Origin of the sequence: Pseudomonas mercuritolerans (assembly GCF_025706525.1) — a bacterium.
GTDB lineage: Bacteria > Pseudomonadota > Gammaproteobacteria > Pseudomonadales > Pseudomonadaceae > Aquipseudomonas > Aquipseudomonas mercuritolerans.
Window position 1 is genome coordinate 1 of sequence record NZ_JAMSHA010000004.1, and the last position, 115,343, is coordinate 115,343.

At 60.1% G+C, this 115,343-nt stretch carries 89 protein-coding genes, 1 tRNA gene and 2 pseudogenes (1 of these 92 running past the window's edge); 48 read left to right on the forward strand and 44 right to left on the reverse strand.

Annotated elements, in window-relative coordinates:
- From ND528_RS12150 to ND528_RS12165, 4 genes are all read right to left on the reverse strand, one after another.
- A partial coding sequence (locus ND528_RS12150) for an RHS repeat domain-containing protein (protein WP_408005035.1) occupies positions 1-1,220 on the reverse strand: 1,220 nt, incomplete at its 3' end.
- Positions 1,217-3,958 carry an RHS repeat domain-containing protein gene (locus ND528_RS12155; RefSeq protein WP_263470414.1) on the reverse strand — a complete coding sequence of 914 codons (2,742 nt, stop codon included), beginning with the start codon at positions 3,956-3,958 and terminating at the stop codon, positions 1,217-1,219. The genes ND528_RS12155 and ND528_RS12150, both read right to left, overlap by 4 nt.
- Positions 3,955-8,439, reverse strand: a complete 4,485-nt coding sequence (locus tag ND528_RS12160; protein WP_263470415.1) for a SpvB/TcaC N-terminal domain-containing protein — start codon at positions 8,437-8,439, stop codon at positions 3,955-3,957. Before ND528_RS12160 ends, ND528_RS12155 begins: the two co-directional genes overlap by 4 nt.
- Before the next feature lie 199 nt (positions 8,440-8,638).
- Positions 8,639-10,162, reverse strand: a complete 1,524-nt coding sequence (locus ND528_RS12165) for a fumarate hydratase (protein WP_007916251.1) — start codon at positions 10,160-10,162, stop codon at positions 8,639-8,641.
- Positions 10,163-10,640: 478 nt separating this feature from the next.
- Here ND528_RS12165 and ND528_RS12170 point away from each other — a divergent pair, with 478 nt between their 5' ends.
- From ND528_RS12170 to ND528_RS12180, 3 genes are read left to right on the forward strand one after another with little or no spacing between them, the layout of a single operon-like run.
- A complete protein-coding gene (locus tag ND528_RS12170; RefSeq protein WP_263470416.1) occupies positions 10,641-11,747 on the forward strand; it encodes a GGDEF domain-containing protein in 1,107 nt (368 codons plus the stop codon).
- Positions 11,740-12,675, forward strand: coding sequence for an iron-sulfur-binding ferredoxin reductase (locus tag ND528_RS12175; protein ID WP_263470417.1), 936 nt, complete (start codon positions 11,740-11,742; stop codon positions 12,673-12,675). The genes ND528_RS12170 and ND528_RS12175 overlap by 8 nt, the downstream gene beginning before the upstream one ends.
- Positions 12,676-12,703: 28 nt before the next feature.
- On the forward strand, positions 12,704-13,447 hold the full coding sequence (locus tag ND528_RS12180) for an enoyl-CoA hydratase-related protein (protein ID WP_263470418.1): 744 nt from the start codon (positions 12,704-12,706) through the stop codon (positions 13,445-13,447).
- Between the two features lie 170 nt (positions 13,448-13,617).
- Here ND528_RS12180 and pyk read toward each other — a convergent pair whose 3' ends face one another.
- Positions 13,618-15,069, reverse strand: a complete 1,452-nt coding sequence (gene pyk, locus ND528_RS12185; RefSeq protein ID WP_024014116.1) for a pyruvate kinase — start codon at positions 15,067-15,069, stop codon at positions 13,618-13,620.
- A 172-nt stretch (positions 15,070-15,241) separates the two neighbouring features.
- On the opposite strand from pyk, the gene ND528_RS12190 reads away from it, so the two are divergent.
- The 7 genes from ND528_RS12190 (at position 15,242) to ND528_RS12220 (ending at position 31,861) form a co-directional block, all read left to right on the forward strand.
- On the forward strand, positions 15,242-15,628 hold the full coding sequence (locus ND528_RS12190; protein ID WP_016773461.1) for a tetratricopeptide repeat protein: 387 nt from the start codon (positions 15,242-15,244) through the stop codon (positions 15,626-15,628).
- A 231-nt stretch (positions 15,629-15,859) separates the two neighbouring features.
- Positions 15,860-16,219 (forward strand): PilZ domain-containing protein, encoded by a 360-nt coding sequence (locus ND528_RS12195; protein WP_125917092.1) that lies wholly within the window; start codon positions 15,860-15,862, stop codon positions 16,217-16,219.
- 335 nt (positions 16,220-16,554) lie between these two features.
- On the forward strand, positions 16,555-19,638 hold the full coding sequence (locus tag ND528_RS12200) for a hypothetical protein (protein WP_263470419.1): 3,084 nt from the start codon (positions 16,555-16,557) through the stop codon (positions 19,636-19,638).
- 140 nt (positions 19,639-19,778) lie between these two features.
- Positions 19,779-23,435 carry a Tc toxin subunit A gene (locus ND528_RS12205; RefSeq protein ID WP_263470420.1) on the forward strand — a complete coding sequence of 1,219 codons (3,657 nt, stop codon included), beginning with the start codon at positions 19,779-19,781 and terminating at the stop codon, positions 23,433-23,435.
- A 32-nt stretch (positions 23,436-23,467) separates the two neighbouring features.
- Positions 23,468-26,155 (forward strand): neuraminidase-like domain-containing protein, encoded by a 2,688-nt coding sequence (locus tag ND528_RS12210; RefSeq protein WP_263470421.1) that lies wholly within the window; start codon positions 23,468-23,470, stop codon positions 26,153-26,155.
- Complete coding sequence (locus tag ND528_RS12215; protein ID WP_263470422.1) at positions 26,152-27,564, forward strand: Tc toxin subunit A-related protein; 1,413 nt, start codon at positions 26,152-26,154, stop codon at positions 27,562-27,564. Before ND528_RS12210 ends, ND528_RS12215 begins: the two co-directional genes overlap by 4 nt.
- The gene (locus ND528_RS12220; RefSeq protein ID WP_263470423.1) at positions 27,557-31,861 is read left to right on the forward strand and encodes an Ig-like domain-containing protein; all 4,305 of its coding nucleotides are present in this window, start codon (positions 27,557-27,559) and stop codon (positions 31,859-31,861) included. Before ND528_RS12215 ends, ND528_RS12220 begins: the two co-directional genes overlap by 8 nt.
- 13 nt (positions 31,862-31,874) lie before the next feature.
- Here ND528_RS12220 and ND528_RS12225 read toward each other — a convergent pair whose 3' ends face one another.
- The 6 genes from ND528_RS12225 to ND528_RS12250 are packed head-to-tail and all read right to left on the reverse strand — an operon-like array spanning position 31,875 to position 38,573.
- A complete protein-coding gene (locus ND528_RS12225; RefSeq protein WP_263470424.1) occupies positions 31,875-33,203 on the reverse strand; it encodes a DUF58 domain-containing protein in 1,329 nt (442 codons plus the stop codon).
- Positions 33,200-34,201 carry an AAA family ATPase gene (locus ND528_RS12230; RefSeq protein WP_263470425.1) on the reverse strand — a complete coding sequence of 334 codons (1,002 nt, stop codon included), beginning with the start codon at positions 34,199-34,201 and terminating at the stop codon, positions 33,200-33,202. Before ND528_RS12230 ends, ND528_RS12225 begins: the two co-directional genes overlap by 4 nt.
- Positions 34,198-35,361 (reverse strand): DUF4350 domain-containing protein, encoded by a 1,164-nt coding sequence (locus ND528_RS12235; protein WP_263470426.1) that lies wholly within the window; start codon positions 35,359-35,361, stop codon positions 34,198-34,200. Before ND528_RS12235 ends, ND528_RS12230 begins: the two co-directional genes overlap by 4 nt.
- On the reverse strand, positions 35,358-36,896 hold the full coding sequence (locus ND528_RS12240; RefSeq protein ID WP_137214018.1) for a DUF4129 domain-containing protein: 1,539 nt from the start codon (positions 36,894-36,896) through the stop codon (positions 35,358-35,360). The genes ND528_RS12235 and ND528_RS12240 overlap by 4 nt, the downstream gene beginning before the upstream one ends.
- Positions 36,883-37,860, reverse strand: coding sequence for a stage II sporulation protein M (locus ND528_RS12245; protein ID WP_263470427.1), 978 nt, complete (start codon positions 37,858-37,860; stop codon positions 36,883-36,885). The genes ND528_RS12240 and ND528_RS12245 overlap by 14 nt, the downstream gene beginning before the upstream one ends.
- Positions 37,857-38,573 (reverse strand): RDD family protein, encoded by a 717-nt coding sequence (locus ND528_RS12250; protein ID WP_263470428.1) that lies wholly within the window; start codon positions 38,571-38,573, stop codon positions 37,857-37,859. The genes ND528_RS12245 and ND528_RS12250 overlap by 4 nt, the downstream gene beginning before the upstream one ends.
- Before the next feature lie 267 nt (positions 38,574-38,840).
- Here ND528_RS12250 and sbcB point away from each other — a divergent pair, with 267 nt between their 5' ends.
- A complete protein-coding gene (sbcB, locus tag ND528_RS12255; RefSeq protein ID WP_263470429.1) occupies positions 38,841-40,271 on the forward strand; it encodes an exodeoxyribonuclease I in 1,431 nt (476 codons plus the stop codon).
- A 96-nt stretch (positions 40,272-40,367) separates the two neighbouring features.
- Here the strand turns inward: sbcB and mvaT are convergent, their stop codons facing one another.
- Positions 40,368-40,745: a histone-like nucleoid-structuring protein MvaT gene (mvaT, locus tag ND528_RS12260; protein ID WP_016773476.1), complete on the reverse strand. Its 378-nt coding sequence runs from the start codon at positions 40,743-40,745 to the stop codon at positions 40,368-40,370.
- A 336-nt stretch (positions 40,746-41,081) separates the two neighbouring features.
- Between mvaT and purU the strand changes: the two genes are divergently transcribed.
- Both purU and ND528_RS12270 read left to right on the forward strand, forming a co-directional pair.
- On the forward strand, positions 41,082-41,930 hold the full coding sequence (gene purU, locus ND528_RS12265) for a formyltetrahydrofolate deformylase (protein WP_016773477.1): 849 nt from the start codon (positions 41,082-41,084) through the stop codon (positions 41,928-41,930).
- Between the two features lie 81 nt (positions 41,931-42,011).
- On the forward strand, positions 42,012-42,188 hold the full coding sequence (locus tag ND528_RS12270; protein WP_263470430.1) for a hypothetical protein: 177 nt from the start codon (positions 42,012-42,014) through the stop codon (positions 42,186-42,188).
- Here the strand turns inward: ND528_RS12270 and ND528_RS12275 are convergent.
- The 5 genes and pseudogenes from ND528_RS12275 to ND528_RS28390 form a co-directional block, all read right to left on the reverse strand.
- Positions 42,172-43,170 (reverse strand): lysylphosphatidylglycerol synthase transmembrane domain-containing protein, encoded by a 999-nt coding sequence (locus ND528_RS12275; RefSeq protein WP_263470431.1) that lies wholly within the window; start codon positions 43,168-43,170, stop codon positions 42,172-42,174. The genes ND528_RS12270 and ND528_RS12275 overlap by 17 nt on opposite strands.
- Positions 43,167-43,937, reverse strand: coding sequence for a polysaccharide deacetylase family protein (locus ND528_RS12280; RefSeq protein WP_263470432.1), 771 nt, complete (start codon positions 43,935-43,937; stop codon positions 43,167-43,169). The genes ND528_RS12275 and ND528_RS12280 overlap by 4 nt, the downstream gene beginning before the upstream one ends.
- Entirely contained in the window at positions 43,930-45,021 is a 1,092-nt protein-coding gene (locus ND528_RS12285; RefSeq protein ID WP_263470601.1) for a glycosyltransferase family 4 protein, read from the reverse strand. Before ND528_RS12285 ends, ND528_RS12280 begins: the two co-directional genes overlap by 8 nt.
- Positions 45,022-45,237: 216 nt before the next feature.
- Positions 45,238-46,002, reverse strand: coding sequence for a methyl-accepting chemotaxis protein (locus tag ND528_RS28385; protein ID WP_400555795.1), 765 nt, complete (start codon positions 46,000-46,002; stop codon positions 45,238-45,240).
- Positions 46,003-46,095: 93 nt separating this feature from the next.
- Positions 46,096-47,127 (reverse strand): annotated as a pseudogene (locus tag ND528_RS28390) (HAMP domain-containing protein); the annotation flags it as partial.
- Between the two features lie 186 nt (positions 47,128-47,313).
- Here ND528_RS28390 and ND528_RS12295 point away from each other — a divergent pair.
- The gene (locus ND528_RS12295) at positions 47,314-48,801 is read left to right on the forward strand and encodes a DUF853 domain-containing protein (RefSeq protein ID WP_263470434.1); all 1,488 of its coding nucleotides are present in this window, start codon (positions 47,314-47,316) and stop codon (positions 48,799-48,801) included.
- Positions 48,802-48,891: 90 nt separating this feature from the next.
- Here the strand turns inward: ND528_RS12295 and ND528_RS12300 are convergent, their stop codons facing one another.
- Positions 48,892-49,347 carry a DUF721 domain-containing protein gene (locus ND528_RS12300; RefSeq protein WP_263470435.1) on the reverse strand — a complete coding sequence of 152 codons (456 nt, stop codon included), beginning with the start codon at positions 49,345-49,347 and terminating at the stop codon, positions 48,892-48,894.
- 308 nt (positions 49,348-49,655) lie between these two features.
- Here ND528_RS12300 and secA point away from each other — a divergent pair, with 308 nt between their 5' ends.
- The 4 genes from secA to ND528_RS12320 all read left to right on the forward strand — a co-directional run bounded on the left by secA (position 49,656) and on the right by ND528_RS12320 (position 55,470).
- Positions 49,656-52,397, forward strand: coding sequence for a preprotein translocase subunit SecA (secA, locus tag ND528_RS12305; protein ID WP_130910013.1), 2,742 nt, complete (start codon positions 49,656-49,658; stop codon positions 52,395-52,397).
- A gap of 122 nt (positions 52,398-52,519) precedes the next feature.
- Entirely contained in the window at positions 52,520-53,737 is a 1,218-nt protein-coding gene (gene argJ / locus ND528_RS12310) for a bifunctional glutamate N-acetyltransferase/amino-acid acetyltransferase ArgJ (protein WP_038366685.1), read from the forward strand.
- A 159-nt stretch (positions 53,738-53,896) separates the two neighbouring features.
- Positions 53,897-54,529, forward strand: a complete 633-nt coding sequence (locus ND528_RS12315) for a glutathione S-transferase family protein (RefSeq protein WP_130888828.1) — start codon at positions 53,897-53,899, stop codon at positions 54,527-54,529.
- Positions 54,526-55,470: a Nudix family hydrolase gene (locus ND528_RS12320; protein WP_212616985.1), complete on the forward strand. Its 945-nt coding sequence runs from the start codon at positions 54,526-54,528 to the stop codon at positions 55,468-55,470. Before ND528_RS12315 ends, ND528_RS12320 begins: the two co-directional genes overlap by 4 nt.
- Before the next feature lie 122 nt (positions 55,471-55,592).
- Here ND528_RS12320 and ND528_RS12325 read toward each other — a convergent pair whose 3' ends face one another.
- From ND528_RS12325 to ND528_RS12335, 3 genes are read right to left on the reverse strand one after another with little or no spacing between them, the layout of a single operon-like run.
- Positions 55,593-56,177, reverse strand: a complete 585-nt coding sequence (locus ND528_RS12325) for a cob(I)yrinic acid a,c-diamide adenosyltransferase (protein ID WP_137214007.1) — start codon at positions 56,175-56,177, stop codon at positions 55,593-55,595.
- A gap of 3 nt (positions 56,178-56,180) precedes the next feature.
- Positions 56,181-58,217: a sensor histidine kinase gene (locus ND528_RS12330; protein WP_130910016.1), complete on the reverse strand. Its 2,037-nt coding sequence runs from the start codon at positions 58,215-58,217 to the stop codon at positions 56,181-56,183.
- Between the two features lie 45 nt (positions 58,218-58,262).
- Positions 58,263-59,180 carry a putative 2-dehydropantoate 2-reductase gene (locus tag ND528_RS12335; protein ID WP_263470436.1) on the reverse strand — a complete coding sequence of 306 codons (918 nt, stop codon included), beginning with the start codon at positions 59,178-59,180 and terminating at the stop codon, positions 58,263-58,265.
- Positions 59,181-59,319: 139 nt separating this feature from the next.
- Between ND528_RS12335 and ND528_RS12340 the strand changes: the two genes are divergently transcribed.
- Complete coding sequence (locus ND528_RS12340; RefSeq protein WP_016773491.1) at positions 59,320-59,805, forward strand: YajQ family cyclic di-GMP-binding protein; 486 nt, start codon at positions 59,320-59,322, stop codon at positions 59,803-59,805.
- 150 nt (positions 59,806-59,955) lie between these two features.
- Entirely contained in the window at positions 59,956-60,798 is an 843-nt protein-coding gene (locus ND528_RS12345; RefSeq protein WP_137214005.1) for a mechanosensitive ion channel family protein, read from the forward strand.
- Positions 60,799-60,915: 117 nt separating this feature from the next.
- On the opposite strand, the gene ND528_RS12350 is transcribed toward ND528_RS12345, so the two are convergent.
- Positions 60,916-62,265, reverse strand: a complete 1,350-nt coding sequence (locus ND528_RS12350) for an OprD family porin (RefSeq protein WP_122602087.1) — start codon at positions 62,263-62,265, stop codon at positions 60,916-60,918.
- A gap of 888 nt (positions 62,266-63,153) precedes the next feature.
- On the opposite strand from ND528_RS12350, the gene ND528_RS12355 reads away from it, so the two are divergent.
- Both ND528_RS12355 and ND528_RS12360 read left to right on the forward strand, forming a co-directional pair.
- Positions 63,154-63,579 (forward strand): HIT family protein, encoded by a 426-nt coding sequence (locus ND528_RS12355; RefSeq protein ID WP_130912238.1) that lies wholly within the window; start codon positions 63,154-63,156, stop codon positions 63,577-63,579.
- A 3-nt stretch (positions 63,580-63,582) separates the two neighbouring features.
- Positions 63,583-63,789 carry a SlyX family protein gene (locus ND528_RS12360; RefSeq protein ID WP_016773495.1) on the forward strand — a complete coding sequence of 69 codons (207 nt, stop codon included), beginning with the start codon at positions 63,583-63,585 and terminating at the stop codon, positions 63,787-63,789.
- Positions 63,790-63,852: 63 nt separating this feature from the next.
- Here ND528_RS12360 and ND528_RS28235 read toward each other — a convergent pair whose 3' ends face one another.
- Complete coding sequence (locus ND528_RS28235) at positions 63,853-64,455, reverse strand: cold-shock protein (protein WP_137214003.1); 603 nt, start codon at positions 64,453-64,455, stop codon at positions 63,853-63,855.
- A 311-nt stretch (positions 64,456-64,766) separates the two neighbouring features.
- Here ND528_RS28235 and ND528_RS12370 point away from each other — a divergent pair, with 311 nt between their 5' ends.
- The 19 genes from ND528_RS12370 (at position 64,767) to nadA (ending at position 79,823) form a co-directional block, all read left to right on the forward strand.
- Complete coding sequence (locus tag ND528_RS12370; protein WP_263470437.1) at positions 64,767-65,237, forward strand: Dps family protein; 471 nt, start codon at positions 64,767-64,769, stop codon at positions 65,235-65,237.
- Positions 65,238-65,419: 182 nt separating this feature from the next.
- Entirely contained in the window at positions 65,420-65,758 is a 339-nt protein-coding gene (locus tag ND528_RS12375) for a ribbon-helix-helix domain-containing protein (RefSeq protein ID WP_130912236.1), read from the forward strand.
- A 130-nt stretch (positions 65,759-65,888) separates the two neighbouring features.
- Positions 65,889-66,110, forward strand: coding sequence for an FmdB family zinc ribbon protein (locus ND528_RS12380; protein ID WP_016773499.1), 222 nt, complete (start codon positions 65,889-65,891; stop codon positions 66,108-66,110).
- A gap of 98 nt (positions 66,111-66,208) precedes the next feature.
- The gene (aspS, locus tag ND528_RS12385) at positions 66,209-67,984 is read left to right on the forward strand and encodes an aspartate--tRNA ligase (protein WP_041479793.1); all 1,776 of its coding nucleotides are present in this window, start codon (positions 66,209-66,211) and stop codon (positions 67,982-67,984) included.
- 119 nt (positions 67,985-68,103) lie between these two features.
- Positions 68,104-68,850: a YebC/PmpR family DNA-binding transcriptional regulator gene (locus tag ND528_RS12390; RefSeq protein WP_034153419.1), complete on the forward strand. Its 747-nt coding sequence runs from the start codon at positions 68,104-68,106 to the stop codon at positions 68,848-68,850.
- Between the two features lie 156 nt (positions 68,851-69,006).
- Positions 69,007-69,534, forward strand: coding sequence for a crossover junction endodeoxyribonuclease RuvC (gene ruvC, locus ND528_RS12395; protein WP_016773501.1), 528 nt, complete (start codon positions 69,007-69,009; stop codon positions 69,532-69,534).
- 114 nt (positions 69,535-69,648) lie between these two features.
- Positions 69,649-70,257, forward strand: a complete 609-nt coding sequence (ruvA, locus tag ND528_RS12400; protein WP_024014088.1) for a Holliday junction branch migration protein RuvA — start codon at positions 69,649-69,651, stop codon at positions 70,255-70,257.
- Positions 70,258-71,319: a Holliday junction branch migration DNA helicase RuvB gene (ruvB, locus tag ND528_RS12405; RefSeq protein ID WP_024014087.1), complete on the forward strand. Its 1,062-nt coding sequence runs from the start codon at positions 70,258-70,260 to the stop codon at positions 71,317-71,319. It abuts the gene before it with no gap.
- A 127-nt stretch (positions 71,320-71,446) separates the two neighbouring features.
- Positions 71,447-71,914 (forward strand): tol-pal system-associated acyl-CoA thioesterase, encoded by a 468-nt coding sequence (ybgC, locus tag ND528_RS12410; RefSeq protein WP_137214002.1) that lies wholly within the window; start codon positions 71,447-71,449, stop codon positions 71,912-71,914.
- Positions 71,904-72,599: a protein TolQ gene (gene tolQ, locus ND528_RS12415; RefSeq protein WP_008080223.1), complete on the forward strand. Its 696-nt coding sequence runs from the start codon at positions 71,904-71,906 to the stop codon at positions 72,597-72,599. The genes ybgC and tolQ overlap by 11 nt, the downstream gene beginning before the upstream one ends.
- Before the next feature lie 23 nt (positions 72,600-72,622).
- On the forward strand, positions 72,623-73,075 hold the full coding sequence (gene tolR, locus ND528_RS12420) for a protein TolR (protein WP_160767866.1): 453 nt from the start codon (positions 72,623-72,625) through the stop codon (positions 73,073-73,075).
- Positions 73,075-74,151 (forward strand): cell envelope integrity protein TolA, encoded by a 1,077-nt coding sequence (gene tolA, locus ND528_RS12425; RefSeq protein WP_263470438.1) that lies wholly within the window; start codon positions 73,075-73,077, stop codon positions 74,149-74,151. The genes tolR and tolA overlap by 1 nt, the downstream gene beginning before the upstream one ends.
- A 17-nt stretch (positions 74,152-74,168) precedes the next feature.
- Complete coding sequence (tolB, locus tag ND528_RS12430) at positions 74,169-75,449, forward strand: Tol-Pal system beta propeller repeat protein TolB (RefSeq protein ID WP_263470602.1); 1,281 nt, start codon at positions 74,169-74,171, stop codon at positions 75,447-75,449.
- A gap of 52 nt (positions 75,450-75,501) precedes the next feature.
- On the forward strand, positions 75,502-75,999 hold the full coding sequence (gene pal / locus ND528_RS12435; protein ID WP_003178634.1) for a peptidoglycan-associated lipoprotein Pal: 498 nt from the start codon (positions 75,502-75,504) through the stop codon (positions 75,997-75,999).
- A 6-nt stretch (positions 76,000-76,005) separates the two neighbouring features.
- Complete coding sequence (ybgF, locus tag ND528_RS12440; protein ID WP_041479790.1) at positions 76,006-76,845, forward strand: tol-pal system protein YbgF; 840 nt, start codon at positions 76,006-76,008, stop codon at positions 76,843-76,845.
- A gap of 167 nt (positions 76,846-77,012) precedes the next feature.
- Positions 77,013-77,660 (forward strand): 7-carboxy-7-deazaguanine synthase QueE, encoded by a 648-nt coding sequence (gene queE, locus ND528_RS12445; RefSeq protein WP_263470439.1) that lies wholly within the window; start codon positions 77,013-77,015, stop codon positions 77,658-77,660.
- A gap of 1 nt (position 77,661) precedes the next feature.
- A complete protein-coding gene (gene queC / locus ND528_RS12450; RefSeq protein WP_071173362.1) occupies positions 77,662-78,354 on the forward strand; it encodes a 7-cyano-7-deazaguanine synthase QueC in 693 nt (230 codons plus the stop codon).
- A gap of 62 nt (positions 78,355-78,416) precedes the next feature.
- A tRNA-Lys gene (locus tag ND528_RS12455) sits at positions 78,417-78,492 on the forward strand.
- Positions 78,493-78,764: 272 nt separating this feature from the next.
- Positions 78,765-79,823 carry a quinolinate synthase NadA gene (gene nadA, locus ND528_RS12460; protein WP_016773509.1) on the forward strand — a complete coding sequence of 353 codons (1,059 nt, stop codon included), beginning with the start codon at positions 78,765-78,767 and terminating at the stop codon, positions 79,821-79,823.
- Between the two features lie 177 nt (positions 79,824-80,000).
- Here nadA and ND528_RS12465 read toward each other — a convergent pair whose 3' ends face one another.
- The 12 genes from ND528_RS12465 to arcD (ND528_RS12520) all read right to left on the reverse strand — a co-directional run bounded on the left by ND528_RS12465 (position 80,001) and on the right by arcD (ND528_RS12520) (position 94,782).
- Entirely contained in the window at positions 80,001-80,489 is a 489-nt protein-coding gene (locus ND528_RS12465) for an RDD family protein (protein ID WP_263470440.1), read from the reverse strand.
- 97 nt (positions 80,490-80,586) lie between these two features.
- Positions 80,587-80,799: a cold-shock protein gene (locus ND528_RS12470; RefSeq protein WP_003227496.1), complete on the reverse strand. Its 213-nt coding sequence runs from the start codon at positions 80,797-80,799 to the stop codon at positions 80,587-80,589.
- A 403-nt stretch (positions 80,800-81,202) separates the two neighbouring features.
- On the reverse strand, positions 81,203-82,327 hold the full coding sequence (gcvT, locus tag ND528_RS12475) for a glycine cleavage system aminomethyltransferase GcvT (RefSeq protein ID WP_263470441.1): 1,125 nt from the start codon (positions 82,325-82,327) through the stop codon (positions 81,203-81,205).
- Between the two features lie 110 nt (positions 82,328-82,437).
- Positions 82,438-83,814, reverse strand: a complete 1,377-nt coding sequence (locus ND528_RS12480) for an L-serine ammonia-lyase (protein WP_016773512.1) — start codon at positions 83,812-83,814, stop codon at positions 82,438-82,440.
- Positions 83,815-84,021: 207 nt separating this feature from the next.
- Complete coding sequence (gcvP, locus tag ND528_RS12485) at positions 84,022-86,874, reverse strand: aminomethyl-transferring glycine dehydrogenase (RefSeq protein WP_263470442.1); 2,853 nt, start codon at positions 86,872-86,874, stop codon at positions 84,022-84,024.
- Between the two features lie 11 nt (positions 86,875-86,885).
- Positions 86,886-87,269 (reverse strand): glycine cleavage system protein GcvH, encoded by a 384-nt coding sequence (gcvH, locus tag ND528_RS12490; protein WP_039758162.1) that lies wholly within the window; start codon positions 87,267-87,269, stop codon positions 86,886-86,888.
- A gap of 451 nt (positions 87,270-87,720) precedes the next feature.
- Positions 87,721-89,229 carry a sigma-54-dependent transcriptional regulator gene (locus ND528_RS12495; protein WP_110646607.1) on the reverse strand — a complete coding sequence of 503 codons (1,509 nt, stop codon included), beginning with the start codon at positions 89,227-89,229 and terminating at the stop codon, positions 87,721-87,723.
- Positions 89,230-89,437: 208 nt separating this feature from the next.
- The gene (locus ND528_RS12500; protein WP_042607276.1) at positions 89,438-89,800 is read right to left on the reverse strand and encodes a DUF5064 family protein; all 363 of its coding nucleotides are present in this window, start codon (positions 89,798-89,800) and stop codon (positions 89,438-89,440) included.
- Between the two features lie 62 nt (positions 89,801-89,862).
- Positions 89,863-90,792 carry a carbamate kinase gene (gene arcC / locus ND528_RS12505; RefSeq protein ID WP_024014075.1) on the reverse strand — a complete coding sequence of 310 codons (930 nt, stop codon included), beginning with the start codon at positions 90,790-90,792 and terminating at the stop codon, positions 89,863-89,865.
- Between the two features lie 191 nt (positions 90,793-90,983).
- Positions 90,984-91,994, reverse strand: coding sequence for an ornithine carbamoyltransferase (locus ND528_RS12510; protein ID WP_024014074.1), 1,011 nt, complete (start codon positions 91,992-91,994; stop codon positions 90,984-90,986).
- Between the two features lie 68 nt (positions 91,995-92,062).
- The gene (gene arcA, locus ND528_RS12515; RefSeq protein WP_016773516.1) at positions 92,063-93,319 is read right to left on the reverse strand and encodes an arginine deiminase; all 1,257 of its coding nucleotides are present in this window, start codon (positions 93,317-93,319) and stop codon (positions 92,063-92,065) included.
- A 35-nt stretch (positions 93,320-93,354) separates the two neighbouring features.
- Entirely contained in the window at positions 93,355-94,782 is a 1,428-nt protein-coding gene (gene arcD, locus ND528_RS12520; RefSeq protein WP_263470443.1) for an arginine-ornithine antiporter, read from the reverse strand.
- A gap of 438 nt (positions 94,783-95,220) precedes the next feature.
- Between arcD (ND528_RS12520) and arcD (ND528_RS12525) the strand changes: the two genes are divergently transcribed.
- Positions 95,221-96,648, forward strand: a complete 1,428-nt coding sequence (arcD, locus tag ND528_RS12525; RefSeq protein WP_024014072.1) for an arginine-ornithine antiporter — start codon at positions 95,221-95,223, stop codon at positions 96,646-96,648.
- Between the two features lie 105 nt (positions 96,649-96,753).
- Here arcD (ND528_RS12525) and ND528_RS12530 read toward each other — a convergent pair whose 3' ends face one another.
- From ND528_RS12530 to gap, 9 genes and pseudogenes are all read right to left on the reverse strand, one after another.
- Positions 96,754-98,100: a CoA transferase gene (locus ND528_RS12530; protein ID WP_263470444.1), complete on the reverse strand. Its 1,347-nt coding sequence runs from the start codon at positions 98,098-98,100 to the stop codon at positions 96,754-96,756.
- 190 nt (positions 98,101-98,290) lie between these two features.
- Positions 98,291-99,046 (reverse strand): methyl-accepting chemotaxis protein, encoded by a 756-nt coding sequence (locus tag ND528_RS28395; protein WP_371699605.1) that lies wholly within the window; start codon positions 99,044-99,046, stop codon positions 98,291-98,293.
- Between the two features lie 102 nt (positions 99,047-99,148).
- Positions 99,149-100,492, reverse strand: a pseudogene (locus ND528_RS28400) (PDC sensor domain-containing protein); the annotation flags it as partial.
- A gap of 105 nt (positions 100,493-100,597) precedes the next feature.
- On the reverse strand, positions 100,598-101,008 hold the full coding sequence (locus ND528_RS12540) for a YbaN family protein (protein ID WP_263470446.1): 411 nt from the start codon (positions 101,006-101,008) through the stop codon (positions 100,598-100,600).
- 162 nt (positions 101,009-101,170) lie between these two features.
- A complete protein-coding gene (locus ND528_RS12545; protein WP_263470447.1) occupies positions 101,171-101,767 on the reverse strand; it encodes a biliverdin-producing heme oxygenase in 597 nt (198 codons plus the stop codon).
- Between the two features lie 109 nt (positions 101,768-101,876).
- Positions 101,877-104,462 carry a TonB-dependent receptor gene (locus tag ND528_RS12550; RefSeq protein ID WP_263470448.1) on the reverse strand — a complete coding sequence of 862 codons (2,586 nt, stop codon included), beginning with the start codon at positions 104,460-104,462 and terminating at the stop codon, positions 101,877-101,879.
- Positions 104,463-104,584: 122 nt separating this feature from the next.
- Positions 104,585-105,550: a FecR family protein gene (locus ND528_RS12555; protein WP_263470449.1), complete on the reverse strand. Its 966-nt coding sequence runs from the start codon at positions 105,548-105,550 to the stop codon at positions 104,585-104,587.
- 101 nt (positions 105,551-105,651) lie between these two features.
- Positions 105,652-106,179, reverse strand: a complete 528-nt coding sequence (locus ND528_RS12560) for an RNA polymerase sigma factor (RefSeq protein WP_016773525.1) — start codon at positions 106,177-106,179, stop codon at positions 105,652-105,654.
- 201 nt (positions 106,180-106,380) lie between these two features.
- Positions 106,381-107,382: a type I glyceraldehyde-3-phosphate dehydrogenase gene (gene gap / locus ND528_RS12565; RefSeq protein WP_016773526.1), complete on the reverse strand. Its 1,002-nt coding sequence runs from the start codon at positions 107,380-107,382 to the stop codon at positions 106,381-106,383.
- A 220-nt stretch (positions 107,383-107,602) separates the two neighbouring features.
- Here gap and edd point away from each other — a divergent pair, with 220 nt between their 5' ends.
- From edd to ND528_RS12595, 6 genes are all read left to right on the forward strand, one after another.
- Positions 107,603-109,429, forward strand: a complete 1,827-nt coding sequence (edd, locus tag ND528_RS12570; RefSeq protein ID WP_186634711.1) for a phosphogluconate dehydratase — start codon at positions 107,603-107,605, stop codon at positions 109,427-109,429.
- Positions 109,426-110,385 carry a glucokinase gene (locus tag ND528_RS12575; protein ID WP_137213991.1) on the forward strand — a complete coding sequence of 320 codons (960 nt, stop codon included), beginning with the start codon at positions 109,426-109,428 and terminating at the stop codon, positions 110,383-110,385. Before edd ends, ND528_RS12575 begins: the two co-directional genes overlap by 4 nt.
- Positions 110,386-110,640: 255 nt before the next feature.
- Positions 110,641-111,372 carry a response regulator gene (locus ND528_RS12580; RefSeq protein ID WP_016773529.1) on the forward strand — a complete coding sequence of 244 codons (732 nt, stop codon included), beginning with the start codon at positions 110,641-110,643 and terminating at the stop codon, positions 111,370-111,372.
- Positions 111,362-112,831: an ATP-binding protein gene (locus ND528_RS12585; RefSeq protein ID WP_016773530.1), complete on the forward strand. Its 1,470-nt coding sequence runs from the start codon at positions 111,362-111,364 to the stop codon at positions 112,829-112,831. The genes ND528_RS12580 and ND528_RS12585 overlap by 11 nt, the downstream gene beginning before the upstream one ends.
- A 321-nt stretch (positions 112,832-113,152) precedes the next feature.
- A complete protein-coding gene (locus ND528_RS12590; RefSeq protein ID WP_263470450.1) occupies positions 113,153-114,412 on the forward strand; it encodes a D-mannose isomerase in 1,260 nt (419 codons plus the stop codon).
- 118 nt (positions 114,413-114,530) lie between these two features.
- Positions 114,531-115,343: the 5' portion of an ABC transporter substrate-binding protein gene (locus tag ND528_RS12595; RefSeq protein WP_024014061.1), read on the forward strand. It continues 489 nt past the right edge of the window; the window shows 813 of its 1,302 coding nt (coding positions 1-813); its start codon is at positions 114,531-114,533; its stop codon lies beyond the right edge, outside the window.

The following is a 115,343-nucleotide window of genomic DNA, read 5'->3' on the forward strand; positions in this document are numbered from 1 at the left end:
TGCAGGTCGAACCAGTTGCCAAAGTCCGGTTCGTCATCGCCGGTTTCCCGGCGTACTGCGCGATTGCTTTCACTGTCGATGTGCATACGCCTGGTGCGACAACCCTCGTCGCGCTGATGGCACAACTTGATCAGGTTTCCTCCCTTGTCGTAAGTGTAAGTCTGGGTGTAGTTGCGGCGGTTTTTCGGATCGGTCGGTTGCGGCAGGCCGGGGATGTCCGGGGGTAGGGCGTCGTCGTAACCGGTTGCGCGAATCAACCGGTACAAGGAGTCGTAGATGAATTCGCGATGGCCATCGACCCGCTGGTTGGCAAACCAGGTGGGTTCGAAGGCGTGGTCTTCAATGCGAATGATGTTGCCGACGCGGTCGTAGAAATATTCGAGATCCTGCAGCCTGTCTTCACCGGGTTTGTGACTTGTTTGCGTGTGCAAACGCCCGTCGGCCGGGTCGTATGTCCATTGGCTGAGCACGCCGTTGCCGGCCAGTTGCGCGATGATCTGATTGTTGGCGTTGTACTGTGCATCGAGCATCACTCGCTTGACGGAGTGCCCCTTGATCTCAAGATCCACTTGCCTGAGCTGCCCGGCAAGACCATGGCGTGATGCTCGGCGATGACCGCCGGCGTCGGTTTGCTCCAGGACAGCACCGACGGGGCTGATCATCTGGCGCGTGGTGAACGGCTCGCCATCGCGAAAGGTGCGGGTTTCTGCAATCGCCTGGCCGGTGAGGGCATAACCGGTGATTTTCAGCGATCCTGAAAAATCCGTCTGTTCGATCAACTGGCCGCGCAGGTTGCAGTCTCCATCGGCGGAACTTTCACCATAGCTGAAACTGTCGATCTGATCCCCGCTGGCTTCCTTTAGCGTTTTTACGCGTAGCAGCATGTCAAAGGTCGATTGCCAATGATGATCACGTTTGTCCCAGCGATGCAGTGGTTCGCCGGCCAGTCCCGGCAGCACCAGGCGCAAGCCCGAATCGGCGCTATCGGTGTACAGCACAGTGCCGTCGAGCGCATAGACGTTGGTGGCGTTCGCCACCGGCAGGCGCGGGTCGTACTGTGCCGCCAGGCGCCCGGCTACATCGTGGTGCTGGCAAGATACCAGAGCGCTTGGCGGATCAGCGGCTACCGAGTGCAGGTAAGCGATCTGTCGGATTGGCAGACCACGTGCGTCGATGACCGTCAACGCAGGAGTGCGCGAATGGACGGTATCGTACTTCATTGGGGTGGGTAGACATGTCTGGTGAAACGCTCGACAAAAGCCTGAAATTTCGCCCTGAACCCGGTCCTCGGTTTCGCTTCTTTGCGCAGGAAAACATTGTCTGTAAGTAAATCTTCCTTGTACCACTTCATCATGGTCTGGGTGGTTTCGATAAATCCAAGGATCTCAGTGGTCTGCTCTCGCAAGGTATCTAGCCGAATGATTTTGGCATCCTTCAAGCGGCTCTTGTCAGATAGCACGTCAGCCGAATTGATCGTGTTTTGTCCTGTTCGTCTGAAGGCCTTCTCAATATGGGTCATTCGCGAAGTAAGGGCTTGATGCCAGTCGGCGAGCATTGTTTCGATTTTTCCAATCTTGACCGGATCCAGACCATTTTGTATGTCCACCACTTCCTGCACTCGCGAACCCAGGTTAAGTGCCGCACCCGTGCCTGGAACATATGATCCGACGCCACGGCTCATCAGGATGGTGGACGCATCAGCTGGCGTAAAACTCGATGAACTCGCCGTGCCAGCGATCTTTTGATCAATGGCTTCGACGCTCATGACCGAAGTTTGTGGAATCAATGGGCTTGTCATATTTGCAAAGGACGTGAATTGAGCGACGATCGACTCGGCAATGTCGCCGTTGATGTGCGTGGCAACCATATCGACCAGGTATTTGACGGCCTCTGGCATACCGGCGGTAAGTTCTGAACCAACGAATGTGCCGCCGAAGTAACCTGCAAAGAAGCCGGCAGTGCCTATAAGTGCTTCTGCAAATCCGCTCTTGAGCAGATCCCCCCCGTATTTTCTTTGTGAAATTTTCAGCATCTTGTCCTGCGTCATAGCAGCGTGGTTGCCGAGTACCGTTGCAAACCTTGAGAAATTGACGATATCGAATCTGTCTTGGCTGTTGCCATGCACATCCACAAAAGTCAGCGGGTTGTTCCCGACGAACCCATACAGGTTCAACCCATCCACATCCCCCGCCGGATCGGCACTGATCCAGCGCTGCAACAACGGCGCGTAATAACGGGCGCCGTAGTAATACAACCCGCTGACGTCCATTTCCTTGCCGGAATACCGGATGAAGCGGTATTCGATTTCCGATTCCGGCGCCATCCACGCGGTTTCGCCGAAGGGGTAGTAGCCTTCTTCGCTGGTAACTGTCGCCTCTTCGTTCAGTTCCATCACGCAAGAGCCGAGATGGTCGTCGAGGGTGTAACGCACCTGGTTGTTTTCGGCAGGTGGATTGGTCACCCAGTGCAGGCAGCGTGCATTGCCGAGGCTGATGACGTGCAGTTCTTCGCCGTTGTCCTTGCTGCGGATTTCCAGACCGGGCAGGTAGCGGACCTGATGAAAATGGTTGGCACCCGGAGCAAAGGTTTCGTGGCGCTTGAACACTCGCACGCCCTGGCTGTAGCGGTAGTATTCGGCGTCGTTGGCGCTGTCCGGCCGCATCACCAGATCGATGTGCTCCAGCTCGTCACGCTTGTTCCAGTGCAAGGTCGGGCCGTGCCGCAGCCTGCGCTGATTGCCGTGCAGGTCGAACCAGTTGCTGAAGTCCGGTTCATCATCGCCCGTTTCCCGGCGCACACCGCGATTGCTTTGATCGTCGATGTACATGCGCCGGGTGCGACTGGCGCCGTCGCGCTGATGACGCAGTTCGATCAGGTTGCCGCCATCGTCGTAGCTGTACGTCTGGGTATAGTTGAGGCGGTTTTTTTCGGTGGGCGGTTGCGGCAGACCGGGGATGTCCGGGGGCAGGGCGTCGTCGTGACCCGTGGCGTGGATCAACCGGTACAGCGAGTCGTAGCTGAATTCGCGATGGCCATCGACCCGCTGGTTGGCGGACCAGGTCGGCTCGAAAGCGTGATCTTCGATACGAATGACGTTGCCGACGCGGTCGTAGAAATATTCGAGATCCTGCAGCCTGTCTTCACCGGGTTTGTGACTTGTTTGCGTGTGCAAACGCCCGTCGGCCGGGTCGTATGTCCATTGGCTGAGCACGCCGTTGCCGGCCAGTTGCGCGATGGTCTGATTGTTGGCGTTGTACTGTGCATCGAGCATCACTCGCTTGACGGAGTGCCCCTTGATCTCAAGATCCACTTGCCTGAGCTGCCCGGCAAGACCATGGCGTGATGCTCGGCGATGACCGCCGGCGTCGGTTTGCTCCAGGACAGCACCGACGGGGCTGATCATCTGGCGCGTGGTGAATGGCTCGTCATCATGGAAGGTTCGGGTTTCCACGAGCGTCTGGCCGGAGAGGGAGTAGCCGGTGATCTCCAGTAAACCTGAAGCATCTGTCTGCTTGTTCAACTGCCCCCGCAGGTTATGGCTTGCATCGGCATCACTCTTGCCATAGGTGAAACTCTCGCCCAGGTCCTCGCCGTGTTCCCTGAGAGTTTTCACGCGAAGCAGCGGGTCAAATGTCGATTCCCAGTGATGGCCAAGCTCATCCCAGCGCTGTAAAGGCTCGCCGGCCATGCCTGGCAGGACCAGGCGCCAGCCCGAATCGACACTATCGGTGAACAGCGTTGTGCCATTGAGCATGTAAGTGGTGGTGGCGTTCGCCATTGGCAAGCGCGGATCCTGCTGCGCCACGTGGCGCGCTGCCAGATCGTGTTGCCGGGTCGTCACCAGAGCGCTGGGTGTGGCACCGACTGCTGAGCGCAAGTAAGCGACCTGTCGGATCGGCAGGCCGCGGCCGTCGATGACCGCCAGTGACGGCGTGCGCCAATGCAGGGAGGAGGTCATGAGCCTGACTCACGAGCGGACTCTTGCTCTTCGGCGGTGTCGTTGAAATCTTCGCTGGTGTGATACCAGGGATGGTAAGTCTGGCGGGAAAAGTCGCCTTTGGCGTTGACCAGCTTGATCGGACGCCCCTGCGCGTCATAGAACAATTGGTCGAACAGCCCGAGTCTGTGCAGCGATTGATCATTGACGTAGCAGTGCCTGTTGGCAAAGAACGGCCGGTACTGGCGTATGGGCAAACCCTTGTTGTTGTATTCGACCCGTTCGCTGACGCGCCAGCGTGGATCGGCAGGCAACTCAGCGTTTTCGGCAAGCAACTCGCCAGTGTTCGGGTCCACGTCATGCGCCGGCCCCGGGTCGACCAATTGCAGGGTTTGCAATGCACGACCAAAACCGTCGACACAGGCTTTGACGATCTGGATCTGCGCATCGATCGCATCGTCGGGATAGCGGTCGGCGCTGAGTATCACGGTGTGTACAGGTTCTCGACACGCTGAGCTGATGGCCTCGAGCATCCGCTGATCATCGAGCGTCAATGTCCGGGCAAGGGTCAGCCGGCGACGTGTGCTGGCGCGAATGTGTCCGCCGGGCAGCAGGTCGCCTTGTTTGATCCCTTGGCGCCCAAGCGCCGAAGCAGGAATGGCTGCCATCCAGCTGAACAGGTTTTTGTGCAGGGTACTCGCTGCGCCCTGGACGGCCTGCGCCGGATTGGCGATGGCCCATTCCGGATGAGTGTCGGGCAACGGCCGATAGTCGCTCAGGGCATGGAAGCCGGCGGGTTTGCCATTTTCCGTACCCTGGAAACTTGTGACCAATGGCTGACCGGAAGGCTCGTAGATAACTTCTTCGAGATTGTCGTTGGCGTCGATGACTCGCAGGGGTTTCAGCGCGTGGTAATCGAATTCCGCGACGCGCACGGCACAACCGTCCGGCAACTCCATCCGCTTGATCGTCAGGTAATGACTGTCGTAAACCGCCGTGGTTATGCCATGGCTTGGCGTTTCGTTGAATGCGAGCACGTTGTAGAACGCTGGCAGGTTGCCGTAGCGAGAAAAATTGAAGCGCGACGACCAGAGATTCTGTTCGTCACTCGGCGCCGCTTCGAACAACGGCGGCATGGGCGCATAGCCAATATCCAGCAGGGCTTCACGGATGACCAGGCCTGGCACAACGCTGTAAGCGTCCAGCGCGGTCTTGTCCAGTAGCGCCAGCTCCAGAGAATGCGCCAGGGCTTCGAACCCGGCGACACCGTCATCCAGTTCGATACCGTCCACGCTCACATAGCGCTGGATCGATTGGGAAGTCAGCACCCGTTCGCTATGCCATTGCGTGGAATCCTGGTGCTCTCGCAGAAACTCGAACGATACCTGTCCCGGGTTGAGCCCGACCGGCAGATCGCCCTTGGCCAACTTCAAGGCATTGCCCTGATCCTGATAGGGCAGGCCCAATCGCCACTGTTGCGAGTCGACCAGATTGATCCGGCGTGCACGGGTTTCACTGATGTAAAAGTATTGCTGCGCTTCGTCGTGAGCGTCGGACCACCATTGATTCAGATGGTCTTCGGTGAAGGGGGGCGGGCTCTGGGCGGTCAACCTGCGCGCATAGCTCACCGTAAGTGCGTGGGTCGCGGCGCCGTAAGCGTCCCAGCGCAGGATGACATCGTGGCGGCACAGCGGGTCATTGATAAAGCCGTCGTACTGATAACTGATTGCTTCGGCCTGAAGGGGTAGCAGCACGGCTGCGGCATATTGCCCCTGCGGTCGTACCTCGCGAACCAGATAGCGCTTCTCTTCTACCGAGTACAGCGCGGCTGCACCGGGCGCCTGCGCATCGGCGCGGTAGGGGAAAATTTCTGTTCGAGCGACCGAGCCAACCAGTGCCTGCGCAATCCGATAGCGACTGTCGGACCCCTCCGGAGTGACGGGCTCATCGATTTCACCTTTGGGGTGGTAACGACTGAACAGGGTTTCGCCCAACGGGCAGGCGTCCGCGTCCGCGCTGAAATAATCGTCGCGGGAGCGATTGATTTCCTGACCGTTGTGAAACCAGGTGCATGTTTGCACTGGCTCGCTGAAGCCGGGCTCTGAAGGATCGGCTCCAACCTCGCAGTCAAGTTGCTGCAAGTAGCCGAACCCACGAAATTCCCTATCCTTGCCGTCGTAGAACCCTTCGCGCCAAGTGAACGACTGGGTCAACCGGTTGCCGGTGATCTCGTCGTGTTGCTCCTGCTTCTTCACCACGGCCAGCGGAAATGGCAGATGACATACCGGTGCACGCTCAAGTGCCAGCAGCCGCTCCTTTTCATCCAGCCATTCCTGAGCCGAGCTGCGATAAGTCACGCTGCTGGAACAGCCCATGTTGTTGTTACTGTTGACCAGCAGGTAGGGCTTGGCTGCAACAAAATCGTAGCGCCAATGCCGCGGCTGGATATGCGGCACCGTCAGAATCAGGCTGGCGCAACCGAGGCCTTGCAGGTCGGCGAAACTGACCTGGCACAAACGGTCATAGCGCACGTCTTCAGGCCACGGCACGCTGACGGGAATCTGCTCCAGGCCATTGCCGCCCCGGTTCAGGTAGATGTCGAACCCATCGGATTTGAGATAGATCAGCGCGGGCGCGCCGGAGCCATCGAGATCGGCCAGACGTACTCGCGAGGCGTCGAATTCTTCATGGGTGAAGGGCAGGGCGCTGATCTTGCGACCTTGACCGAATTTGCCATGACCAAGATTCGGCCAGCAGCGGACCTCGTCATGGCGGATGCGGCACAGCTCGGGCATGTCGCTGCCAAGCAGATTGCCCAGAAGCACCAGTTCGCTTCGCGAGTTGCTGAACACCGGCAGACGATCGTCTGCGTATTCATGGGGGATTTCCTGTGCGGCGGCGAAGCCTTTTTCGCGCAGGCTGGCATAAAGACGTACGCGGTCGGGGCTGATGCTGGCCGCTGACATCAGCCCGTCCCCGCTGAAATCCCCCATGGTCAAAGTCAGATCCTGGTGTTCCCGGGGAAACGTGTCGAACGCGCTGAACAGTTCGAATTGCCGCTGCGCATTCAACGCATGAAAACCGCAGTAACCCAACCGGGCAATGATCAGATCCAGGCGGCCGTCACCGGTCAGGTCAAGCAGTTGCGCCACGGCGCGGTTGCGATCTGCCACCGGGATCCTGTCCAGCAAAACCCATGGGTCGTAACCGATCAGTTCGGTACCAGGTGCCGCGCGTCGCGGTTCTCGGTAATACCAGGCGTTGTCGTAGCGGCAGAGAAAGCCCGGCACGCCCTCGCCATACAGATCGACGCATTGATAGAACCCGCCGTCTTCGATGCCCGGTTGAGTCTCGTTTTCCAACAGCCGGGCAGGGGTTTTATTGATCTCGAAAGGCGAGTAGTCGAATTCCACCGGTGGAGTGTGTTCGACATTGCCTTGGCCATCGAACGCCTGATAGTGCGCTGCAGTGATCTGGCTGTAAGCCCACTGCGCAATGTTCTGGAACGGTCGATATTCCAGCAGCAGGCGACGTGCAAGTTTTACCTCTGTCGCCAGGCCCCCGGGGAAGTGATGAAACATCAACACTTGCTGGCAGAGCCTGCGGGTGCTCAGCTCAAAACCCTGCCCATAGCTGGAAAACGGATCCGGTCGCAGCCGCCAGCGGTTCACTTCCTCGTAGCTCGGAATCTCCGTCAGCGAATTGCTGCGTTCGCCGTAATCGAACACCAGTTGAAAATGCCATGGCAGATCCGTCGGTCGGTCAGTGTCCCAGCTGTAAAGGTGATCGCTCGCCGTGGCATTGCCGTAACACACCCGTCGCAGATAACGCTGGGCGCGATAGTCGTGAATCGGGTCTTGTTCGTCAGGCTGATCGTCGGGTTTGTATTCGTAGCAGATGTGTTCGCCATGGGCGTTCATGCTTTCACACAGCAGCCAATTGCTGATGCGCGATTCGTCGTCGGGGTCGGCACGGCGTGAGGCGGTGGTTTTGCCGTAGACGTGCAATGTGCCGTCGGCGCCGTGTACCAGCCAGAAGGGCGCTCCACCGTCAGCCGGTTGCCAGCGTTCGCGTAGCGAGAAATCACCCTCGATACGCGCCCGGTAAGACACGACATCATGGGCAGCAATGACGACATCCCGGTAGGTTTGCTCCCTGCGCGATTTCAGCTTCCCGTCATCATCCAGCTCGGGCATCCACACTTCACCGTCGTGACCGATGATTTCGTCGTGCTCGCTGTAGCGCGGTACGCCCTTGTTGGTGCGTCTGCTGATTTGACTCAGACCGAGATTCCAGCCCAGGCCAAACGCGCTGTTACCGCTCTGGCTGCTGCACGAAAGCGTCATTTGCGGATCAAAACCGCGCCCAACGCTCGCAGGGATCGGCAGTTCGAACCCCGCTGTGCCCGTGGGCCCTACAGCGCTCCAGCTCTTGCCGATCGTGGCTATCGATGAACTCTTGGCGATGGCCGGTGCGGTGATGCTCAAATCTTGGTCGGGCATGGTCGAATCCATAGCGCGCAGCGTGGGCGTGTTGGATCGACGCTAACAAGAAAAGGCCAAAGATGAACCTGTCAGATCTGACAGGTGCACAAGATCATTTTGTATGCACCGGCAGCTTTTTTATCGCGATCGGTTTGCACATGTGAAAACGGCCGGTCCATCGCTGCGGATGGCCGGCCGTTTCATGCAAGCGAAGGGCTTACTGCACTTCCACCGCCAGGCTTTCGCTGATCTTCTGCTGCCAGATCGCCGGGCCAGTGATGTGTACCGACTCACCTTTGCTGTCCACCGCAACGGTGACCGGCATGTCCTTGACCTCGAACTCGTAGATCGCTTCCATGCCCAGCTCGGCAAATGCCAGCACCTTGGACTTCTTGATCGCTTGCGCCACCAGGTAAGCAGCGCCGCCGACGGCCATCAGGTACACGGCTTTGTTGTCCTTGATCGCTTCGATCGCGGTAGGGCCGCGCTCGGACTTGCCGATCATGCCCAGCAGGCCTGTCTGCTCGAGGATCTGGCGGGTGAACTTGTCCATCCGCGTTGCGGTGGTCGGGCCGGCCGGGCCAACCACTTCGTCACCGACCGGATCAACCGGGCCGACGTAGTAGATGAAGCGACCCTTGAGGTCGACCGGCAGGGTTTCACCCTTGTTGAGCATCTCGACCATGCGCTTGTGCGCGGCGTCGCGACCGGTGAGCATCTTGCCGTTGAGCAGCACGGTTTCGCCCGGTTTCCAGCTCTGCACGTCTTCCGGGGTCAGGGTGTCGAGGTTGACGCGACGCGCCGACGGGCCGGCTTCCCAGACGATTTCCGGATAGGCGTCCAGCGGTGGCGCTTCCAGCGAGGCCGGGCCGGAACCGTCGAGCACGAAGTGTGCGTGACGGGTGGCAGCGCAGTTGGGGATCATGCACACCGGCAGGGAAGCGGCGTGAGTCGGATAATCCATGATCTTCACGTCGAGCACGGTGGTCAGGCCACCAAGGCCCTGGGCACCGATGCCCAACTGGTTGACCTTCTCGAACAGCTCCAGACGCATTTCTTCGATGCGGTTCTGCGGGCCACGGGCCTTGAGCTCGTGAATGTCGATGGATTCCATCAACACTTCCTTGGCCATCACCGCGGCTTTCTCGGCGGTGCCGCCGATGCCGATACCCAGCATGCCCGGTGGGCACCAGCCGGCGCCCATGGTCGGCACGGTCTTCAATACCCAGTCGACGATCGAGTCGGACGGGTTGAGCATGGCCATTTTCGACTTGTTCTCGGAACCGCCGCCCTTGGCCGCCACGTCCACTTCCACGGTGTTGCCCGGGACGATGGAGTAGTGGATAACGGCCGGGGTGTTGTCCTTGGTGTTCTTGCGAGCACCCGCCGGGTCGGCGAGGATCGAGGCACGCAGGACGTTTTCCGGCAGGTTGTAGGCGCGACGCACGCCTTCGTTGATCATGTCGTCCAGGCCCATGGTGGCGCCGTCCCAACGCACGTCCATGCCGACACGGACAAACACGGTGACGATACCGGTGTCCTGGCAGATCGGGCGGTGGCCGGTGGCGCACATGCGCGAGTTGATCAGGATCTGCGCCATCGAATCACGGGCCGCTGGCGATTCTTCGCGCAGGTAGGCTTCGTGCATCGCCTGGATGAAATCCACGGGGTGGTAATAGGAAATGAACTGCAGGGCGTCGGCAACGCTCTGAATCAGGTCATCTTGCTTGATCACGGTCATGAGTCGCGCTCCTCTAAAACACGATGGGGCAGCTACAAGCTTCTAGCTTCGAGCGGCAAGTTAAGCATTACGCGGACAGCTTGAGCTTGCCGCTTGAGGCTTGCGGCTGTCCCTTTGTGGCGCGACGCTAAAAAGGCGCGGCAGTATACCGCGGCTCGGTGGTGGGCACACATTGGCTTTTGGTCGGATGCCCCGTGGCGAGGGGATTTATCCCCGCTCGGCTGCGCAGCAGCCGTAAAACCTCTGCGCTTGGCGTGAATGAAAGATTGCAAGGGGCCACTTCGCAGCCCATCGAAGATAAATCCACTCACCACAGGGACCTGGTGCGGGCATCAATGCAGCTCAATCAGGTCATGCATTTGACGTCAATTTTCGAGCCCGAAAATCGGTGGTCATTTAGCGACCGGCCCTCTAAAGTGGCATCCGGTCTGTAGAGTAGGACACTCGGTCAGCCTCCTATCGCACGGTGAGTCAACGATTGACCCATAACGCCATTCAACGCCTTCTGCTCAAACGCTTCGCCCTCGCTGCGGCCACCTACGGATTGGCTTTGCTGCTGCTGTGGCTGGCGTTTTTCACCGGGCATTATCAGCAATCGCTCAGTGGAGTGGCCGTCGGCAGCGCGCTGGTGGTCATCAGTCAGGCGAGCCTTTTCGCCATGTTCTGGAGCGGGCGCAACCAGCGCTTCGCCGACCCCAGCCTGACCGAAGCGCAAGTGCTGATGGGCCTCGGCTGGCAGACTTGGCTGATCGCCCATGTCGACGAGGCACGCGGTGCGTTTCTGGTGTTCTATGTGCTGATCCTGCTGTTCGGCCTGTTCCATCTCACCCGACGGGTGTTCATCCGCTGCGCGCTGCTGGTGTTCTTCAGTTTCTCCGCGATTACCCTGTGGGACGCTTACCACTTCCGCTTGGCCGAGCCTGCGCTCGCGGCGTTGCAAGTGTGCATTCTGGCAATGGTTTTGGCGTGGCTGGTGCTTTACGCACGTTTTGTCCAGGTCTCGCGGCAACGTCAGCGTCAGCGCCGGTTCGCCTTGCAGGCGCATCAGGACACCCTGCGCGGGATGATGCGCCAGCTTGAAGACCTGGTTGCCACCGACGAACTGACCGGGCTGTTCAATCGCCGGCATTTCCTGCGCATCGCCTCCCGCGAGCTCAACGCGTTGGACGGCGACGTAATGCACGGGCTGGCGCTGATCGATCTGGACCACTTCAAACGCATCAACGACCTGCACGGCCACGCCGCCGGCGATCAGGTATTGCAGGCGTTTGCCGGTGTGGCGCAAGCCTGCCTGCGCGACGGCGATGTGCTGGCGCGCTATGGTGGCGAGGAATTCGTGGTGCTGGTGCCCGACTGTGATGCCGAACGCCTGACCGCGTGTTGCGAGCGTTTGCGCATCGCCTTCAGCGAGGTGGAGTTGATGGGCCTGCAAGTGCGCAACCTGAGCCTGTCGGCGGGCATGACCCTGCTGGCCGTAGGCGATGATCTGGACGAAGCGTTGCAGCGCGCCGATCAGGCGCTGTATCGGGCCAAGCGCGACGGGCGCAATCGTTGTGCCGCCGCGTGGGAGAACATCGATGCCTGAATTGCGTGTCGGTGAGCGGCAGTGGACGGTTGAGCCGGGCAGCAATCTGCTTGATGCCCTCAATCAGAACGGCGTTGCCGTGCCCTACAGCTGTCGCGCCGGCAGTTGCCACGCCTGTCTGGTGCAATGCGTGCAAGGCCTGCCCACTGACAATCGTCCGGACGCCTTGAGTGCCGAACAGCGCCAGCAGGGTTGGCGGCTGGCCTGCCAATGCCAGGTGAGCGAAGACTTGCAAGTGCACACCTTCGACCCGATTACTGACGGCCTCCCGGCCGTGGTCGAGGCGCTGGACTGGCTCAGCGACAGCGTTCTGCGCCTGCGCCTGACCCCGCAGCGGCCACTGCGCTACAGCGCCGGCCAGCATCTGGTGCTGTGGATCGGCCACATTGCTCGTCCGTATTCACTGGCGAGCCTGCCGCAAGAAGACCGCTTCCTCGAGTTTCACCTCGATTGCCGTCAGCCCGGCGAATTCATCGATGCCGCACGCCGGCTGCAGATCGGCGACGCGATCCGCCTTGGCGAACTGCGCGGCGGCGCCTTGCATTACGATGCGGACTGGCACGCCCGGCCACTGTGGCTGCTGGCCGCCGGTACCGGTTTAGGCCCGTTGTTCGGTGTGCTGCGCGAAGCCTTGCGGCAGGATCACCAAGGCGCCATCCGTGTCATTCACCTGGCCCATGACGAGCGCGAGCACTATCTGGCCAAACCCCTTGCCGCGCTGGCCGCGCAGCGTGAAAACCTCAGCGTCGAGCTGTGGACAGCGACCGACTCAGCCGCCGCTTTGGCGCAACTGCGCCTTGTTTCTCGGCAAACCCTGGCCTTAGTCTGCGGCTCGACAGCCAGTGTCGACGCGTTCGCCAAGCGTCTGTATCTGGCCGGATTGCCGCGCAATCAACTGCTGGCCGACGTGTTTGTCAGCCGTAGTTGAGCGCTGATTTTCAGACGCGAGACACGCCATGACCGAAGCCATCCTGCTGGAACGCGAACGCGGTTTGCTGACCCTGCGCCTCAACCGCCCGGACAAGAAAAACGCCCTGACCCGCGCCATGTACGGCCGCCTCGCCGAAGCATTGAAACAGGCTGACAGCGACCCGGAAATCAATGCCGTGCTGATCACTGGCAGTGCCGAGTGTTTCACCGCTGGGAATGACATCGCCGACTTCATCGAACAACCGCCGAGCGACCTCGACAGCCCGGTGTTCCACTTCATGCTCAACCTGCTCGAATGCCGCAAACCAGTGATCGCCGCCGTCGCCGGTGCAGCGGTGGGCATCGGAACGACAATGCTGCTGCATTGCGATCTGGTCTATGCAAGCCGCGACGCCTGGCTGCGCATGCCGTTCGTCAACCTCGGCTTGTGCCCCGAGTTCGGTTCCAGCCTGATCCTGCCGCGCTTGCTGGGGCAGGCGAAAGCGGCTGAGTTACTGTTGCTGGGTGAAGGCTTCAGTGGTGAGCAGGCAGCGCAGTGGGGGATTGCCACCCAAGCGCTGGACAGCGGTGAAGCGGCCTTGAGCAAGGCTCGGGAAGTGGCCCTGCGTTTCGATGAACTGCCGGCCGAGGCGGTGCGCATCAGCAAGCAATTGATGCGAGCGCCGGATCGGGAGTTGCTGCGAAAAGTGATCGAGGAGGAGGGCGCGTTGTTCACCCAGCGCTTGCGTTCGCCGGAGGCGGTGGCGGCGTTGAGCGGTTTTTTTCGCTGAATCTTGAGACGCTTTCGCGAGCAGGCTCGCTCCCACATTTGAAATGCAATCTCCTGTGGGAGCGAGCCTGCTCGCGAAAGGGCCTTACCAGACAAAGTATCTGTTGAATCTCAAGCAAAAAAGCCCCGCCATTCACATGGCGGGGCTTTTGCGTTTCAGCTGCCGGTCACTCAGACCTGCGGATCACCGACATGCAGGATCTTCATGCCGTTGGTACCGCCGGTGGTGTGGTAGCTGTCGCCCTTGGTCAGGATGACCCAGTCGCCTTTTTCCACGACGCCGCGCTTGGTCAGCTCGTCGATGGCTTTCTGGCTGACTTCGTGCGGTTCCAGCGAGGCCGGGTCGAACGGGATGGTGTAGACGCCACGGAACATCGCGGCGCGGGCCTGGGCTTCGCGGTGCGGGGTGAACGCGTAGATCGGCACCGAGGAGCGGATACGCGACATGATCAGCGGGGTGAAGCCGCTTTCAGTCAAGGCGATGATCGCTTTGACGCCCGGGAAGTGGTTGGCGGTGTACATGGTCGCCAGCGCGATGCTTTCGTCGCAACGGCTGAATTCTTTGCCGATGCGGTGGCTGGACGTCTTGCCGGTCGGGTGTTTCTCGGCGCCGACGCAGATGCGCGCCATCGCCTGCACGGCTTCCAGCGGGTAGAGACCAGCGGCGGATTCTGCCGAGAGCATCACGGCGTCGGTGTAGTCGAGCACGGCGTTGGCCACGTCGGACACTTCGGCGCGGGTTGGCATCGGGTTCTGGATCATCGACTCCATCATCTGCGTCGCCACGATCACAGCCTTGTTGTGGCGACGTGCGTGCAGAATGATTTTCTTCTGAATGCCTACCAGCTCGGCATCGCCGATTTCCACACCGAGGTCGCCACGGGCAACCATCACTGCGTCGGAAGCCTTGATCAGGCCATCGAGGGTTTCGTCGTCGGCCACGGCTTCGGCGCGTTCGATCTTCGCCACCAGCCAGGCAGTGCCGCCGGCTTCGTCACGCAGTTGACGGGCGTATTCCATGTCGGCGGCGTCACGCGGGAAGGACACCGCGAGGTAGTCGACTTCCATTTCGGCGGCGAGCTTGATGTCGGCCTTGTCTTTTTCAGTCAGCGCCGGGGCAGTCAGACCACCACCGCGACGGTTGATGCCTTTGTGGTCGGACAGCGGGCCGCCGATGGTCACCACGCAATGCAGCTCGGTGGCAGTGGCGGTTTCAACACGCATCACCACGCGGCCGTCGTCGAGCAGCAGCTCGTCGCCCACGCCGCAGTCCTTGACCAGATCCGGGTAGTCGATGCCGACCACTTGCTGGTTGCCTTCGGTCAACGGATGGCTGGTGGAGAAGGTGAACTTGTCACCGATCTTCAGCTCGATCTTCTTGTTGGCGAATTTGGCGATACGAATTTTCGGGCCTTGCAGGTCGCCGAGCAGGGCGACGAAGCGGCCGTGCTTGGCAGCGAGGTCACGCACCAGTTTCGCGCGAGCCTTGTGCTCGTCGGGGGTGCCGTGGGAGAAGTTCAGACGGGCAACGTCCAGACCAGCCAGAATCAGCTGTTCGAGAACTTCCGGCGAGTTACTGGCCGGGCCAAGGGTAGCGACGATTTTGGTACGACGGACGGACATGCAAAGACTCCTGAGTTCAAGCGCAGGCAGAGGCTACTATGCTCGAAGGGTGTAGTCATTGTTCGAATGCACTACTTATCGTTTTCTTTATTGAACGTGGCAACTTCGGGACAAACGCGCCTGAAGATTTTCGACCAGGGGTCGATACAGAGCACAAGACAGGAGAACCCCCATGCGATTGTTGCCCATTGCCGCCCTTGCCCTCAGCGTCCTCGCCGCGACGGGCTGCACCCGTTGGTCGATGAACCATCATTTGAACAACGCCTACAGCGCCTATGAACGTGGCAATTGCGAGCAGGTCATGCTCGAACTGTCCAAGGTCGAACGCGCCAGCCGCGCCCGCCCGTACGTATGGCCGGAAGTGTCGATGATGCGCGGCCAGTGCCTGGAACGGCAGAAGCTCTACATCGACGCGGTGCAGACCTACCAGTTCATCATCGCTTCGTACCCCAACAGCGAATACGCCTACCGCGCCCGCGCCCGTCTGGAAACCCTGCAGAGCCTGGGCCATTACCCGACACGCAGTGCCGCTGCGGTGGTGCGGCCGACACGCTTCTGACGGTACTGTCGTACAAAATCTGGCTGTCTGTACAAGCTCCGCTATAGTCAAGGAAACCGCTTGCGAGGCTTGTCTCGATGGCGGCGCAACACCTGCGACTGGCAGTGGTAAAAGTGACGGCGATTGTCGCGACCGTCACACCGGAAGCGGGGAGAGCGGGCCTGCCTACAGGCTCGTTCCGAAGCACAGGTGCGGCTCCCTGGCGGAGCCCTGCATGGCGTACAGCACATCATGTTTACCGACCGCCGGATCGAACGGCACCAGTTGCCGTATTACCTCAGAGTGTTCAATAGCATCACCGACAAACCCGTCGGCTTTCTCGGCAACGTGTCTGCGGACGGGCTGATGCTGATCAGCCAGTTGCCGATGATGATCGGGGCAGATTTTCAGTTACGCCTCAAAGTCCCCGCCCGCGATGGCAGCCAGCAAGTCATCGATTTCAGCGCCTGCTGCGTGTGGTGCCATGAAGACGCCACGCCGTTGCACTACGACGCTGGTTTCATCCTGCGGCGTGCGCCGGCGGAGTTCGGCGAGCTGGTGCTGGCGTTAAAGCAATACTTCAGTTTTCAGCCATTGCCGGCTTCTGCCTGAACAGCAAAAGATCGCAGCCTTCGGCAGCTCCTACATTTGGAATGCGTTCCCCCTGTAGGAGCTGCCGAAGGCTGCGATCTTTTGATCTTGACGTCATGCCACCGCGATTGCCCGCTCCTGATCCAGCGCCTTCTCCGCCAGCAATAACCCCATCTCGCAGGTAACGGCGCAGTCCGCTGTAGCGGTGCATCTTCGGCTGAAGGGCGTCAGCAGGTTGCAGTGCGGAAAAAGTTACCGTTAGTCGGGACTGTCAGAGTTGACAGGTGTGCCTTTCCATAAGGATCGATTCAACTAAGTGAGGAATAACACAATCCACTTCCCCGAGGTTGACGATGATGGATGACCATTCGAATGATGAACATAACCTGCCGGGTGAAGAATCGATCAAAGCTCAGGGGCAATCCGATAGAGCTGATAAAGAAGAAAACCCTGGCGCCCTGCTAACGCTCCGAGAGTTCAGCTACCCCCGAAGTGGAGCGGTCGGGGATTTGAAGAAACGTTTCATCACCACACTGTCTGGTCCTGCAGAAAAGCTCAAAGTTCATTATAAGGATGGCAGCAGTAACAATTATATAGAAGAGGAATGGGCGGTTGGCTCGGGTGTTATAACTCTTCCTCCTGATGTACGCCGCAGAGCTGGCAGCACCGCTATTCATTACGCTATATACAGGAATGGGGGTTGGAGTGACTGGTACGACTCCGGCTGGTTTTATATGTTCGATGCACCATTTATCGCCTTTCCTGTTAATAACAGTGTAATCAAGGCAGGCGATGTGACCGTCAGCGGTACCATCAGTGCAGGGGCATCAACTCTCCGGGTTTTTGATGCACCGGAAACGCCACTGAGTTCACCCGTCCAGAACGTACAAGGCGGTCGGTTCAACATACCCTTGGGTCAACTTTCACAAGGCAACTACCGGATTTTTGTCAGAGAGCGGGTAGTTCCCTGTCTACCTGGGGATCTTGACTCGGATATTGTTGCTTTCTCCGTGATTGATCGCGTCCAGATAACTTCAATACGCGAGGGCTCGACAAGCGTCGAAGGTGCAACCATTCACGGTAGTGGAGCACTGCCGGACGCTACAGTCGAAGTCTACGGATTGGACTTGGGCGACGTGGTGCTTCATGCCACGGTTAACCCCGATGGTACCTGGAGTACAAGCGCACATCGCTTTGAACCCAAAAAGACCATGTTTATTGCTATTCAGGTTTTACGCGGTGTCAGCTCAAAAGTAAGTTTCATCTACGAGTTTACATTTTCGGGTCCCCCGATCATTACCGGACCTGCGCCATTGCAAGAGCAAGCTTTTTCACTGGACGGCGAAAGAGGTCGGGCTGGTGCCGTGTTGAAGGTATATGAGGATTTGGCAGCGGGCCCCGTCTACGGAACCGCGACTGTGCCGCCAGGTCACCAGCCGTGGACGGTGGCGGTCAAGGACATTCGCCCAGGCCCCATCAGCCTGGTTGTCGAAGACTCTATTCTCGGTCGCGGTGCATGGCGAGCCTTCAGGATTCGCCCTCCCAAACCTGAGTTACCAGTGATCGGTTTTCCAGACAATTCAACGGTGACGTTCTCAGGCAAGGGCCACTACGATCCCGACTTCCCTACGCGAATCCAGTTCACAGTGAAAACAGGCGAGGGGAATGCGCCAGCTGTTGCCGTGGTGCAAAACGACGGTACGTGGGCTACCACCGCAACGGGCTGGGAATTGGGCCGCCGTACACTCGTGGCGATTCAACAGATTGCCGACAATACCGGAGGCTGGATCGACTCGTTGCCTTTTGAATTCGACGTCGAAAAGAAGCTGTCCCCCGTCAGCAATGTAACTCACACCGACGACTACCAACCTACCTTCAGCGGTGCAGGCATCACCGACGCTACCGTCAAAATATGGCTGACTCAAAGTGAGCTCGCTGCGCCTGATGCACCGGTCAGTAATCGGCGATGGTCGACGCAAGCATCGACCCTTTGGGGTCCGACGAACAATCAGAAAGTATTCATCCAGCAAATACTCAACGGCTTTGAAAGCTGGCTGGATTATCACGTCAGCATTGCGCCTCGCGAACCCGGTCTCGATGCCCCTCCCGAGGACGGACTAACGCCGATCTTCAGCGGCACGTGCTGGCCAGACGCACTGGTGAATATTACGTTCAGCGATAGCGGTTGCTCATTTGCAGCGCAGGTGATCGGGGATAAATGGACCTTTCAGCGCCCGACTCCGTTTACGGATGGAGTGCTCTACACCATCGAAGCGACGCAGACCGTCGTCGGACTTGCATCGAAGCCTGGCTCCCTGGAATTCAAGGTTTACCTGGAGCGGCTCCAGCCCGCGATCAGAACGCCGCTGCCCAAACAGGAAACCGACAGCGATCTGACGGTGACCGGTGACTTCGGCATGGCAGGCGCTTCGATGCAGCTGTGGGATCTACAGGAAGGAAAGCGCTTGGGCGATCCAGTGGTTCTCGGGCAGGACGGTCCCTGGTCGGTACCTCTCACCGGACTCGCCATCAAGACGTGGTTCATCACCGCGCAGCAGACCCTCAACGGTCGGGCGTCGAAGGACAGTGAGGTGCGCGAGTTCGACGTCGTGGTGATGCCACCCGAGTTTATGCACCCGCAACCTGGAGGCGATCTGGCGCGCAGGGCAACTCTCTCGGGTACGGGGCGGCGAGAGGGGTTGGTTACGGTTTGGCGCCGCGGGCTCGATGAGCCATTGTTGCGCGATGTCCAGATCGGTGTGGACGGTGTGTGGGATGCCGGCGTTTCGTTGGAGGTCGGAGACGAAATCCTTTGGGCAACTCAGACGTTCGAGAGCAGAACCTCAAAACCAAGCCTCGATCTGCCGTGTCGGGTCGTACCCGTCGCGGTGACCCCTGAATCGCCCACTCCCGAAGAATTCCTTGGCGCTACGGTGACGGTGTCCGGGTTCGGCGTTTCTGGCGACCGGATCACGCTCAAGCGCGGGGAATCCGTATTGGGCACGGCCTCGGTGCTAGACGACGCAAGCTGGTCAATCCCCGCAACGCTGGAGCCACCCGATGGGGCTGTCACATTGAGCGTTGTGGCCTCCAACGGTGGATACCACTCGGCCCCCAGCGAGTGGGAATGTCAGCTAAGGCTCTTTCTTCCGCAATTCATATATCCAGGGCCAGGCCATTGGGTTTCTCCCGTGGCGGCCTTCACAGGTTCGGGCATACCGGGCATCGGCACGCTCATGAGCTGGTACAGCCCGGATGTCGTACTTGCCGGCCCCATTACCGTCACTGACGCAGGCTGGACGGCCACTCCGACGATGCCGTTGCACAGTGGCGCCCAGTGGTGCCGTTTCCGGCAAATATCCAGCACAGGGACGCCAATATCAGACGATGCAGAAAGTGGACGTTTTGATGTGCGTGTCGAGTCGCCAGACAACTCTTGAACGCAGTTCCGATGAACGGTCGTAAAAACTGTCATTTATGACAGTGGACTCTATCTGTTTCGAAGCGCTGAATGGTCTGTATCAACCGATGCCGGCAAGGTTCCCCGCCAGCGCACATCAACTGTTCAGGGACTGACAGCATGGCCAGTAAGAGTACGGCAAAAAAACCCAGCCTGGAGTTGTTCGAGCAGGTCTTTGGCGAGCAGCAGAGCCTGGAAAAATTTGCCGGTCTGAGATCCTGGCTGGAGCGTGGCGAGTCGATTTTTCCCTTGGTGGAGAAGGGCGCCGAGGGCCTGGCGAAAGACTTCGACATCAATGTCGAGGAGGCCAGGAGGTTTCAGCGTCGGTTGAATGGGCTGGCGGTTTACCTGCGACGGCAGTTCATCGAGCAGTCATTGACCGGCGAGCCGAAACCGCCACCGTACGCGGCGGGTGGGTTCAACACCGGGCCCAGTTACGAACTCCTGTTCCGCCCGGCATTTGACCAGTTCGCACCGGTTGGCGCGCTTGAAGATGCCACGGGAGTTGTCGCTTATCTGGTACAGATGTGGAAGTGGGCCGGGGACAATATCGAAAAACACGGTGATGCCGATGAGGTAACCGGGAAGATTCCTATCCGCAGGCGTCGGGCCGATATCAGGGAACTGTTCATCGACCACAACGCGATGCACCAGACCGTTTCTGCAGTAAATATCACTCTCAAGGTATTGGAAAGGTTTAGCGGCAGAACCGAGCCGGAGCTGGAAGATGCCATGATCCTGCGGCGTTATCCGAATGGTTTGCCCTACTACAAGCATTGGGCAACCATCAATGCGGTGGTTGCTCATCACAGTCTGTCAGTGGGGCATTTTGCCCGCTGGACAGATATCGAATACCCCAACTTTCTGCTTCCCGAGGCTTGGGATGACGATGCCGGTCGTGCGCTGGCCCATGCCTCGCGGCTGGGACCGTTCCAGCGAGAGTTGTTGACCGAGCAGCTCATTCCCGACGACGCCGACACGGACACCAAAGAGGCATTCTACTTAAAGAATTACGGTACAACCGGGGTGGACTGGCAGAACCTCAATCAAGTGGAGTTTTTCGCTCAGCGCACCAAGCTGGATGCCGAAGGCCTGGAAGCTTTTCTGTCAATTCGCCGTTACGCACCAACACGGTCGGCCAACGTGCTTGTTTATGCGCCTTTCGCTGCGCAGGAAAGCGAGCGTTGCGGTTCAGTCTTTATCAATGGCGGCGAATCACCCGCCGTCAGTGTCAATTACGAGAATCTGCTGCACCGATTGAGCCAATCCCCCATGAACCCGGGACGATACGATCGGATGAACCGCAAGCGGCGCCTGGATCTATGGCTGAAGCTGCCTCCCGAGGAGGTCGATTCGCTGCTGGTTGCTGCGGTCAACGCCGAGTGGGCTGGCATCCCCGATGGCTCTGAAAAACCTGTGAAACCGGCCATCGGGGTTACCGACCATACCGTGCATGCGTTGGGGTTGTTCCAGACCTTGCGTGAAGGCTTCAGCTGCAAGGCTGCGGATTTCGTGGTGTTTATCGACGCGTTCTCAATCTATGGCCGCGGGCAGGTAGCGTCACAATTTGATCAGATCTTCAATAATGTCCAGGGAGACTACCGCGATCCATTGCTCCTTGATAACGCTGTGTTTCCTTTGCTACCGGCGCAGGGTGTGCCCGAATTCACCGTCAGCCGAATCTGCAGCGCACTGGAAATCGACCTGCAGACCTACCAGTATCTGGCGCTGGCGATCGCCCGTGCCCATGGCCGAACCGACACGCTCGAGCGCAGCCCGCAGGTTCTGTCGGCGTTTTACCGCCTGGTGAAATTGCCCCGCTTGTTGGGCATGACACCTGTAGAGGGGCTGTTGATGCTCATGGTGCTTGGCGGGGAGGCGTGGGCTGACGGTCTGGCGGGCGTTCCGGTGATCAAGGGAAAACCCACGGCCGGCGACACTGTCCCCGACGTGTTGAACCTCATTTCGGCACTGGCTGCATGCCGCTACTGGTGTCGTACGCGCAATTTGCCCGTGCTGTGGATGCTGCAACAGGTGGCCGATCTTCAGGTATCCAATGTTGCGACCGAGCCAGAACTGCGCTTGTTCGAGCAGGTCCGCAATTTGTTGGGCGAGGCATTATTGACTCATATCGGATTCGTGACCGCCGGTGTGCCGCCGCTGGTGGGCCGTGACTGGAAAGATCTGCTGTCTTCGCTGACTGACCCGCTGGGTCTGGTGAAATCTCGCGAGGGCACAGAAGACCAATACGTAGTCTTCGCCAGAGAGGAACTCGACAAGGCGGTCAGGGAGGGGCTGGATGAAGATGACAGCAGTGTGCGTGCTCCCATTGTCGAAATCATGCTCACGGTTCTGCTGCAGGCGCGTGCCGCTCAGCTTTCAGTCGCTCGGGAATGTCTGGCTGTTTATACCGGGATGGATGCAGAACGGGCGCTGAAGACTTTGAACTGGGCGAATTCGAGCGTCTACGAGCTGTTGGTCAGAATCGTCGAGCAGATGGGTGAAGACTGGGCGCTGTCACGCACCCTGCGCGAGGAACCTCTTGATCCCCTGTTCGTTCTGCTGGCTGACATACGTCGGCTCAGTGCCGTCGTGGCCGAACTGGACATCAGCCTCGAAACCCTTGATGCGCTGCTCGATCACGGGCTCAACGATTGGTGGGAGCAGGACGGCTCTCAAGACTTCACCGTCGCTACCCTGTACTACCTGACGGTTCTGACTCATGCCTTCGAGATCAGCAAGCAGCCTCATACCGAGTTGCTTGAGTACTTGAGGCAGATCCACGAATTGGGAGATCCAGAGAAGTTGTCCGCCGACGCGCTGCGCCTCGCACAGCAGGCGTCGGAGGTCTGGCTGGCCCGGTTTTTCGACTGGAGCGAGCAGGACGTGCACGAATGCATCGGGCGAATCGACCCGCAATACAGGCTCTTGAAAAATCTCAGGCAACTGGATCTGTTGGTCCGGATACGCGAACTGGCCACCCACACCAACATGGATGCGCTGACCATTTTTCTGCTGGGAACGCTGCCTGAAACCGTCGACAAGCCGGTTTACAAAGACGCTGCCGAGCATGCCTCGTTGAGTCTTGGGGAAACGGCGCCAGCGGTTCGCCCATCCGCCGAGCTGCGGGCGCCACTCATTAACATGAAGATCGTGCCGAACAGCTCTGAGGTGATTGCCGGAAGTCCGGAAAAAATCATCTTCACCATCACGCTGACGGACCAGGACGGCCACGCGCTCAGCGGTGTGTCCATTCGCGGACAGGCCAGTCTTGGCACGCTGATCATCGGCCAAACCCAGCCAGGAACGGGTGTCGCCACGGCAACCTACACGCCAGGAAAGGTCATGGGGGCTGAGCGTCCGCTGTTCTGGGTGCCCTTGATCGCGCCGCAGGAGGGGCCGCTCATCCAGTTGACCGACGACGGCAGGAACCTGGATTTCCCCGCGCCTTTCATGTCCAGAGTGCCTACCAGCGTCGTGCCAGTGGGAAAAGCGGTCGAGTTATCGGCCGTTCTCATGGATCGCTTCGGCAATCTGGGCAAAAACCGCTGGGTGCGTTGGTCCGCCACCGCTATTGGTGACGAGCCTTTACTGGCGGTTGAGGCGGTGATTCGGCCCCAGCAGGGCCAGACCACTCAGCAAGGCGTTGCCCGAGCGGTTATCTCAAGTCCGACGGGAGGCACATTCATTTGCACCGTGCTCTCGGAAACCAGCGAGAAGGCTGTGGATTTTGCATTGATTGAGTTCGCGCCTCTCCCCCTTCCAGATGAAGCATGACGTTTGCGCCGCCCCGCCAGAAGGTGAAGATCATGAGCCAAAGCATCATCAACGATTTGCTGGAACAACGTCGCACTGCACTGACGGAGTATTGCCTGGGCCACTTTGGCGAGAGCGGTGGCCGGTTCAGCATCATGAAGAACGCAGACCATCTGAATGAATTGCTGCGTCTGGACTCGCTCGACACGCAAAAAGTGCCCAGTGCACTGGGTGCCGAGGCGATCAGCTGCGCGCAGAAGTTCATCAATGCTGCCTACCGCAAGCTTGAGCCGGGGTATTCGAAGACAGAGTTCCCTGAAGAGGATCTGAAACGCTGGGAGCTGTACAGAAACTATTCGGACTGGTCGGCGTTGATGTCGCTCCTCGTTTACCCGGAAAACTACATGACGCCGTTCGCGCGGCCGCGCACGACTCGTTTGTTCCAGGCGCTGATGACCGATCTGAACCAGACGCGGTTAAGCACCGATTCGGTATTGATCGCTTTGCGCAACTATCTGAAGTCCTTTGAAGAAACCTGCAACCTGGAAGTCGTCAGTGCTTTTATGCATGGCACCTCGGCCGTGGATGGGCGCTATTTCATTGTCGGCCGCGAGCGCGTGGCGCCTTACCGATACTTTTGGCGCGAAGCGCAGATTGAACTGACGCCGACCTGTACCTGCGTCAATCCGGCAGCGTGGAACGAGTGGGAATTGATCGATGTCGGGGCGACCGGAACCGTGCTGGATGTGCGCCCGGTATTCTGGAACGGCAGGCCGTGTCTGGTCTGGGCCGAGCTTGCAGACAAACTCGGCGAGAAAGGCAAGGACGGCTATGTTCCCTACAAGGTGAGCATCAACATAGCGTTCAGATCGCAGAACGGTGACTGGTCGCCGGCAACAAATCTGCAAAGCATTCCGGATCTCGCGGCCCATCCTGCAGTCGGTAGCCGCTTGATTGCCACTGTCCGTGTTAGCGAAAGTCATCCCAATGGCGTTCTTGGCATCCTGTTTTTCAATGGTGAAGTAGCGCATACGCCTGTGGTGCGCGATGCACTGTTTCGCTCTCGGCCGGAATATGAAGGCAGTTGGCTGGAAATGCTGGCGCAACGTTTCGACAGTTTTCTCACTGTCCAGCATTCGCTGACCGAGCAGATGCGGCCAAAAATAGTTACGACGATCGCGACGCCCGGGACACTGACTGCCTTCTACGAACTGGATGCTTTTCTGCTTGCTCACTCCACGGGAGACATCCTGGTTGTCAGGGGGATTTGCAGGTCAAATGCCCCAGAGGTGGTGGCAAGCACGAGTGTTTGCGCTGGTTTCGATTTGATGCTGACCAGCGAACCCTCGGACGGGGATCCGAAGCAAACCAGTGGGGAGCGTTCAATAGCTGGCGGATGGGCCACCGACTGGCTTGCCTACAAGCGTGGTTCAGGCGGCTTCACCAGTCCCCTCACCTTCACTTTCGGCGCTACTGATGCCTCTGCACCCTATGGCCGTAAAGAATTCGTGCTGACAATGACCGGCATCGCGGGTTTCGACCCCGCAGTACTGGAAAAGAATCAGCATGACGCGGCGCAGTTTCTGGCCTTCAACAATCCGCAAACATTGGCACGGGTACGCCTCAATTCGCTGTTCGGTCCGCAGTTGGTCGGGCTCGCCAATATTTCCATTGATGCGGTGCTCGCCTGGCCGACGCAGTTTCTGGTTGAACCGCCCTCGGAAGCCGGGCCGGTCGATGAGCCCAACGGAGCCTTCAATGGTGCCAATGGCCTTTATTTCTGGGAGTTGTTCTTCCATCTGATTCATCTGGTGGCTATCCGCTTTCGCGACGAAAATCGTTATCGCGAGGCTGAAGCCTGGTGGCGCAGGGTGTTCGATCCGCAAGCGACCGCGCAGGTTTCAGATCCCCCGCAGCCAGGCGACAAGCCGGATTACTGGCGCTGCCGGCCGTTGGTGAGTCCCGGCAATGCCGGCCCCGAGTGTCTGGTAGAGGATGATCCGTACGCCATCAGTTACGCGGCGCCGCAGCACTTTCAGATCCTCACCTTCATGGAGTTCGTCAAGAATCTGGTCGAGGAGGGGGACTGGTATTACCGTCAGCAGACGCGGGACAGTCTGGTGCTGGCCAAGGAGTGTTATCAGCAGGCGCAGGACCTGATGGGCGACCCGCCTTCGGCGCGCTCGGTGACCGATTGGCAGACACAGACTCTCGGAGCGCTGATTGACCAGAGCGAGCGCCCGACGCTGGAAGCGTTCGAGAGAACGCATGTGTATTCCCTTGCCGACGTACCGCCCTCGGCTGATTTCGCACCCGCGATGGGGCTGCTGGCGACACCACCCTTCAAATTGCCGACCAATGATCGTTTGCTGGCGCTGATCCAATTGCCTCGGCAGCGCCTTCACAACTTGCGTCACTGGTTGACCATTGATGGCAAACCGCTCGAATTGCCGCTGTATGAACCACCGGGTGATCCTGCGCAACTGTTACGTGACCTGGCAGCAGGAAACAACGCCGGGCCACGGCGAATGGGCGGGCGCCCAGTCATAAACGGTTATGGCTGGCGAGTGACCAGCGAATTTGCCCTGCGGTCTGCACAGGAGCTGCAAAACCTCGGCAGTGAACTGCTGCGCTTCATGGAACAGCGCGACACAGCGCAACAGGTGAGTTGCAACAAAGGCATCTGCTGGAACAAGCCGAATGGACGAAAGCCATTCAGGAAAAATCCCTCGCTCAGATGAACGTGACGCTGACGGCTTTGCGCCAAAGTCACGCCGCCGTCAAGCAACGCGCCGATGAGTACGCCGCGTGGTTTGACGAAAACGTCACGGCAGAGGAATACAAGGTCATGGATGACCTGCACGCTGCCAAGGAACTGAATCAGGGCTCGGTGGCTGTTCAGGCTGCAGCGGGAGCGATTTCGGTCATTCCCAAAGTCTTTGGCATGGCCAACGGCAATGCCTTTCCTGAAGGTGTTCTACATGCCATCGCCCATGGCTTGCAGATTGCTTCCATGGGCAAACAGGCCGACGCGGAAAAAAGAGCGGTGACCGAGGGCTATCGTCTGCGACGCCGCGAATGGGGTTTGCAACGTAACCTGGCGCTCGCCGAACTGCTGGCGCTGGACGAGCAGATCAATGCGCAGGTAATTGCCGTAGAGGCTGCCCAGGCCAGTTTGCAATTGGTCTTGCAAACCAATCGTCAGTCTTTGGCGGTGTACGACTTTCTGCACAAACGCACTGCCCACAGCCAGCTTTATGATTGGTTGCTGGGACAACTCAAGGCGTTGTACTACCAGGCTTATGATGCAACTTACAGTCTGTGCATCAGTGCCCAGGCATCGCGCATTGCACAAACCGGTGATTACGACTCACAGACGGTTTTGCCCCAGGCATGGTCCGAGAAGCATCACGGTTTGTTGGCTGGTCAGCAGTTGGTTGGCTTTGTGATGCGTGAGCAGCGCGATCACTTGCAAAGCTTCGAGCGACGTATCGAGCGGGTCAAGACCGTTTCCTTGCGTCAGCTCTTCGCTGATACCGTCGAGCCTCAGCCTGATGCCCCCGACTGGGCGACGGCGCTTGAAAACCTGCAGGCTGACGGACGGCTCGCCTTTTGCGTGAGTGAGCTGAACTTCAATCGCGACCATCCCGGTGAATACTGCCGGTTGATCCGCTCGGTTGAATTTGACTGCCCAGCGTTGCTCGGACCCTACGAAAACATCAGGGCAACATTGACCCAGACTGGCAGTCGTACCGTCGTCCGGCCAGTGCCACAGGCGGTGGAATATCTGCATGACCCCGACAGCAAGCCAGCGCCTGCCGATGTGGTGTTCAACACCCGCTCGGGCCAGCAAATCGGCATTTCCCAAGGCGTTGCTGATGATGGGCGCGTCATGGAGGATGAGGATCCGGGGTTGCTTCGCGCTTTTGAATGTTCGGGGGCGGTTTCCTGTTGGGAAATCCATTTTCCGTGGTGGGGCGAGCCGGCTCAGTCTGCCGTGCTTGCATCCATTACCGACCTCATCATCACTATCCGCTATACGGCCAAGGCCGGTGAGCCGACCTTCATACTGGCAGTGGAAAACCTGGTGACAGAAGCCGCAGCGAAGGCTTTGAAACGCAACGCCGAACGGAGCCGCCATCATGCTTGATCCCGATATTCAGGCCGAGCGCAATCTGATCCTCAATGGCGACTTCTCCCAGAGCCTCGCGCAGTGGAAAAGGGGGCCGGTCAACCCGGCTTATGTCGTGACCAGGTCCGATCAATTGGAAAGTGGCGAGCGCATGAATATCCTCTCTGCCATGGACGGTTCTTCGGCTTATCAGGAGATCAGCCTATTCAAAAGTTCCAGTAACGACGTCAGGTATGTCATCAGCTTTCTTTGTGAAATGAACCACGATGAGGAGGGCCTGCTGGAGCTCAGTGTGGCCGGGCTGCCTGATACGCAGAAAATTCCCTTGCTCGTGGGCGCTCGCCGCGATCGAACGGTCGATCTTCTGCGCCAGCGCGATGGCCTGCCTCGAATGTTCCGACCGCGCTCGTACATAGTGGATGTGACATTGCCGCTTGTGGATACCGACATTCTCAAAGTCCACGCCATCAGTCCGGTCAACAAGGAGGGCGACTACTTCTCTTCGTTGCGGATCACCCGGATCAATCTTCAGTTGCACTTGCCGGCGGCGCGGGTGTTGACGCTGCAACTGGACGGGCAGCAATTGCCAGTGGGCCTTGCCGTGCCTCTTTGTCTGGGCGCGCTTGGTTCGGCAGCGCACCGCTTCAAATGCATCCATGCGCAGGATGATACCTGGCAGGGTACACGGGCGTCGTTGAACATCAAAAGCAACCCACAGGGCGCAATTGTCGCCGATCCGGATTGGGGCAGGGATAAACCGCTGGATGATTCCTGGAGTCTGGTTTGCCCGGAACTTGACGGCGAACCTCCCTATCTTTTCAACCTGCAGTTATTGAACGAGTTCAACGCCCCGGAACTGGATATCCCGGTATCACTCGGCGACCACCGCCTGAAGTTCATTCAACTGAAAGAGGCAGCGCATTACGTGGTGATGGAGCACGGCCAATCCATCAGGGTTGGCGTCTGCGTCGGTTCGTATTACACCGACAAGGTGCTGGAGGGAATAACAGTCACCTGGACGGTAGACGGCACTGACGCAGGAACCACGACGCCGACCGATCGTGAGGGCTGGGCCTGGTTTGAACAACAACCGAGCGCGGCCGGCGATGTGCAGATTCAAGCTTCGGTCGAAAGCCTTTACTACGCCAGCGGCGTGGTGAGTCAGGCCTTTGAAGTCAAGGTGCTGGCGACCGACCCTTTGCAAGAGGTCCGCACGATCATGGCCGCTGGAGACGAGCGGCCGTGGGAGCAGAAAGACTATCCCAATCGCGGAACGACCTATCGTTTGCAAGTCCGGTTTCCCCAGGTGCTGTGGGACACAGACGTGACATTGCACTGGAGTGGTGACTCTGCCGAGAAGCTGGGAGTCACTGTCACGCCGCCGCTTGAAACAGCCGCGCGTATAGGTCCGGATGGACTGCTTGAGTATCGATTTGCTAACGAGGACAGGCAGGATGGCCAGTTTTCTCTGCGGTTGACCTCTGCGCATCTGTTGGAAAGTTCGCCGGCCAAACCCATGTCGCTGGCGCGCAATGTGGTCATGCCCGGTGAGGTGCGAGGGCCGGACAGGATTTGCGTGGTGGATGAAAACCACAGCGCACGAATGTGGGTGCAGGTGCTGCACAAGACAGCATCAGGAACCGGTGGCCCGGTAGAGGGAGCGCTGGTTTTCTGGAACGAGCCGGACGGGAGCGTGACCAGGACCCTGACAGGCGCGGGAGGCTGGTCCAGTCATGGGCATCAACCCGCAGCTGCGGGGGACCATCGCGTGACTGCCACCATCAAGGCTCACGAAGAAGCCGAGCCGAGCGAGATGGAGTTCGTCGTCAAGGCGATTGCGACCAGTGTCTGGAATGAGCATGTGACGATCACTCTGGATGGTCAGGCAATCGATCATCAGACCATCGGATTGGTTTGCCGGCATGGCCAGACACACGTGCTGAAGGTCAGCCCTGCTGCCGACAGCCCGTGGATCGGCAGCAAACGCATCAGTCTGGATTGGCGAGAGGGCGATCCACTGATCGGTCTGAACCCGGCTGATCTCGGCGTTTCTTTCCCGCTGGGGGCTGATGGATTGACATGGAACCTGTCTTCCAACGCCGACGAAAGTCTGAGCAGACCCTTCGAGTTGCGTTTGCGGGCTGATGCTGTTGCAGATGATCGCGAGTTGTGCGGGCGATTCGTCAATCCGGACCTGGCTCGGGAAGTTGGCGTCAGGCTGGATCGAGTAACGGCAGCACTCGATGGGCAGAAGCTATATCCCTGCCTCGGTGCGGATCATCAGTTTACCGTCTGCCTCAATGAGCTAAGCCCGCTGGTGGGCCTGTCAGCAGCGCTGGAGTGGTCGGGAACGCCTGCCGACGAACTGAATGCGATCGTGAGTCCGCCCTTGAAGCAATCGCAACCGCTGGGTGCAGAGGGCGCTTTCTGGCAACTCGGTTTCGGCAGCAGCACAAGGGCGGGCAACTTTGCGCTCGCTGTAAACCTGCCTCAATTGGTATTCGTCGCACCCGTCACACCAATGGAATTGGGACATAACGCCTTGAGTTTCAATTTCATACTCGAGTCACCGGTGGATCCGGTAGTCGATCTCGATCAGGCCTGGACATGGGCTAATGTGGTGTCGCGTTTTACCGCATCGGCAGTTGCCGATGTGCCGGTCACCTGGCGTTCCGGCGGCGACCCTGTAGCGGTCAATACTGACAGCGATGGTAACTCCGGCTTCGCCGTGCTTCCCGTGAGCACCGACATGCAGACAGTGCAGGCGACATTGTTCAGTCTCTACGACAATACCTCAGAGCACAGAAGCGCTACCTTCAAACCGTTGGCAGAAGATCTCTGGCCGCGAGTCAAGGTCAGTTTCGATGGTCAGACCAGTCAGGACTGGGGCGGGACCACCGGTTTCCCGCGTCGCAAAGGCAGGCACAGTATCGTGGCGTTTTTCCCGGAAGAATTTAACGGGCAGACCGTACGTATGGGGCATACCGGCACTGCGCCCACGGTATTGGGCAATCACTATGAGCCAGAGTTGGGCATGGCGCAGGTTGTCACGAATGGAATGGCAAGGTTCGCGTTGCGCGCGGGAGATTTCACGGACGGCAGTTTTGCGTTGCGGCTCTGCGCCGAACGGCTGGCCCGGCTGTCGCCGGCCAACGCGATGTCGCAGGGTTCAGGCTCGCAGGTGATGAGGATCAGCTCGGCGGCCAGCCATGCCGGTTCGCAGCTTCTTTGGGGAGATGTCTTTGAAGAGGCGATCCAGGTCGTTTCGTCCATCAGTGCAAAACCGATGGCAGGAGTGCTGGTGACATTTACGCACCCTGACCTTGGCGTTCTGAACGCCGAGACCGACTTTTACGGGAGGGCGAAAGTATGCTTTGTTCCCACAACGCCAGGTTCCAGTCAGGTCATCGCAACCGTTGGCGATGCGGACAATTGGGCTTCGATAGCGATGGATCTGGTTCTCGCCCAACCGAGACAGATCGCAGAGCTTTATGAGCCGTCCGACGCCCGGCAGCCTCCCGACGAAGCCGCAGTGCATGCGAAAGCCAGAGTGACTTCTGCATTGACCGGACAGCCCTTGGCCGGCGTGCCTGTGACCTGGGAGTTCAACGGGCAGATAGAGCGCTCTGTGACCGATGACGAGGGTATCGCTGACTGGACGTTCATGGGTTTGGGTGATGGCGTTCTGTCAGCGACCGTTGAAGGAGGGCTGGCCGGTTGGGATATGGCTGTATTGACCTATACCGGGCAAGCGCCGGTGATTGAATCGCTCAGTTGCGACAGGACAATTGTTTATCGTGCAGATGAGGTGAACGCCTGGGCCGTAGTGAAAGCCAACCCGCAAGGCACACCCGTAACAAACCTGCCAGTCGATTGGCAATTCGCTGGCAAATCGCTGCCGTCGTCGGTTTCCGACGAGCTAGGAATTGCGCCGGTAAAATTCCAGCCTACTGAGGTCGGCCAGTTTGATCTGGTGGCTTCGCTGAATTCGGGCGCGGTTGCGCTGGCAAGGATCAACGTGGTTGCCCGACCCAGCGTCATCTTGCGTTCCATTTATGCAGTGCCCCTCATCGGCCAAATGGGCAAGCCTGTGACGATCGCGGTGCAAGTGGTAAAAAATCTGGCTGAGCCAGTGGTCGATATGAGCGTGCTCTGGACCGTTGATGATGTTCCGTTGAGAGGGACTGTCAGCGATGACAAGGGATGGTCGAAGGTGGTTTTTGCACCGGTTGAAACTGGCTCGGTCATTGTCAGGGCAAGCGTGAATAACCCTGTAGGTACAGCCGAAAGTTCATTGACTCTGGTCGTAGTCTGAGCCAGCGGTCGCGCTAGAGCGTGGCGGATTTTTTCCAGTCAAGGTAGCGGGTCACCAGCGCGGCCCCGAATTGCGCGGACCGAACATCCATCACTGCTACTCCATGAGCATTCAACCGCTCATGGAGTTCGGCCCGTTCATTCAAATAATCTACCGTGCCGCAGTAGGCCAATGCTTCGGGCAGCGTTTGCACCGCGGTCTGGCGCAGTGTATCCAGCGCTTCTTCCCGCAGGCTCGCCACCAATACCCGATGGTGCACGCTCAGGCGCTTGACCGCGCCCAGCAGTTGATCATCTTCATCGCGCAAATTGGTCACCAGCACCACCAGCGCCCGGCGCTGTTGGCGAGCCAATAACTGGCTGGCGGCAGCTTGATAATCGGCAGGACGTTGCGTGCTCTCCAGGTCATGAACAGCGTTGAGCAAGACGTTCAGTTGGCCGCCTCCTTTGACCGGCTCCACGTGTCGCGGCTGATCACCGGCAAAGGTATTCAGCCCCACCGCATCGCCCTGACGCAGCGCTATATAACCGAGCAGCAGACAAGCATTGAGCGCATGGTCGAAGTGCGATAGCTCACCGTCCCGACTGCGCATCTGCCGGCCGCAATCAAGCAGGAAGATGATCCGTTGATCGCGCTCGTCTTCGTACTCGCGGGCAATCGGCGTGCGCTGGCGGGCGGTGGCTTTCCAGTCGATCTGGCGCAGGCTGTCGCCCTCGCGAAATTCGCGCAGCTGATGAAATTCCTGACCCTGACCGCGACGTTGGCGCTGGCGTATGCCGAGCTGACTGAGCCAGTTGTCGACGGCGCGCAGCTCACCGCCGTAGAGTCGGGCGAAGTCGGGGTAGACGCGGGTCTGATCGACGACTCCGAGCAGGCGTTTGCCTGACCAGAAACCTAGAGGACTCGGCAGGTTGACTTCGCACTGATCGAAGCTGAAATGCCCGCGTCTGGTGGGGCGCAGGCGGTAGCTGATGTGGCTGACATGCCCAGGTTGAAGCTCAACGGTCAGCGGCAGATGTTCAAACGCGAGGCCGTCGGGGACGTGGTCGAAGAGATTGACCTTCAGTGGCTCGGCAAACTCATGGGCAACTTGCAGATTTATCTCTCCCCAGCGCCCGAGTGCCAGGCTGCCAGGCATCTGCCGCTTGATGCGTGGCGAGGGCAGGCGTCTGAGGCGCACAGCGTCGATAACCGCCAAGGCCAACAGCGCCAGCAGCAACCCCCGGTTGACCGAAATCAGGCTGGACGGGATGTCGGTCTGCAACGCCTGCAGGGCGCCGAGCACGATGCTGATGACCACCAGCAGGGCCAGCCAGATCAGCAGCAGACGCGAAGGTTTCACAGGCGCGGCGCCGGCACTTTATCGAGCAACTGCGCAAGCACGTGATCGACTTGCAGGCCTTCGATATCCAGTTCCGGCGCGATGCGCACGCGATGGCGCAGCACCGCCAGCGCGCAGCCCTTGATGTCATCCGGAATCACGAACTCACCGCCGCGCAACAAGGCGCGGGCACGGGCGCAACGCACCAGCGCGATCGAGGCGCGCGGCCCGGCGCCTAGGGTCAGCCCCGGCCAGGTGCGCGTGCTGCGCGCCAGGCGCACGGCGTAATCGAGCACCTGATCGTCCAGCGGCAAGTCACTGGCGATACGTTGCAACGCTTGCACATCCTTGGCCTGCAACACCGTGCGCAGCGGTTGCACGTCGAGCATGTCGGCGCGGGTCGAACGACAGACCTGGCGGACCATGTTCAACTCCTGATCGGCGTCGGGATAATCCATGCGCACCTTGAGCATGAAGCGGTCGAGCTCGGCTTCCGGCAGCGGATAGGTGCCTTCCTGTTCGATCGGATTCTGCGTCGCCAGCACCATGAACGGTTGCGCGATCGGCAGCGCGCGCCCTTCGAGCGTCACCTGGCGCTCCTGCATGGCTTCGAGCAACGCCGCCTGGGTTTTTGCCGGCGCGCGGTTGATCTCGTCGGCCAGCAGCAGGTTGGTGAACAGCGGGCCTTTGCGCAGCTTGAACTGCTCGGTCTGCAGGTCATACACGGCGTGACCGGTGACGTCGCTGGGCATCAGGTCCGGGGTGAACTGGATGCGCGCAAACTCGCCGCCGAAACAACGCGCCAAAGCGCGCACCAGCAAGGTCTTGCCCAGCCCGGGCACACCTTCGAGCAGCACGTGGCCGCCGGCGATCAGCGCGGTCAGGACATCGTCGACCACCGCTTCCTGGCCGATCAGCGCCTTGTTCAGTTCATTGCGCACTGCCTGCGCCAACTGGCTGGCGCGCTGGCGTTGCTGGGCAGCGTGAGTCACGCTGCCGGGCTCGATCTGTTCAGTCATAACGCGTTCCTCAAGGTTTGCAGATGAGCGACCTGACGGCTGAATTCGGCGCTGGACAAACGCTGGTTCGGACGTGGGCTCAGGGCCTGGCTGATGGCGCGGGTGGGTTGCCGGGTCAGGCGCGATAACGCCAGCCATCGCTCGGCCACATTCAATTGATCGAAACCGGGATGGCGGCGGCGGGCGCGGCGAAGGATGTCTTGTTGCAAGGCTTGCAGCAGCGCCTGCTGGCCGTTGTGACGCAGGAGGAAATCGGCGCTGGCACGCAGATGCTCAAGCAGTTGGCGGCGACCTGCTGTTGCCGGCATTTGCACCGGACCGTGGCGCACGCCGGCCTGCCACAGCCACAGGCCGATCAAGGCGAGCAGGGCGACTATGGCCTGCGCAAAATAGCGCCAGAGCAAGGTCCACAAGCCATCGTGCGCGGTGTTGTAAATCAGCGTGACGTCGGTGTCGGCGCTCAGGTACCACAGTAGCCAGGCGTTGTCGTATTTGCCGATGGCCGGGGTTTTCCACAGCTCCGCATCAGTGACTACGGTGACCGTGCCGAGGCCGTACACCCGTTGCATCATGTGCGTGGCTTTGGCGCTGTTGGCCCAGGCTTGCGCGACATTGTTCGGGTCGTCGAGGTGGAAGTCGGTGTCGAAACCGGCGTAGGCCGGCGCCTCTTCGTCCTCCAGATACAGCTTGGTCAGTTTCGGGAAGCGGTCCTTTTCCACGTCCACTGATGGATCTTTCAAGTCTTTGCTCAGCGATTGATGCAGTTGCACCTTATCGAGAAGCAGATCATTACTTCGCCCGGTTTGCGCATCCCACAGCGACTCGGCGACAAACACCAGGCGTCCGCCGGCGCGAGTCCAGTTCAACACCTGATCGACTTCACGCGGCGTCATCCGCGCGCGCTCGCCGAACAACAGCAGCGTATGACCGTGCGGCTCGGTGTGTGGCAGCACCGCCAGCGTCTCGGCGTGGTTGACCACAAGACCGCGTTCGCGCAGGAACATCTCTGCCGCCAGATAAGGATTGGCTTGCGCGGCAGGCGAGGGGCCGTGATCGACGGTTTCCTGATAGGGCCGGGCCTTGAGGTAGAGGAACAGGCTCAAGCCGCCCAGCAGCAGAAGCGCCAGCGTAGCCAACGACCAGCCGATGCGCCGGTTCAATGCGCGGATCCTTTGCCGAACAATTCACGCCAGCCGTTGCACAACTGCGCTTGCAAATGAGCCGGTGGAATCCGGTGTCCGTAGGCCATGTTCTGCCAGTGAACCGTAAGGGTGCGGCTGTAGACGAGCAGGTCCGGGCGTTGCAATTGCTCGATGCGTTCGAGGATCTGGTTTTCGGTGTCGGCGGTTTTCAGCGTCAGGTCGAAATCGTGCAGCAAATGGCTGAGCAGGCCTCGATAGAGCAGGCCCAGCGCGGCGCGAGGTTCGTTCAGCCACAAGCGTTCGGCGCTGCTGGCAATGTCATCCGGCAGGGTTTCACGGTTGAGATCCAGGCCGAAGACTTGCGGCGACGCCGGCGGTTTGCTGCGCGCTGGCAGGCTCGGTCGGCGGCTGACGAAGGCCCGGAGAAACTCGCGATATCGCCAGACCAGCCAGCCCAGCGCCGCGATCAACGCGCCCCACAACAGCACCTCAATCACGTTCGCCAAGGCATCAAGGTGTCGACCATCGAGCCAACCGAGAAGGGTTTTCAGCCACTGCGGTGCCTCACCCGCTTGCGCGTCTTTGGCCGGACTTGCCGGGTCGTCGCCAAAGCGATAGCGGGTGACGCTTTCCTTGTTCTTGAACGGCGGTTGTTCGAGCAGCGACTGGATGCTGTCGCGCGACGCCTGACTGGTCAGCGGCTGATTCAACAACCGAGGAGCATCCGGCGCATCGCTGGCCCACACCGGTTGCAGATTCGGCAGCAGCAGACACGCCGCCAGCAACATGCCGAGCACGCCTTTGTTCAAGCGCTGGCGCAAACGGCGAAAGACCAACTCGATGTCCCAGGCTTCCAGTTGTGTGCGGCGGTTCAGGTAGAGGCTGAAGCCGCAGGCAACATAAACCGGCTCCCAGACCACCAGGATCAGCGCATAAAAAGCGTTGGTCAGGTGCTCCAGCCAACGCCAGTCCTGATCGGCGGCGAGCAGCAGCGATTGCCAGTCCCAGTCGGTTTCGATCTGCTGCGGCAAGAGCATGTAGAACAGCAGCATCAAGCCGATCCACAGTGCGGTCTCCAGATGCACGCCGATAATTGTCAGCCATTGCGCGGCGCCGCCGTTGCGTTGCAGCAGCACCTGCAGACGTTGTTGTCGGGCCTCGCCGTCGAGGCCTTCGAGTTGCGTCACCGGCAGTACAAAGCTGCGACTCAGACTCAGTCGCCGCCAGGTCAGACTGGCCAACAGTTGCGGCCTGAGCAGGCGCGGCCATTCACGCAGGGCTTGTTTGAGCGTCGGGGTTTCGCCGAACAGCGCTTTGGAGAGAATGTACAACGGCAGGCGTTCGAAGGCCGGTTTCAGCCACCAGAAAATGAACACCGCCAGCGATGGCGAATCCCACAGCAACAGGCTGAGCAGGGAGAACAGCGGCAGGGTGACGATCGCCCAACTGCTCATCAACAATCGCCGATGCTGCTGGCTCATCAATACGCCCAGGTCCATGGCTTCCCAGGTCGTGCGCGGGCGGATCACTACGCTGGCGTCACTCAGGCGCATGGCGGGTCCTTCCGGCAAACAGCAGATACACCGCGACGGCCAGCCACAGCGCGGTGCCGACGGCGTATTTGGTCAGCGGCGTGACACTGGTTTTCGACGACCAGTAAGCCTCGATAAAAGCAGCGATCAGCAGGAACAGCATGACCCCGCACACCAGCAACACGCTCTTGCGCGCAGCCAGCCGGAGTGCCTCGCCGCGTGTCAGGCAGCCCGGTGCGATCAGCGCCCAGCCCAATTTGAGGCCCGCCGCTCCGGCGAGGGCAATCGCCGTTAGTTCGAATGCGCCGTGACCGATGACGAACGACCAGAAGGTCTGGCCAAAACCGATTTCGCTGAGATGCCCCGCCACCGCGCCGATGATCATGCCGTTGTAAAGCAGGAAAAATGCACTGCCCACACCCATCAGCAAACCGCTGGCGAACGTCTGGAAGGCGATGCCTGTGTTGTGCATCACGTAATAGCCGAACATCACCCAGTCTTCGCTCGCCGCCCGCTCGGCCGAGCGTCCGAGGTGGCCGGCAACGGGGTCGTACATCCCTTGCATTTCGCGCACCTGTTCGGCAGGGATCAGGTTGTAGATCAGTTCCGGGAACAGATAAACCACAACGGCGAAACCGATCAGGCTGGCGAAGAACAGAAGGCTGGCGACAGCTACGAAGCGCCACTCTTCACGCACCAGACGCGGGAAGTCGGCGAGGATGAACGCAAGGATTTGCGCGCCGAGGCGGCTGCGATGCCGGTACAGCTGTTGGTGGCCGCGCAGCACTTGCTGCTGCAGTGAATCAATCAGAAAACTGCTGTAGCCGCGCTCCTGGGCCAGGGCCAGATGTTGGCAGAGGCGACGATAAGCCTTGGGGAAAGCCGCCACTTGCGCGGTGTCCTTGCCCTGTTCAAGGCGTTCGAGCGCCAAGGCGAAGTGCTCCCATTCCGCCTTGTGACGACTTTCGAACAGGCTCTGCTTCATGGGGTCGGCCCCAACAAACCGCGCGCGATGCCGTTGAGTTCGGACACCGCTTTGGGTGCCGAAATATGCAGCGGCTGGGCCAGCAACGCCGCCAACTCATTGACCCGTGCGGGAGACAGCTCGGCCTGACGTTCGGCGAAGCCGAGCACGGCGCGTTGTTCGCTCAGGGTGAGTGGGACAGGGCAGCGACGAGGTTCTGCATCAGGCAATTGCGGTCGGCTCAGCAGGCGTTCGCTGTGGACGACCAGGGTGCCAGCGGCAATATCGCCGAGGCGTTTGAAAGTCGGGTGTTGCAGGCAACTGAGCGCACCGAGGAAATAGCCGAAGGGTAGTAGATCGACAAAGCGCAGCAGGTTGCGCAATAGCGAGGCCGACCAGCCGATCGGCGTGCCGTCATCGTGCACGACGCGCAAACCCAGCCATTGCTTACCCGGCGAGCGGCCCTGACGCAGCACCTCGAACAACACCATGTACCACCAGCTGATGGCAAACAGCAGCAAGGAACCGAGGCCCATGCCGAGCTTGCCGAGAAACGCCAGTGCGATAAACAGCACGCCGAGGATCAAGCCGCGAATGCCCAGATCGATGGCAAACGCCACGGCGCGCACCATCAATCCGGCAGGGCGCAACGGCAGGTCGATGCCTTCCGGTGTTTCGACCTGATGGCGCGTATCCAGCGGTGCTTTCCTTCGCGGTGCTGTGGGCTCGAGCATGGGCTACCTGATGTTCGCCTGTTCGGGGTGCAAGTGCGCCTGATGCTAGCAGCCTCTCGGGTGTGGGAGCGAGCCTGCTCGCGAATGTGGTGGGTCAGTCAGCGCATTTGCAACTGATAGAAAGCTTTCGCGAGCAGGCTCGCTCCCACAGGGAAAATGCGATTCACCTGTAGGAATCTGGAGAAATTGCTGTTCGAGGGCGACCATGCTGGCCGTGGCAACCCTGAAACGCCTAGACTTCGCCGATCTTCTGTTCAGGATTCGCCCGTGACTTCAATCTTCTGGTACGACTACGAAACCACTGGCATCAATCCGCGCAACGACCGACCGCTGCAAGTGGCCGGGATTCGCACCGACCATGCGCTCAACGAGATCGACGAGCCGGTCAACCTCTATTGCCAGCCCAGCGAAGACATCCTGCCGCACCCGGCGGCATGCGCGATCACTGGCATCACCCCCGGTCAGCTCGCTGAAAAAGGTCTGAGCGAAGCCGATTTCATGACTCGCGTGCATGCGCAACTGGCCGCACCGGGCACCTGTGGCGCCGGTTACAACACCTTGCGTTTCGACGACGAGATGACCCGCTACAGCCTGTATCGCAATTTCTTCGACCCCTATGCCCGTGAATGGCAGGGTGGCAACAGTCGCTGGGATCTGATTGATGTGGTGCGCGCCGCTTACGCATTGCGCCCGGACGGTCTGGTCTGGCCGACCGATGATGAAGGCCGCGTGACCCTCAAGCTCGAACGCCTCACGGCGGCCAACAATATCGATCACGGGCACGCTCACGAAGCCCTGTCGGATGTGCGCGCCACCATCGCGCTGGCGCGGTTGATTCGCGAGAAACAACCCAAGCTCTACGAGTGGCTGTTCCAGTTGCGCAGCAAACAGAAGGTGATGGACCAGGTCCGCCTGTTGCAGCCACTGGTGCATGTGTCCGGGCGTTTCTCGGCGGCACGCAGTTATGTCGGCGTGGTGCTGCCACTGGCCTGGCACCCGAAGAATCGCAACGCCTTGATCGTCTGTGACTTGCATCTCGATCCGCAGGGGCTGCTGGACCTCGATGCGCAAACTCTGCGCCAGCGCTTGTATACCCGCCGTGATGACTTGGCCGAAGGTGAACTGCCGGTGCCGCTCAAGCTGATTCATATCAATCGATGCCCGGTTGTAGCGCCGCTGGCGGTATTGCGCGCACAAGACCAGCAGCGCCTTGGGCTGGACATGGCGCTATATCAGGAGCGGGCAGTGCGACTAACTGACGCACAACAAGTCTGGAAAGATAAAATCGCAACGATTTATGCCAGCGAAGATTTCACTCCCAGCGAAGATCCCGAGCAGCAGTTGTACGATGGATTTATCGGTGATCGTGATCGGCGTCTATGCGAACAAGTTCGAACGGCCGATCCTGCGCAGTTGGCGCAAGAACAGTGGCCTTTCGATGATGAACGTTTGCCCGAACTACTTTTTCGATATCGAGCGCGCAACTTTCCAGACACCCTGGATGTGGCCGAGCAGGAACGCTGGAAATTATTTTGTCGCCAGCGTCTGACGCAACCCGAGGCAGGTGCGCCGAATACCGTGCAGTCATTTATCGAAGCCGCTGAGCAATGGTCGCTTAATGCGACGCCAATGCAGAGAGAGGTCCTCAATGACTGGCAGAACTATGTCCAGGCATTACGCAAACGTTTGAATCTTTGAAATCGAACATACCCGGAATTAATTTACGGGCATAAAAAAACGCCAGCGCAAGCTGGCGTTCTTTTGTTCGCGGATCGCTCGGCGAAATGTTGCGGCTTAGCCCAGCAGGGTAGCCCAGCCTTCAACCACGTCGCCGCCCCACTTGGCTTTCCACTCTTTCAGAGTCTTGTGGTTGCCACCTTTGGTTTCGATGACTTCACCGTTGTGCGGGTTTTTGTATTGCTTAACTTTGCGCGCGCGCTTGGTGCCGGTAGTTTTTACTGCGCCGCCACGTGGAGCCTTGGATTTGGCTTCAGGATCCAGCAGCGCGATGATGTCACGCAGCGACTTGGAGTATTCACCCATCAGCGTGCGCAGTTTGCCTTCGAATTCCAGTTCGGCTTGCAGTTTGTCGTCTTCGGACAGGTTCTTCAGACGGGCTTGCAGCTCTTTGATAGCTTCTTCGGTGGCGCGATATTCGTTGATCAAGGACATGAGTACTACCTTTTGTAGAATGCTGAATGACAGGGGACAGTGCCGCAATAATAGTCAGGCTGTTTCATCAAGTAAACATTTAGATCGGCTTTTTATTTAAATGAGTTACAGGAGTTAGCCGTCAATTGAATGTTCAGTTAAATAATGTGATGCAGTCAGCACAGATATTTACAGTTGTCTGACAAAAGCCTCGCTAAAGCGTCACGGTCTTGACGAAGGCCCGCGTCAGAAAGCCGTTTCGCCGAGCTTCGTTGCGCCCGGCGCGCATGCGTACTGCAGTTTTCCTGCGCAGTCGCTAGAATGGCGGCCTTTGTGAAGTTCTGGAGTTTCCCCCTCATGCGCACTTTTCGGCTGGTGATATCTTGCCCGGACCGCGTTGGCATCGTTGCCAAAGTCAGTAATTTTCTGGCCTCTCATAACGGCTGGATCACCGAAGCGAGCCACCACTCTGACAATCAAGTGGGCTGGTTCTTCATGCGTCACGAAATCCGTGCCGATTCCCTGCCGTTCGGTATCGAAGAGTTGCGCGAGAAGTTCGCGCCGATCGCCGAAGAGTTCTCGATGGACTGGCGCATCACCGACACCGAGCAGAAAAAGCGCGTGGTGCTGATGGCCAGCCGCGAATCCCACTGCCTGGCCGACTTGCTGCACCGCTGGCACAGCGACGAACTGGATTGCGAAATCTCCTGCGTGATCTCCAACCACGACGACCTGCGCAGCATGGTCGAGTGGCACGGCATCCCTTACTACCACGTGCCGGTCAATCCGCAGGACAAGCAGCCTGCATTTGACGAAGTGTCGCGGCTGGTCAAGCAGCATGACGCCGAAGTGGTGGTGCTGGCGCGCTACATGCAGATCCTGCCGCCGGACATGTGCCGCGAATACGCGCACAAGGTCATCAACATTCACCACAGCTTCCTGCCTTCGTTCGTCGGCGCCAAGCCGTATCACCAGGCGTCCCTGCGCGGCGTCAAGCTGATCGGCGCAACCTGCCATTACGTGACCGAAGAGCTGGACGCCGGCCCGATCATCGAGCAGGACGTGGTGCGTGTCAGCCACAGTGACAGCATCGAAGACATGGTGCGTTTCGGCCGTGACGTCGAGAAGATGGTGCTGGCCCGCGGCCTGCGTTATCACCTCGAAGACCGCGTGCTGGTGCACGGCAACAAGACGGTTGTGTTCTGATCGAGCACGCCACGCTTGAAAAACCAAGGGCCTGGGCGTTGAATCGTCCAGGCCCTTGTCATTTGAGCCCGAGGAAAAGCCATGAGCGATCTACTGGACAAAGCCACTTCAAAAGCGCCCGCCACCCTTGGTGAAGGTTGCCTGAGTCGTTACGACCCGGAGGACATGAGCCCGGACGACGGCACCGAATTCCCCGGTGCCGCCGAGCTTTGGGAGCAACTCCAGCAAGAGCAGGACGAACCTAAGAAGCCTGCCTGACGTTCATCAGCTTCTTCAGCAACGGCTTGCCCAGCATCAACACGAACACCGGCCCGCCAACCAGCAGATAGAAGTAATACGTCACCACCCGCCAGATCAGGATCGCCGCCGCTGCGGTGGATTTGCCCACCATCGGCGCGAGCAACGCGGCCGAGGTCAATTCCGCCGCTCCCGCGCCGCCGGGTAACAAACTGAACTGGCCGGCGCCCAGCGAGAGCATCTGCACCAGAAAACTCCATGCCCACTGCAAGTCGGCACCGAGCCCACGCAAGGCCAGATACAAGACGCTGTAGCGCAGCAGCCAGTGCACGCAGGTCAGGGCAAACACCTGAACCAGCGTCTGCCAAGGCAACTTCAAGGTATCGGTAAACGCCGCGAGAAAGTGCAGCAACTTGCGCGCCCAGCGTCGGCGAGTGCGCGCCGTGACATTCATTCCCGCCAACAGCCGCCCGCTCAGGCGGATCAATGCGCGGTGATAACGCGCAATCAATACGCAACTGAACAAACCGCCGAACAGCGAAACGGCGCTGACCGTCAGAAGCCATTCAAGACGATCGCTCAGGTGCTGGAACAGCGCGTAAATCAGGATCCCGCTCAGGGCGCAGAGAAAGAACAGCAGATCGCTGAGCTGATCCATGGCAAACACTGCGCTGCCCCGCGCCGGACGCACGCCGCAGCGCGCGAGCAACGCCATGATGGTTAGCGGTCCGCCGCTTCCGCCAGGCGTGGCGCAGTAAGCGAACTCGGCCGCCATCACTACGCCGAGGCTTTTCAACGGCGCGACCTTTTCACGCTGATCGCCAAGCAACAAACGCAGGCGCAACGTATTGATGCCCCAGCACAGCAGGATCATGCCGAACATGATCAACAGCCAGTGCAGCGGAAAACTGCGCAGGCGCGCCCAGGTTTCACCACCGCCGAGCAGTACCGGAATCAGCACCGCCGCGAGCAGGCCGATCAGCAATAACAGGCTGCGCTTCATGCTGCGCGTTCCAGTTGTCCGCGCTGTCGGGCCAGCCAGTCGATTTTGGTCAGCGGCACGCGTCCCTCCGCCAGCAGGCGTTGCAGCGTGTGCAACCAGTAATCGCGAGAAAAACGGTGACGCATGTCCACCGGATGCAGGCCCAGGCGAATCACCGATGCCTCGCGCCAGCGCTGTTCACGCTGGTCGCTGACGATTTTCGACAAGCCGCGCCGCCAGGCACTGCGCGCACTCCACACCAGCCCGGGTGCAGCGATGGCGCTGAAGTCGGGCAAGCGATAAAGGTGCTGCGGATCGCTGGTGTAGCTGAGCGGCAATTCGCACAAGGCCTGGCGGGTGCCGTCGCTCATCAGCCAGGCCGGGGCGACGAAGCCGTGCACCGGCCAGTCGTAGCGCTGAAACATTTCCAGACCCGCGTGCAGGCGGGCGAGGGCTGCTTCGCGGGACAAGCGATAAAACTCGCCTTCATGGGTGTAGACCCGGCGCATGAACCAGTCGCGCGGGTTGTTCGGCAGGGGTTCCTGATCGTCGTGGTAGTAACCGTGCAGCGCCAGTTCATCGCCTCGGGCGACCCTGGCATCGAGCACCCGGCGAAACTCAGGGGTGGCATCAAGGACATCGTGGCGATGGAAGTCCGGCACCACCAGCCACGTCATCGGCACATCACCCAAGGCATCGACAGCCTCGACGAAGGGCTGGTAATCCGCCCAGGTCGAGGGCGCCACATCATGCAACACCAGGCAAACAGCTTTCATTTCTTCAACCATTGGCCACCCGTGGCAGCGTATGGCCGAGCACGGCGTGGTAGTGGCTTAGCAGACTGTCGACCACGGTGTCCCAGGCGTAATGCCGTTCGACGTGCTGGCGCGCCTGACGGCCGAGCCGATCACAGCCGCGACTGAACAGCTCACGCACGGCGTTGGCCATGGCCTGCGGATTATTCGGTGCACAGAGCAGGCCGCAGGAATCGTTGACGATCTCTTCAAACGCCCCGGCCGCAACCGCCACCACGGGAATGCCGCAGGCCATCGCCTCAAGGATGACCAGTCCGAAGGTTTCCTGGTCGCCGGCATGCAGCAGCGCATCGGCGCTGGCCATCAGCCGCGCGACTTTCGGCGCCGGGCAGAATTCGTCGATGACGCTGACGTTGTCCGGCACCGCAGCGGGCATCGACGAGCCGACCAGCAGCAAGTGATAGCGCGGGCCGAGACGTTGCATGCACTTGAGCAGCACCGGCAGGTTTTTCTCCTTGGAACCGCGCCCGGCAAAGATCAGCAGGCGGGTATCTTCGGCAATTCCCAGTTCGGCACGCAGGCCCGGGTCGCGGGTGTCGGGATGGAAGGTGTGCAGATCGACGCCCAGCGGCTGCACATGGACGTTGCGCACGCCAAGCCCAATGAGCTTGTCGGCCATAACCTGGCTCGGCGCGAGCACACGATCGAAATTGCCGTACAGACGAGTCACGTAAGCCTCGACATTCGGCGTGACCCAATGGCCCATGCGATTGCCCGCCAGCAGTGGCAGATCCGAGTGATAAAAGCCGATCACCGGCACATCCAGCTGCCGCCGCGCATCCAGGGCCGCCCATGCGGTGAGATAGGGATCGCCGACTTCGATCAGATCCGGCTGCAAATCCTGCAGGACGTTTCGCCAAGGCGCCAGGCGCAGGGGGAAGCGATAACCTTTGCCGAAGGGCAGGGCGGGCGCTGGTACCGTGTAGATACCGTCATGTTCACCCAGTCGTGCGCCGGGGATCAGCAGGCTGTGACGAATGGCGTTGCGGTCGCCGAGGCGACGGTGTTTGGCATCCAGATAAGTCCGTACGCCTCCGCTGGCCGGGGCGTAGAACATGGTGATGTCGGCGATATGCACGGTGAGCAACCCTCCGCTGTGTTGTTCTCCCTTGGTTGACCGTTATCCAGAATAGATGTTCGGTCGGGATTGCGCGGTGGGGTGTCAGTCGGGTTTCGTTGAAAGGTAGATATTCGCGAGCAGGCTCGCTCCCACAATGGAATGCATTTTCCCTGTGGGAGCGAGCCTGCTCGCGAAGTGGCCAGTCGCCGCAGCTTAAATCCTGAAGCTGCCCACCAGTTGCTTGAGACGCGAAGCCTGCTGCTCCAGATCCGAACACGCGCGCAATGTCGCTTGCAGGTTCTCGACACCCTCCTGGTTCAGCGTATTGATCTCGGTAATGTCGACGTTGATCGACTCGACCACCGCAGTCTGTTCCTCGGTCGCGGTCGCCACCGACTGGTTCATTCCGTCGATCTCGCCGATGCGCTGGGTCACGCTGTTCAGGCGTTCGCCGGCGAGGTTGGCGATCTCGACGCTGTCCTGGCTGTGGCGCTGGCTGTCGCTCATGGTGCTCACCGATTCTCGGGCGCCGACTTGCAGCTCCTCGATCATGGTCTGCACCTGCTGTGCCGATTCCTGCGTGCGGTGCGCCAGATTGCGCACTTCATCGGCCACCACGGCAAAACCGCGACCGGCCTCACCGGCACGCGCCGCTTCGATCGCCGCGTTCAGCGCCAACAGGTTGGTCTGCTGGGAAATGCTGGTGATCACTTCGAGAATCTGGCCGATGTTGACGGTCTTGCTGTTCAGCGACTCGATGTTGGTGCTCGACGCGCTGAGCATGCTCGACAGTTGGTTCATCGCCTTGATGCTGCGCTCGACCACTTGCTGGCCATCCTCGGCCAGACCCCGGGCGTCGCTGGCCTGATTCGATGCTTGGGCAGCGTTGCGGGCGATTTCCTGGGCGGCGGCGCCGAGCTGATTGATCGCGGCGGCAACACTGCTGGTGCGCGAGGCTTGCTGATCGGAGTTGTACATCGACGAGTTCGACGCCGCGACCACGCGCAGGGCGACTTCGTTGACCTGGCCGGTGGCCGAGGACACTTCGCGGATCGAGCCGTGAATACGCTCGACGAAGCGGTTGAATGCGGTGCCAAGGATGCCGAATTCGTCGTTATTGACGATTTTCAGGCGTTTGGTCAGGTCGCCCTCACCGTCCGCGATATCTTCCATTGCGCGGGTCATCACGTGCAGTGGCTGGATCAGCAGGCGGATCAGCATGCCGAGCAGGGCAATGATGATCGCCACGGCAATAATGGTCGCGATCACCGCCGAGGTGCGGAATTCGCTGAGCATCGAGTAGGCCTGATCCTTGTCGATGGACAGGCCGATGTACCAGTTCACCGACGGCAGGCCCTTGATCGGGGCGAAGGTGACGATGCGGGTTTTGCCATCAACCGTCACTTCGCTGAAATCGCTGCTGATGCGCGGGGTGTCCTGCGGGTAGGCTTCCTTGAGCGACTTCATCACCAAGGCCTTGTCCGGATGGACGAGGATCTTGCCGTCGGCGCTGATCAGGAAAACATAGCCCATGCCGTCGAAATCCCGCGCGGCGAGGGTATCAACCAGCGATTGCAGGCTGAGGTCGCCACCGACCACGCCGACGCTCTGGCCGGCCTTTTTCGACGCGGTAGCGATGGAGATGATCAGCTGGCCGGTGGCCGCATCGATATAGGGTTCGGTCAGGGTCGAGGTGCTGCTGCTCTCGGCACCTTTATACCAAGGGCGGACGCGCGGATCGAAACCGTCCGGCATTTTCACATCCGGGCGGATGGTGAAATGCCCGGTGGCATCGCCCAGATAGGTGGCCATGAACGTCGAAGTAAGGCTTTTCTGTTCGAGCAGGCTGGCGACCGTGGCAGGTTCCGGGTTGATGGCGATGTTCTGCGCGGCGTTCTCGATCAGCAGGATGCGCCCGCTGAGCCAGGTCTGGATGTTGCCGGCGGTGACCTCGCCCATTTCGTTGAGGTAGTTGTTCAGGTCATCGCGGATCGCATTGCGTTGCAGCCAGTCGTTGTACAACGTGAACGAGGCGAAAGCGGCAATGACGATGAGCGCGGCGGCAAGCAAAATCTTATGGCTGAAGCGCAGGTTTTTGTTCATGGCTTGGGGTTCCGCTAAGGTCTTAATGTCCTGGGCGTGCTTTGATAGAGGCGCGCACTATGGGCAAGGTTGAAAAACTGAAATTTCCGGCTCTCCTTAGGGAAATGTCCGACCCGAATTTCTGACGGGTCTGTCCAATTTATGTATCGGCCATGTGTCATCAAAGATTAACCATTGGGTGAGAAAATGCCTGACTCCTTGCAACTCGTTATCGGCGCTGATCCGGCCGCGCAACCCATTGCTCAGGCCATGCGCCTGGCCAACCGCCACGGCCTGATCGCTGGCGCTACCGGCACCGGTAAAACCGTGACCTTGCAGCGCCTGGCCGAAGCATTCAGCGATGCCGGTGTGGCGGTGTTCGCCGCTGACATCAAGGGCGACCTGTGCGGCCTAGGTGCTGCCGGCAACCCGCAGGGCAAAGTGGCCGAGCGCATCGCCGGCATGCCCTGGCTCGGTCACACGCCGCAGGCTTATCCCGTGACTCTGTGGGACATCCACGGTGAGTCCGGACATCCGCTGCGCACCACCCTGAGCGAAATGGGCCCGCTGCTGATCGGCAGCCTGCTCGAGCTGACCGACAGTCAGCAGTCGGCGTTGTACGCGGCTTTCAAGGTGGCGGATCGCGAAGGCTTGCTGTTGCTGGATCTCAAGGATCTGAAAGCGCTGCTCAATCACCTCAAGGACAATCCGCAGCTGCTGGGCGAAGACGCGGCGCTGATGACCACCGGTTCCAGCCAGGCGCTGCTGCGCCGCTTGGCGACACTGGAACAGCAGGGCGCCGAAGCCCTGTTCGGCGAGCCGGCGCTGCAACTCGAAGACATTCTGCAACCCACCGCCGATGGGCGTGGACGCATCCATCTGCTCGACGCCAGTCGGCTGGTGCACGAGGCGCCAAAGGTTTACGCAACGTTCCTGCTGTGGCTGCTGGCCGAGTTGTTCGAGCAACTGCCCGAGCGCGGCGATGCTGACAAGCCGCTGCTGGCGCTGTTCTTCGATGAAGCGCACTTGCTCTTCGGCGACACGCCCAAGGCGTTGCAGGAACGCCTGGAGCAAGTGGTGCGTTTGATTCGTTCCAAGGGTGTTGGCGTGTATTTCGTCACCCAGTCGCCGGCGGATCTGCCGGATGACGTGCTGGCGCAGTTGGGCTTGCGCATTCAACACGGCCTGCGTGCGTTCACCGCCAAAGAGCAGAAATCCCTGCGGGCAGTGGCGGATGGCTTTCGGCCGAATCCGGCGTTCGACAGTCTGTCGGTGCTGACTGAGTTAGGTATTGGTGAGGCGCTGGTCGGCACGCTGACCGAGAAGGGCACGCCGGAAATGGTTCAGCGCGTGCTGGTGGCACCGCCGCAGTCGCGGATCGGCCCGCTGACTGCAACCGAGCGCACCGTGCTGATCGCCGGCTCGCCATTCAAGGGCCGCTATGACAAGCCGATCGATCGTGAGTCGGCCTATGAGATCTTGATGGGACGCAAAGGGCTGGCGCCCGAGGCCGAAACACAGGCAGGCAAAGCCGCAGCCGAAGAGCCGAGCCTGGCTGATCGTGCGGGAGAATTCCTCGGCACGGCGGCAGGGCAGGCGTTGAAATCGGCGATGCGTCAGGCGGCCAATAATCTCGGCAAGCAGTTGGTGCGCGGGTTGATGGGGTCTTTATTGGGCGGCAGCAAGCGCCGCTAAAAGCAAAGATCGCAGCCTTCGGCAGCTCCTACAGTTGAAATGCATTCATTCTGTAGGAGCTGCCGAAGGCTGCGATCTTTTGCTTTTACTTCAGGCTTTACCTTTGGCATGCGCCGCCAGCCGCTCCAGCGCCGCGCGCAATCCCGGATCGCTGATCCCGTCGGCCGTCGACTGAATCGTCTCCGCCGCACTGCTCGACAGATCCATCGTGTGCCCAACCGCCCGGTGCTGAATGATCGGCGGGCGCACGCTGAATTTGATCCGCGACAGGTTGGCGAACTCTTCGAACAATTGCAGCTGCCGTTGCAGGCGTTTCTGCTGATAGCGCAGGCGCGTCGCCCAATGGCCGTCAGTGACCACCAGCGACAGCTCGCCTTCGCGCCATTTGGCCACCCGGCAATGCTCGCGGGCGGCCGGTTGCAGCTGGCTTTCGAGCAGGCGCTGCAAATGCTCCAGGCGCTGGGCATGGCCGAGGATGGCTTTGAGCGGTTTGGCTTCACGTAACAGAACGGCGGGTGCTCTGGCCGTGAGAGGGCGAAACGCCATGATTGAACACCTGAGATAACAGAGGCGCCATGTTAGCAGAAAGCTGCGGAACCTCTGGGCCATTGCTTTTGTCCCTGATTTGCTCATTAAATCAACGCCTGACTTCTTTCCCCCGACGGGTTGAAGTTGAGCAAAACGTCCCTATTTTAAGTGAGCCCCGTCAAAGCGCAGTGCCAGCATCGTGGAACATCGCCACTTTCCTCACCACCGTTTCCGGGTAGAATGCTCGTTCGCATGCGGCCATGAGGGCTGCACGGGCGACTCACGGGGCCGCCCTCCATCCCTTTAGTGTGGAAGATCCTGCCGATATGTTTGCGCCTTTGTTAAAGAAACTTTTTGGAAGCAAGAACGAGCGTGAAGTCAAACGCATGCTCAAGACGGTGCAGCTCGTCAATGCCTTCGAAGAGCAAATGGTGGCCCTTTCGGACGATCAATTGCGCGCCAAGACCGCCGAGTTCAAGGCCCGTATTGCCAAAGGGGAAACCCTCGACAAGCTGTTGCCGGAAGCCTTCGCCGTAGCCCGCGAGGCCGGCAAGCGTGTGATGGGCATGCGCCACTTCGACGTACAACTCGTCGGCGGCATGACCCTGCACGAAGGCAAGATTGCCGAAATGCGCACCGGTGAGGGCAAGACCCTCGTGGCCACCCTGGGTGTTTACCTCAACGCACTGTCCGGCAAGGGCGTGCACGTTGTGACCGTGAACGACTACCTGGCCCGCCGTGACGCCAACTGGATGCGCCCGCTGTATGAATTCCTCGGCCTGACCGTCGGCGTCGTGACGCCGTTCCAGCCGCCGGAAGAGAAGCGCGCCGCCTACGCCGCCGACATCACCTACGGCACCAACAACGAATTCGGTTTCGACTACCTGCGCGACAACATGGCGTTCAGCATGGATGAAAAATTCCAGCGCGAACTCAACTTTGCCGTGATCGACGAAGTCGACTCCATCCTCATCGACGAAGCGCGTACCCCGCTGATCATTTCCGGTCAGGCCGAGGACAGCTCCAAGCTGTACACCGAGATCAACAAGCTGATCCCGCAGCTGGAACTGCACGTCGAGGAAGTCGAAGGCCAGGTCACCAAGGCCGGTCACTACACCGTTGACGAAAAGACCCGTCAGGTCGAACTCAACGAAGCCGGTCACCAGTTCATCGAAGAAATGCTCACCCGCGTAGGCCTGCTGGCCGAAGGCGAGAGCCTGTACTCGGCGCACAACCTCGGTCTGCTGACCCATGTCTACGCCGGTCTGCGTGCGCACAAGCTGTTCAACCGCAACATCGAATACATCGTCCAGGACGGTCAGGTCGTACTGGTCGACGAACACACCGGTCGTACCATGCCGGGTCGTCGTCTGTCCGAAGGCCTGCACCAGGCCATCGAAGCCAAGGAAGGTCTGAACATCCAGGCCGAGAGCCAGACCCTGGCCTCGACCACCTTCCAGAACTACTTCCGTCTGTACACCAAGCTGTCCGGCATGACCGGTACCGCCGACACCGAAGCGTTCGAATTCCACCAGATCTACGGTCTGGAAGTCATGGTCATTCCGCCGAACAAGCCGTTGGCGCGTAAAGACTACAACGACCTGGTGTTCCTCACCGCCGAAGAGAAATACGCGGCGATCGTGGCCGACATCAAGGAAAGCATGGCGGCCGGTCGTCCGGTGCTGGTGGGTACCGCGACCATCGAGACCTCCGAGCACATGTCCGCATTGCTCGTCAAAGAAGGCATCGAACACAAGGTTCTCAACGCCAAGTTCCACGAAAAAGAAGCCGAAATCATCGCTCAGGCCGGTCGTCCGGGTGCGCTGACCATCGCCACCAACATGGCCGGTCGTGGTACCGACATCCTCTTGGGCGGCAACTGGGAAGTGGAAGTCGCTTCGCTGGAAAACCCTACCCCTGAGCAGATCGCCCAGATCAAGGCCGACTGGCAGAAGCGTCACCAGCAGGTGCTGGAGTCCGGCGGCTTGCAGGTCATCGCTTCCGAGCGTCACGAATCGCGCCGTATCGACAACCAGCTGCGTGGCCGTGCCGGCCGTCAGGGCGATGCCGGTTCGAGCCGCTTCTACCTGTCGCTGGAAGACAGCCTGATGCGCATCTTCGCCTCTGACCGGGTGAAGAACTTCATGAAAGCTCTGGGCATGCAGCCGGGCGAAGCGATCGAACACCGCATGGTGACCAACGCGATCGAGAAGGCGCAGCGCAAGGTTGAAGGCCGCAACTTCGACATCCGCAAGCAACTGCTCGAGTTCGACGACGTCAACAACGAACAGCGTAAAGTGATCTATCACATGCGTAACACGTTGCTGGCCGCCGACAACATCGGTGAGACCATCGCCGATTTCCGTCAGGACGTGCTCAACGCTACCGTCAGCGCGCACATTCCGCCGCAATCGCTGCCAGAACAGTGGGACGTTGCCGGTCTGGAAGCGTCGATCGAAAGCGATTTCGGCGTGAAACTGCCGATCCAGCAATGGCTCGACGAAGACGATCACCTGTACGAAGAAACCCTGCGCGAGAAGCTCATGACCGAGCTGATGGCGGCGTACAACGAGAAAGAAGATCAGGCCGGTGCCGAGGCGCTGCGCTCGTTCGAGAAGCAGATCGTCCTGCGCGTACTCGACGACCTGTGGAAAGACCACCTGTCGACCATGGATCACCTGCGTCACGGCATTCACCTGCGTGGCTATGCGCAGAAGAACCCGAAGCAGGAATACAAGCGCGAGTCGTTCACGCTGTTCTCCGAGCTGCTCGATTCGATCAAGCGCGACTCGATCCGCGTGCTCTCGCACGTTCAGGTGCGCCGCGAAGATCCGGAAGCCGAAGAGCAACGCCTGCGTCAGGAAGCCGAAGCACTGGCTGCGCGCATGCAGTTCGAACACGCCGAAGCGCCTGGGCTGGATCAGCCGGAAGCGTTGGGTGAAGAGGTCGATGTGGCTCTCGCCACTGCCGCTGCCCCGGTGCGCAACGAGCAGAAGCTGGGCCGCAACGAACTGTGCTACTGCGGTTCGGGCAAGAAATACAAGCATTGCCACGGGCAGATCCAGTAAAACCCGTTTCAATCGCTGAACACCCCGCGCCGCGACCGGCTCCTGCCGTCGCGGCGTTTTGCCATTTATCCCACCGTCCTTTTCCGTGACGGTGCTGACATCATTGAGTAAGGAGCGCATTCATGGCTGTTGGTCTTGGTCCTTTGCCAACGTTGCACCCGGTTGCCGGTTTTGAACTCGGTATCGCCTCGGCCGGCATCAAGCGTCCGGGGCGCAAGGATGTGGTAGTGATGCGCTGTGCTGAAGGTTCGACCGTGGCTGGCGTGTTCACCCTGAACGCGTTCTGCGCCGCGCCGGTGATCCTGGCGAAAAAGCGCGTACAGAACGCCGTGCGTTACTTGCTGACCAACACCGGCAATGCCAACGCCGGCACCGGCGAACCGGGCCTGGCTGCCGCCGAGCGCACCACCGCTAAATTGGCTGAGCTGACCGGCGTCGATGCCAGCCAGATTCTGCCGTACTCCACTGGCGTGATCGGCGAGCCGCTGCCGGTCGAGAAGATCGAAGGCGCGCTGCAAGCTGCGCTGGATGATCTGTCGGAGAATAACTGGGAAGCCGCCGCCACTGGCATCATGACCACCGACACACTGCCGAAGGGCGCCAGCCGCCAGTTCGAGCATGACGGCGTGACCATCACCGTCACCGGCATCAGCAAAGGCGCCGGCATGATTCGCCCGAACATGGCGACCATGCTCGGTTACATCGCCACTGACGCCAAAGTCTCCCGCGACGTGCTGCACAACCTGATGCTCGACGGTGCGAACAAGTCGTTCAACCGCATCACCATAGACGGCGACACCTCGACCAACGATTGCTGCATGCTGATCGCCACTGGCAAGGCCGCGCTGCCTGAGATCACCCGCGCTGAAGGCGAGCTGTTCGCCAAGCTGAAGCAAGCGGTGTTCGAAGTGTGCATGGACGTCGCCCAGGCCATCGTGCGTGACGGCGAAGGCGCGACCAAGTTCGTTACCGTTGAAGTGAATGGCGGCGGCAACCACCAGGAATGCCTGGACGTCGGTTACACCGTGGCCCATTCGCCGCTGATCAAGACCGCGCTGTTTGCCTCCGACCCGAACTGGGGCCGCATCCTTGCCGCCGTCGGCCGTGCGGGTGTGCCGGACCTGGACGTGAGCAAGATTGATGTATTCCTCGGCGACGTGTGCATCGCCAGCCGTGGCGCCCGCGCCGCGACCTACACTGAAGCCCAGGGCTCGGCGGTGATGCAGCAGGAAGAAATCACCATTCGCATCGAACTGGGGCGCGGCGATTGCAGCGAAACCATCTGGACCACCGACCTGTCGCATGAGTACGTGAAGATCAACGCTGAATACCGTACTTGACCTGATCCGGGACCGAGCCGCTCCATTCGCGAGCAGGCTCGCTCCCACAGGGTATTCTCGCTGCAGCTCGGTTCTCTGTGGGAGCGAGCCTGCTCGCGAAAGCGGCGATCCGGACACAACCCATTCAGAAGCATTCCTCTGACGAAAAGGCGCCACACCATGTCCCTGCACCTGATCATCGGCGACAAACTGCTTTCCTCCTGGTCCCTGCGTGCGGCGCTGGCGCTTGAACTGACCGGCGCACCCTACAGCGAAGAGCTGATCAAGCTCGGCAAGCCCGACACCCGCGAGCGCCTGCTCAAGCATTCGCCGACCGGCAAGGTGCCGCTGCTGCAAACCACCCGTGGCACGATTGCCGATTCGCTGGCCATCGCTGAATACCTCGCTGAGCAGTTTCCGTCCGAGCAACTCTGGCCGAGCGATACCTTCGCCCGCGCCCAGGCCCGCTCGGCCTGCGCACAGATGCACAGCGGCTTCTTCGCCATGCGCAATCACATGCCGTTCAACCTGAGCCAGGACGCACCGCTGAACCCGGTGCCGCCAGAAGTGAAGGTCGATATCGAACGCATGCTCGCGCTGTGGGCCGAATGCCGCGCGGCAGCGACGGAAGAGGGGCCTTACCTGTTCGGTCGTGTCAGCCTCGCCGACGCTTTTTTCGCGCCGATCGCCGTGCGCCTGCGCACCTATCAGGTGAAGTTGCCGGCAGTCGACGAAGCTTATGTTGAAACCGTCTACCAATGGCCCGCCTTCAAAGCGTGGCAAAAGGCTGGACTGGAGGAATTGAACCCGTGAAACGCGTCCACGTCGCCGCTGCCGTCATTCGTGACGGCGCCGGCAAAATCCTTATCGCCCGCCGTGCCGACACCCAGCATCAGGGCGGCTTGTGGGAATTTCCCGGTGGCAAGGTCGAGGCTGACGAGTCGGTCGAATCGGCACTGGCTCGTGAGCTGCACGAAGAGCTGGGCATCGTCGTTGATGCTGCGCGTCCGCTGATCAAGGTTCGCCACGATTACCCGGACAAACAGGTGTTGCTGGATGTCTGGGAAGTCTCGGCATTCAGCGGCGAACCCCACGGCGCGGAAGGTCAGCCACTGGCTTGGGTCACTGCCAGGGAATTGATCAACTACGAGTTCCCGGCGGCCAATCAGCCGATCGTCGCGGCGGCGCGCTTGCCTGCCGAATACCTGATCACTCCGGAAGATCTGGAAGGCCCGGCCTTGTTGCGCGGCATCCAGAAGGCGATCGCCGGCGGAATCAAATTGATCCAGCTGCGCGCACCCAACGGCTACGACCCGAAATACCGTGATCTGGCGGTCGATGCGGTGGGCCTGTGTGCGGGCAAGGCACAGTTGATGATCAAAGGGCCGTTCGAATGGCTCGGCGATTTCCCATCTGCCGGTTGGCACATCACCGCTGCGCAACTGCGTAAATACGCAGCGGCAGGGCGTCCGTTGCCGGCGGAGCGCTGGCTCGCGGCGTCGTGCCATAACGCTGAAGAGCTGGCGCTGGCCGAGCAGATGGGCGTCGACTTTGTCACCCTGTCGCCGGTGCAGCCGACGCTGACGCACCCGGATGCACAGCCGTTGGGGTGGGAGCAGGCGCAGGCGTTGATCGACGATTTCAGTAAACCGGTGTTTCTGCTCGGTGGAGTAGGGCCGGCGGAACGCGAGAAGGCTTGGGGTGTTGGGGCTCAGGGTGTGGCGGGGATTCGGGCGTTTTGGCCAGAAGCTTGATTCTCGATTGAGGCTAGCGGCCTCTTCGCGAGCAGGCTCGCTCCCACAGTGGATTGCATTTCTTCAGTCAGAACGCAGTCAAATGTGGGGGCGAGCCTGCTCGCGAAGCGTCCTGACAGGCGCTACTTTCCTTCAGGTTTCGCAGCCGGCTGCCAGAGAATCTCCGCGACTCCCTGCCGCCGCGCAATCAACCGCGCCACAACAAACAGCAGATCCGACAACCGATTGATATACGCCAGGCCAACCCCGGCCAATGGCTCAATCGAGTTCAAATGCTGACAGCGGCGCTCGGCACTGCGCGCCAGACTGCGGCAGACATGTGCCTGCGCAATCAACATCGAACCACCTGGCAAGATGAAGTTCTCCAGCGGCCCCAGCTCTTCATTCCACACATCAATCGCCGCTTCCAGACGCTCGATTTCAGCCTCGTTCAGTGCCTGATATTCAGGCATCGCCAACTCGCCGCCCAGGTCGAACAAGCGATGCTGACACGGCGCCAACACCTCAATGATTTCATTCAGCCCCGGATGCAACTCTCGCTCGGCGATCAAACCGGCCAGCAGTACGCCGACCTGACTGTTCAGCGTATCGACCTCGCCGATCGCCTCGATGCGCGGGTGATCCTTGGGAACGCGGCGGCCGTCACCGAGGCCGGTTTCGCCTTTGTCGCCGGTGCGGGTGTAGATCTTCGACAAGCGAAAGCCCATGGGTTACCTCGGTAGTGAATTGGTTTCGGTGGTCAACGGCGCAGGTTGCGCCAGCGGCAGACGCAGGGTGAAGCAAGTGCCCTGGCCGGGCGCCGACTGCACTTCCATCTGGCCTTTATGGTTGTTGGTGATGATGAAATAGGACACCGACAGGCCAAGCCCGGTGCCTTGGCCGATTTCCTTGGTGGTGAAGAACGGCTCGAAGGTACGCTTGCGCACGTTCTCGCTCATGCCGATGCCGTTGTCCTCGACCTGAATCTCGGCCCACGGCGGATTGAGCCGGGTGCGCAGAATGATCCGGCCCGGCTCGCTGTCGTCTTCGCGCTGATGAATGGCCTGCGCGGCGTTTTTCAGCAGATTGAGCAACACCTGTTCCAGCTCGTTGGCGGTGCCCGGCACCGGACCGAGGGCAGGGTCGAACTGACGAATGATCGCCTGGCCCTTGAAGTCGAAGCCGATGGCCAGGTCGAAGTCGTTGCCGGCGATTTCCACGGCTTGATCAATCAATGCCGGCAGATCGCACGGCGCCATTTGCCGGGTGCTGCGGCGGCTGAAGCTGAGCATGTGCGTGACGATTTTCGCCGCGCGGGCGCCGGCCTGCTGAATGCCGTCGAGCAGTTGCGGGACTTCGCGGCCTTGCAGGTAGCGGTTCACAGTGTCCAGTTCGATGCCCAGTTGTTCGGCAGTTTCGATGTTCTTCGGCAGATCCGCCGACAGACGCCGACGAATGTTCTGCACGTTGTGCAGTATCGCGCCAAGCGGGTTGTTGATTTCATGGGCCATGCCGGCCGCAAGGCCACCGACCGAGAGCATCTTCTCCGACTGCACCATCATTTCTTCCAGCGACAGACGCTGGGTGATGTCATCGATACGGATCACCACGCCACGCCCGGCACCGCCCATCAGCGGATAAAACGTCAGCGCGTAATGCTTGGGTTCATCGTCCTTGAACCAGGTCACCCGATCGACTTTAGCCACGGTGTGCTGTTCGACGGTGGCCTTGAGTTGCGGCAAAAACGGCTTGAGCGGTTCGAAGGCGAGGAAGATCGGCTGATTCAGCGCCTCGTCCAGGCGCGTGCCGGAGAGCGCGCTGGCCTCTTGGTTCCACTGGGTGACGTAAAGCTGCTCGTCGAGAGCGATGAGCGCCGACGGCATCGAGTCGATGATGCTGTTGAGATAATTCTGGAAGCCGGTGAGTTTCTTCTCGATCTTGCTGCGCACCTGGACTTCCAGCTCCAGTTTGCGGTTGGTGTGGCGGGTTTCCTCGGCCAGCCCCTGCGCCTGATCGTAGGCGGCCTGCGAGTCGTCGCGGGCGCGTTTGAGCTGCTGCTCGCGGGCTTCGATGCGCGAAAGCATGGTGTTGAACGCCTCGGCCAGACTGCCGATTTCGTCATGGTTGCCGCGTGCAGCGCGCAGGGCGTAGTTTTCTTCGCGGGTGACCTGCCGGGACAATTCCTCCAGCTGATGAATCGGCCGGGTGATCAGGCGCTTGATCTGCCGGGCAATCACCAGCCACAGCAGTACGCTGAAGATCAGGATGCCGAGGCTGGCGGTCAGGGTGCCGGTGTAGAACGCCATCGGCAGTTCGCTGCTGGCCACCAGCAGCAAATGCCCAGGTGCGGCGCCGGGGCGGGGCAGGGTGATCAGTTGATTGCTGCGAAACTCGGTGAGTTGCCACGCTTCGACGTGGCGGTAACGCTCGGGGAGACTGAGTTTTTCGCCGCGCTGCACTTGCGCCAGGCGTTCGCCCTTGCCGTCGTACAGGGCGGCGGCGCGCAGCGGTGAATAACTGTCGAGTTCCTTGAGCAGGCGCTCGGCGCTGCGCGGCGACTCCAGCGCATCGCTGACCAGACTCGGGTTGGCGATCAGCCGGCCGATGGTCTGCAAGGCCTGTGGCGCCATGCTTTCCTGAGAAATGTAATAGGCGGCGCTGATAAAGGTCAGGTTGGCGACCAGCAGAACCGTGGTCAACAACACCAGCAGGGCGGCCAGCAGTTTCTGGCCGACCGGCAGGTTTTCAAGGCGCTGGCGCAATGGCATCAGGTTTATCGCAGCAGGGGAACAAGTCGTCAGCCTAGCGGCTGCTCAGTCGCTGGGCAATCCACGCTTGTGCAGATGAGCGATCAGACGTTGCTGCAACTGGTGCAGATGCGGCAGGTTCAACTGATGCCGCTCGGCAACTTTGCAGGCGTAGCCCAACAGATAGCTGATCTCGGTGCGGCGCTGGTTGGCGACGTCCTGAAACATCGAAGAGTAATTGGCGGCGGTGGCGTGGATCACTCGTTCGACTTCCGCTTGCAGATTGTCCGCCGCAGCCGGTTGGCCGCAGCGTTCGAGCAGTTCAGCCAGTTCGGCGCAGAGTGTGGCGACTTCGCAGTGATGCTCGCTCAGCCCGCCGTTACGGCAATTGTGGAGCACGGTCAACGGGTTGATCGCGCAGTTCAGCGCCAGTTTGCGCCACAACCGAGTGAGGATGTCAGCGCTCCATTCATGGGGAATGTTCGCCGCTTGCAGATCGTCCAGCCAGACCGGCGCCAGCGGATTCGCGCCATCGCCCAGCCAGTTGAAGCCGTGACCGGCAAACACCACGCGCCAATCGCCATCGCGGAACGCGCCCTCGGTGCTGGAGGCGCTGATGCAGCGCGCCTGTGGCACCCGCGCGGCGACGGCGTCCTGACTGCCGAGGCCGTTCTGCAGCAGGATCAGTTCGGCGTCCGGCGCGAGGCGGGAAGCGAGGCGGGCGACGGCCTCTTCGGCGTCATAGGCCTTGCACGCGACCAGCAATCGGCGAATCGGCTCGGGACTGTCCGGGGTTTCGCCGGGAACTGCATAGGTATGAGCTTGTCCGTTTTCTACCAGGGTCAAGCCGCCCACTGCCGCATAGCTTTGCAAACGCGCCGCATCGCGCAGGATCAGCCGCACCGGCAAGCCGGCGCGGGCCAGACGTGTCGCCCAGAGTGTGCCGAGGCTGCCGGCGCCAAGTACGTGCCAGGTGGTCGACATCAGTTTTTTGCTCGATTGCTTGCAGGCATGTGCGGCTCGCCGTATCGGTAGGAAAGACCCGTTATAATGAGCCCGATTTTAACCGCAAGCCAAGCGCGCTCCATCCACATCGAGCGCGCCTTTTTATTGGAGAGATTACATGCCGTCGTTCGACGTGGTATCCGAACTGGACAAACACGAACTCACCAACGCGGTCGAGAACGCCGTGAAGGAACTCGATCGTCGTTATGACCTGAAAGGCAAAGGCAGCTTCGAGTTCAAGGAAAAGGACCTGACCGTCAGCCTCACCGCCGAAGCCGCTTTCCAGCTCGAAGCGATGATCGAAATCCTCAAGCTGGCGCTGACCAAGCGCAAGATCGACGTGCAGTGCCTTGAGGTCAAGGACGCTTACGCTTCGGGCAAACTGATGAAGCAGGACGCCATTCTCAAGGAAGGCATCGACAAAGAACTGGCGAAGAAGATCGTTGGCCACATCAAGGAAGCCAAGCTCAAGGTCCAGGCTGCCATTCAGGGCGAGCAGGTGCGTGTCACCGGCAAGAAGCGCGACGACCTGCAGGAAGCCATCGCGGCCCTGCGTGCCAAGGAATTCGGCATGCCGCTGCAGTTCAACAACTTCCGCGACTAAGCTTGGTCTGAAGGCTATGTGGGAGCGAGCCTGCTCGCGAATGCGGTGTTTCATTCAGCGATGAGTTGACTGACAAACCGCTTTCGCGAGCAAGCTCGCTCCCACATTTTTTGTGTACACCCCGGGAAGCCGGAAATCAGGAGATAGAACATGGATTTGAATGCTGAAGTGGACCACCTGGTCAAGGCGTCCCAGGCGTGGATCCCGATGATCATGGAATACGGCAGCCGTGTACTGCTGGCAGTGATTACCCTGGCGATCGGCTGGTGGCTGATCAACAAGGTCACGCAAAAACTCGGCGGTCTGCTCGCTCTGCGCAATGCCGACCTCGCGCTGCAAGGCTTTATCAGCAGCCTGGCCAACATCATTCTCAAGGTGCTGCTGATTGTCAGCGTCGCGTCGATGATCGGCGTCGAAACCACCTCGTTCGTTGCGGCTATCGGTGCTGCGGGTCTGGCGATTGGCTTGGCCTTGCAGGGCAGCCTGGCGAACTTCGCGGGCGGCGTGCTGATTCTGCTGTTCCGCCCGTTCCGCATCGGTGACTGGATCGAAGCCCAAGGTGTAGCGGGTACCGTCGACAGCATTCAGATTTTCCACACCGTGCTGCGTACCGGCGACAACAAGACCATCATCGTGCCCAACGGCAACCTGTCGAACGGCATCATCACCAACACCAATCGTCAGCCAACCCGTAAAGTCGTTTTTGATGTCGGCGTTGATTACGAAGCGGATCTGCAGAAGGCCCGTCAGGTACTGCTGGATCTGGCCAAGGATCCCCGCGTCATGCAGGACCCGGAGCCACAGGCAGTGATTTCGACATTGGGCGACAGTTCGATCACTGTTTCCCTGCGCGTATGGGTTAAAACTGCGGATTATTGGGATGTGATGTTCATGTTCAATGAACAGGCGCGTGATCGTTTGAAGGCTGCCGGGATTGATATTCCATTTCCGCAGCGGGTTATACGCGTAGTGCAGGAATCGGCGACGCAATGATAGGTTGCTAACTAAGTGCCTGAATTGTTGGCAAGGCATTAGTTGAATGAAGCACCAATAAAAAGGGCCCATCCGAAGATGGGCCCTTTTTTGTTATCGCAAACTAACTGTTGGCGATTACAAGATCGACAGTGGGTAGTCGACGATCAGGCGGAACTCGTTGATATCGCCTTCAGCCTGATCGGTGTTGCCACGGTGCCATGCTTGACGAATACGGAAGGACAGGTCTTTGGCCGGGCCGGCCTGAACTACGTATTTGGCTTCAAGGTTGGTTTCGTGGTGCTTGCCATCATCACCGTAACCGTACGAACGGTATGGGCTGTCAGCATCCATTTTGGAGCCGTCAATGTCCCAGCCTCTCACATAACGGGTCATGAAGCTCAGACCTGGAACGCCGTACTCGGCCATTTTCAGGTCATAACGAATCTGTGCAGATTTTTCGTTCGGACCGTTGAAGTCGGAGTACTGGATGGAGTTGGCCAGGAAAATCGAGTCGCCACCGCGGTTGTTGTCACCTACGCCGACGTAGTCGAACGGCGTATCACCGTTGACCTTCTGGAAGGCGAGAGTCACGGTGTGGGCTTTCAGGAACGAAAGTGCGGTTGCCAGGGAGAACGTGGTGTTGCTGATATCACCAGCTTTCGAACTGCCCGAATCGGTAGTGCGGTAGATGTTGAAATCGGTGTTCAGCGACGTGTCACCACTGATTGGCAGCGTGTAGTTCACGTTGCTGTAGTACTGGTTCCAGATGTCCTTGAACTTCGAACCGTAGAGCGAGACGCTCAGGTTGTCGGTAATACCGTATTTACCACCGGCGAAGTCCATGGTTTTGCCGGTGACAGGGTCATCAGTGGTGCTGGAGTACTGCGAGTGCAGCTCGCCGTCGCTGTTCATCTCGTCCTGGCTGGAGGCCGAGTAGAAGTGGCCGGCTTCCAGATCCAGATTCTCGATTTCGCTGCTTTGCAGTTGGAAACCGGTAGCAGTCTGAGGAATCAGGCGCGAGCCGCCGACCGCGAAGACTGGAGCAGTGCTTGGCTGGAACTCACCGAATTTCAGCTCGGTCTTGGAGATGCGAGCCTTGATCGCTGCGCCTGCCTTACCCAGAGAATCGTTGTTGTGACCTTGCGAATCCAGGCTGGTGTTGCCCGAACCGGTGGTGCCGTCGCCGCCGTCGAGCTTGATGCCCAGGTAGCCGAATGCATCAACGCCAACACCAACGGTGCCTTGGGTGTAACCGGAGCTGAAGTTACCCAGGAAACCCTGGGTCCAGTCTTTCTGGTCATTGGAGGTGGTGTTTTTCTTGTCGCGGTTGAAGTAATAGTTGCGCAGCAACACATCAAACTTCGCGTCTTCAACGAAACCTTTGGCTTCAGCCTGGTCACTTACAAACGGGGCGGCCGTAGCCATTTGAGTACTGGCTGCTGCAGCAACTGCCAGTGCGATCATGCTCCACTTCATCACGCGCATCGTGATTTGCTCCTTTGGTTTTAGAAGAGTACTGCCGTCCCACCTGTTTTATTATCTGGGCGGCTCTTTCTTTTTGTGTCGGCGCAAACTTATATCACGCCGACAATGTTGGCGATACTTGCGAAACCAACCTTTCAGCTTCTTTACGGCGTTGTCGCAAAAGGAGCGCTGGATGTCGCAAATTCACAGTACCGATGCAGCCGGACTGACAACTTTATCGCTGTTTCCGGGCCTTTTTGCATCGCTAAAAAAGAGTCCCTGGCAAAACACTTGAATCTCCATCGGGCAACCCTGCCACTGTTTTTATTGGCTTCAGGCGACCACTTCCCGTGGTGCGCTTATAGTCCATAACGTTACGAATGCAACAAGCGTGCACAAACCGCAAAATCGCTGCGGTTATTTTTCTGCAATGCGCCCGCATATGTGAAAACCTTGTGAAAACGGGGCCTCGGGGCTGTTTTGTTGCGGGCTTGACGACGATCTCCCAATGGTGTTGCAACGCACCAAAGGCGCGCAGGACAACCAAAAACGTTACCGGTTCACCCCGCATTGAGTATTTGGCGGATGCCCGACCCACTGAGCGTAGACGTGTTGTGCAGTTTTGGTGCAAAAAAATCACAATAGGGTCCGAGTAAAACTGGCGCCGCCCGATTCGAGGGTCGACAGATCAAGGATTTTCATGCGGCTCTTCACGTCAAGGCTCATGTCCGGGGCTGTATTGGTGCGTCGGCGAGATAAATGTCTCATGTCGGCGCGCTTGCTGAATTACCGCCGAGGGGACGCGTGAAGCCCGCTGCATTCGCAGGTATGCTGCCGTTCTGTCGCTTGGCGCGCTGCTTCTAGGGGCGGCCGCTAAGCTGAGTTATAGGATCAGCGGGAGTACTCACAGTGTTTGCTTTGGATTCACGACTTCAACAGGACACCCTGGTCATCGGCGACTTTCCGTTGTGCCGGCTGTTGCTGTCCAACGACAGCAATTACCCGTGGTTCATCCTGGTGCCTCGTCGCGAGGATATAAGCGAGTTGTTTCAGTTGGATGTCGCCGACCAGCAGCAGCTCTGGCGGGAAACCACCACACTGGCCGAATTGCTCAAGGATTCGTTCGATGCCGACAAGCTGAACGTGGCAACCCTGGGTAACGTTGTCAGTCAGTTGCACATGCATGTGATCGTACGTAAACGTGACGATGCTGCGTGGCCAGCGCCGGTCTGGGGCAAACACCCGGCCAGGCCGTACAGCGCGGAACAGGTAGCAGCCATTCGCGAGCGCTTGCGTCTGGTGCTGACCGAAGAATTCACCTTTGTGGAGGGCTGAGTCATGAGCCTTGAAGAGCGCGTAACCGATCTGGAAAGCCGTCTGGCCTTTCAGGATGACACTATTCAGGCATTGAACGATGTGCTGGTGGCCCAGCAGAGAGTCATCGAGCGCCTGCAATTGCAGATGGAGGCGCTGATCAAGCGTCACGAAGAAATGGTCGGGCAGTTCGGTGCCTTTGAAGAAGACGCGCCGCCACCGCATTATTGAACCATTCGCCAGGCATAAAAAAACCGCGGACAGCCAGGCTGTTCGCGGTTTTTTTGCTTTGGATCAGCGACGCGGCAGAGCGGCGATCACGTCCTCGGCTTGCAGGCCTTTGTCGCGGTTCATCACCGAGAACTCGACGCGCTGGCCTTCGACCAGAACACGGTGGCCTTCGCCACGAATGGCGCGAAAGTGCACGAAAATATCATCACCGGAGTCCCGGGAGATAAAGCCGAAACCCTTGGAAGTGTTGAACCACTTCACGGTGCCGGTATCGCGATTGCTCATGTCATAGCTGGTTGGCGCGGCGGCTGGTGACGATTTGTAGAAGCTGACGGCCAGGTGCAGCACCACGGCAACCAGGGCGATCACCAGGCTGAACAACACCGCCGGCTGGCCAGCGATGACCGGCATCGGCGCGATCAGGGTCAAGGTTTGCAGGACGACAGTCAGCACGAGCAGGGCGCTGACCAGATTTTGCAGATGCTGGCGCGGGCCTTTGTTCCAGTAGGGGATCACTGGGGCGATGACCAGGTTCAGCAGGCCGAAAAAGGCCAGGTAAAGTGCATCGGGCTGTTGCAGATAAGGAACGGCTTCGGCTTTCAGGCTGGGTATGAACGACAGCAGCAAGGCTGCTGCGCCCATTAGCAGGTGGACGATTTTCAACATTTTGATTGGCTCACGTTATGACGGCTCACAAGGAAGAGCTGAAGGCGCACGGTTCGCTTCAGGACGAAATAAGAGGCGGTGGACACGTACACGGATCAGCCTATGCGCAACACCCCCGGAAAATGGGGCATGGCGACACACTGCCTATTTAACAGCAAAGCCTGCGGCTACTCAAATCAGCCCGGCCAGCGGCAGAGAAACGGTCGATTTGTCGCAGCCTGATCACGGATTGATAGCTGCGAGCTGGCGCTTGCCTTGCTAAAGTGGGGCTGAACCTGCTGGATGAATCCAATCACTGTTAGGGGGTAAGCATGGCAATTGATATCGGTATCAGCGAAGAAGACCGCAAATCCATCGTCGAAGGGTTGTCGCGACTGCTGTCCGACACCTATGTGCTGTATCTGAAAACCCATAACTTTCACTGGAACGTCACCGGCCCGATGTTCCGCACGCTGCACCTGATGTTCGAAGAGCAATACAACGAGCTGGCGCTGGCCGTCGATTCGATCGCCGAGCGGATTCGTGCGCTGGGCTTCCCGGCACCGGGGGCCTACGCGACCTACGCGCGTCTTTCTTCTATCAAGGAAGAAGTCGGTGTGCCGAGCGCCGAAGACATGATCAGGCAATTGGTCGAAGGCCAGGAAGCGGTGACCCGTACCGCGCGCGGCATCTTCCCGTTGCTGGACAAGGTCAGCGACGAGCCGACCGCTGACTTGCTGACCCAGCGCATGCAAGTGCACGAAAAAACCGCGTGGATGCTGCGCGCGCTGCTCGAGGAATGATCCGGCCGCTGCGGACGGCTTGAGGTCGTCCGCGTGCTGTCCAGACTCTTACCGTTGGCGTTGGCTTATCCTACGAGGCTGGTCAACAAATCGTATGGCGCTGACTTTGTCACTGGGTTTTTATGAAGGCGCAAGGATGTTGCCTTATAAATCAGCAGTCATGGCAAAGGAGTGTCAACGCTATGGTAGAAGAAGACAGGCGAAGCGACAGGATGTCGGCTTCGCGGCACGTAATAAAAGTCGACCCGTTTGTCAGCGAGTTCGACATGAATCTGATCCGGCCGTTGTCGCGATCGATTCGCCTCAACGGATTTGCGACCTGTCTGCGCCTGGAGCAGGTCTACTGGAATATCCTCGGCGGCATGGCCGAGGACAACCACTGTTCGATCAGCACACTGTTATCCCATGTCGACCGCGAGGTGCATCTGCGTCACGGCGGGGTGAAGAATTTCAGTGCGTTGGTGCGGGTGGTTTGCGTCATGAACGGGATCAAAGACCTCGCACCCACCGTTTCGCGCTGAAACGGCGGTTGCAACGAGGTTGCGGGCTGTGCAGTGTTACGGCTGCACAGCCCGCATTTAATCGATATAATCCCGCGCTTTCGCCGCAAAGCCCTGCGCGCGGCAGCAATCTGATCGCCGAGACACCCCCATGCCAATGTACGATTACCAATGTGCTTCCTGTGGTCATCAGTTGGAAGCCATTCAGAAGATCAGCGACGCACCGTTGGTCGACTGCCCTGCCTGCCAGGCGCCCGAACTGAAGAAGCAGCTGTCCATGCCGGGTTTTCGCCTCAGCGGCAACGGTTGGTACGAGACCGATTTCAAGACCGGAGCCAAGAAGAATCTGGCCGGTGGCGACAAAGCTGACTAGGGTTCCAACCCTGAACGAACGACACGCGTGAGTTGCCGCCTTGCTTGAAAGCGACGGTTACTCCACCGAATTTCGAATTACGAGAAGCGAACCACACCATGATGCGCAGCCACTATTGCGGCCAACTGAACGAAAGCCTGGAAGGCCAGGAAATTACCCTTTGCGGATGGGTGCACCGTCGCCGCGACCACGGCGGGGTGATTTTCCTCGATATCCGTGATCGTGATGGTCTGGCCCAGGTGGTGTTCGACCCGGATCGCGCCGAGAGCTTCGCCGCCGCCGATCGCGTGCGCAGCGAATACGTCGTGAAGATCACCGGCAAGGTACGTCTGCGTCCGGCCGGTGCGACCAACGCCAACATGGCTTCGGGCATGATCGAAGTGCTCGGTTACGAACTGGAAGTGCTGAACGAGTCGGAAACCCCGCCGTTCCCGCTCAACGAGTTCTCCGACGTCGGCGAAGAAACCCGCCTGCGCTATCGCTTCCTCGACCTGCGTCGTCCGGAAATGGCCGAGAAGCTGCGTCTGCGTTCGCGCATGACCACCAGCATCCGTCGCTTCCTCGACGAAAATGGCTTCCTTGACGTCGAAACGCCGATCCTGACCCGGGCCACCCCGGAAGGCGCGCGTGACTATCTGGTGCCGAGTCGTACCCACGCCGGTTCGTTCTTCGCCCTGCCGCAATCACCGCAGCTGTTCAAGCAACTGCTGATGGTGGCCGGCTTCGACCGTTACTACCAGATCGCCAAGTGCTTCCGCGACGAAGACCTGCGTGCCGACCGTCAGCCGGAATTCACCCAGATCGACATCGAGACCAGCTTCCTCGATGAAAAAGAGATCATGGGCTTGACCGAGCAGATGATCCGCAATCTGTTCAAGGAAGTGCTGAATCTGGAATTCGGCGAATTCCCGCACATGACCTTCGAAGAAGCCATGCGCCGCTACGGTTCGGACAAGCCGGACCTGCGTATTCCGCTGGAACTGGTCGACGTTGCCGACCAGCTCAAGGAAGTCGATTTCAAGGTGTTCAGCGGCCCGGCCAACGATCCGAAGTGCCGCATTGCTGCACTGCGTGTTCCAGGCGGGGCGAGCATGCCGCGCAAGCAGATCGACGACTACACCAAGTTCGTCGGCATCTACGGTGCCAAGGGCCTGGCGTACATCAAGGTCAACGAGCGCGCTGCCGGTGTTGAAGGTCTGCAATCGCCGATTGTGAAAAACATCCCGGAAGACAAACTCAACGTGATCCTGGATCGCGTTGGCGCAGTCGATGGCGACATCGTGTTCTTCGGTGCCGACAAGGCCAAGATCGTCAGCGAAGCCCTGGGCGCGCTGCGGATCAAGCTCGGTCACGACCTGAAGCTGCTGACCTGCGAGTGGGCGCCAATGTGGGTCGTCGACTTCCCGATGTTCGAAGAGAACGACGACGGCAGCTTCTCGGCGCTGCACCACCCGTTCACCGCACCGAAGTGCACCCCGCAGGAACTCGAAGCCAACCCGGCCGGCGCACTGTCCCGTGCGTACGACATGGTGTTGAACGGCACCGAGCTGGGCGGCGGCTCGATCCGTATCCACCGCAAGGAAATGCAGCAAGCGGTATTCCGTCTGCTGGGCATCAACGAAGCGGAACAGGAAGAGAAGTTCGGCTTCCTGCTCGACGCGCTGAAGTACGGTGCACCGCCGCACGGTGGTCTGGCCTTCGGTCTGGACCGTCTGGTGATGCTGATGACCGGCGCCCAGTCGATCCGTGAAGTGATCGCCTTCCCGAAAACCCAGAGTGCTGCCGACGTGATGACGCAGGCTCCGGGCGTAGTGGATGCCAAGGCACTGCGCGAGCTGCACATTCGCCTGCGCGAAACGCCAAAGGCTGAGTAAGACGGGCCTGAAGGCGCATCTTCGGATGCGCCTTTTTTCTTTCTCAGGTCGAATTTTTCAATTGCCGGCCGCTGCCTTGGCAGGGCGGGCAAGGTTTCAAAGAGCATTCGGAGCAAGTTATGGCAGGTCATTCCAAGTGGGCAAACATCAAGCACCGCAAAGAACGTCAGGATGCCAAGAGGGGCAAGATCTTCACCAAGTGGATCCGTGAACTGACCGTTGCGGCCCGTCAGGGTGGCGGCGATCCGGGTTCCAACCCGCGTTTGCGTCTGGCTCTGGACAAGGCGTTGAGCGCCAACATGAGCCGCGACATCATCGACCGTGCCGTCGCGCGCGGTGCCGGTGCCACTGAAGCGGACAACGTTGAAGAACTGACCTATGAAGGCTACGGCCCGGGCGGCGTGGCGGTGATGGTCGAGTGCATGACCGACAACCGCAACCGTACCGCCGCAGCCGTGCGCCACGCGTTCAGCAAGTGCGGCGGCAACCTCGGCACCGACGGTTCGGTGGCGTATCTGTTCGAGCGCAAGGGCCAGATCAGCTTCGCCCCGGGCGTCGATGAAGACGCACTGACCGAAGCGGCGCTTGAAGCCGACGCTGATGACGTGGTCACCCACGAAGATGGTTCGATCGACGTGTTCACCTCGTTCACCAGCTTCTATGCGGTGCGTAACGCGCTGGAAGCGGCCGGGTTCAAGGGTGACGACGCGGAAATCGTCATGCAGCCGACCACCAGTGCCGAGCTGGATCTGGAAGGTGCGGAGAAGGTGCTCAAGCTGATCGATATGCTTGAGGATCTGGATGACGTGCAGAACGTCTACTCCAACGCGGATATCCCGGAAGACGTCGCCGCTCAGCTTGGCTGATAAGCGACTAGTCTTCCCTGTGGGAGCGAGCCTGCTCGCGAAAGCGGTGTGTCATTCAGCACCTGTATGTGCTGACATACCGCCTTCGCGAGCAGGCTCGCTCCCACATTTGCTATTGGCTGTCAGGTAAATCGTTTTTATGAATCTGCAGGCGTTATGACTCTAATTCTTGGTATCGACCCCGGTTCGCGCATTACCGGTTACGGGATCGTTCGCGATACCGGGCGGGGCGGCTGCATTTATGTGGCTTCGGGCTGCATTCGCACCGGCTCCGGCGAGCTTCATGAACGTCTGCAAATCGTCTATCGCGGCGTGCGCGAAATCATCAAGACCTACGGCCCGGTGACCATGGGCATCGAAAAGGTGTTCATGGCGAAAAACGCCGACTCGGCGCTGAAGCTCGGACAGGCGCGGGGCGCTGCGATTGTCGCCGGCGCCGAAGAGTGTCTGGAAATCGCCGAGTACACCGCCACGCAAGTCAAACAGGCCGTGGTCGGCACCGGTGCGGCCAATAAGGAGCAGGTGCAGATGATGGTCATGCACATGCTCAAGTTGACCAGCAAGCCGCAGATCGACGCCTCCGACGCCCTCGCGATCGCCATTTGCCATGCGCACACGCGCTCAAGCCTGCTGCCGCACGGGCTGGGAACCGCACGCAGTCGTGGCGGGCGCCTGCGTCTCTGATAGCATCAGCATCAATTTTCCTGAAAGTGGCTTTGCGGTGCCTGTGTTGCCGGCGTGCAAGCCACCTTCAATCGTCGCCAGCCCACGGCTGGCCAGCGCTCAAGGATTCAAAACGTGATTGGACGCTTGCGCGGCACCCTGGCTGAGAAACAGCCGCCGCACCTGATTCTCGATGTGAACGGCCTCGGCTATGAGGTGGAAGTGCCGATGACCACCCTGTATCGGCTGCCGTCGGTCGGTGAACCGCTGACCCTGCACACCCATTTGGTCGTACGCGAAGATGCGCAATTGCTCTATGGTTTTGCCGGCAAGCGTGAGCGAGACTTCTTTCGCGAGCTGATCCGGCTCAACGGGGTCGGGCCGAAACTGGCGCTGGCGTTGATGTCGAGCCTGGAAGTCGATGAGCTGGTGCGCTGCGTGCAGTCTCAGGACACTTCGGCGTTGACCAAGGTGCCGGGGGTTGGCAAGAAGACCGCCGAGCGTCTGCTGGTGGAATTGAAGGATCGCTTCAAGGCCTGGGAAACCTCGCCGGCGATGTTCGCGCTGGTGCCCAATCAGCCGGACGGCCCGGCGCCGGTCAACAGCGCCGAGACCGATGCGGTCAGCGCGTTGATCTCCCTGGGCTACAAGCCGCAGGAAGCGAGCAAGGCGATTTCCGCGATCAAAGACAAGAACCTGAGCAGCGAAGACCTGATCCGCCGCGCTCTGAAGGGAATGATTTAAGTGATTGAAGCTGATCGTCTGATCGCCGCCGCGCACAGCCCGCGCGAGCGCGAAGAAGTCCAGGACCGGGCCATCCGCCCGGTCAGCCTGGCCGACTACATTGGCCAGCCGACCGTGCGCGAGCAGATGGAGCTGTTCATCCAGGCCGCCCGTGGCCGCAGCGAATCCCTCGATCACACCCTGATCTTCGGCCCGCCGGGGCTGGGCAAGACTACGCTGGCGAACATCATTGCCCAGGAAATGGGCGTGTCGATCAAGAGCACCTCCGGGCCAGTGCTGGAGCGCCCGGGTGATCTGGCCGCGTTGCTGACCAATCTCGAGCCGCACGATGTGTTGTTCATCGACGAAATCCATCGTCTGTCGCCGATCGTTGAAGAAGTGCTGTATCCGGCAATGGAAGATTTCCAGCTCGATATCATGATCGGCGAAGGGCCGGCGGCGCGCTCGATCAAGCTGGATCTGCCACCGTTCACTCTGGTCGGCGCCACCACCCGCGCGGGCATGCTGACCAATCCGTTGCGAGACCGCTTCGGTATCGTCCAGCGCCTGGAGTTCTACAGCACGGCGGATCTGGCTACGATCGTCAGTCGTTCGGCAGCCATTCTCGGTCTGCCGCTGGATCCGGAAGGTTCGTTCGAGATCGCCCGTCGCGCCCGTGGCACGCCGCGAATTGCCAACCGTCTGCTGCGTCGGGTGCGCGATTTCGCTGAAGTACGCGCCAAGGGTCACATTACCAAAGCGGTGGCGGATCTGGCGCTGAACCTGCTGGATGTCGACGAGCACGGTTTCGATCATCAGGATCGACGCCTGCTGCTGACCATGATCGAGAAGTTCGACGGCGGCCCGGTCGGTATCGACAGTCTGGCGGCGGCGATCAGTGAAGAGCGCCACACCATTGAAGACGTGCTCGAACCGTATCTGATCCAGCAGGGCTATATCATGCGCACGCCACGGGGCAGGGTGGTGACGCGGCATGCCTACCTGCACTTTGGTTTGAATGTTCCGTCACGCATGGGCGAGATGCCCGTGGCAGACGAGTTTCTCGACGCCGTCGACGATTGATACACATTTGCTGGTGATTTATTCAGGGTTTGTACTGTCAGACGACGGTACTTTTGCGTTAAAGCGTTGAAACCACGAAAAACAGTTGTCTGGCCGGATTGGCAACCTGAGGAGTAAGCACTAGAGTATGCGCGCGCAAAACGGGCTTGAGCCGTTCGCACATCGTTGTCGCGTTTATTACGAGGACACCGATGCGGGCGGCATCGTGTATTACGTTAATTACCTCAAGTTTATGGAACGGGCTCGAACCGAGCGGCTACGGGAACTGGGCTTTGCCCAATCGCAGCTTGCCGGAGAGGACCTGTTGTTCGTCGTGCATTCCAGCGAAGCGCGCTACCACGCGCCGGCGCGACTGGATGACGAGCTGCTGGTAAGCGCTGATGTAATCGAATTGAACCGTGCCAGCCTGCGCTTCAAACAGCAGGTCAGGCGGGCCACGGATAATGTGCTGCTCTGCGAAGGGCAGTTTTTGGTGGCCTGCGTGCGCACCGACAGTTTGAAACCCCGGGCCCTTCCCGAAGACCTGCGTGCGGCCTTCGCCGACGCGGTCGGCCCGGGTACACACTCAAAGCAGGAGATAAAGCGTGGAAGCTAACGTCGTCGACCATTCCTCCATGTGGAGCCTGGTCAGCAATGCCAGCATCGTGGTGCAGTTGGTAATGTTGACCCTGGTGGCCGCATCGGTGACCTCATGGATCATGATCTTTCAGCGCAGCAATTTGCTGCGTGCCGGTCGACGCGCCCTGGAGAGCTTCGAAGAGCGCTTCTGGTCGGGTATCGACCTGTCCAAACTGTACCGTCAGGCCGGCAGCAACCCTGATCCGGATTCGGGCGTGGAGCAGATCTTCCGTGCCGGCTTCAAGGAGTTCTCCCGTCTGCGTCAGCAGCCAGGGGTCGATCCAGAAGCGGTGATGGAAGGTGTCGCCCGTGCCATGCGCGTGGCCATCTCGCGCGAAGAAGAGAAACTCGAGCAGAGCCTGCCGTTCCTCGCCACCGTCGGTTCGGTCAGCCCGTACATCGGTCTGTTCGGTACCGTGTGGGGGATCATGAACTCCTTCCGCGGTCTGGCCAGCGCTCAGCAAGCGACCCTCGCCACCGTTGCTCCGGGTATCGCCGAAGCCCTGATCGCCACCGCGATCGGCCTGTTCGCTGCGATCCCGGCGGTCATCGCTTACAACCGTTTTGCTGCGCGCAGCGAAACCTTGCTGGGCCGCTACTACACCTTCGCCGATGAATTCCAGGCGATCCTGCACCGCAAAGTGCACACCAGCGAAGAATAAGCAGGTATTTCCCGATGGCTTTAATCGCTCGAGCTCGCAAAAAGCGCAAGCCGGTCGCCGAGATGAACGTGGTGCCATACATCGACGTGATGTTGGTGCTGCTGGTCATCTTCATGGTGACCGCGCCGATGCTCAATCAGGGCGTGAAAGTTGATCTGCCCAAGGTTTCCAGCGAAGCCTTGCCGCAGGACAACAACACCCAGGTCCTGACCATTTCGATCAAGGCTGACAAGACCTACTACTGGAACCTTGGCAGCGAAGTCGACACCGAGAAGCAACAGGACAGGGCCATGACCCTGCCGCAAATGACCGACGCGGTGACCAAGATCATCCGCGCCGGCACCGAGGGCGGCAAACGCACCCAGGTGTTCATTCGTGGCGACAAGACTGTCGACTACGGCGCCGTCATGGGTGCCATGGGCGGGTTGCAGAAAGCCGGGGTCGGTAACGTTGGTCTGATTACCGAGGCCCCCTGATGCAGCAACAGCGAGAGCCGTCCGCCTCGGAAAGCTACTTCTGGCCTAGTATTCTGGCAATTGTCCTGCACGTGCTGGTGTTCGGCATGCTGTTCGTCAGTTTTGCCTTCACGCCCGAGCTGCCGCCGGCCAAGCCGATTGTCCAGGCGACTCTGTACCAGCTGAAATCGAAAAGTCAGGCGACCACCCAGACCAATCAGAAGATTGCGGGTGAGGCGAAGAAATCCGCCGCGCGCCAGACCGAAGTCGAGCAGATGGAGCAGAAAAAGATCGAACAGGAAGCGGTGAAGGCGGCGGAACAAAAGAAAGAGGAAGCGGCTCAAAAGGCCGAGGAAGCCAAGAAGGCCGACGAGGCGAAAAAAGCGGACGAAGCGAAAAAGGCTGATGAAGCCAAGAAAGCCGACGACGCGAAGAAAGCCGAAGCGAAAAAGGCCGAAGAGAAACAATTGGCTGATATAGCCAAGAAGAAGGCCGAAGACGAAGCGAAGAAGGCTGCTGAGGAAGAGGCGAAGAAAGCCGCTGCCGAAGAAGCCAAGAAAAAGATCGTCGAAGACGCGAAAAAGAAAGCCGCCGAAGACGCCAAGAAGAAAGCTGAAGCTGAAGAGGCGAAAAAGAAAGTCGCCGAAGACGCGAAGAAGAAAGCTGCTGCCGACGCTGCGAAGAAGAAAGCGCAGGAAGCGGCACGCAAATCCGCCGAAGACAAAAAGGCTCAGGCCCTGGCAGATCTGCTTTCCGACACGCCGCAGCGCCAGCAGGCCCTGGCCGATGAGCAGGGTGACGAAGTCGCCGGCAGTTTCGATGATCTGATTCGCGCTCGCGCAGCAGAAGGCTGGGCTCGTCCTCCTTCGGCGCGCAAAGGCATGACGGTCGTGCTGCAAATTGGCATGTTGCCGGACGGTACCGTGACTTCGGTCACCGTATCCAAGTCCAGTGGTGACGGTCCGTTCGATGCTTCGGCAGTCGCGGCAGTGAAGAATATTGGACGTTTGACAGAAATGCAGGGAATGAAGCCGAGCGATTTCGCTCCGTATCGTTCATTCAAGATGACATTCACACCTGAGGATCTAGCCTTGTGAGAAACCTTCTTCGAGGAATGCTGGTCGTGATCTGCTGCATGGCAGGGATCGCGGCGGCAGATGAAAAGAACATTCTGGTCACCAGCGGCAGCGATCGGGCTACTCCGATCGCCGTCGTACCGTTCGGCATGCAGGGCGGCGCCGTGCTGCCAGACGACATGGCTGAAATCATTGGCAACGACTTGCGCAACTCGGGCTACTACTCGCCGATTCCGAAAGCCAACATGATCAGCCAGCCAAGCCAGCCGAGCGAAATCATCTTCCGTGACTGGAAGGCGGTAGGTGCTCAATACATGATGGTCGGCAGCATCGTCCCGGCGGGCGGTCGCCTGCAGGTGCAGTGGGCACTGTTCAACGTCGCTACCGAACAGAAAGTGGCTGACGGCAGTGTTTCCGGCACGACCGACCAGATCCGTGATATGGCGCACTTCATTTCCGATCAGTCGTTCCAGAAACTGACCGGTATCGACGGCGCGTTCTCGACACGTCTGCTGTACGTGACGGCCGAGCGTTTCTCCGAGAAGAACACGCGCTACACCCTGCAGCGTTCCGACTATGACGGCGCCCGCGCAGTGACTCTGCTGCAATCGCGCGAGCCGATTCTGTCGCCACGTTTTGCACCGGACGGCAAGCGTATCGCCTACGTATCGTTCGAGCAGAAGCGTCCGCGCATCTTCATGCAGAACATCGACACCGGTCGCCGTGAGCAGATCACCAACTTCGAAGGCCTCAACGGCGCGCCAGCCTGGTCGCCGGATGGCAATCGCCTGGCGTTCGTGCTGTCCAAAGACGGTAACCCGGACATCTACGTGATGAACCTCGGTTCGCGTCAGATCACCCGTGTGACGTCCGGCCCAGGCATTAACACCGAGCCGTTCTGGGGCAAGGATGGTTCGACCATCTACTTCACTTCGGACCGTGGCGGCAAGCCGCAGATCTACAAAACCAGCGCCAGTGGCGGTGGTGCCGAGCGTGTGACGTTCGTTGGCAACTACAACGCCAACCCGAAACTGTCGGCTGATGAAAAGACTTTGGTGATGATTCATCGTCAGGATGGCTTCACCAATTTCAAGGTGGCAGCTCAGGATCTGCAGCGGGGTAGTGTAAAGATCCTCACTGATAGCACTCTGGACGAGTCACCTACTGTTGCGCCCAACGGCACCATGGTAATCTACGCCACCCGCCAACAGGGCCGGGGAGTCTTGATGCTCGTGTCCATTAATGGGCGCGTGAGGCTCCCGCTTCCTACCGCTCAAGGCGAAGTCAGAGAACCGTCCTGGTCCCCTTACCTGAAGTGAGCGGGCGCTACACGTTTTACTTAACACACTGGGGTTCATTAGGAGTTTCACGATGGAAATGCTGAAGTTTGGTAAATTTGCTGCGCTGGCTCTGGCCATGGCTGTAGCTGTAGGTTGCTCGTCCAAAGGCGGCGACAACGCCGGTGAAGGCGCTGTTGATCCAAACGCTGGTTACGGCGCAAACACTGGTGCCGTTGACGGTTCCCTGAGCGAAGAAGCTGCTCTGCGCGCAATCACCACCTTCTACTTCGAATACGACAGCTCGGACCTGAAGCCAGAAGCCATGCGCGCTCTGGACGTTCACGCCAAAGACCTGAAAGCAAACGGCGCTCGCGTTGTTCTGGAAGGCAACACCGACGAACGTGGTACTCGTGAGTACAACATGGCACTGGGCGAGCGTCGTGCGAAAGCCGTTCAGCGCTACCTGGTACTGCAAGGTGTTTCCCCAGCTCAGCTGGAACTGGTTTCCTACGGCGAAGAGCGTCCAGTTGCTACCGGCAACGACGAGCAGTCCTGGGCCCAGAACCGTCGCGTCGAACTGCGTAAGTAATTCGATATGCGAACGTGCCGTCGTGCTGTAACTGTTCTGGCTCTCAGCCTCGCGCCGCTTGCGGCGTGGGCTGCGGTTCCTGTGGTCGATGACAACTCCGGTTATAACAATAGCGGGAGCAGTTATCCGCCTGCGGGTTACGGTACGAACGGCGCCTATGCCGGGGGAGCGGCTTCGGCCCCTGCCTCGGCACAAGGCATGCTGTTCAACCAATTGCAACAGATGCAGGATCAGATCTCGCGCCAACAGGGCGTGATCGAAGAACTGCAGAATCAGGTTGCGCGCATGAAGCAGGAATCCCTGGAGCGATACCAGGATCTTGATCGGCGCATAGGATCCGGCGTTGCACCAGCCGCGACTCCCGAGAATTCTTCTGCCGGTGGCGATGCAAGTGCTGCTGCCGGTGCTGCCGCAGGCGCGGGTGCTGCTGCGGCAGCCCAGGCCCCTGCCGCGGGTAGCGAACCGGCTGATCCGGCGAAAGAAAAGCTGTATTACGATGCCGCTTTCGACCTGATCAAAGCCAAGGATTTCGACAAGGCCAGCCAGGCCTTTGCCGCTTTCCTGCGCAAATACCCCAACAGCCAGTACGCGGGCAACGCCCAGTACTGGTTGGGCGAAGTGAACCTGGCCAAGGGGGATCTGCAAGGTGCAGGTCAGGCCTTTGCCAAGGTTTCGCAGCTGTATCCCAAGCACAACAAAGTGCCGGACTCGCTGTACAAGCTGGCTGACGTAGAGCGCCGCCTCGGTCACACCGACAAGGTCAAAGGCATTCTGCAGCAGGTGGTGTCCCAATATCCGGGCACTTCCGCCGCGCAGCTGGCCCAGCGTGATTTGCAGCGCATGTAAGCCTGTTTATCCGTGTTTTGAAGAAACCCGCGCTTGTCGCGGGTTTTTTCGTTAGAATTCACGCCCTTTTTCTGAAACACGCTTCTTGTGGTCTACGCGTTGGCGGGATTGCCTGAAGTGCCTGACGGAGGCGGACAGCCTGTTTAGCTGTTACGCCCGTGGCGACTATGCAAGACACATTGAGAATCACCGAAGTTTTCTACTCGTTGCAGGGGGAAACTCGGACTGCCGGGCTGCCCACGGTTTTCGTGCGCCTGACCGGTTGCCCGTTGCGTTGCCAGTACTGCGACAGCGCTTATGCGTTCAGCAACGGCACCGTCCGCACCCTCGACGACATTCTTGAGCAAGTGGCCGGATATCGTCCGCGCTACGTCTGTGTCACCGGCGGTGAGCCGTTGGCCCAGCCGAACGCCATTCCTTTGCTTGAACGCTTGTGTGATGCCGGTTACGAGGTGTCGCTGGAAACCAGCGGCGCCCTTGACGTATCCGCTGTCGATCCGCGTGTCAGTCGCGTAGTCGATCTGAAAACGCCAGGATCGAAAGAAGCCCATCGCAATCGTTACGAGAACATCGAGCTGCTGACCCGCAACGATCAGGTGAAGTTTGTCATCTGTTCGCGGGAAGACTATGACTGGGCGGTATCGAAACTGATCCAGTACGGGCTTGATCGACGTGCGGGTGAAGTGCTGTTCTCCCCAAGTCATCATGACCTCAATGCCAGGGATCTGGCGGATTGGGTGGTGGCAGACAACCTGCCAGTGCGGCTGCAACTGCAGTTGCATAAATATCTATGGAATGATGAGCCGGGGCGCTGAGATGATTGAACAACTGAACACTACCGAAAAACGTGCCGTTATCCTGCTTTCGGGCGGCCTCGACTCGGCCACCGTCGTCGCGATGGCGCGCGCCGAAGGCTACGCCTGCTACACCATGAGCTTCGATTACGGCCAGCGCTCACATGCTGAATTGCACGCCGCCGCCCGCGTTGCTCGCGATCTGGGTGTGGTCGAGCACAAGGTCATTGGCCTGAACCTCAATGGCATGGGCGGCTCGGCGCTGACCGACACCAGCATCGACATTCCGGAAGAGCTGGGCGAAGGCATTCCGGTGACTTACGTGCCGGCGCGCAACACGGTGTTCCTGTCGTTGGCACTGGGTTGGGCCGAAGTGCTCGGCGCCCGCGATATCTTTATCGGTGTCAACGCAGTGGATTATTCCGGCTACCCGGATTGCCGTCCCGAGTTCATCGAGTCGTTCGAGCGCATGGCCAATCTGGCGACCAAGGCTGGGGTGGAGGGCAACGGTTTCCGCATCCAGGCTCCGCTGCAGAACCTGAGCAAGGCGCAGATCGTCCAGGCGGGCGTGAAGCTCGGCGTTGATTACGGGCTGACGGTTTCCTGCTATCAGGCCGACGATGACGGCCGCGCCTGCGGCAAATGCGACAGCTGCCGCCTGCGTGCAGAAGGCTTCGCGGCAGCTGGTGTGGACGATCCAACCCCTTATTTTTGATTTTTTCAAAAAAGGTGTTGAATAGTCCTTAAAAATCAGTATTATACGCGCCACCACACAGCGGGTCGTTAGCTCAGTTGGTAGAGCAGTTGGCTTTTAACCAATTGGTCGTAGGTTCGAATCCCACACGACCCACCATATTTGGCGGTTTAGAAAATCCGGAAGGCCCACGAAAGTGAGGATTTCCGGGTTTTTTTTTGCCTGCAATTCGGGCGTTCGATGTTTCAGTGCGACCCGACCTGACACAGGTCAGAATCATCTTTTGTATCAACGGGATATTCTGTAGCCTTGCGCAGCTTCAACGCTGTCCCGTGCCTGATGATACTCACTCTCCCGGCGGTACCCTCTAGCGGTCCGGAGCCGGGTGTATACTCGACTTTCGCGCGAATGCGCCTGCAGGTCTTGCGAACATGACGCAGATTTCCGAACGCCTTCTGGTTCAAGCCCACCTCGACGCCAAACAGCCGAAACCGCTGACGGCAGAAGAGGAGGCTTATTACCGTTCCGCCATCGCCGCCGAGCTCAAGGCTCAGGACGCGGTGCTGGTTGCCCACTTTTATTGCGATCCGGTGATTCAGGCCCTGGCCGAAGAAACCGGCGGCTGTGTTTCCGACTCCCTGGAAATGGCCCGCTTCGGCAACGCGCACCCGGCCAAGACCGTGGTGGTCGCCGGCGTCAAGTTCATGGGCGAGACGGCGAAGATTCTCAACCCGGAAAAACGCGTGCTGATGCCGACCCTGGAGGCGACCTGCTCGCTGGACCTGGGTTGCCCGGTCGACGAATTCTCGGCGTTCTGTGATCAGCATCCAGAGCGCACCGTGGTGGTTTACGCCAACACCTCCGCCGCCGTGAAGGCGCGGGCTGACTGGGTGGTGACTTCGAGCTGCGCACTGGAGATCGTCGAAAGCCTGATGGACAACGGCGAGACGATTATCTGGGGCCCGGACAAGCACCTGGGCACTTACATTCAGCGCAAGACCGGCGCCGACATGCTGCTTTGGGACGGTGCCTGCATCGTTCACGAAGAGTTCAAGTCCAAGCAGCTCGAAGACATGAAAGCGCTGTATCCGGACGCGGCGATTCTGGTGCATCCGGAATCGCCAACTTCGGTGATCGAACTGGCGGATGCCGTCGGTTCCACCAGTCAGTTGATTGCTGCCGCGCAAAGCCTGCCGAACAAGACCCTGATCGTCGCCACCGACCGTGGCATCTTCTACAAGATGCAGCAGCTGTGCCCGGACAAGGTCTTCATCGAAGCGCCTACCGCCGGTAATGGCGCGGCGTGCCGCAGTTGCGCGCATTGCCCATGGATGGCCATGAACACCCTTGAGCGCACGCTCAAGAGCTTGAAGGAAGGCACCAACGAGATCTTTGTCGATCCGGCGCTGATTCCCCAGGCGATCCGCCCGTTGAAGCGCATGCTGGACTTCACCCAGGCAGCGCGGATGAAATTGGCCGGTAACGCCTGACTACCCCTTGTAGGAGTGAGCCCTGTGGCGAGGGGATTTATCCCCGTTGGGTGGCGAAGCCGCCCTAAATCAAACACCGCGGCATATCAGGGATACCGCGTGGGCTCCTTTACGGCTGCTACGCAGCCGGACGGGGATAAATCCCCTCCCCACAGGGGGGACTCCTGAGTATGGAAATTATTTGTTCTTCTTTGGAATTCGCACCACGCGCGTATCCGAATAGATGTCATGCCAGGTGCGCTTGTGCTTGTCGAACAGCGACCAGAAGAACCCCAGCCCGATACACAACCACGACGCGATCGACACCATAAAGCGCAGCAGCGCCTGCCACAGGCTGATGGCCGTGCCGTTGGCGTTCTGCACGCGGATGCCCCACACCTGCATGCCGAGTGTCTGCCCGCCATGGGTCCAGAACTTGGCGAAGAAGCCGAACAACACCAACAGCAGCACCGTGGAGTAGAACGGATCGCCATCGAGCTGGCCGGCATCAGTCATCGCCCGCAGCCGTTCTTCGCCGATGATCGCAGCCTGGATCAGCTTGTAGATGAAGCCGGTGACGATCAGCAGGGCGGTGCACAGCAGGAAGTCGTAGAACATTGCCGCCAGACGACGACCGAGAGCAACGGGAGGAAAGTCCCCTTGCGGCGTGAGCAGGTGTTTCGACATGGCAGCCTCGGGACGCGAATGGAAGAGCCATTTTACGGATTGGCGCGCACAAAAAAGCCCCTGATATCAATATCAGGGGCTTTTTCGTATCAGAAGATCAGGCTTCTGCTTGTACTTCGTCAGCCTGCATGCCTTTCTGGCCTTGCACAGCAACGAAAGTCACTTTCTGGCCTTCTTTCAGGCTTTTGAAGCCGTTGCCCTGAATGGCGCGGAAATGTACGAACAGATCCGGACCGCTTTCTGGAGTGATAAAACCAAAACCTTTCTCGTCGTTAAACCACTTGACGGTACCGCTCTGACGTGTGGACATTTCTTATTTCCTTTGACGCATAAATTGATGACAGCCCCTTTCACATGAAAGAGTACTGGAGCTGGTTGCAAGGAGTAAGAAGACGTCGAGCGGGATGTAGCTAACTTGTAGGCTACTGCCCAGGTCACGATTCCAAGCTGACCCATGCAAACACAGTGGACAAACTCTACGCCAACTACGGGAGAAAAAACAAGCCCTGCGAAGGCCCCGGTTTTACTGCTCTTCGTGGCAGTTCGTCAGCACACTAGTTCAGTCTTAGACGATTGTCTGGTTCTATTTTCAGCAAACGTTATAAGCAACGTTCATATTCGAAACGGATGTTAAAAAACGCACTGTTTTATGGCGATTGCGTTACACATTAGTGCACGTATAACGCAATCGCGTTACTTATAGAAACAGTCGATCAACCGCGATAGTAGCGTTGTGCAACAAATGGCATTTTGCTTACAAGCATTTGCACCTTTTTCCCACGGACGATGGCCCACACAGGTGTATCGAGCGCGACGTAAGCGCTGTCAAGGTAACCCATCGCCAATGGCCCGCCCAAGGTCGGACCGAAGCCGCCGCTGCAGACGCTGCCGATGATCTCGCCGGCCTCGTTGACGATTTCTGCGCCTTCACGCACCGGGGTGCGCTCCTGTGGCAGCAGGCCGACGCGTTTGCGTGCGACGCCATTTTGTTGCTGCGCGAAAATTTGCTCGGCGCCCGGGAAACCCCCGGCCCGCGCGCCGTCAGCGCGGCGTGGCTTGGAGATCGCCCACAGGAGGCTGGCTTCGATCGGCGTGGTTTCGGTGTTCATGTCATGGCCGTACAGGCACAGGCCGGCTTCCAGACGCAGCGAGTCACGGGCGCCGAGGCCGATGGCCTGGACCTCTGGTTCGGCAAGCAGGGCGCGGGCGAGTTTTTCCGCTTCGGCGGCCGGTACGGAGATCTCGAACCCGTCTTCACCGGTGTAGCCCGAACGGCTGACAAAGCAGTCCACGCCGAGCAATGACACACGCTTGAACTGCATGAAAGTCATCTTCGCCACGTCCGGCGCAAGACGCGCCAGCACGGTGACGGCTGCCGGACCTTGCAGGGCGAGCAGGGCGCGCTCTTCGAACAGCGCCGTAATGGTGCACTGATCGCCGATGTGTTTTTGCAGATGCGCGAGATCCTGATCCTTGCACGCGGCGTTGACCACCAGGAACAGCTCGTCATTGCCCAGATTGGCGACCATCAGGTCATCGAGAATGCCGCCGCTTTCGTTGGTGAACATCGCATAACGCTGCATGCCCACCGGCAGGTCGATGATGTCCACCGGCACCAGGGTTTCCAGGGCTTTGGCCGCATTGGCGCCGGTCAGACGAATCTGGCCCATGTGCGATACGTCGAACAACCCGGCTTGCTCACGGGTGTGCTGGTGTTCTTTCATCACGCCGAGCGGGTATTGCACGGGCATGTCGTAGCCGGCGAACGGCACCATGCGCGCGCCGAGTTCGAGGTGCAGTGCGTGTAGCGGGGTTTTCGACAAGGTTTCGGTGGACATGCGTGGCTCCTTTGAATTTGGGTTGCGGGTGAGAGGCAAGATCAAGAGCCCCTCACCCCAGCCCTCTCCCGGAGGGAGAGGGAGCTAGTTACGTTTGGCTGAGTTCGTAATCAGCATTCGATAATGTTGACCGCCAGGCCGCCGCGGGCGGTTTCCTTGTATTTGCTTTTCATGTCGGCGCCGGTCTGGCGCATGGTGCGGATGACTTTGTCGAGGGAGACGAAATGCTGACCGTCGCCACGCATGGCCATGCGCACCGCGTTGATCGCTTTCACCGAACCCATCGCGTTGCGCTCGATGCAGGGCACCTGCACCAGACCGCCGATCGGGTCGCAGGTCAGACCGAGGTTGTGTTCCATGCCGATTTCCGCGGCGTTCTCGACTTGTTGCACGCTGCCGCCGAGCACTTCGCACAGAGCGCCGGCCGCCATTGAGCAGGCCACACCGACTTCACCCTGACAACCGACTTCGGCACCGGAGATCGAAGCGTTTTCCTTGTAAAGAATGCCGATCGCGGCAGCGGTCAGCAAAAAACGCACGACGCCGTCGTCATTCGCCCCGGGAATAAAGCGCATGTAGTAATGCAGCACCGCCGGAATGATGCCCGCCGCGCCGTTGGTGGGAGCGGTGACCACGCGCCCGCCGTTGGCGTTTTCTTCGTTGACCGCCAACGCATAAAGATTGACCCAGTCGAGCACCGACAGCGGATCGCGCAGCGCCGATTCCGGGTTTTTGCACAATTGCCGATGCAGCGCCGCCGCCCGGCGCTTGACCTTCAAACCGCCCGGCAAAATCCCCTCGTTTCGGCAGCCGGCAGCAACGCAGTCCTGCATCACCTGCCATATTTTCAGCAGGCCGGCACGGGTTTCGGCTTCCGGGCGCCAGGCGCTCTCGTTGGTCAGCATCACCTGGCTGATCGACAGCCCGTAGGTAGCGCAATGACCGAGCAAGTCCTTGGCACTTTTGAACGGGAAGGTCAGCGGCGTGGCGTCTTCGACGATGCGATCGGCACCCGCGGCATCTTCATCGACAACAAAACCACCGCCGACCGAGTAGTACTCGCGACTGCGGATCTGAATTCCCGCGGCATCGAAGGCGCGAAAGATCATGCCGTTGGGGTGATAGGCCAACGGTTTGCGGATCATCGCCAGGTGTTCTTTCTCGTTGAACGCGATGCTGTGTTCACCGAGCAGATTCAGTCGGCCATTGCCGCGAATCTCTTGCAGCCTCGCCGCGACCGTCTCGGTGTCGACTGTGTCCGGATGCTCGCCTTCGAGGCCGAGCAGCACGGCTTTGTCGCTACCGTGACCTTTACCCGTGGCGCCAAGCGAACCGTACAGCTCGACGCGCACGCTGGCGGTGCTGGTTAAAAGGTTTTCACGGCGCAAGCCCTCGGCGAAGCGCGCAGCCGCGCGCATCGGGCCGACGGTGTGGGAACTGGAGGGACCGATGCCAATCTTGAACAGGTCGAACACGCTTAACGACATGAGTGGTTCTCCGGTTTCTTGTTATGGGGATTGGCGCAGTTTTTGAAATCGGTGTAGATCCCTCGTGGGAGCGAGCCTGCTCGCGAAAGCGTCGGACCAGCCACCATTTACGTTGACTGAAATGGCGCCTTCGCGAGCAGGCTCGCTCCCACAGGGGGATCTAGGATGTTGCTGAAATCGGGGCCGATATTCAGCCCCTTCATTCCTTTAAGCGTAGCTTTCGATCGACGGGCAGGCGCACACCAGGTTGCGATCGCCGAAGACGTTGTCGACGCGGCCGACCGGCGGCCAGTATTTGCCTTCGATCAGCGACGCGACTGGGTAAACGGCTTGCTCGCGGCTGTACGGGTGGGTCCATTCGCCAACCAGTTCCGCTGCGGTGTGCGGGGCGTTTTTCAGTGGGTTGTCTTCCTTGTCCAGCGTGCCGTTTTCCACTGCGCGGATTTCTTCGCGGATGCGGATCATCGCGTCGCAGAAGCGGTCCAGTTCTTCCTTGGATTCGCTTTCGGTCGGCTCGATCATCAATGTGCCGGCGACCGGGAACGACATGGTCGGCGCGTGGAAGCCGAAGTCGATCAGGCGTTTGGCGACGTCATCGACGCTGATGCCGCTGCTGTCTTTCAATGGACGCAGATCAAGAATGCACTCGTGCGCCACCAGGCCGTTGCTGCCGGTGTACAGCACTGGGTAATGCTCTTCGAGGCGACGGGAAATGTAGTTGGCATTGAGGATCGCCAGTTGCGAAGCGCGCTTCAGACCGGCGCCACCCATCATGCGGATGTACATCCAGGTGATCGGCAGAATGCTTGCGCTGCCGAACGGCGCCGCGCAGACCGCGCCTTCCTTGCGTTCCATCTGGCCGTGGCCGGGCAGGAACGGGGTCAGGTGCGATTTGACGCCGATCGGGCCGACGCCCGGGCCGCCACCGCCGTGCGGGATGCAGAAGGTTTTGTGCAGGTTCAGGTGCGAAACGTCGCCGCCGAACTTGCCCGGTGCGCAGAGGCCGACCATGGCGTTCATGTTGGCGCCGTCGATATACACCTGGCCGCCGTTGTCGTGAATGATCGCGCAGATCTCGCGGATGCCTTCTTCGAACACACCATGGGTCGACGGGTAGGTGATCATCAGCGCGGCGAGGTGTTCGCGGTGCTCGATGGCCTTGGCGCGCAGGTCTTCAATGTCGACGTTGCCACGGGCATCGCATGCGGTGACGACTACGCGCATACCGGCCATTTGTGCGGTGGCCGGGTTGGTGCCGTGGGCCGACGATGGGATCAGGCAGATGTCGCGGCGCTCATCGCCTCGGCTCTGGTGGTAGGCGCGGATCGCCAGGAGACCTGCGTATTCACCTTGCGAACCGGCGTTCGGTTGCAGCGAGATCGAGTCGTAACCGGTGGCGGCGCAGAGCATCGCTTCCAGCTCATCGGTCAGTTGCTGATAACCGGCGCTTTGTGCGGCCGGGGCGAACGGGTGCAGTGCACCGAATTCGGCCCAGGTCACCGGGATCATTTCGCTGGCGGCGTTGAGTTTCATGGTGCACGAGCCCAGCGGGATCATCGTGCGATCCAGCGCCAGGTCCTTGTCCGCCAGTTTGCGCAGGTAGCGCATCAGCTCGGTTTCCGAGTGATAACGGTTGAACACCGGGTGGCTGAGGATCGGCGACTGGCGCACCAGCTCAGCAGGAATGGTGCTCTGCACCGAGGCGGCCAGCGCAGCGAAGTCCGGCAGGGTCTTGCCGTCGGCGAACAAGCCCCACAGGGTTTCGATATCAGCCTGCGTGGTGGTTTCGTCGACCGACAGGCCCAGACGTGCAGCGTCGATCACACGCAGGTTGATCTGCTGAGCGTGCGCCTTGTCGTGCAGCGCGGCGGTTTGTTCGCCGGTGGCGACGGTCAGGGTGTCGAAGAAGTTTGCCTGCTCGACTTGGGCGCCCAGCGCGGTCAGGCCCTTGGCCAGAATCGCGGTCAGGTGATGCACGCGGTTGGCGATCTGGGTCAGGCCTTTCGGGCCGTGGTAGACGGCGTACATGCTGGCGATATTGGCCAGCAGCACCTGGGCGGTGCAGATGTTCGAGGTGGCCTTTTCGCGGCGGATATGTTGCTCGCGGGTCTGCATCGCCAGACGCAGCGCCGGTTTGCCGAAACGGTCAACCGAGACACCCACCAGACGGCCCGGCATGTCGCGCTTGAACGCATCTTTGGTGGAGAAGTAAGCGGCGTGCGGGCCACCGAAGCCCAGCGGCACGCCGAAGCGTTGCGCCGAACCGATGGCGACGTCGGCGCCGAATTCGCCCGGTGCGGTGAGCAGCGTCAGAGCCAGAAGATCAGCGGCCACGGCCACCAGAGCGTTGGCGGCGTGGAAGCGCTCGGTCAGCTCGCGGTAGTCGAACACATCACCGTTGCTCGCCGGGTATTGCAGCAGTGCGCCGAAGAACGGCGTCACGTCAGTCAGTTCGCGCTCATCGCCGACCACAACGTCAATGCCCAGCGGCTCGGCACGGGTGCGCAGCACGTCGAGGGTTTGCGGGTGGCTGTGGATCGAGGCGAAGAACTGGTGGCTGCCCTTGTTCTTGCTCAGGCGTTTGCAGAAGGTCATGGCTTCGGCAGCGGCGGTGGCTTCGTCGAGCAGGGAGGCGTTGGCGATCGGCAGGCCGGTGAGGTCGCTGATCATGGTCTGGAAGTTCAGCAGCGCTTCGAGACGGCCCTGGGAAATTTCTGGCTGGTACGGGGTGTAAGCGGTGTACCAGGCCGGGTTTTCCAGCAGGTTGCGCAGGATCGGCGACGGCGTGTGGCAGTTGTAGTAGCCCTGGCCGATGTAGGTTTTGAACAGTTGGTTTTTGCCAGCGATGGATTTGATCATCGCCAGGGCGTCGGCCTCGCTGAGGCCGTCGTCCATGCCCAGCACGCTGGTGCCCTTGATGCTTTCCGGAATCACGCTGGCGCTCAGGGCTTCGAGGGAATCGAAGCCGAGGCTGTTGAGCATGGCTTGCTCGTCACCGGCGCGCGGGCCGATGTGACGGGCGATGAATTCGTTGGCGGTGCCGAGATTGATGGCGGTCATGGTGTAACTCCTCAGGCTTCGGCTTGGGCTTTGATCAGACGGTCGTAAGCGTCCTGATCAAGCAGTTTGCCGACAGCGGCGGCGTCGCTTGGCTGAAAGCGGAAGAACCAGCCTTCGCCCAGGGGATCTTCGTTGACCAGCTCAGGAGCGTCTTGCAGCGCCGGGTTGACTTCCAGCACGTCGCCATCGAGCGGCATGTACACGCCGCTGGCGGCTTTCACCGATTCCACGGTGGCGGCTTCAGCGCCTTTTTCGTAAGCCTGCAGCTCAGGCAGTTGCACGAACACCACGTCGCCCAAGGCGTTCTGCGCGAATGCGGTGATGCCGACAGTGACACTGCCGTCGGCTTCGGTGCGCAGCCATTCGTGATCTTCAGTAAAACGCAACTCGCTCATGGAAACTCCTCAGGGGCCAGACTCGTCTGGTGGACGCGGTGGAAAGCTTGGGGCGTGGAGCCCTTTATAGATGAAGAGTCAGGTAGCAAGAATGCGGCCAAGGTTGATTTATCTATATAAATCAATGGCTTGTATTTTTCAGGTGGGTGTCGGCAGTTTGCACCTGTAGCGAAATCGCTACAGCTTAGGGCGAGGAAAAAAGCTTAATCGGATCAAAGCGTTGCGCAGCGCTGGTCACAGGCGGGTGTAGCGATATCGTTCCGCTGTAGCGCTTTCGGTACAGGTGGAGGTCGTTTTTGAACGGATTTCGAAATACACCATAAAACCCTGTGGGAGCGAGCCTGCTCGCGAATACGGTGTGTCAGGCGCCAGCCATTTTGCTGATAGACCGCTTTCGCGAGCAGGCTCGCTCCCACATGGGGAATTTCCTGCAAAAGGGATACGCGGTGAGTCAGGGCTTGTTGGGAATGCCGTATTTGCGCAGGCGATGGGCAATGGCGGTATGCGAGGTCTGCAAGCGGCTCGCCAGTTGCCGGGTCGAGGGATAGCTGACGTAGAGCTTCTCGAGCAGCTCTCTTTCGAACGATTCGACCGCTTGCTCAAGGCTGTCGACATCGGTATCGGCCTGGCGCGCCACTGAAGTGCCGGCGATGTCGAGGTCGCCGATATCGACCAGACTGCTCTCGCAAATCGCCGCCGCACGGAAAATCACGTTCTGCAACTGCCGCACGTTGCCCGGCCAGCGATTGCCGAGCAGGGCGGGGTAAGTCCCCGGCGCCAGGCGGCAAACCGGGCGCTGGATTTGCGCGCAGGCCTGCTGCATGAAGTAGCGCGCCAGCAGCAAAATATCCTGACCGCGTTCACGCAGCGGCGGCACTTCGACGTTGAGCACGTTGAGGCGATAGAACAGGTCTTCGCGGAACAGCCCTTCGCTGACCATTTTTTCCAGGTCGCGGTGGGTCGCGCTGAGGATGCGCACGTTGACCTTTACTTCCCGATCACCACCGACGCGGCGGAAGCTGCCGTCGTTGAGAAAACGCAGGAGTTTGGCCTGCAAGTACGGCGACATCTCGCCGATTTCATCGAGAAACACCGTGCCCTGGTTGGCCAGTTCCATCAGCCCCGGTTTACCGCCACGCGCCGCGCCAGTGAAGGCGCCGGGGGCGTAGCCGAACAGTTCGCTTTCGGCGAGGTTTTCCGGCAGCGCTGCGCAGTTCAACGCCAGGAAAGGAGCACTGTGCCGCGCACTGATCGCGTGACAGGCGCGGGCCACCAATTCTTTGCCGGTGCCGGTTTCGCCCTGAATCAACAGCGGAGCATCAAGCGCGGCGACCCGTTGCGCACGGGCCTTGAGCGTGCGGATCGCCGGAGACTCGCCGAGCAGGGCGTCGAAGCCTTCGGCGTGATCGTGATGCAGTGCCGAGAGTTGTTCGCCGATGCGGTTCGGTTGATACAGGGTCAGCAGGGCGCCGGCGTCGGTGATCGGCGTGGCGTCGAGCAGCAGGGTTTGGCCGTTGACGGTGATCTCGCGCAGCGGCAGGCGAAAGCCGTTTTCCAGCAGGGTGTCGAGCAGACCGGGATCGTTGAACAGCGCCGAGACGCTTTCGCCGGCCGGTTCGCGACCGTACAGGGCAATCAGCGCCGGGTTGGCCAGCAGCACCTTGCCGGCGCTGTCGAGGGCCAGCACCGGGTCGGTCATTGCCGCGAGCAGGGCATCGAGCTGCAAGTGCCGGCGCTGGCCGGGGAGGATATCGACCACGGTCACCGCTTCCACGCCGAGCACGCGAAACAGCGCATCTTTCAGTTCTTCGAGCACTTGCGGGCTGAGGGTCGGCGCGTCGATGTAGACGTTCGGCGGGATCATCTCCACCGCATCCAGATTGAGATTGCGCCCACCGAGGATGGCCAGGACTTCCTGGGTGATGCCGACGCGGTCGATGAAACTGACGTGAATACGCATGGGGCGGTTCAGTGATCTGCAGAGCGGAGGGGGGCAAGTATGCCTTGGGGCGGGCTAATGGTGAAATCTGCGAGGACTTTCGTCACAACACAGATCCCGTGGGAGCGAGCCTGCTCGCGAAAGCGGTGTGTCAGACAAGACGATAATGCCTGATAGAAGGCTTTCGCGAGCAGGCTCGCTCCCACAAGGGGAATGTGGTGGATTCGGATTATTCGAAATGCTCGAGGTTCACCGGATCCCCCGACTGCATATTCAACTTCTGCCGAATGTCTTCAAACATCAGATCGTAATGCTTGTGCACCGAGCCGATCTGGCTGTGGGTCTTGGGAATTCCGTACTTCTCGGCGATCCGCGTGACATCGCGGGCGAAGTTGTAGGCTTCTTCCTTGGGCAGGAAAAACGTCTCCTTCATGTCCTTGCCCTGCATGCTGCCGTGCAGGGTGAACTGAATACCTTTGCCTTTCTGCGGATCGGTGAACACTTCATAGTCCAGATGCACGTTGTAATTGACGTCATCGTCGGTCAACGCGTGCCGCTCGATGTGCAGGTGACCGGGTTCGAACTGGGCCATTGAGCTACTCCTTTCAAGGCATGGAGGCGGGGCAGGCCTTGAGCCTGCCCCGGCGTTTATTGTTATCGGTAGCTGATCCCCGGCTTCGCCGTGCTGACCCGCGTACCGGCGGTGCCCTGGACGATGGCTTCGATATCGGCCAGCGAACCGATCACCGCGACCTTGCCAGTATGGCGCGCGAATTCGCAGGCTGCCTGCACCTTCGGTCCCATGGAGCCGGCGGCGAAGCCGAGGCGTTCGAGTTCGTCCGGGTGCGCTTCGGCGATGGCTTTCTGGGTTGGTTTGCCGTAATCGATGAACGCTGCGTTGACGTCAGTGGCGATCACCAGCAGGTCGGCTTCCAGTTGCTCGGCAAGCAACGACGAACACAGATCCTTGTCGATCACCGCCTCAATGCCCTTGAGGTTGCGCTGCTCGTCATACATGGTCGGAATCCCGCCGCCACCGGCGCAGATGACGATGCTGCCCTTGTCCAGCAGCCACTTGATCGGGCGGATTTCGAAGATGCGCTTCGGCCGTGGACTGGCCACCACGCGGCGGAATTTGTCGCCATCCGGGGCAATCGCCCAGCCTTTTTCGGCGGCGAGTTTTTCCGCTTCGGCTTTCTCGTACACCGGGCCGATCGGTTTGGTCGGATTCTTGAAGGCCGGGTCGTTGGCGTCGACTTCGACCTGGGTGAGCAGGGTGGCGAACGGCACTTCGAAATCGAGCAGGTTGCCCAGTTCCTGTTCGATGATGTAGCCGATCATGCCTTCGGTTTCAGCGCCGAGCACGTCCAGCGGGTACGGAGTGACAGAGGTGTAGGCCGCCGCTTGCAGCGACAACAGGCCGACTTGCGGGCCATTGCCATGAGCGATGACCAGTTGGTTGCCGGGATGGATCTTGGCGATTTGCTCGGTGGCGATGCGGATGTTGGCGCGCTGATTGTCAGCGGTCATCGGCTCACCACGGCGGAGCAGGGCGTTACCGCCCAGGGCTACGACGATACGCATGGTGCAATCCTTCTAAGCAGAGGAATGACAAACGATTCGATCCCCCTGTCGGAACCGGAATCCCTGTGGGAGCGAGCCTGCTCGCGAATGCGGTATGTCATTCAACAGTGATGTTGTCTGATCTGACGCTTTCGCGAGCAGGCTCGCTCCCACATTGGGTTTCCGGTTCCTTCAGTGGGAGCGCTGTGGCGTCAGAGATCAGCCAGGGTCGAGACCAGAATCGCCTTGATCGTGTGCATACGGTTTTCCGCTTGCTCGAAGGCGATGCAGGCTGGCGACTCGAACACGTCGTCGGTCACTTCGATGCCGTTTTTCAGGTGCGGATATTGTTCGGCGATCTGTTTGCCGACCTTGGTGTCGCTGTTGTGGAAGGCCGGCAGGCAGTGCATGAACTTGGTACGCGGGTTGCCGGTGGCTTTCATCAGGTCGGCGTTGACCTGATACGGCAGCAGTTGCTGGATACGCTCGGCCCAGGCTTCCACCGGTTCGCCCATCGATACCCAGACATCGGTGTGAATGAAGTCGACGCCTTTGACCGCTTCTTTCGGATCTTCGGTGAGGGTGATGCGTGCGCCGCTTTCCTCACCGTATTTTTTGCAGCGCGCCACCAGATCGTCCAGCGGCCACAGTGCTTTTGGCGCGCAGATGCGCACGTCCATGCCGAGCTTGGCGCCGATCAGCAGCAGCGAGTTGCCCATGTTGTTGCGCGCGTCGCCCAGGTAGGCGTAGCTGATTTCATGGATCGGCTTGTCAGCGTGTTCACGCATGGTCAGCACGTCGGCGATCATCTGGGTCGGGTGATATTCATCGGTCAGGCCGTTGAACACCGGCACGCCGGCGAACTTGGCCAGCTCCTCGACGATTTCCTGTTTGAAGCCACGGTACTCGATGGCGTCGTACATGCGCCCGAGCACGCGGGCGGTGTCTTTCATGCTCTCTTTATGGCCGATCTGCGACGAGTTCGGGTCGATGTAAGTGACGTTGGCGCCTTGGTCATAGGCCGCCACTTCGAAGGCGCAACGGGTGCGGGTCGAGGTTTTTTCAAAGATCAGGGCGATGTTGTTGCCCTTCAGATGCTGTTGCTCGGTGCCGGTGTATTTCGCGCGTTTCAGATCGCGGGACAGGTCGAGCAGGTAACGCAGCTCACGTGGGGTGTGGTGTTCCAGGCTGAGCAGGTTACGGTTGTGAATGTTAAAAGCCATGATGGATCTCCTTGGGTTTCGGTTATCCCCTTGGCCGCGCTCGATAAGTCGCGGCGAAGGCTCAAAGATTAGTAATCGATAGGGTCGCGGATGATCGGGCAGGTCATGCAGTGGCCGCCGCCACGGCCGCGGCCGAGTTCGCCGGCGCTGATGGTGATGACCTCCACGCCAGCCTTGCGCAGCAGGGTGTTGGTGTAGGTGTTGCGGTCGTAGCCGATGACCACGCCCGGTTCCATGGCCACCACGTTGTTGCCGTCGTCCCATTGCTCGCGTTCGGCGGCGAAGCTGTTGCCGCCGGTTTCCACCACGCGCAGTTTCGGCAGATTGAGCGCCGCAGCGACGGTGTCGAGGAAGCTGCCTTCTTCGCGGCGGATGTCGATGCCGCCCTGTTTGCTTTCGTCTGGGCGCAGGGTGAAGGCGACGATCTGGTTGACCACTTCCGGGAAAATCGTCACCAGGTCGCGGTCGCAGAAGCTGAACACGGTGTCCAGGTGCATTGCCGCGCGGGACTTCGGCAGGCCGGCGACGATGACTTTTTCCACCGCCTTGTTGTTGAACAGGTTCAGCGCCAGTTGGCCGATGGCCTGACGCGATGAACGCTCGCCCATGCCGATCAGCACCACACCGTTGCCAATCGGCATGACGTCGCCGCCCTCAAGGGTAGAGTTGCCGTGATCCTTGTCCGGGTCGCCGTACCAGATCTCGAATTCGGCATTGGTGAATTGCGGATGGAATTTATAGATGGCGGTGGTCAGCAGGGTTTCCTGACGGCGCGCCGGCCAGTACATCGGGTTCAGCGTCACGCCACCGTAGATCCAGCAGGTGGTGTCGCGGGTGAACTGGGTGTTGGGCAGCGGCGGCAGGATGAAGCTGGAGTGGCCGAGGAAATCGCGGAACATCTGGATGGTCTTGCCGCCGAAGCTGTCCGGCAGATCATCGGCCGAGACGCCGCCAATCAGGAATTCGGCGATGTGCCGTGGCTCGAGGCTTTTCAGCCAGGATTTCACTTCGCTGATCAGGCCCAGGCCCACCGAGTCGGCGGTCACCTTGCGCTCAAGAATCCAGTCCAGCGCTTCGGGAATGGCGACGATGTCGGTCAGCAGGTTGTGCATTTCCACCACGTCGATGCCGCGCTCGCGCATCTTGGTGACGAAGTCGAAATGATCGCGCTTGGCCTGCGCCACCCACAGCACGTCATCGAACAGCAGTTCATCGCAGTTGTTCGGGGTCAGCCGCTGATGGGCCAGACCTGGGGAGCAAACCATGACTTTACGCAGTTTCCCGGCTTCGGAGTGGACGCCGTACTTCACTTTTTCCGTGGTCATTTCTGTGTTCCTCCAGATGACAATTCAATCAGGGGTTACAGCGTCAGGAAGCCATCGTAGAGACCGTAGGCCGCCACCACGGCGCCCACGACCACTGCGGCGAAAATCAGCTTCTCGACGTTGGTGAAAACCGGTTGTTTGAGTTCCAGCCTGGCCTTGGCGAACAGGATCGCGCCGGGCGCATAGAGCAGGGCCGACAGCAGCAGGTACTTGACCCCGCCGGCGTACAACAACCACACCGCATAGATCAGGGCGATACCGCCGATGATCAGATCCTTGCGCCGCTCGGCGGCAAAGCCTTCGTAGCTCTCGCCGCGCACCGCCAGCAGCAGGGCATAGGCCGCCGACCACAGGTACGGCACCAGAATCATCGAGGTGGCGAGGTAGATCAGTGACAGGTAAGTGCTGGCCGAGAACAGGGTGATGATCAGGAACACCTGCACCATCGCGTTGGTCAGCCACAGGGCGTTGACCGGCACATGGTTGGCGTTTTCCTTGCGCAGGAACTCCGGCATGGTGTGGTCTTTGGCGGCGGCGAACATGATCTCCGCACATAGCAGCACCCACGACAGCAGCGCACCGAGCAGCGAGATGATCAGGCCGACGCTGATCAGCACCGCACCCCAGTGACCGACCACATGCTCAAGCACGGCGGCCATCGACGGGTTCTGCAGTTTCGCCAGTTCCGGCTGGGTCATGATGCCCAGCGACAGCACGTTCACCAGCACCAGAAACAGCAGCACGGTGATGAAGCCGATCACGGTGGCCTTGCCGACGTCCGAGCGCTTCTCGGCGCGGGCAGAGAAGATGCTCGCGCCTTCGATGCCGATGAACACCCAGACGGTGACCAGCATCATGTTGCGCACCTGGTTCATCACACTGCCCAGATCAGGGTTTTTCACGCCCCAGATGTCGGCGGTGAAGATGTCCAGTCTGAACGCGAAGACTGCGATCAACACGAACAGCAGCAGCGGCACGACCTTGGCGACGGTGGTCACCAGGTTGATGAACGCAGCTTCCTTGATCCCGCGCAACACCAGGAAATGCACGCCCCACAGCAGCAAGGACGCGCCGATCACCGCCGCCGGGGTATTGCCTTCGCCGAAGATCGGAAAGAAATAGCCGAGGGTGCTGAACAGCAGAACGAAGTAGCCGACGTTGCCCAGCCAGGCGCTGATCCAGTAGCCCCAGGCCGATGAGAAACCCATGTAGTCGCCGAATCCGGCCTTGGCGTAGGCGTAGACACCGCCGTCCAGGTCAGGCTTGCGATTGGCGAGGGTCTGAAAGACAAATGCGAGGGTGAGCATGCCGACTGCGGTGATGGCCCAGCCGATCAGCACTGCACCGACGTCGGCGCTGGCGGCCATGTTTTGTGGCAACGAAAATATCCCGCCGCCAATCATTGAACCGACTACCAGTGCAACCAGTGCACCGAGTCTTAGTTTTCCGGGCGCTTCAGACATTTGCATGACTCCATTGCAGGAAAGGAGAGCTCACAGCCTAGTACTGTTGTCTGTTCGAACAGCTGACATGGATCAGTGCATGGTCACATTCCATTGTTAATGAATGACTTATCCACTCGTTGCGGGGCATGACGCTGTAGCCTCAAAGGCCCGTTCCAGAGACGTTTCGCTGACGCATTTGGGAATAGCTATTAATGCTTTCGAACTATGACGCTAGTTGCTTTTCAGCGATTGGCAAATGTCGGTCATCTGTTTTCAGCACAGAATCGAATAATCAAGATCGGTGCACAAAACTGACTTAATGTGCTACGCCTTATCGTGGTCGGCTATATATAACCCTGCGAGATTCGGCATTACCTGATAAACGTCATCTACCCTTAGGCTTTTAGTCGGGTGTTGTTACAAATAAACAACAACGACTCTTTCAAGGAGATCTGCATGTCGCAACCGACGCAAAAGCTGCGCCTTGGTGCTTTGATCGCGCTGGTGGTGGGGTCGATGATCGGCGGGGGGATTTTCTCGTTGCCGCAGAACATGGCGGCGCGCGCCGATGCAGGGGCGATCCTGATCGGCTGGGGCATCACTGCGATCGGCATGCTGACCCTGGCGTTCGTCTTTCAGACCCTGGCCAATCGCAAGCCGGAGCTGGACTCGGGCGTCTACGCCTACGCCAAGGCCGGGTTTGGCGACTACATGGGGTTTTCGTCGGCCTGGGGTTACTGGATAAGTGCATGGCTGGGCAACGTCGGTTATTTCGTTTTGCTGTTCAGCACCCTCGGCTATTTCTTTCCAGTGTTCGGCCAGGGTAATACGCCGATCGCCATCGGCTGCGCCTCGGTGCTGTTGTGGGCGGTGCACTTTCTGGTGATGCGCGGGATCAAGGAGGCGGCGCTGATCAACCAGCTGACCACCGTGGCCAAGGTCGTGCCGTTGATCATGTTCATCGTCATCGCTGCCGTCGCGTTCAAGGCTGACATCTTCACCCGCGACATCTGGGGCCGCAGCAACCCCAACTTCGGCGGGGTGATGGATCAGGTGCGCAACATGATGCTGGTCACCGTGTTCGTCTTCATCGGCATCGAAGGCGCCAGCGTCTACTCGGCCCGCGCGGAGAAACGCAGCGACGTCGGCCGCGCCACGGTGATCGGGTTTCTCGGCGTGCTGGCGCTGCTGGTGCTGGTCAACGTGCTGTCGCTGGGGATCATGAGCCAGCCGGAACTGGCCAACCTGCAGAACCCTTCACTGGCGGCGGTGCTCGAGCACATCGTCGGGCCGTGGGGCGCGTTGCTGATCAGCGTCGGGCTGGCGATTTCCCTGTTGGGCGCGTTGCTGTCATGGGCCTTGCTCTGCGCGGAGATCCTCTTCGCCACGGCCAAGGACAAGACCATGCCGGCGTTCCTGAAAAAGGAAAACAAGAACCACGTGCCGGTCAACGCGCTGTGGCTGACCAATGTGATGATCCAGATTTTCCTGTTGATCACACTGTTCTCGGCGGGCACTTACACCAGTCTGATTTACCTGGCTTCGTCGATGATTCTGGTGCCGTACCTGTGGTCGGCGGCTTACGCGGTACTGCTCAGCGGGCGCGGCGAAACCTACGAGCACGCGTCGGCCGAGCGCACCAAGGATCTGCTGATTGGCGGCATCGCCCTGGTTTACGCGGTGTGGCTGTTGTATGCCGGCGGGGTGAAATATCTGCTGCTGTCGGCGCTGCTGTATGCGCCGGGGGTGATTCTGTTTGCCAAGGCCAAGCGTGAACAGGGCCAGCCGGTTTTCACTACGGTGGAGAAAGGGATTTTTGCCTGCGTGGTGATCGGGGCGGGGCTGGCGGCGTATGGGTTGTATAGCGGGGTGTTGAGTTTGTAGGCGGGTTTGCTTTGGCCGGGCAGGCCCCTTCGCGAGCAGGCTCGCTCCCACAGGACTACGCGAATCCATGTGGGAGCGAGCCTGCTCGCGAAGGCGGCCTCAAAATCACCACTGCGCCTGATGTGACCCTAATTCGACGGCCGGCCAATCCCACCGCACCACCGTCCCGCTGACCTGCACCGGTACGCGCAACCTCCGCGCCGGCCCCCACGCGGTGTGTTCAATCGCTGGATCCTGATCCTGCGCTTCTTCGGCCCGCAGCGGGTCATGCGTCCCCGGCCCATGCTCGAGCAAGAGTTTCGCCGTACGCGCCAGCGACAACCGCGCCGAGCCCCCGCGACCGTTGGCCAGTCGTTCAGTCAGCAATCTGATCGCACTCGCCGCCAGCAGATACCCGGTCGCATGATCCAGCGCCTGCACCGGCAGCGGCATCGGTTTATCGCTGTGCTTCCAGTGCTGTCCGGCCTCGGCGATGCCGCTGCTCATCTGCACCAGGCTGTCGAAGCCCCGGCGGTTCTGCCAGGGGCCGCTCCAGCCGTAGGCGTTGAGGCAGACGTCGATCAGCCCCGGTGCCAGTTGCCTTCGGCGTTCAATACCAAACCCCAGATGTTCCAGCGCATCGGCGCGGTAGCCGTGCAGCAAAATGTCGGCGTCTTGCAATAAACCTTCGAACACTGCGCGATCCGCTGGCACTTGCAGATCCAGTCGCGCACAGCGTTTGCCCACGGTCATTTCCGGAACCACGCCGGGTTCGTTCCAGCTCGGTGAATCGATGCGCAGCACGTTGGCGCCGAGCCCGGCGAGAAAGCGGCTGGCGGTGGGGCCGGCGAGGACGCGGGTCAGGTCGAGTACCTTGATCCCGGCCAGCGGTCGTGCGATCGAGCCTTGCCAGGCGGTGCGTTTCTCGTCCGTCTGCTCGATGAACTGCACCAGCGCTTCGGCATTCACCGCCAGCCCTTGCGGATGCTGCTGCCACTGCGCCCAACTGCGCATCTCGGCGGCGCAGCCCTTGGCGTCGACCACCGCCTGCTCAAGCTCCGCGCTCGCCCACTGTGCGACTTTCGCCGCCAATGCGGCACGATCGGCGCAGGCGCCGAGCACGCGTTCTGCGGCGGCGCGGTGGTGCGGGGCGTTGGTGTGCAGACGGATCCAGCCGTCCCGGGTCGCATAGTCGCCGGCGATTGCGTCCCATAACGGCGGCACCTGCCAGCCGATCGGGCGCAGCGAGGTGGAGAACCACAACGAGGCCAGACGGCGGTCGACTGCAACCGCAGGCAAGTGCCCGGCTTGCTGGTGAAGCAATTCGCTGAGCGCTTGCCCGGCAGCGGCGATGCTGGCGCAGGCCAGTTCAGTGACGGCGAACGCCGAGGGCAACGCGCCGTCACCGTTGAAGGGTATTGGCGTGTGAGGCAGGCCGAGTGCGGTTTGGATGGACGTGAGCAGATCAGTCATCGAAGGCCCTCCGGAGCGAGAGGGTGATGATAGTGCAAAACATAACCGGGCCAGATGAAACCGCTGGGTGAACACCATCCCTGTGGGAGCGAGCTTGCTCGCGAAGGGGCCAGCACATTCAACATCATCACTGACTGGGCGACCGCTTTCGCGAGCAAGCTCGCTCCCACTTTGTTTCGAGGCGTGGCCGTTACACGCGAAACTGATCCATCAATTTCATCTGCTGGCTTGCCAGGCTGTTGAGCTGGCTGCTGATCGCTGCCGATTCCGTGGCCTGTTCGGTCAGGGTTTCGGTCACGGTGCGGATCGCCGAGACGTTGCGGTTGACCTCTTCGGCCACCGCGCTCTGCTCTTCGGCGGCGCTGGCGATCTGCAGGTTCATGTCGCTGATCACCGTCACCGCGTCGCTGATCTTGCCCAGTGCATCGACCGCCTGACGAATCTGCCCGGCGTTGTTGTGCGCCTGGGTCTGGCTCGAGTGCATGGTCGCGACCACGCCACGGGTGCCGGTCTGGATGCGCTCGATGACGATGCGGATTTCTTCCACCGAATCCTGCGTGCGCTTGGCCAGGTTGCGCACCTCGTCGGCGACCACGGCAAAACCGCGACCGCTTTCGCCGGCGCGGGCGGCTTCGATGGCGGCGTTGAGGGCCAGCAGGTTGGTTTGTTCGGCGATGCTGCGGATTACTTCCAGCACCGAGCCGATCTGCTCGCTGTTCACTGCCAGCGCTTCGACTTCGGTCACTGCTTTGCTGACTTCATCGGCCAGCTGATTGATGTCGCGGGTGCTGCGCTCGATGATCGCCATGCCGTCTTTCGCCGACTGATCGGCACCCTTGGCGGCGTTTGCCGCATTCGAGGCACTGTTGGCAACGTCGTGGGCGGTGGCGCTCATTTCGTTGGACGCGGTGGCGACCTGATCGATTTCGCGGAACTGCACCTGCATGCCTTCGCTGGTCTGGCGGGCAATTTCTGATGACTGATCAGCCGTGCCACGTGCTTCGGTGATGCTCTGTTTGATCTGCGCGATGGTCGGCTGAAGCTTGTCGAGGAAGCGGTTGAACCAGTTCACCAGTTCGCCGAGCTCGTCTTTCTTGCTGTAGTTCAGGCGCTGGGTCAGATCGCCTTCGCCGCTGGCAATGTTCTTCAGCATGTCGGCGACGCTGTTGATCGGACGGGTGACGCCGGAGGCGGTGAGCCAGATCAGCAGCAGGCCGACCAGACCGGCCACGCCCGCCACCAGCAGCGCAGTGATCACGCCGGTTTTTTGCGCATCATCCAGTACCGTTTGCAGCTTCACCGAGTCGGCCAGCAGCACCTGCTCGGGCAGGTCGATGACCACGCCCCAGGCGCGCGAATTGCCGATCGGGTCGACCGGGTAAACCGCGCGAATCAGCTCGCCCTGTTGGAGAATTTTCGCTGTGCCGCTGCCGACCAGTTGCAATACATCATTGCCATCGGCGCCGAGGGTGTCGCCGATTTTTTTGCCGACCCGCGTCGCGTCGGCACTGTCGGCCGCCAGCACGCCGCTGCCGGAGACGATCAGCATATGCCCGGCGTTGTTGAACAGGCTGCGCTGCGAGTCGACGGCGGCGGCTTGCAGGGCGTCGAGCGCGATGTCGACACCGACCACGCCGATCGCTTTGCCATCCACCAGCAGCGGCACGGAAATGGTCGTCATGAGCATTTCCTTGCCACCGACGGTGTCGGCATACGGGTCGAGCAGGCAGGTGCGTTTGTTGTCGCGAGGGCAGGTGTACCAACTGTTGTACGGCGTGCCGCTGACGCTGAGGGTGGTTTTGGTCAAGTCGTCCTCGACCATGATTGTATTCAGCGCGGCGCCGGCGGCACGGCTCCAGTACGAGGCGAATCGCCCGGCTTCGTTGGACTGCCGCGCGGCATCGTTGGCGAATTCGCTGTCCTTGCCGTCGAGGCCGTTGGGTTCGAAGGCCAGCCAGATGCCAAGGACTTTATCGTTGCGCTCGAAAGCGGTTTTCAGATTCTGGTTCAACTCTTCCCGAACGGCACCGGCTTCGAGTGAACGCTTGGCGGCCATCGTCCGCAGATCCTTGATCTGGTCGGCGAGGGCGGTGACCACCAGCAGGCTTTCGCCAAAGGTTTTCTGCACCCGCACCGCTTGTTCGGCGGCCTTGGCCTGTAGCAGGTTCTGCACGCTGGCGGTGAGCAACTGGTTGCTGGATTGACTGACCAGCGCGTCGTTCTGATTGGTCTGGTAGATGTTCATGCTGACGATCAGCACCACCACTCCGAGCAGGCACAGGCCGGAGAGCAGGACGATTTTCAGGCGAATGGACAGAGAGTCGAACATGGGGCGATCTCGCGAATGGAATAAACAGGTGGCTGGGCCGGGAGCCCGGTTTGCCAAATCCATTCAGCGCCATTCAATGCTCATCGGCGTTAAGCGAAACGGCATGAGGCGCTTGCCGACGGACGGTCGCTGCTAAACGTTTGCGCAGGGGAAAGTGCTGAAAAGGCTTTAATTACAGGGATGTTTCACTACCGCGATGGGCGTCTCCGGGCGCGACCAGATCCACAGGTTGCCCATGGCCATGCCGGCAATCGCCAGATAGATCGGCCAGCCGTGATCGAGCATCACCAGCATCAAAGTGGCGCACAGCAGCATGCTGACGGTGGCACTGAGCTTGGCCTTGCGCGCGATGATCCTGCCGTTGCGCCAGTTACTGAGGATCGGCCCGAACAAGCGGTGATTTTCCAGCCAGGCATTCAAGCGCGGCGAACTGCGGGTCGCCGCCCACGCGGCAAGGAGGATGAACTCGGTGGTCGGCAGGCCGGGCACGACGATGGCGATCAGGCCAATGCCGAGGCTGACATAGGCCAGCAGGCCGAACAGCAGACGGGCGAGTTTTGAGGCGGCGGGTGTGGGCATGGGCTCAGCGGCGGCTTCTGAAGCGGAACGGGGATCTTACAGATTTGTGGTGAGCCCTGTGGGAGCGAGCCTGCTCGCGAAAGCGGTTGATCAGGCACATTGATGTTGAATGTGCTGCCGTCTTCGCGAGCAGGCTCGCTCCCACAAGGGATAAGAGTTGCTTCAGGCCACTTCGGCTTCTATGGCATAAGCCCGTTCCAGCAGCACGGTGAAGCGGTTGAACGCATCCAGTGCACCTTGCTCAACTTCCGCCTCTTCCTCAGCGGTAAACGGCAACGCATCGAGGGTGCGCACAAAGCTTTTCCAGCCCTCGGCGCGGCCACCTTGCGGTTCAGCCAGATGCCGGGCACCGAAGGTTTCGCTCAGCTCCAGTGCCACGGCACGCTTGATCAGGAACGCCGCGCCGAGCTTGGAACCCTCGGAAACAAAGATCCAGCCCAGCGCCCGCGCCTTGCTCGGGTTTTTCAGCGCGCCGGCAACCGGGGGCGGGACATCGGTGTCGAGGTCGGCGAGGTCAGCACTGGCGGCTTCGGCGCGGCAACGGGCCGGCAGATCCGGGACGATTTCGGTCAGTTCGGCATCGTTGTACAGCTCGACCAGTTCCGCCTGGAACAGGTATTGCGCGACGACGAAACGGGCGAAGCTGGCGCGGGTTTCGAACGGCGCGTGGGCTTTGACCAGCGCATCGAGTTTGCTGTGCGGCTCGTGGGTGATCTGGTTCAGGCGTTGCGAACGCAGGGTTTTTTCCGAGGCAGTCATGGGGTGTCCTTGATAAATGAGGCGCTTGATAACAAGACGTACGGGCGGACGCCGGACAGTAAAAAAACCCCACTGCGCGGCGCGAACACGCGCAGTGAGGCCGGGCGGATCAGATGTCCCAGATCAGGTTGATCGCGAAGTTGCGTCCCGGTTGGGTCAGGCGATCGAGGTTGGCCGGTTGCGTCACCGAGGCTTCGCCAACGCTGTCGTAACCGCGCACGTCATCCCACAGCCAATACTTCTTGTCGGTCAGGTTGTAGACGCCGCCGCTGACGGTGACGTCGTCGGTCACCTTGTAATAGCCGGCCAGATCGAGAATGCCGAAGCCCGGGGTCTTGAACTGGCTGCTGACGCCGTCCGGCGACTTGAAGTTGCTGTCGTCGACGCGATCCTTTTTCTTCACCACGGTCCAGCTCAGCAGACCGCCATAGTTGTCTTGGTCGTAACCGAGGCCGAACACGCCGGTGAGCGGGTTGACGCTGTTGATCGGCTCGCCGTTGTCGCTGTTGCGCCCGTAGGCGTAGGCGATCGAACCTTGGGTATACAGGCCTTGCGGCGCGCCGAACGCGTCCAGATTCAAGCGACCTTTGACTTCCGCGCCCTTGATCGTGGCGCGCTTGATGTTGTTGCTCTGGAAGGTCAACCGATCATCGCCCGGCTTGACCGCGTCCTCGTTGATGAAATCGCGGTACTTGTTATAGAACACCGCGACGTCGAACGAGCCCTGCTCGAAATTCCCGCGCAGGCCGGTTTCGAAACCTTTGCTTTTTTCCGGCTCAAGGTCGGAGTTGGGCGCCACGGTGTAGCCGGTGGTGTTGTTCTCGAAACGCCCGTACAGCGATTTTGCCGTGGGCGTGCGGAAGCCTTCGGCGTACTGGCCGTACCAGGTGTAGTTGTCCGTCAGTGCATAGGTCAGGCCGAATTTTGGCGAGACTTTGTGCCAGGTCTTGTTCTTGTCGCTGACCGTGCCCAGGCCGTCGGCGTTCACGGTGTTGAGGAATTCCTCGGTGATGTGCGGCTTGAGCTGGGTGTAGTCGTAGCGCAGGCCCGGCAGGAAGGTCCAGTCGTTCCAGCTGATCTGATCCTGGGCGAACAGGCTGTAGGTGTTGATGGTCGGATCGGGGAAATCAGAGGCCTTGGCCAGTACATCCGCCGCACTGGTCGCGCCAATCGCCGTGCAGCCACGGCCGACCGCCAGGCATGTGCCGTCGCCGCTGCGTGAACCGGTGACTTTCTGCTGTTTGATCGTGGTGCCGTAAGTCAGCAGGTGATCGGTGTCACCGATGGCAAAGGCCTTGTCCAGTTGCGCGTCGAACACCCACTGTTTTTCTTCGTAGATCGTGTCGCGGGTACGCAGCACTTTACGAGTGATGGGGTAGTAGAACTCTTCGGTGCTCTGGTCGGTCTTGGCGATCTGGTGGTTGAGGCTCCACTTAACGTTATCGACCAGCAGGCTGTCGAGGGCGAACGAGTGTTCGATGCCGAAACGCTCGCGAGTGATGGTGTCGTTGCCGGTGCGCCACTGGTACATACCGCCGGGCAGGACGCTGCTCGGGATGGTCGGCGCACCATTGGCGTACGGGCCGCCGTAGGCGCTTTTCTGATCGGTGTCGCGATCATCCTTGTACTTTTCGTAGGTCAGGCCCAGACGCGAATCGTCGTTGTAATTCCAGCCGAGCTTGGCCAATACGTTGCTCGCACGCACGTCTTCCGGGTTGGCGGCGGTGCGCGCAAGGCCGGTGCCGTTGTTGCCGCCGAAGGACTCGGTTTCGTGTCCGTCGCGCTGGCTGTAATGCAGCAGACCGTCGAACTCACCGCTGCGCCCGGCGACAGTGGCAGACTTCAGCCAGCTGTCGTCGGCGGAGCTGTAACCGCTTTTCAGGCGCGCGCCGACGTCCTTGCCCGGTTTGATGATGTCGTCGGCGTCCAGCGTGTAATAGCTGACCGCGCCACCAATGGCGTTACTGCCGTACAGCACCGAGGCCGGGCCACGGAGGATTTCCACGCGTTTGACGATTTCCGGGTCGACGTAGTTGCGCTGGCTCTTGGCATAGGGGCCGTTGAAGAAACCGTTGGGGATCTCCACGCCATCGACCTGGGTCAGGATGCGGTCGCCGTCGATACCGCGAATGTTGTAGCCACTGATGCCGCCGCGCTGACCGGCACCGCCAACGGAAACGCCCGGCTCGTAGCGCACCAGATCCTTGATCGTGTTGACGTTGTTGCGGTCAAGCGCTTGGCGATCCTGCACGCTGACCGTCGAGGGCACGCTGTTGACCGATTGTTCCTGGCGAGTGGCGCTGATGGTCACCTGATCGAGATTGAGCGTGCCGCTGCTGTTGCGTTTTTCCAGCACGACATTGTTGTTGCTCAGTTTGCGGAAGCTCAGGTTGGTCCCCACCAACAGGCGCTCGAGGGCTTTCTCCGGCGGCAGTGAACCACGCACGCCCGGCGACGAGACGTTCTGCCCCAACTCGGCCGGCAAGCCGACCTGCCAACCGGTCACGGCGGTAAAGGCATTCAGTGCCGAAACCAGCGGTTGCTGGCCGATGGCGAAGGCGTAATCGCCCATGTTGCGTGTCGGTTGCTCGGCGGCGGCGAGCAGCGGCGCGGTGCCGGCCATGAGAATGGCCGCAGTCAGCAGCGACAGTACGCGGGAAGGGGAAGCAGTCTGGCGGGTTAGGCGTGAGGACATCGATAGCGCTCCGTGTCGCACGAATCTTTATAGGTGCTGATGGCATGGGTTAGATGCGAATCAATTGCATTGGCTATAACGAGACGTACTACCGCGAGCTATCGAGTAAAAATAATTCTCATTCAGTTCAGAATCACCAGTGCAGGAAATTCCTGCAGGCGCGCCGAGGTGATGTGGGCGAGGGAGCGGACCACGTCGAGCGGCTGGTCGAGACGGTAATTGCCGGTGACGGCGACGTCGGCCAGTTGCTCGTTGTTGTTGATGATCCAGCCCGGGTAGTAGCGGCGCAGCTCGGCCAGCACCTGATTCAGCGGGCAGTTCTCGAACACCAGTCGGCCTTCAACCCACGCGAGGTCGGCATTGGCGTCGAGCTTGGCCGGGCGATCAAATCCATTGGGGCCGATGCGAATGCTTTCCCCGGCACGCAGGCGCACCCGGGCATCATTGTGGGTGGCGCGCAGATCGACATCGCCACGCTGCACGTTGACCTGCGCGACCCCGTCGAGATAACGCACGGCAAATGCGGTGTCGTGCACGCTGGCCGTTACCGGCCCTGCGTCGATCTCCAGCGGCTGACTGCGCCCGCTGGCGATCTCGAAAAACGCCTCGCCCTGAAACAGCCGGGCCACGCGCTGTTGATCGTTGATGGTGCTGGAAAACGCCGAGTTGGTATTGAGCAGGACCTTCGAGCCGTCCTCCAGTTGCAGCCGCTGGCGCTCGCCGACCACGGTGAGGTGATCCGCTTGAATGCGCATCGGCAGGTTGCTGAAACTGAACAGCCCGAGGATCAGCACCGCAGCGGTAGTCAGCGGTTTCCAGTGCGGGCGCAAGCGTTTGAGAAAAGTGATTTTTACCGGTTTTGCCGCCAGGGCTTCGGCGCACAGCGCGACTTGCGGGCCATCCCAGATGGCCTGGGCCTTGGCGAACGCCTCGGCGTTCAAAGGATCAGCCGCCAGCCAGGCATGAAATTGCCGGGTCTGTTCCTCATCCGGGCTGCCGAGCACGATGAGCCAGTCCAGCGCCTGGTCCATTGCAGCTGCAGCGTCCCGCGCCGAATCGGGCGAAGGCGGGCGGTGGGTGTCCGTCACGGTGGTTCCTCAGGGCTTCTGGCGAAGCAGTTTCTAGCTTCAAGCTGCAAGCTGCAAGCCGGATGCAATACTGCTTTTTGTTTTTACTTGTAGCGTGCAGCTCAAAACTTGCCGCTGCCGTTATGTCGTTCGGCAACGCCGATGCAGATCGACATGATCAGTTTCAGTTCCTTCTGCACGGTGCTCAGCGAAACATCAAGTTCATCAGCGATTTCCTGATAGCTGTGCCCATGCAGGCGGCTGAGGATGAAAATCTGCTGCTGGCGTGGGCTGAGTTGGCTGAGGCTCACGTTCAAACGCTCCAGCAATTGTTCGGCATGGGCGGCGTCTTCAGCGCTGCTGGCCGGCGCGGCGATGCTCTGCACCACGTCCTGTGGTACATCGTCGACCATGGTCCGCGCATGAATCTTGCGCGCACGCAAATGATCCAGCGCCAGATTGCGCGCGGTCTGGAACACAAAGGGTTCAAGGTGATCGATGGCCCGCTCGCTCAACGCCCGGGTCACGCGCAGGTAGGTCTCCTGCAACAGGTCTTCAGCGGTGCTGTGATTGTTGACCATCCGTTCCAGCGTGCGCAGCAGGGAAGTACGCTGGGCGAGGAAGACGTGGTTGAAGCGCGATTGACTCACGGGAGGACCTGATCCATTTTGAGCGAATGATAATGCTTATCATCCAGCTGAATGGTCAAGTGCTGATTTCGAATTGAAATCGGATCTCGTGTGGGAGCGAGCCTGCTCGCGAAGGCATCGTGTCAGTCAGCTCCATATTGACTGACAGATATAGCTTTCGCGAGCAGGCTCGCTCCCACAGGGATTGGGGACCGGCCGGGATTATTCCGCGTTACACAACGCCAGGCAGTTATCCAGCATGCGGTTGGAGAAGCCCCATTCGTTGTCGTACCAGGCCAGCACCTTGAGCAACTTGCCGCTGACTTTGGTGTGGTTGGCGTCGAAGATCGACGACAGCGGGTTGTGGTTGAAGTCGCTGGAAACCAGCGGCAAGGTGTTGTAACCGAGAATTTTCGAATGCTGGCTGGCCGCTTTCAGCAGGGCGTTGACTTCGTCGGCGCTGGCTTCTTTCTTCAGTTGCACGGTGAGGTCGACCAGCGACACGTTGATCACCGGCACACGCACGGCCATGCCGGTCAGTTTGCCCGCCAGTTCCGGCAGCACCAGGCCTACCGCTTCGGCTGCGCCGGTCTTGCTCGGGATCATGTTCTGCGTGGCCGAGCGGGCACGGTACGGGTCGCTGTGATAAACGTCGGTGAGGTTCTGGTCATTGGTGTAGGCGTGGATGGTGGTCATCAAACCGCTTTCGATGCCCAGCTCGCGATGCAGCACCTGCGCCACTGGGGCGAGGCAGTTGGTGGTGCACGAAGCGTTGGAAATGATCTGGTGCGACTGACGCAGAATGTCGTGGTTGACGCCGTAGACGACGGTGGCGTCGGCGCCTTTGGCCGGGGCAGAAATGATCACCTTGCGGGCGCCGGCGCTGATGTGCGCGGCGGCTTTGGCACGGTCGGTGAACAGACCGGTGCATTCGAACACTACGTCGATTTTTTCTGCGGCCCACGGCAGGTCGGCCGGGTTGCGAATGGCGCTGACCGCAATGCGGTCGCCATTGACCGTCAGGCTTTCGTTATCGTGCGCCACTTCGGCGTCGAAGGTGCCGTGGACGGTGTCGTATTTGAGCAGATGGGCATTGATCGAGCTGTCACCCAGATCGTTGATCGCGACGATCTGCAGGTCTTGACGATAGCCTTGGGTATACAGTGCGCGCAGGACATTACGGCCGATGCGGCCGAAACCATTGATTGCAATTCGAAGAGTCATGGAACAGCGCCGCCGTCGTTTTGTTGTTGGAATTACAAGATTATTCGCATAAAAATAGAAAACAAGCCTTTTTAGTGGCAATATTTTGTTTTATCTACAACGAGTGACCTGAATCAACTGGTCCGAATGGTCAAAAAAACCGTCTGTCATTCCAACAACAACGGCGTTTGACCAGCATAGACAATCAGGTCGCCACATCCGTTAGCCTGGAGTTCTACACATGCATCCCCGCGTTCTTGAGGTCACCGAACGGCTTATCGCCCGCAGCCGCGCCACGCGTCAGGCTTACCTTGCATTGATTCGCGGCGCCGCCACCGATGGCCCGATGCGCGGCAAGCTGCAATGCGCCAACTTCGCCCACGGCGTGGCCGGTTGCGGCACTGAAGACAAGCACAGCCTGCGGATGATGAACTCGGCGAACATCGCCATTGTGTCTTCGTATAACGACATGCTTTCGGCGCACCAGCCGTACGAAGTCTTTCCACAACAGATCAAGAACGCCCTGCGCGAGATCGGCTCGGTCGGCCAGTTCGCCGGCGGCACTCCGGCGATGTGCGATGGCGTGACCCAGGGCGAGCCGGGCATGGAACTGAGCCTGCCGAGCCGCGAAGTGATCGCCATGTCCACCGCCGTGGCGTTGTCGCACAACATGTTTGACGGCGCGCTGATGCTCGGCATCTGCGACAAGATCGTTCCGGGCCTGATGATGGGTTCGCTGCGCTTCGGCCATTTGCCGACGATCTTCGTCCCGGGGGGGCCGATGGTTTCGGGGATTTCCAACAAGGAAAAAGCCGACGTCCGCCAGAAATACGCCGAAGGCAAAGCGACGCGCGAAGAGCTGCTGGAGTCGGAGATGAAGTCCTACCACAGCCCGGGCACCTGCACGTTCTACGGCACCGCCAACACCAACCAGTTGCTGATGGAAGTCATGGGCCTGCACTTGCCGGGCGCGTCTTTCGTCAACCCGAACACGCCGTTGCGCGACGCCCTGACCCGCGAAGCCGCACATCAAGTGACGCGCCTGACCAAGCAGAATGGCAACTTCATGCCGATCGGCGAAATCGTCGACGAGAAGGCACTGGTCAACTCCATCGTCGCGCTGCACGCTACTGGCGGCTCGACCAACCACACCCTGCACATGCCGGCCATTGCCATGGCGGCGGGCATTCAACTGACCTGGCAGGACATGGCCGACCTCTCCGAAGTCGTGCCGACCCTGAGCCACGTCTACCCGAACGGCAAAGCCGACATCAACCACTTCCAGGCAGCGGGCGGCATGTCGTTCCTGATCCGCGAACTGCTCGGCGCCGGCCTGCTGCATGAAGACGTCAACACCGTGCTCGGCCATGGCCTGAGCCGGTACACCAAAGAGCCGTTCCTCGATAACGGCGAGCTGGTCTGGCGCGAAGGCCCGACCGACAGCCTCGACGAAAACATTCTGCGTCCGGTGTCCCGTGCGTTCTCGCAAGAGGGCGGCTTGCGGGTGATGGAAGGCAATCTCGGTCGCGGCGTGATGAAGGTTTCCGCCGTTGCGCTCGAGAACCAGATCGTCGAAGCACCGGCGATGGTGTTCCAGGATCAACAAGACCTGGCGGACGCATTCAAGGCCGGTCTGCTGGAGAAGGATTTTGTCGCCGTGATGCGCTTCCAGGGCCCGCGCTCCAACGGCATGCCGGAGCTGCACAAGATGACGCCGTTCCTCGGCGTATTGCAGGATCGCGGCTTCAAAGTGGCGCTGGTCACCGACGGGCGTATGTCCGGCGCGTCGGGGAAAATCCCCGCAGCGATTCACGTCAGCCCGGAAGCTTATGTCGGTGGCGCTTTGGCGCGCGTGCAAGAGGGCGATATCATCCGCGTCGATGGCGTCAAAGGCACCTTGGAACTGAAGGTCGACGCCGCCGAATTTGCAGCGCGCGAACCCGCCAAAGGCCTGTTGGGCAACAACATTGGCAGCGGCCGCGAGCTGTTTGGCTTCATGCGCATGGCCTTCAGCTCGGCGGAGCAGGGCGCCAGCGCCTTCACTTCTGCCCTGGAGACGCTTAATTGAAACTGGCTTTGGTCGGTGACATCGGAGGCACCAACGCGCGGTTCGCGTTGTGGCAAAACCAGCAACTGCAATCGGTTCAGGTGCTGGCCACGGCCGACTTTGCCAGCCCGGAAGAGGCAATCGCTCTGTACCTGAGCGGGCTCGGTCTGGCGCCGGGCTCGATCGGCTCGGTGTGCCTGTCGGTGGCAGGTCCGGTCAGCGGCGATGAGTTCAAGTTCACCAACAATCACTGGCGCCTCAGTCGCAGCGCGTTCTGCAAAACCTTGCAGGTCGAACAATTGTTGCTGACCAACGACTTCTCGGCGATGGCGCTGGGCATGACCCGCTTGCAGCCGGGCGAATTCCGCGTGGTCTGCGAAGGCACGCCGGAGCCGTTGCGCCCGGCGGTGGTGATCGGCCCGGGCACTGGCCTGGGTGTCGGCACCTTGCTCGATCTCGGCGAAGGACGCTTTGCCGCGTTGCCGGGCGAGGGCGGCCACGTCGACCTGCCGCTGAGCAGCCCGCGGGAAACGCAATTGTGGCAACACATCTACAACGAGATCGGCCATGTCAGCGCGGAAACCGCGTTGAGCGGCGGCGGCCTGCCGCGGCTGTACCGGGCGATCTGCGCGGTTGATGGCCATGAGCCGAAGCTGGAGACGCCGGAAGCGATCACCGCCGCGGGCCTGGCCGGTGATCCGATTGCTTTGGAAGTGCTCGAGCAGTTCTGCTGCTGGCTCGGCCGCGTTGCCGGCAACAACGTGCTCACCACCGGCGCGCGCGGCGGCGTGTTTATCGTTGGCGGGGTGATTCCACGCTTCGCCGATTTCTTCCTCGCCAGCGGCTTCGCCCGCTGCTTCGCCGACAAAGGCTGCATGAGCGATTACTTCAAAGGCATCCCGGTCTGGCTGGTGACCGCGCCGTATTCCGGCCTGGTCGGCGCCGGCGTGGCGCTGGATCAAGCAATTCGACCCTGAACTGCAGTCACCTCTTGGTGAGAGGATTTATCTGTGGCGATGGGATTTATCTGTGGCGAGGGGATTTATCTGTGGCGAGGGGATTTATCCCCGCTGGGCTGCGAAGCAGCCCCAAAAAGCCCAGGGCTGCTGCGCAACCCAGCAGGCATAATCCCCTCACCACAGGTTTGTTTTCCACAGTGGTTTTGTGGTGTTTGTAAAATCAGCGCTTAAGGCATAATCCGCCCCAACTCCAACAACAAGGATGCCTTCGAAGTGAGCTCAGTCAACAAGTCGATATTGTTGGTCGATGACGACCAGGAAATACGCGAGTTGCTGGAAACCTACCTGACCCGCGCCGGGTTCCAGGTGAGGGCCACCGCCGATGGTGCCGGTTTTCGTCAGGCGCTCAACGAGGCGCCCAGCGATCTGGTGATCCTCGATGTGATGCTGCCCGACGAAGACGGTTTCAGCCTGTGCCGCTGGGTGCGCCAGCATCCGCGTCAGGCGCAGGTGCCGATCATCATGCTGACCGCCAGTTCCGACGAAGCCGACCGGGTGATCGGTCTGGAACTCGGCGCCGACGACTACCTCGGCAAACCGTTCAGCCCGCGCGAACTGCAAGCGCGGATCAAGGCCCTGCTGCGTCGCGCGCAATTCGCCCACGAACGCAGCGGCAGCGAAGTGCTGGTCTTCGACGACTGGCGCCTGGACACGGTCAGTCATCGGCTGTTCCACACCGACGGCGAGGAAGTGATTCTTTCCGGCGCCGATTTCGCCCTGCTGAAACTGTTCCTCGATCATCCGCAGCAAATCCTCGACCGCGATACCATCGGCAACGCCACCCGTGGCCGCGATCTGATGCCGCTCGATCGCATCGTCGACATGGCCGTCAGCCGTTTGCGCCAACGCCTGCGCGACACTGAAAAACCGCCACGCTTGATTCGCACCGTGCGTGGCAGCGGTTATCAGCTGGCAGCCAATGTGGTTGCCGGCAATGCTCACTGAGTCGCTACGCAAATTTGCCAACCGCATACCGGTGCCGCGCTCGCTGCTCGGGCGGATGCTGCTGCTGACTCTGCTGGCGGTGCTGTTCGCGCAGACGCTGTCGAGCGTGATCTGGGTGTCGCAATTGCGCGCCACTCAACTCGAAGGCCTGGTCACCAGCGCCCGCAGCCTGGCGCATTCGATGACTGCCAGCGTCAGCTATTTCCGTTCCCTGCCGGTAGCCTACCGACCGCTGGTGCTCGATCAATTGCGCAGCATGGGCGGCACCCGGTTTGTCGTGACCCTCAACGATAAGCCGCTGGGCATGGACGTGCTGCCGGTGACGCCGCGCAAGGCTGCGGTGATGCAAGCGGTGGACGAAGTGCTGCGCCAGTCTCTGGGCCATGACACGGATATTTCGGTGACCTTCGTCAGCCCCGAAGACCTGCGGATTTTCAACGCCGGGCTGAAACTTGATGAATTGCCGCGCTCCTGGGCGCATTACGCGCTGACCCTGGAGCCGGTGAATCCGCCGGTACTGGTCACGCAGATTCAAATGGCCCCGGGCGAATGGCTGTACATCGCCTCGTTGCTGCCCGAGCCGTACACCAGCCTCGAAGAGCAAGGCCTGCCGGCGCAGCAGGTGTGGTTCATTGTCCTCACCAGCGGCTTTCTGTTGTTGTTCATCGGCCTGCTGGTGCACTGGCAGAGCCGGCCGCTCAAGCGCCTGGCGCGGGCGGCGCGGGATCTGTCGCTGGGCGCCGACGTCGAGCCGGTGGCGGAGGGCGGCGGCAGTGAAGTGGTGGAGGTGGGCCGAGCGTTCAATACCATGCGCGAACGCATCAGCCGCTACCTGACCGAACGCAGCCAGTTGTTCAGCGCGATTTCCCACGACTTGCGCACGCCGATCACCCGTTTGCGTTTGCGCGTCGAACTGCTCGAAGACGAACAGCTGCAAGCCAAATTCGGCCGCGATCTGGATGAGCTGGAGCTGCTGGTCAAAGGCGCGTTGCAATGCGTGAAAGACACCGACATCCACGAGAACATCGAGCCGGTGGATCTCAATCATGTGCTCGATTGCCTGGTCGAGCCGTATCTGGCGCCGAACGGCAATGGCCGCGTCACCCAGCATGGGCGCGCGCTGTCGGCGTATCCGGGCAAGCCGCTGGCGCTCAAGCGCTGCATCGGCAACCTGATCGACAACGCCTTGAAGTACGGGCAGAACGCGCATCTGCACATCGATGACGATGACAGCGCGTTTGTCCTGCATGTTGATGACGAAGGGCCGGGTGTGCCGCAGCAGCGGCTGGAGCAAGTGTTCGAGCCGCACTTCCGTCTGGCGGGGCAGCAGCAGGGTTATGGACTCGGTCTGGGCATTGCGCGCAACATTGCCCACAGCCATGGCGGCGAGGTGACGTTGCAGAACCTGCGTGAGGGCGGGTTGCGGGTGACGTTGCAGTTGCCTCGGTCTGTGGATTAGCCCCGAAAAGCCCCTCACCCTAGCCCTCCCGAAACGTCGGACCGCCCAGAGGGAGAGGGGACCGATTGGGGGATGCTGCTGAGGTGCGCTGACCTGTAAATGCGGTGGTGAATCCATAATCGCCAGTATTTTTCAGGTCGACGGAGGACGCAAGACACCTCGGTCGGCCCCCTCTCCCTCCGGGAGAGGGTTGGGGTGAGGGTGCTTTTGCTCTTCTCTTTTGTCACGAGCTAGTGACAAATACCGTCCCCTTCGTTACAAGCCCGCCCCGGCCCGTTGTTTAGACTGCCCGCAGTCCTAACAACAAAAAAGGGTCACGCCATGGACACCTTTCATCCTGACTTCAGCAGTTGGCTGAACGCCCCTGCCCACCAGCAATGGCTCGCCGCTGAAGGCCTGCGTCTGCTGGATTTCGCCAAGGCTGCGAAGCTGCCCGAAGGCTTCGGCAACCTCGACGAGCGCGGCCGTTTGCAGGCGCACGCGCAAGCCGAGACCATGAACACCGCGCGCATGACCCACAGCTTCGCCATGGCCCACATTCAGGGCCTGCCGGGGTTTGCCGAACTGGTCGACCACGGTATCGCCGCGTTGCGCGGGCCACTGCGTGATGCGCTGCACGGCGGCTGGTTTGCGGTGGCCGAACACCGCGACGACAACACCGGCAAGAACGCCTACCTGCACGCCTTTGTCGCGCTCGCCGCCAGCTCCGCCGTGGTCGCACAACGGCCCGGCGCCCAGGCCTTGCTCGATGACGCCATCGACATCATCGACACTTATTTCTGGAGCGAAGAAGAGGGCGCCATGCGCGAATTCTTCAACCGCGACTGGAGCGAAGAAGAAGCCTATCGCGGCGCCAACAGCAACATGCACGCGACCGAAGCATTCCTCGCGCTGGCCGATGTCACTGAAGATCCGCGCTGGCTGGTGCGCGCCCAGCGCATCGTCGAACGAGTGATCCATGGTCACGCTGCAGCCAACGACTACATGGTCATCGAACACTTCGATCGCGATTGGCAACCGCTGCGCGAATACAACCACGACAATCCGGCTGACGGTTTCCGTCCTTTCGGCACCACGCCGGGTCACGGTTTCGAGTGGGCGCGCTTGCTCCTGCACCTTGAAGCCGCGCGGGTGCAGGCCGGCATGCTTACGCCGGGCTGGCTGGCCCTGGATGCGCAAAAACTCTTCGAAAACAACTGCCGGCACGGCTGGGATGTCGATGGCGCGCCGGGCATTGTCTACACCCTCGACTGGCACAACAAAGCCGTGGTCCGCCATCGCCTGCACTGGACGCATGCCGAAGCCAGCGCCGCCGCCAGTGCCTTGCTCAAACGCACCGGCGACGCGCGATACGAAAGCTGGTACCGACTGTTCTGGGAATTCTGCGAGACCAATTTCATCGACCGTTGCAACGGCAGCTGGCACCACGAACTCAATCCGCAGAATGTCCCGAGTGCCGATATCTGGCCGGGCAAGCCCGATCTGTATCACGCCTGGCAGGCTGTGCTGATTCCGCGATTGCCGCTGGCGCCGAGCATGGCCACGGCTTTGGCGCAGTTGTCCCGGCCTGTTCCTGTGTAACCATGTCGTGACATTTACGCGTCCCTTCGTTACCTGCGAAGCGAAACGCTCTGTTTAAACTCCGTGCAGCGCAAGCACCAGACTTGCAATGCATAACAACAAGAAAGGTACATTTCGAATGAATGCGATTTCTCGCCTCGCTACTGTCATTTCTGTCGCCTCCCTGTTCCCGCTCGCAATCCTGCCGCTCAGTGTCTCCGCTGCCGATTCCAAAGGTTCGGTGGAAGTTGTGCACTGGTGGACTTCCGGTGGCGAAAAAGCCGCTGTCGATGTGCTCAAGGCCCAAGTCGAAAAAGACGGTTTCACCTGGAAGGACGGCGCTGTCGCCGGTGGTGGCGGTGCGACTGCCATGACCGTGCTGAAAAGCCGTGCCGTTGCCGGCAACCCGCCAGGCGTTGCCCAGATCAAAGGCCCGGACATCCAGGAATGGGCGTCGACCGGTCTGCTCGACACCGACGTTTTGAAAGACGTCGCCAAGTCGGAAAAGTGGGACAGCCTGCTCGACAAGAAAGTCTCCGATACCGTGAAGTACGACGGTGATTACGTGGCCGTGCCGGTGAACATTCACCGCGTGAACTGGCTGTGGATCAACCCGGAAGTCTTCAAGAAAGCCGGCATCACCAAGAATCCAACCACCCTCGAAGAGTTCTACGCAGCCGGCGACAAGCTGAAAGCGGCGGGCTTCATTCCGCTCGCCCACGGCGGTCAGCCTTGGCAGGACAGCACTGTGTTCGAAGCCGTGGTGCTCTCGGTCATGGGCGTGGATGGCTACAAGAAAGCCCTGGTCGATCTCGACAACAAAGCGCTGACCGGCCCGGAAATGGTCAAGGCGCTCACTGAGCTGAAGAAAGTCGCGACCTACATGGACGCTGACGGCAAAGGCCAGGACTGGAACCTCGAAGCGGCCAAGGTGATCAACGGCAAGGCCGGC

Coding starts and splice junctions, on each gene's coding strand:
- ND528_RS12155 (WP_263470414.1), bottom strand. CDS start 3,958: ATGACCTCCTCCCTGCATTGGCGCACGCCGTCACTGGCGGTCATCGAC.
- ND528_RS12160 (WP_263470415.1), bottom strand. CDS start 8,439: ATGCCCGACCAAGATTTGAGCATCACCGCACCGGCCATCGCCAAGAGT.
- ND528_RS12165 (WP_007916251.1), bottom strand. CDS start 10,162: ATGACCGTGATCAAGCAAGATGACCTGATTCAGAGCGTTGCCGACGCC.
- ND528_RS12175 (WP_263470417.1), top strand. CDS start 11,740: ATGCCTGAATTGCGTGTCGGTGAGCGGCAGTGGACGGTTGAGCCGGGC.
- ND528_RS12180 (WP_263470418.1), top strand. CDS start 12,704: ATGACCGAAGCCATCCTGCTGGAACGCGAACGCGGTTTGCTGACCCTG.
- pyk (WP_024014116.1), bottom strand. CDS start 15,069: ATGTCCGTCCGTCGTACCAAAATCGTCGCTACCCTTGGCCCGGCCAGT.
- ND528_RS12190 (WP_016773461.1), top strand. CDS start 15,242: ATGCGATTGTTGCCCATTGCCGCCCTTGCCCTCAGCGTCCTCGCCGCG.
- ND528_RS12195 (WP_125917092.1), top strand. CDS start 15,860: ATGTTTACCGACCGCCGGATCGAACGGCACCAGTTGCCGTATTACCTC.
- ND528_RS12200 (WP_263470419.1), top strand. CDS start 16,555: ATGGATGACCATTCGAATGATGAACATAACCTGCCGGGTGAAGAATCG.
- ND528_RS12205 (WP_263470420.1), top strand. CDS start 19,779: ATGGCCAGTAAGAGTACGGCAAAAAAACCCAGCCTGGAGTTGTTCGAG.
- ND528_RS12210 (WP_263470421.1), top strand. CDS start 23,468: ATGAGCCAAAGCATCATCAACGATTTGCTGGAACAACGTCGCACTGCA.
- ND528_RS12215 (WP_263470422.1), top strand. CDS start 26,152: ATGAACGTGACGCTGACGGCTTTGCGCCAAAGTCACGCCGCCGTCAAG.
- ND528_RS12220 (WP_263470423.1), top strand. CDS start 27,557: ATGCTTGATCCCGATATTCAGGCCGAGCGCAATCTGATCCTCAATGGC.
- ND528_RS12230 (WP_263470425.1), bottom strand. CDS start 34,201: ATGACTGAACAGATCGAGCCCGGCAGCGTGACTCACGCTGCCCAGCAA.
- ND528_RS12240 (WP_137214018.1), bottom strand. CDS start 36,896: ATGCGCCTGAGTGACGCCAGCGTAGTGATCCGCCCGCGCACGACCTGG.
- ND528_RS12245 (WP_263470427.1), bottom strand. CDS start 37,860: ATGAAGCAGAGCCTGTTCGAAAGTCGTCACAAGGCGGAATGGGAGCAC.
- ND528_RS12250 (WP_263470428.1), bottom strand. CDS start 38,573: ATGCTCGAGCCCACAGCACCGCGAAGGAAAGCACCGCTGGATACGCGC.
- mvaT (WP_016773476.1), bottom strand. CDS start 40,745: ATGTCCTTGATCAACGAATATCGCGCCACCGAAGAAGCTATCAAAGAG.
- purU (WP_016773477.1), top strand. CDS start 41,082: ATGCGCACTTTTCGGCTGGTGATATCTTGCCCGGACCGCGTTGGCATC.
- ND528_RS12270 (WP_263470430.1), top strand. CDS start 42,012: ATGAGCGATCTACTGGACAAAGCCACTTCAAAAGCGCCCGCCACCCTT.
- ND528_RS12275 (WP_263470431.1), bottom strand. CDS start 43,170: ATGAAGCGCAGCCTGTTATTGCTGATCGGCCTGCTCGCGGCGGTGCTG.
- ND528_RS12280 (WP_263470432.1), bottom strand. CDS start 43,937: ATGGTTGAAGAAATGAAAGCTGTTTGCCTGGTGTTGCATGATGTGGCG.
- ND528_RS12285 (WP_263470601.1), bottom strand. CDS start 45,021: ATGTTCTACGCCCCGGCCAGCGGAGGCGTACGGACTTATCTGGATGCC.
- ND528_RS28385 (WP_400555795.1), bottom strand. CDS start 46,002: ATGTACAACTCCGATCAGCAAGCCTCGCGCACCAGCAGTGTTGCCGCC.
- ND528_RS12295 (WP_263470434.1), top strand. CDS start 47,314: ATGCCTGACTCCTTGCAACTCGTTATCGGCGCTGATCCGGCCGCGCAA.
- ND528_RS12300 (WP_263470435.1), bottom strand. CDS start 49,347: ATGGCGTTTCGCCCTCTCACGGCCAGAGCACCCGCCGTTCTGTTACGT.
- secA (WP_130910013.1), top strand. CDS start 49,656: ATGTTTGCGCCTTTGTTAAAGAAACTTTTTGGAAGCAAGAACGAGCGT.
- argJ (WP_038366685.1), top strand. CDS start 52,520: ATGGCTGTTGGTCTTGGTCCTTTGCCAACGTTGCACCCGGTTGCCGGT.
- ND528_RS12315 (WP_130888828.1), top strand. CDS start 53,897: ATGTCCCTGCACCTGATCATCGGCGACAAACTGCTTTCCTCCTGGTCC.
- ND528_RS12325 (WP_137214007.1), bottom strand. CDS start 56,177: ATGGGCTTTCGCTTGTCGAAGATCTACACCCGCACCGGCGACAAAGGC.
- ND528_RS12330 (WP_130910016.1), bottom strand. CDS start 58,217: ATGCCATTGCGCCAGCGCCTTGAAAACCTGCCGGTCGGCCAGAAACTG.
- ND528_RS12335 (WP_263470436.1), bottom strand. CDS start 59,180: ATGTCGACCACCTGGCACGTACTTGGCGCCGGCAGCCTCGGCACACTC.
- ND528_RS12340 (WP_016773491.1), top strand. CDS start 59,320: ATGCCGTCGTTCGACGTGGTATCCGAACTGGACAAACACGAACTCACC.
- ND528_RS12345 (WP_137214005.1), top strand. CDS start 59,956: ATGGATTTGAATGCTGAAGTGGACCACCTGGTCAAGGCGTCCCAGGCG.
- ND528_RS12350 (WP_122602087.1), bottom strand. CDS start 62,265: ATGCGCGTGATGAAGTGGAGCATGATCGCACTGGCAGTTGCTGCAGCA.
- ND528_RS12360 (WP_016773495.1), top strand. CDS start 63,583: ATGAGCCTTGAAGAGCGCGTAACCGATCTGGAAAGCCGTCTGGCCTTT.
- ND528_RS28235 (WP_137214003.1), bottom strand. CDS start 64,455: ATGTTGAAAATCGTCCACCTGCTAATGGGCGCAGCAGCCTTGCTGCTG.
- ND528_RS12370 (WP_263470437.1), top strand. CDS start 64,767: ATGGCAATTGATATCGGTATCAGCGAAGAAGACCGCAAATCCATCGTC.
- ND528_RS12375 (WP_130912236.1), top strand. CDS start 65,420: ATGGTAGAAGAAGACAGGCGAAGCGACAGGATGTCGGCTTCGCGGCAC.
- ND528_RS12380 (WP_016773499.1), top strand. CDS start 65,889: ATGCCAATGTACGATTACCAATGTGCTTCCTGTGGTCATCAGTTGGAA.
- aspS (WP_041479793.1), top strand. CDS start 66,209: ATGATGCGCAGCCACTATTGCGGCCAACTGAACGAAAGCCTGGAAGGC.
- ND528_RS12390 (WP_034153419.1), top strand. CDS start 68,104: ATGGCAGGTCATTCCAAGTGGGCAAACATCAAGCACCGCAAAGAACGT.
- ruvC (WP_016773501.1), top strand. CDS start 69,007: ATGACTCTAATTCTTGGTATCGACCCCGGTTCGCGCATTACCGGTTAC.
- ybgC (WP_137214002.1), top strand. CDS start 71,447: ATGCGCGCGCAAAACGGGCTTGAGCCGTTCGCACATCGTTGTCGCGTT.
- tolA (WP_263470438.1), top strand. CDS start 73,075: ATGCAGCAACAGCGAGAGCCGTCCGCCTCGGAAAGCTACTTCTGGCCT.
- tolB (WP_263470602.1), top strand. CDS start 74,169: ATGCTGGTCGTGATCTGCTGCATGGCAGGGATCGCGGCGGCAGATGAA.
- pal (WP_003178634.1), top strand. CDS start 75,502: ATGGAAATGCTGAAGTTTGGTAAATTTGCTGCGCTGGCTCTGGCCATG.
- ybgF (WP_041479790.1), top strand. CDS start 76,006: ATGCGAACGTGCCGTCGTGCTGTAACTGTTCTGGCTCTCAGCCTCGCG.
- queE (WP_263470439.1), top strand. CDS start 77,013: ATGCAAGACACATTGAGAATCACCGAAGTTTTCTACTCGTTGCAGGGG.
- queC (WP_071173362.1), top strand. CDS start 77,662: ATGATTGAACAACTGAACACTACCGAAAAACGTGCCGTTATCCTGCTT.
- nadA (WP_016773509.1), top strand. CDS start 78,765: ATGACGCAGATTTCCGAACGCCTTCTGGTTCAAGCCCACCTCGACGCC.
- ND528_RS12465 (WP_263470440.1), bottom strand. CDS start 80,489: ATGTCGAAACACCTGCTCACGCCGCAAGGGGACTTTCCTCCCGTTGCT.
- ND528_RS12470 (WP_003227496.1), bottom strand. CDS start 80,799: ATGTCCACACGTCAGAGCGGTACCGTCAAGTGGTTTAACGACGAGAAA.
- gcvT (WP_263470441.1), bottom strand. CDS start 82,327: ATGTCCACCGAAACCTTGTCGAAAACCCCGCTACACGCACTGCACCTC.
- ND528_RS12480 (WP_016773512.1), bottom strand. CDS start 83,814: ATGTCGTTAAGCGTGTTCGACCTGTTCAAGATTGGCATCGGTCCCTCC.
- gcvP (WP_263470442.1), bottom strand. CDS start 86,874: ATGACCGCCATCAATCTCGGCACCGCCAACGAATTCATCGCCCGTCAC.
- gcvH (WP_039758162.1), bottom strand. CDS start 87,269: ATGAGCGAGTTGCGTTTTACTGAAGATCACGAATGGCTGCGCACCGAA.
- ND528_RS12495 (WP_110646607.1), bottom strand. CDS start 89,229: ATGCGTATTCACGTCAGTTTCATCGACCGCGTCGGCATCACCCAGGAA.
- ND528_RS12500 (WP_042607276.1), bottom strand. CDS start 89,800: ATGGCCCAGTTCGAACCCGGTCACCTGCACATCGAGCGGCACGCGTTG.
- arcC (WP_024014075.1), bottom strand. CDS start 90,792: ATGCGTATCGTCGTAGCCCTGGGCGGTAACGCCCTGCTCCGCCGTGGT.
- ND528_RS12510 (WP_024014074.1), bottom strand. CDS start 91,994: ATGGCTTTTAACATTCACAACCGTAACCTGCTCAGCCTGGAACACCAC.
- arcA (WP_016773516.1), bottom strand. CDS start 93,319: ATGACCACGGAAAAAGTGAAGTACGGCGTCCACTCCGAAGCCGGGAAA.
- arcD (WP_263470443.1), bottom strand. CDS start 94,782: ATGTCTGAAGCGCCCGGAAAACTAAGACTCGGTGCACTGGTTGCACTG.
- arcD (WP_024014072.1), top strand. CDS start 95,221: ATGTCGCAACCGACGCAAAAGCTGCGCCTTGGTGCTTTGATCGCGCTG.
- ND528_RS12530 (WP_263470444.1), bottom strand. CDS start 98,100: ATGACTGATCTGCTCACGTCCATCCAAACCGCACTCGGCCTGCCTCAC.
- ND528_RS28395 (WP_371699605.1), bottom strand. CDS start 99,046: ATGCAGGTGCAGTTCCGCGAAATCGATCAGGTCGCCACCGCGTCCAAC.
- ND528_RS12540 (WP_263470446.1), bottom strand. CDS start 101,008: ATGCCCACACCCGCCGCCTCAAAACTCGCCCGTCTGCTGTTCGGCCTG.
- ND528_RS12545 (WP_263470447.1), bottom strand. CDS start 101,767: ATGACTGCCTCGGAAAAAACCCTGCGTTCGCAACGCCTGAACCAGATC.
- ND528_RS12550 (WP_263470448.1), bottom strand. CDS start 104,462: ATGTCCTCACGCCTAACCCGCCAGACTGCTTCCCCTTCCCGCGTACTG.
- gap (WP_016773526.1), bottom strand. CDS start 107,382: ATGACTCTTCGAATTGCAATCAATGGTTTCGGCCGCATCGGCCGTAAT.
- edd (WP_186634711.1), top strand. CDS start 107,603: ATGCATCCCCGCGTTCTTGAGGTCACCGAACGGCTTATCGCCCGCAGC.
- ND528_RS12585 (WP_016773530.1), top strand. CDS start 111,362: ATGCTCACTGAGTCGCTACGCAAATTTGCCAACCGCATACCGGTGCCG.
- ND528_RS12590 (WP_263470450.1), top strand. CDS start 113,153: ATGGACACCTTTCATCCTGACTTCAGCAGTTGGCTGAACGCCCCTGCC.